This is a genomic window from Thauera sp., assembly GCF_034003485.1.
Classification (GTDB): domain Bacteria; phylum Pseudomonadota; class Gammaproteobacteria; order Burkholderiales; family Rhodocyclaceae; genus Thauera.
This window is the reverse complement of sequence record NZ_JAVEYL010000017.1, coordinates 1-97,913: the sequence shown is the minus strand read 5'-3', so window position 1 is coordinate 97,913 and position 97,913 is coordinate 1. Positions and strand designations below refer to the sequence as shown.

The 97,913-nt window shown below is 67.0% G+C and carries 85 protein-coding genes and 2 tRNA genes; 34 read left to right on the top strand and 53 right to left on the bottom strand.

The window, feature by feature from the left end; all coding sequences use genetic code 11:
* A partial coding sequence (locus tag RBT54_RS11475) for an ATP-grasp domain-containing protein (RefSeq protein WP_320367192.1) occupies positions 1 to 1,082 on the bottom strand: 1,082 nt, incomplete at its 3' end.
* A gap of 312 nt (positions 1,083 to 1,394) precedes the next feature.
* On the opposite strand from RBT54_RS11475, the gene RBT54_RS11470 reads away from it, so the two are divergent.
* From RBT54_RS11470 to RBT54_RS11440, 7 genes are all read left to right on the top strand, one after another.
* Positions 1,395 to 3,233, top strand: a complete 1,839-nt coding sequence (locus tag RBT54_RS11470) for a methanol/ethanol family PQQ-dependent dehydrogenase (RefSeq protein WP_320367191.1) — start codon at positions 1,395 to 1,397, stop codon at positions 3,231 to 3,233.
* A 110-nt stretch (positions 3,234 to 3,343) separates the two neighbouring features.
* Positions 3,344 to 3,769 carry a cytochrome c gene (locus RBT54_RS11465; protein WP_320367190.1) on the top strand — a complete coding sequence of 142 codons (426 nt, stop codon included), beginning with the start codon at positions 3,344 to 3,346 and terminating at the stop codon, positions 3,767 to 3,769.
* Between the two features lie 26 nt (positions 3,770 to 3,795).
* The gene (locus tag RBT54_RS11460; RefSeq protein WP_320367189.1) at positions 3,796 to 4,704 is read left to right on the top strand and encodes a quinoprotein dehydrogenase-associated putative ABC transporter substrate-binding protein; all 909 of its coding nucleotides are present in this window, start codon (positions 3,796 to 3,798) and stop codon (positions 4,702 to 4,704) included.
* A 61-nt stretch (positions 4,705 to 4,765) separates the two neighbouring features.
* A complete protein-coding gene (locus RBT54_RS11455; RefSeq protein ID WP_320367188.1) occupies positions 4,766 to 5,509 on the top strand; it encodes a hypothetical protein in 744 nt (247 codons plus the stop codon).
* Positions 5,510 to 5,524: 15 nt separating this feature from the next.
* Positions 5,525 to 5,911 (top strand): hypothetical protein, encoded by a 387-nt coding sequence (locus RBT54_RS11450; protein WP_320367187.1) that lies wholly within the window; start codon positions 5,525 to 5,527, stop codon positions 5,909 to 5,911.
* Between the two features lie 146 nt (positions 5,912 to 6,057).
* A complete protein-coding gene (locus RBT54_RS11445) occupies positions 6,058 to 7,020 on the top strand; it encodes a quinoprotein relay system zinc metallohydrolase 2 (RefSeq protein WP_320367186.1) in 963 nt (320 codons plus the stop codon).
* 23 nt (positions 7,021 to 7,043) lie between these two features.
* On the top strand, positions 7,044 to 7,874 hold the full coding sequence (locus RBT54_RS11440; RefSeq protein WP_320367185.1) for a quinoprotein dehydrogenase-associated SoxYZ-like carrier: 831 nt from the start codon (positions 7,044 to 7,046) through the stop codon (positions 7,872 to 7,874).
* Positions 7,875 to 7,933: 59 nt separating this feature from the next.
* On the opposite strand, the gene RBT54_RS11435 is transcribed toward RBT54_RS11440, so the two are convergent.
* Positions 7,934 to 8,503 carry a DUF3280 domain-containing protein gene (locus RBT54_RS11435; protein ID WP_320367184.1) on the bottom strand — a complete coding sequence of 190 codons (570 nt, stop codon included), beginning with the start codon at positions 8,501 to 8,503 and terminating at the stop codon, positions 7,934 to 7,936.
* 35 nt (positions 8,504 to 8,538) lie between these two features.
* Here RBT54_RS11435 and RBT54_RS11430 point away from each other — a divergent pair, with 35 nt between their 5' ends.
* A complete protein-coding gene (locus tag RBT54_RS11430) occupies positions 8,539 to 9,501 on the top strand; it encodes an MBL fold metallo-hydrolase (RefSeq protein ID WP_320367183.1) in 963 nt (320 codons plus the stop codon).
* 14 nt (positions 9,502 to 9,515) lie between these two features.
* On the opposite strand, the gene RBT54_RS11425 is transcribed toward RBT54_RS11430, so the two are convergent.
* From RBT54_RS11425 to RBT54_RS11385, 9 genes are all read right to left on the bottom strand, one after another.
* The gene (locus tag RBT54_RS11425; RefSeq protein ID WP_320367182.1) at positions 9,516 to 10,436 is read right to left on the bottom strand and encodes a beta-propeller fold lactonase family protein; all 921 of its coding nucleotides are present in this window, start codon (positions 10,434 to 10,436) and stop codon (positions 9,516 to 9,518) included.
* A gap of 124 nt (positions 10,437 to 10,560) precedes the next feature.
* Positions 10,561 to 11,100, bottom strand: coding sequence for an SRPBCC family protein (locus RBT54_RS11420; RefSeq protein ID WP_320367181.1), 540 nt, complete (start codon positions 11,098 to 11,100; stop codon positions 10,561 to 10,563).
* Positions 11,101 to 11,129: 29 nt separating this feature from the next.
* Entirely contained in the window at positions 11,130 to 11,939 is an 810-nt protein-coding gene (locus RBT54_RS11415; RefSeq protein WP_320367180.1) for an ABC transporter permease, read from the bottom strand.
* Between the two features lie 7 nt (positions 11,940 to 11,946).
* Positions 11,947 to 13,128, bottom strand: coding sequence for an amino acid ABC transporter substrate-binding protein (locus tag RBT54_RS11410; protein ID WP_320367179.1), 1,182 nt, complete (start codon positions 13,126 to 13,128; stop codon positions 11,947 to 11,949).
* A 165-nt stretch (positions 13,129 to 13,293) separates the two neighbouring features.
* Complete coding sequence (locus RBT54_RS11405; RefSeq protein ID WP_320367178.1) at positions 13,294 to 14,283, bottom strand: PQQ-dependent catabolism-associated beta-propeller protein; 990 nt, start codon at positions 14,281 to 14,283, stop codon at positions 13,294 to 13,296.
* Positions 14,284 to 14,396: 113 nt separating this feature from the next.
* Entirely contained in the window at positions 14,397 to 15,206 is an 810-nt protein-coding gene (locus RBT54_RS11400) for an ABC transporter ATP-binding protein (RefSeq protein WP_320367177.1), read from the bottom strand.
* Positions 15,203 to 15,976, bottom strand: coding sequence for an ABC transporter ATP-binding protein (locus RBT54_RS11395; RefSeq protein ID WP_320367176.1), 774 nt, complete (start codon positions 15,974 to 15,976; stop codon positions 15,203 to 15,205). Before RBT54_RS11395 ends, RBT54_RS11400 begins: the two co-directional genes overlap by 4 nt.
* 3 nt (positions 15,977 to 15,979) lie before the next feature.
* Positions 15,980 to 16,759, bottom strand: coding sequence for an ABC transporter permease (locus tag RBT54_RS11390; RefSeq protein ID WP_320367175.1), 780 nt, complete (start codon positions 16,757 to 16,759; stop codon positions 15,980 to 15,982).
* A 137-nt stretch (positions 16,760 to 16,896) separates the two neighbouring features.
* Positions 16,897 to 17,886: an ABC transporter substrate-binding protein gene (locus RBT54_RS11385; protein WP_320367174.1), complete on the bottom strand. Its 990-nt coding sequence runs from the start codon at positions 17,884 to 17,886 to the stop codon at positions 16,897 to 16,899.
* A gap of 351 nt (positions 17,887 to 18,237) precedes the next feature.
* Between RBT54_RS11385 and RBT54_RS11380 the strand changes: the two genes are divergently transcribed.
* The 4 genes from RBT54_RS11380 (at position 18,238) to RBT54_RS11365 (ending at position 23,154) form a co-directional block, all read left to right on the top strand.
* Entirely contained in the window at positions 18,238 to 19,038 is an 801-nt protein-coding gene (locus tag RBT54_RS11380; protein ID WP_320367173.1) for a Fis family transcriptional regulator, read from the top strand.
* A complete protein-coding gene (locus RBT54_RS11375; protein WP_320367172.1) occupies positions 19,035 to 20,396 on the top strand; it encodes a sensor histidine kinase in 1,362 nt (453 codons plus the stop codon). The genes RBT54_RS11380 and RBT54_RS11375 overlap by 4 nt, the downstream gene beginning before the upstream one ends.
* 22 nt (positions 20,397 to 20,418) lie before the next feature.
* Entirely contained in the window at positions 20,419 to 21,069 is a 651-nt protein-coding gene (locus RBT54_RS11370) for a response regulator (RefSeq protein ID WP_320367171.1), read from the top strand.
* 84 nt (positions 21,070 to 21,153) lie between these two features.
* Positions 21,154 to 23,154 (top strand): alkaline phosphatase D family protein, encoded by a 2,001-nt coding sequence (locus RBT54_RS11365; protein ID WP_320367170.1) that lies wholly within the window; start codon positions 21,154 to 21,156, stop codon positions 23,152 to 23,154.
* Between the two features lie 32 nt (positions 23,155 to 23,186).
* Here RBT54_RS11365 and RBT54_RS11360 read toward each other — a convergent pair whose 3' ends face one another.
* Positions 23,187 to 23,729: a hypothetical protein gene (locus RBT54_RS11360; RefSeq protein WP_320367169.1), complete on the bottom strand. Its 543-nt coding sequence runs from the start codon at positions 23,727 to 23,729 to the stop codon at positions 23,187 to 23,189.
* 199 nt (positions 23,730 to 23,928) lie between these two features.
* On the opposite strand from RBT54_RS11360, the gene RBT54_RS11355 reads away from it, so the two are divergent.
* Complete coding sequence (locus RBT54_RS11355) at positions 23,929 to 24,849, top strand: DUF808 domain-containing protein (protein WP_320367168.1); 921 nt, start codon at positions 23,929 to 23,931, stop codon at positions 24,847 to 24,849.
* A gap of 6 nt (positions 24,850 to 24,855) precedes the next feature.
* Here RBT54_RS11355 and pqqE read toward each other — a convergent pair whose 3' ends face one another.
* From pqqE to pqqA, 5 genes are all read right to left on the bottom strand, one after another.
* Entirely contained in the window at positions 24,856 to 26,010 is a 1,155-nt protein-coding gene (gene pqqE, locus RBT54_RS11350) for a pyrroloquinoline quinone biosynthesis protein PqqE (RefSeq protein ID WP_320367167.1), read from the bottom strand.
* A 9-nt stretch (positions 26,011 to 26,019) separates the two neighbouring features.
* The gene (gene pqqD, locus RBT54_RS11345) at positions 26,020 to 26,304 is read right to left on the bottom strand and encodes a pyrroloquinoline quinone biosynthesis peptide chaperone PqqD (RefSeq protein ID WP_320367166.1); all 285 of its coding nucleotides are present in this window, start codon (positions 26,302 to 26,304) and stop codon (positions 26,020 to 26,022) included.
* A complete protein-coding gene (gene pqqC, locus RBT54_RS11340; RefSeq protein ID WP_320367165.1) occupies positions 26,301 to 27,101 on the bottom strand; it encodes a pyrroloquinoline-quinone synthase PqqC in 801 nt (266 codons plus the stop codon). The genes pqqD and pqqC overlap by 4 nt, the downstream gene beginning before the upstream one ends.
* Positions 27,098 to 28,012: a pyrroloquinoline quinone biosynthesis protein PqqB gene (gene pqqB / locus RBT54_RS11335; protein WP_320367164.1), complete on the bottom strand. Its 915-nt coding sequence runs from the start codon at positions 28,010 to 28,012 to the stop codon at positions 27,098 to 27,100. Before pqqB ends, pqqC begins: the two co-directional genes overlap by 4 nt.
* Positions 28,013 to 28,120: 108 nt before the next feature.
* The gene (pqqA, locus tag RBT54_RS11330; RefSeq protein WP_002927495.1) at positions 28,121 to 28,195 is read right to left on the bottom strand and encodes a pyrroloquinoline quinone precursor peptide PqqA; all 75 of its coding nucleotides are present in this window, start codon (positions 28,193 to 28,195) and stop codon (positions 28,121 to 28,123) included.
* A 436-nt stretch (positions 28,196 to 28,631) separates the two neighbouring features.
* On the opposite strand from pqqA, the gene pip reads away from it, so the two are divergent.
* Both pip and RBT54_RS11320 read left to right on the top strand, forming a co-directional pair.
* The gene (gene pip / locus RBT54_RS11325; RefSeq protein WP_320367163.1) at positions 28,632 to 29,621 is read left to right on the top strand and encodes a prolyl aminopeptidase; all 990 of its coding nucleotides are present in this window, start codon (positions 28,632 to 28,634) and stop codon (positions 29,619 to 29,621) included.
* 151 nt (positions 29,622 to 29,772) lie between these two features.
* Complete coding sequence (locus RBT54_RS11320; protein ID WP_413788444.1) at positions 29,773 to 31,968, top strand: TonB-dependent receptor family protein; 2,196 nt, start codon at positions 29,773 to 29,775, stop codon at positions 31,966 to 31,968.
* 31 nt (positions 31,969 to 31,999) lie between these two features.
* Here the strand turns inward: RBT54_RS11320 and RBT54_RS11315 are convergent, their stop codons facing one another.
* The 3 genes from RBT54_RS11315 to RBT54_RS11305 form a co-directional block, all read right to left on the bottom strand.
* Positions 32,000 to 34,006 (bottom strand): sigma-54-dependent Fis family transcriptional regulator, encoded by a 2,007-nt coding sequence (locus RBT54_RS11315; RefSeq protein ID WP_320367162.1) that lies wholly within the window; start codon positions 34,004 to 34,006, stop codon positions 32,000 to 32,002.
* A gap of 181 nt (positions 34,007 to 34,187) precedes the next feature.
* Complete coding sequence (locus tag RBT54_RS11310) at positions 34,188 to 35,708, bottom strand: aldehyde dehydrogenase family protein (RefSeq protein WP_320367161.1); 1,521 nt, start codon at positions 35,706 to 35,708, stop codon at positions 34,188 to 34,190.
* A 210-nt stretch (positions 35,709 to 35,918) separates the two neighbouring features.
* On the bottom strand, positions 35,919 to 37,073 hold the full coding sequence (locus RBT54_RS11305) for a porin (protein WP_320367197.1): 1,155 nt from the start codon (positions 37,071 to 37,073) through the stop codon (positions 35,919 to 35,921).
* A gap of 268 nt (positions 37,074 to 37,341) precedes the next feature.
* Between RBT54_RS11305 and RBT54_RS11300 the strand changes: the two genes are divergently transcribed.
* On the top strand, positions 37,342 to 38,268 hold the full coding sequence (locus RBT54_RS11300; RefSeq protein WP_320367160.1) for a 2-dehydropantoate 2-reductase: 927 nt from the start codon (positions 37,342 to 37,344) through the stop codon (positions 38,266 to 38,268).
* Here the strand turns inward: RBT54_RS11300 and gabD are convergent.
* The 4 genes from gabD to RBT54_RS11280 form a co-directional block, all read right to left on the bottom strand.
* Positions 38,237 to 39,694: an NADP-dependent succinate-semialdehyde dehydrogenase gene (gene gabD, locus RBT54_RS11295; protein WP_320367159.1), complete on the bottom strand. Its 1,458-nt coding sequence runs from the start codon at positions 39,692 to 39,694 to the stop codon at positions 38,237 to 38,239. The genes RBT54_RS11300 and gabD overlap by 32 nt on opposite strands.
* 126 nt (positions 39,695 to 39,820) lie before the next feature.
* A tRNA-Pro gene (locus RBT54_RS11290) sits at positions 39,821 to 39,897 on the bottom strand.
* 47 nt (positions 39,898 to 39,944) lie between these two features.
* Positions 39,945 to 40,913: a polyprenyl synthetase family protein gene (locus tag RBT54_RS11285; RefSeq protein ID WP_413788443.1), complete on the bottom strand. Its 969-nt coding sequence runs from the start codon at positions 40,911 to 40,913 to the stop codon at positions 39,945 to 39,947.
* 110 nt (positions 40,914 to 41,023) lie between these two features.
* The gene (locus tag RBT54_RS11280; RefSeq protein ID WP_320367158.1) at positions 41,024 to 42,286 is read right to left on the bottom strand and encodes an extracellular solute-binding protein; all 1,263 of its coding nucleotides are present in this window, start codon (positions 42,284 to 42,286) and stop codon (positions 41,024 to 41,026) included.
* A 226-nt stretch (positions 42,287 to 42,512) separates the two neighbouring features.
* Here RBT54_RS11280 and RBT54_RS11275 point away from each other — a divergent pair, with 226 nt between their 5' ends.
* The 4 genes from RBT54_RS11275 to RBT54_RS11260 all read left to right on the top strand — a co-directional run bounded on the left by RBT54_RS11275 (position 42,513) and on the right by RBT54_RS11260 (position 47,328).
* Positions 42,513 to 42,902: a hypothetical protein gene (locus RBT54_RS11275; RefSeq protein WP_320367157.1), complete on the top strand. Its 390-nt coding sequence runs from the start codon at positions 42,513 to 42,515 to the stop codon at positions 42,900 to 42,902.
* Between the two features lie 161 nt (positions 42,903 to 43,063).
* Positions 43,064 to 44,158 carry a 23S rRNA (cytidine(2498)-2'-O)-methyltransferase RlmM gene (gene rlmM, locus RBT54_RS11270; RefSeq protein WP_320367156.1) on the top strand — a complete coding sequence of 365 codons (1,095 nt, stop codon included), beginning with the start codon at positions 43,064 to 43,066 and terminating at the stop codon, positions 44,156 to 44,158.
* Positions 44,159 to 44,347: 189 nt separating this feature from the next.
* A complete protein-coding gene (locus RBT54_RS11265) occupies positions 44,348 to 45,880 on the top strand; it encodes a DEAD/DEAH box helicase (RefSeq protein WP_320367155.1) in 1,533 nt (510 codons plus the stop codon).
* Positions 45,881 to 45,969: 89 nt separating this feature from the next.
* The gene (locus RBT54_RS11260; RefSeq protein ID WP_320367154.1) at positions 45,970 to 47,328 is read left to right on the top strand and encodes an EAL domain-containing protein; all 1,359 of its coding nucleotides are present in this window, start codon (positions 45,970 to 45,972) and stop codon (positions 47,326 to 47,328) included.
* Here the strand turns inward: RBT54_RS11260 and RBT54_RS11255 are convergent.
* The 9 genes from RBT54_RS11255 to RBT54_RS11215 form a co-directional block, all read right to left on the bottom strand.
* Entirely contained in the window at positions 47,322 to 47,732 is a 411-nt protein-coding gene (locus tag RBT54_RS11255; protein WP_320367153.1) for a hypothetical protein, read from the bottom strand. The two genes, RBT54_RS11260 and RBT54_RS11255, sit on opposite strands and share 7 nt — an antisense overlap.
* Complete coding sequence (locus RBT54_RS11250; protein WP_320367152.1) at positions 47,732 to 49,111, bottom strand: NAD(P)(+) transhydrogenase (Re/Si-specific) subunit beta; 1,380 nt, start codon at positions 49,109 to 49,111, stop codon at positions 47,732 to 47,734. The genes RBT54_RS11255 and RBT54_RS11250 overlap by 1 nt, the downstream gene beginning before the upstream one ends.
* Positions 49,108 to 49,413, bottom strand: coding sequence for an NAD(P) transhydrogenase subunit alpha (locus RBT54_RS11245; RefSeq protein WP_320367151.1), 306 nt, complete (start codon positions 49,411 to 49,413; stop codon positions 49,108 to 49,110). The genes RBT54_RS11250 and RBT54_RS11245 overlap by 4 nt, the downstream gene beginning before the upstream one ends.
* A 13-nt stretch (positions 49,414 to 49,426) precedes the next feature.
* Positions 49,427 to 50,551, bottom strand: a complete 1,125-nt coding sequence (locus RBT54_RS11240) for an NAD(P) transhydrogenase subunit alpha (protein WP_320367150.1) — start codon at positions 50,549 to 50,551, stop codon at positions 49,427 to 49,429.
* Positions 50,552 to 50,744: 193 nt separating this feature from the next.
* Entirely contained in the window at positions 50,745 to 51,503 is a 759-nt protein-coding gene (locus RBT54_RS11235; RefSeq protein WP_320367149.1) for a PP2C family protein-serine/threonine phosphatase, read from the bottom strand.
* 134 nt (positions 51,504 to 51,637) lie between these two features.
* Entirely contained in the window at positions 51,638 to 52,882 is a 1,245-nt protein-coding gene (gene glcF, locus RBT54_RS11230) for a glycolate oxidase subunit GlcF (protein ID WP_320367148.1), read from the bottom strand.
* A 2-nt stretch (positions 52,883 to 52,884) separates the two neighbouring features.
* Positions 52,885 to 53,958 (bottom strand): glycolate oxidase subunit GlcE, encoded by a 1,074-nt coding sequence (gene glcE / locus RBT54_RS11225; protein WP_320367147.1) that lies wholly within the window; start codon positions 53,956 to 53,958, stop codon positions 52,885 to 52,887.
* A 150-nt stretch (positions 53,959 to 54,108) separates the two neighbouring features.
* Entirely contained in the window at positions 54,109 to 55,626 is a 1,518-nt protein-coding gene (locus RBT54_RS11220) for an FAD-linked oxidase C-terminal domain-containing protein (RefSeq protein ID WP_320367146.1), read from the bottom strand.
* A gap of 189 nt (positions 55,627 to 55,815) precedes the next feature.
* The gene (locus tag RBT54_RS11215) at positions 55,816 to 56,697 is read right to left on the bottom strand and encodes a LysR substrate-binding domain-containing protein (RefSeq protein ID WP_320367145.1); all 882 of its coding nucleotides are present in this window, start codon (positions 56,695 to 56,697) and stop codon (positions 55,816 to 55,818) included.
* A gap of 181 nt (positions 56,698 to 56,878) precedes the next feature.
* On the opposite strand from RBT54_RS11215, the gene RBT54_RS11210 reads away from it, so the two are divergent.
* The 6 genes from RBT54_RS11210 (at position 56,879) to proB (ending at position 63,128) form a co-directional block, all read left to right on the top strand.
* Positions 56,879 to 58,576: a SulP family inorganic anion transporter gene (locus RBT54_RS11210; RefSeq protein WP_320367144.1), complete on the top strand. Its 1,698-nt coding sequence runs from the start codon at positions 56,879 to 56,881 to the stop codon at positions 58,574 to 58,576.
* A 214-nt stretch (positions 58,577 to 58,790) separates the two neighbouring features.
* The gene (locus RBT54_RS11205) at positions 58,791 to 59,789 is read left to right on the top strand and encodes a PEP-CTERM sorting domain-containing protein (RefSeq protein ID WP_320367143.1); all 999 of its coding nucleotides are present in this window, start codon (positions 58,791 to 58,793) and stop codon (positions 59,787 to 59,789) included.
* A gap of 173 nt (positions 59,790 to 59,962) precedes the next feature.
* A complete protein-coding gene (gene rplU / locus RBT54_RS11200) occupies positions 59,963 to 60,274 on the top strand; it encodes a 50S ribosomal protein L21 (protein ID WP_320367142.1) in 312 nt (103 codons plus the stop codon).
* A gap of 21 nt (positions 60,275 to 60,295) precedes the next feature.
* Positions 60,296 to 60,559, top strand: a complete 264-nt coding sequence (rpmA, locus tag RBT54_RS11195) for a 50S ribosomal protein L27 (protein WP_320367141.1) — start codon at positions 60,296 to 60,298, stop codon at positions 60,557 to 60,559.
* A gap of 78 nt (positions 60,560 to 60,637) precedes the next feature.
* Positions 60,638 to 61,852 carry an Obg family GTPase CgtA gene (gene cgtA / locus RBT54_RS11190; RefSeq protein WP_320367140.1) on the top strand — a complete coding sequence of 405 codons (1,215 nt, stop codon included), beginning with the start codon at positions 60,638 to 60,640 and terminating at the stop codon, positions 61,850 to 61,852.
* Between the two features lie 160 nt (positions 61,853 to 62,012).
* On the top strand, positions 62,013 to 63,128 hold the full coding sequence (proB, locus tag RBT54_RS11185) for a glutamate 5-kinase (RefSeq protein WP_320367139.1): 1,116 nt from the start codon (positions 62,013 to 62,015) through the stop codon (positions 63,126 to 63,128).
* Here the strand turns inward: proB and RBT54_RS11180 are convergent.
* The 4 genes from RBT54_RS11180 to RBT54_RS11165 all read right to left on the bottom strand — a co-directional run bounded on the left by RBT54_RS11180 (position 63,125) and on the right by RBT54_RS11165 (position 68,603).
* Entirely contained in the window at positions 63,125 to 65,446 is a 2,322-nt protein-coding gene (locus RBT54_RS11180; RefSeq protein WP_320367138.1) for an efflux RND transporter permease subunit, read from the bottom strand. The genes proB and RBT54_RS11180 overlap by 4 nt on opposite strands.
* Before the next feature lie 31 nt (positions 65,447 to 65,477).
* Positions 65,478 to 66,743 (bottom strand): DUF1302 family protein, encoded by a 1,266-nt coding sequence (locus RBT54_RS11175; RefSeq protein WP_320367137.1) that lies wholly within the window; start codon positions 66,741 to 66,743, stop codon positions 65,478 to 65,480.
* A 68-nt stretch (positions 66,744 to 66,811) separates the two neighbouring features.
* The gene (locus RBT54_RS11170; RefSeq protein ID WP_320367136.1) at positions 66,812 to 67,651 is read right to left on the bottom strand and encodes an outer membrane lipoprotein-sorting protein; all 840 of its coding nucleotides are present in this window, start codon (positions 67,649 to 67,651) and stop codon (positions 66,812 to 66,814) included.
* 79 nt (positions 67,652 to 67,730) lie between these two features.
* Positions 67,731 to 68,603, bottom strand: a complete 873-nt coding sequence (locus RBT54_RS11165) for a ThiF family adenylyltransferase (RefSeq protein WP_320367135.1) — start codon at positions 68,601 to 68,603, stop codon at positions 67,731 to 67,733.
* 273 nt (positions 68,604 to 68,876) lie between these two features.
* Between RBT54_RS11165 and RBT54_RS11160 the strand changes: the two genes are divergently transcribed.
* Positions 68,877 to 69,698 (top strand): PEP-CTERM sorting domain-containing protein, encoded by an 822-nt coding sequence (locus tag RBT54_RS11160; RefSeq protein WP_320367134.1) that lies wholly within the window; start codon positions 68,877 to 68,879, stop codon positions 69,696 to 69,698.
* Positions 69,699 to 69,819: 121 nt separating this feature from the next.
* On the opposite strand, the gene RBT54_RS11155 is transcribed toward RBT54_RS11160, so the two are convergent.
* The 6 genes from RBT54_RS11155 to RBT54_RS11130 all read right to left on the bottom strand — a co-directional run bounded on the left by RBT54_RS11155 (position 69,820) and on the right by RBT54_RS11130 (position 76,722).
* The gene (locus RBT54_RS11155; RefSeq protein WP_320367133.1) at positions 69,820 to 70,623 is read right to left on the bottom strand and encodes a PEP-CTERM/exosortase system-associated acyltransferase; all 804 of its coding nucleotides are present in this window, start codon (positions 70,621 to 70,623) and stop codon (positions 69,820 to 69,822) included.
* Between the two features lie 155 nt (positions 70,624 to 70,778).
* Complete coding sequence (locus tag RBT54_RS11150) at positions 70,779 to 71,504, bottom strand: GNAT family N-acyltransferase (RefSeq protein WP_320367132.1); 726 nt, start codon at positions 71,502 to 71,504, stop codon at positions 70,779 to 70,781.
* A gap of 25 nt (positions 71,505 to 71,529) precedes the next feature.
* Entirely contained in the window at positions 71,530 to 72,324 is a 795-nt protein-coding gene (locus RBT54_RS11145; RefSeq protein ID WP_320367131.1) for a methyltransferase domain-containing protein, read from the bottom strand.
* A 195-nt stretch (positions 72,325 to 72,519) separates the two neighbouring features.
* Positions 72,520 to 74,433, bottom strand: coding sequence for a propionate--CoA ligase (locus tag RBT54_RS11140; protein ID WP_320367195.1), 1,914 nt, complete (start codon positions 74,431 to 74,433; stop codon positions 72,520 to 72,522).
* A 76-nt stretch (positions 74,434 to 74,509) separates the two neighbouring features.
* Complete coding sequence (locus RBT54_RS11135) at positions 74,510 to 75,697, bottom strand: response regulator (RefSeq protein ID WP_320367130.1); 1,188 nt, start codon at positions 75,695 to 75,697, stop codon at positions 74,510 to 74,512.
* Between the two features lie 29 nt (positions 75,698 to 75,726).
* Entirely contained in the window at positions 75,727 to 76,722 is a 996-nt protein-coding gene (locus RBT54_RS11130) for an oxidoreductase (RefSeq protein WP_320367129.1), read from the bottom strand.
* 275 nt (positions 76,723 to 76,997) lie between these two features.
* On the opposite strand from RBT54_RS11130, the gene RBT54_RS11125 reads away from it, so the two are divergent.
* Complete coding sequence (locus RBT54_RS11125) at positions 76,998 to 77,882, top strand: HDOD domain-containing protein (protein WP_320367128.1); 885 nt, start codon at positions 76,998 to 77,000, stop codon at positions 77,880 to 77,882.
* A gap of 57 nt (positions 77,883 to 77,939) precedes the next feature.
* On the opposite strand, the gene RBT54_RS11120 is transcribed toward RBT54_RS11125, so the two are convergent.
* Together RBT54_RS11120 and RBT54_RS11115 are read right to left on the bottom strand one after the other, a co-directional pair.
* Positions 77,940 to 78,125, bottom strand: coding sequence for a hypothetical protein (locus tag RBT54_RS11120; RefSeq protein ID WP_320367127.1), 186 nt, complete (start codon positions 78,123 to 78,125; stop codon positions 77,940 to 77,942).
* Positions 78,122 to 79,321 (bottom strand): MFS transporter, encoded by a 1,200-nt coding sequence (locus RBT54_RS11115; protein ID WP_320367126.1) that lies wholly within the window; start codon positions 79,319 to 79,321, stop codon positions 78,122 to 78,124. The genes RBT54_RS11120 and RBT54_RS11115 overlap by 4 nt, the downstream gene beginning before the upstream one ends.
* 130 nt (positions 79,322 to 79,451) lie before the next feature.
* Between RBT54_RS11115 and RBT54_RS11110 the strand changes: the two genes are divergently transcribed.
* Together RBT54_RS11110 and RBT54_RS11105 are read left to right on the top strand one after the other, a co-directional pair.
* A complete protein-coding gene (locus RBT54_RS11110) occupies positions 79,452 to 80,027 on the top strand; it encodes a LemA family protein (RefSeq protein ID WP_320367125.1) in 576 nt (191 codons plus the stop codon).
* Positions 80,028 to 80,110: 83 nt separating this feature from the next.
* Positions 80,111 to 81,013, top strand: a complete 903-nt coding sequence (locus RBT54_RS11105; RefSeq protein WP_320367124.1) for a hypothetical protein — start codon at positions 80,111 to 80,113, stop codon at positions 81,011 to 81,013.
* A 139-nt stretch (positions 81,014 to 81,152) separates the two neighbouring features.
* Here the strand turns inward: RBT54_RS11105 and RBT54_RS11100 are convergent, their stop codons facing one another.
* Entirely contained in the window at positions 81,153 to 83,099 is a 1,947-nt protein-coding gene (locus RBT54_RS11100; RefSeq protein ID WP_320367123.1) for an ATP-binding cassette domain-containing protein, read from the bottom strand.
* 195 nt (positions 83,100 to 83,294) lie between these two features.
* Between RBT54_RS11100 and RBT54_RS11095 the strand changes: the two genes are divergently transcribed.
* From RBT54_RS11095 to RBT54_RS11085, 3 genes are all read left to right on the top strand, one after another.
* On the top strand, positions 83,295 to 85,322 hold the full coding sequence (locus RBT54_RS11095) for a site-specific recombinase (RefSeq protein WP_320367194.1): 2,028 nt from the start codon (positions 83,295 to 83,297) through the stop codon (positions 85,320 to 85,322).
* A 16-nt stretch (positions 85,323 to 85,338) separates the two neighbouring features.
* Positions 85,339 to 85,413 (top strand) — tRNA-Arg (locus RBT54_RS11090).
* A 53-nt stretch (positions 85,414 to 85,466) separates the two neighbouring features.
* Complete coding sequence (locus tag RBT54_RS11085) at positions 85,467 to 86,132, top strand: HAD family hydrolase (protein ID WP_320367193.1); 666 nt, start codon at positions 85,467 to 85,469, stop codon at positions 86,130 to 86,132.
* A gap of 21 nt (positions 86,133 to 86,153) precedes the next feature.
* Here the strand turns inward: RBT54_RS11085 and RBT54_RS11080 are convergent, their stop codons facing one another.
* From RBT54_RS11080 to RBT54_RS11050, 7 genes are all read right to left on the bottom strand, one after another.
* Positions 86,154 to 86,909 carry a serine protease gene (locus RBT54_RS11080; protein WP_320367122.1) on the bottom strand — a complete coding sequence of 252 codons (756 nt, stop codon included), beginning with the start codon at positions 86,907 to 86,909 and terminating at the stop codon, positions 86,154 to 86,156.
* Between the two features lie 47 nt (positions 86,910 to 86,956).
* Positions 86,957 to 87,937, bottom strand: a complete 981-nt coding sequence (locus RBT54_RS11075) for a transglycosylase SLT domain-containing protein (RefSeq protein WP_320367121.1) — start codon at positions 87,935 to 87,937, stop codon at positions 86,957 to 86,959.
* Between the two features lie 22 nt (positions 87,938 to 87,959).
* Entirely contained in the window at positions 87,960 to 89,240 is a 1,281-nt protein-coding gene (locus RBT54_RS11070; RefSeq protein ID WP_320367120.1) for a nucleotide sugar dehydrogenase, read from the bottom strand.
* A 36-nt stretch (positions 89,241 to 89,276) separates the two neighbouring features.
* On the bottom strand, positions 89,277 to 92,081 hold the full coding sequence (gene prsT, locus RBT54_RS11065; RefSeq protein WP_320367119.1) for an XrtA/PEP-CTERM system TPR-repeat protein PrsT: 2,805 nt from the start codon (positions 92,079 to 92,081) through the stop codon (positions 89,277 to 89,279).
* Positions 92,078 to 93,466 carry a PEP-CTERM-box response regulator transcription factor gene (prsR, locus tag RBT54_RS11060; protein WP_320367118.1) on the bottom strand — a complete coding sequence of 463 codons (1,389 nt, stop codon included), beginning with the start codon at positions 93,464 to 93,466 and terminating at the stop codon, positions 92,078 to 92,080. Before prsR ends, prsT begins: the two co-directional genes overlap by 4 nt.
* Before the next feature lie 9 nt (positions 93,467 to 93,475).
* Positions 93,476 to 95,521: an XrtA/PEP-CTERM system histidine kinase PrsK gene (gene prsK, locus RBT54_RS11055; protein WP_320367116.1), complete on the bottom strand. Its 2,046-nt coding sequence runs from the start codon at positions 95,519 to 95,521 to the stop codon at positions 93,476 to 93,478.
* A gap of 88 nt (positions 95,522 to 95,609) precedes the next feature.
* A complete protein-coding gene (locus RBT54_RS11050) occupies positions 95,610 to 96,992 on the bottom strand; it encodes a TIGR03013 family XrtA/PEP-CTERM system glycosyltransferase (RefSeq protein WP_320367114.1) in 1,383 nt (460 codons plus the stop codon).
* 306 nt (positions 96,993 to 97,298) lie between these two features.
* Between RBT54_RS11050 and RBT54_RS11045 the strand changes: the two genes are divergently transcribed.
* Entirely contained in the window at positions 97,299 to 97,748 is a 450-nt protein-coding gene (locus tag RBT54_RS11045) for a MaoC family dehydratase (protein WP_320367112.1), read from the top strand.
* Positions 97,749 to 97,913 lie beyond the last annotated feature (165 nt).

Below are 97,913 nucleotides of genomic sequence, written 5' to 3'. Positions count from 1 at the left end.
GCGCGGGGGATGTCGCAGCACCACGGCTGCCCGGCCAGCCAGGCCGCGCTCGCCTCGTCCACCTGCCCGCCGCGGCGCGCGAACACGGTCTCGAAGCCGCTCACGACGCCCCCGGTCGCCCCTTGCGTCGCGGCGCCGGCGCCTCGAGGAAATGCCTGCGCGCACACGGGCGCTGGCGCGGGCAGACGGCCCTTGCAAGCCTCGACATGCGCGCACATCAGCCCGTCCTCGAAGGCATCGCCGAAGAGCTGGATGGCTGCGGTCGGACGCGGATTCAGCTCCAGCAACCACGGCCGTCCCCCCGCATCGAGCACGAAGTCGATGCCATTGAGCCCGACGAGGCCGAGCGCCCGGGTCAGCTTCAGCGCGGCGTCCGCAATCCGCTCCGCGGCCGCGGACGGCAAGGCCACCGGCCCGACGCCGCCCCGATACACATACGGACGCCCGCCGAGCGCACGCACGATCTGGCGCGAAAAACCGACCACGCGCGCATCGCCCCCGGCGGCGACGAAGAGACACGAGAACGCCTCCCCCGCCACCCGACGCTGAAAATACGCGCCCGCCCCCAGTCCCGACGCGGGCGCTGCCTGCGCCGGGCGCACATGCCAGCCACCGCAGGCGTGTGCGTCCTTCACCAGCCAGGCGCGCGCATCCACCGGCCGGACGGCACTGAAGCCCGGCTGCGCAATGCCCAGCGTGTCGACCAGATCCGCAAACCCGGCCGGGCTGCGCACACGGCGCACCGTCTCCGGGCGGTTGCCGATCAGCGGCAGCACACTCGCGGCCTCGGCGAGCAGGTCGAGCTGCGCCTCGAATCCGCTGCCCGCCACCCAGCCGGCGACGTCGCCGCGCGCGCGCAGATCCGCAAGTGCAGCGAGCAGCGCGTCGCGGTCCATCGCCAGCCCGGCGCCACCGATGTGCACGCAGGTCTCGGCCCGCCGGCAGGTGTCGACATCGCCGAACACGTCGAGCGCAATCGGCAGGAAATCGCTGGTGTGCGCGCACTCGACCAGGCTACGGGCGGAGGTCGCGACCAAGGCCAGGCTCGCGCGCGGCAGACGCGGGAAAGGTGAGGTCGTCATCGCTGCATTCTGCCACTGGACGTCGATGCCGCCGCAGGGGTCGATCGTTGTGCCAAAAATGAGCACCTGCCCCAGATTTAAGCAGCGTGACCGCCCTGCCCGCCGCACCGGTGCGCACGCCCCTGAATACGCAGGCTGTACGCGCCATGAACGCGGGCTGGCACAAGCTTTGCATTGAGCTTCACAGTTTCAGAGCACCCGAGGCTCGCCGGCAACGGTGGGCATGCTGCAGCAGTAGTCCTCGTGTGCCGCGGCGGGGAGGCTCGGTTGGCGCGGCAAGACACCATCGTGTTTACAAGTGAGGAGACGACAATGAAACAATCAGGGAAACCCGCCCGCCGCAGCCCCCAACTGCTGGCCGCAGTATTGCTGGCCCTGCCCGGGCTCGCATTCGCGAACGCAGACCTCAAGACCAAGATGGACAACCCGGGCAACTGGGCCGCGCAGGCAGGTGACTTCTACAACCAGCGCTACAGCAAGCTCGACCAGATCAACAAGGACAACGTGGGCAACATGCAGGTCGCGTGGACCTTCTCCACCGGCGTGCTGCGCGGCCATGAAGGCTCGCCGCTCGTCATCGACGGCATGATGTTCATCCACACCCCCTTCCCCAACAAGGTCTTCGCGCTGGACCTCGACACCCAGAAGATCGTCTGGCGCTACGAGCCGCGCCAGGATCCGGCGGTGATCGCGCAGATGTGCTGTGACACCGTCTATCGCGGCCTGGCCTATGCCGAAGGCAAGATCTTCCTGCAGCAGGCCGACAGCACGCTGGTGGCGCTCGACGCCAAGGACGGCAAGGTGCTGTGGAGCGTGGTCAACGGCGATCCCAAGCTCGGCGCGGTCAACACCCAGGCCCCGCACGTGTTCGGCGACAAGGTCATCACCGGCATCTCGGGCGGTGAATGGGGCGTGCGCGGCTTCCTCGCCGCCTACGACATGAACACCGGCAAGCTGGCGTGGAAGGGCTACAGCACCGGCCCCGACGACGAGATGTTGATGGACCCCGAGAAGACGATGACCTGGACCGACGGCGAGATGAAGCCGATCGGCAAGGACTCGTCGCTCAAGACCTGGCAGGGCGACCAGTGGAAGATCGGTGGCGGCACCACCTGGGGCTGGTTCAGTTGGGACTCCGAATTGAACCTGGTGTATTACGGCACCGCCAACCCTTCGACCTGGAACCCCTCGCAGCGCCCGGGTGACAACAAGTGGACCATGTCGATCGTCGCGCGCGACCTGAACACCGGCGTCGCCAAGTGGGTCTATCAGATGACCCCGCACGACGAGTGGGACTACGACGGCGTCAATGAAATGATCCTCGCCGACATCAAGGTCAAGGGCAAGGACACCAAGGCGCTGGTGCACTTCGACCGCAACGGCTTCGGCTACACCATGGACCGCGTCACCGGCGCGCTGCTGGTCGCCGAGAAATTCGACCCGACGGTGAACTGGGCCTCGCACATCGACATGAAGACCGGCCGCCCGCAGGTCGTCGCCAAGTACTCCACGTCCAAGCACACCAACCCCGAGCACGGCCCGGACGTGAACGTGAAGGGCATCTGCCCGGCGGCGCTCGGCACCAAGGACCAGCAGCCGGCCTCCTTCGACCCGAACACCGGCCTGTTCTACGTGCCGACCAACCACGTGTGCATGGACTACGAGCCGTTCGAGGTCGACTACGTCGCCGGCCAGCCCTACGTCGGTGCCACGCTGTCGATGTACCCGACGCCCAACAGCCATGGCGGCATGGGCAACTTCATCGCCTGGGACGCGGGTGAAGGCAAGATCGTGCAGTCCAAGCCCGAGAAGTTCTCGGTGTGGAGCGGTGCGCTCAACACCGCGGGCGGCATCTCCTGCTTCGGCACGCTCGAAGGCTACCTGAAGTGCGTCGATGCCAAGGACATCAACAAGGAGCTGTACAGCTTCAAGACCCCGTCCGGCATCATCGGCAACGTGTTCACCTACACGCACAAGGGCAAGCAGTACCTCGGCGTGTTCTCGGGCATTGGCGGCTGGGCCGGCATCGGCATGGCAGCAGGCCTCGAGAAGGACAACGATGGCCTGGGCGCGGTCGGCGGCTATCGTGACCTGCAGAACTACACGCAGCTCGGTGGTTCGCTGACGATCTTCGCACTGCCTGACCGCTAAGCGTGTCGTCCGGCTGCCGCCGCACGGCGGCAGCCGGTGGCCAGCGCCCGTCAGGGCGCAAATTCAGCATGAGCGGACCACACAGAGTCCGCACCGAAGAGGAGTCCTTCATGAAACACAGGCAGTTCGCCCTCGCATTTGCCTTTCTCTGCTTCGGCAGTGCGACCCAGGCCCAGGACGCCAAGGCCGCGGCGGCCCAGACCGTCGAACCGGACAAACCGCTCTACACCGTCGTCGACGGCTACAAGGTCGACCCGGACACCCTGCAGGGTTTCCGGACCTGGCGCGCGGCGGCCTGTGACCGTTGCCATGGCGCCAACCAGGAAGGCATGGTCGGCCCCTCGCTGATCGAAAGCCTCAAGGTGCTGAGCAGGGACGACTTCGTCACCGTCGTGCGCGACGGCCGGCTCGCGAAGGGCATGCAGAGCTTCGGCGCCGACCCGCGCGTTATGGACAACATCGACAAGCTCTACGCGTACCTGAAGGGACGCTCTGACGGCGCCATCACGCGCGCCCGTGTGAGCGCTATCGAATGACGACCCAAAGCCTCAGAGGAGTTCACATGATCGAGGCTCGCCCCTGCCCCGCCCGCAAGCCCACTCGTCTGAGTCGGCACGCTGCCGGCGCAGTCGCCGCATGCTCGACTGCGTTGCTGCTCGCTGCTGCGCCTGCCGCCCACGCGGACGAAGGCAAGGCGGGCGGTCGAGATGCGCTGCGCGTGTGCCAGGACCCCAACAACCTGCCCTTCGCCAACGACAAGGAGCAGGGCTTCGAGAACCGCATCGCCGATCTGCTGGGCAAGCACCTCGGCGTGCCGGTCACCTATTTCAACTACCCGCAGCGCTTCGTGTTCATCCGCAACACCCTGCGCTACAAGGTTCCGGGCGAAGATTACCCGTGCGACGTGATCATCGGCCTGCCGGTCGGCTTCGACCAGGTGGCGGTCACCAAGCCCTACTACCGCTCGACCTACGCGATGATCTTCCCGCAGGGCAAGGGCCTCGACGATGTGAACAGCGTCGACGACTTCCTCGCGCTCGGGCCCGAACGTCTGTCGAAGCTTCGCATCGGGCTATACGACAAGTCACCGGTATCGCAGTGGATGGACCGCCACAAACTGGTCGATCAGGGCGTGCCCTACCAGACCATCAACGTCGCCATGGACCACTACGTCGGCGACATCATCGACAAGGACCTCGCGGGCGGGAAGCTCGACGTCGCCATCGTGTGGGGGCCGGTCGCGGGCTATTACGCCAGCAAGTTCAACCCGCCGATGAAGGTGGTGCCGATGAAGTCCGAACCGGGCGTGCAGTTCGACTTCGCCTTCGGCATGGGCATTCGCCGCGGCGAACCGGAATGGAAGGCGCAGATCGAGGGCTTCCTCGACACCCACCAGGCCCAGATCGCCGAGATCCTGAAGACCTACAACGTGCCGCTGGTCGAGGGTGACCAGAAGGTCGTCAGCAACTGAGCCGCGCGCACAGGACGACGCGCCCTCGGCGCCCGTCCTGTCACCGCATTGCAGGAAACCCATGCGCCCGAACATCCTCCCCGCCCGTCTCACGTCTCTCGGCCTGCTCGCCGCGATGCTTGTGCTGCCCGCCCTGGCGAGCACGGCGAGCGCGCAATCGGCCGCTCAGCCAGCCAACGCGCAGGACTACTCCGACGCGGAGCGGATCATCTTCATGACCGAGCACCTCGGCAAAGTCCAGCCGCCGCAGACGCTGGCCTACCGCTTCAACAAGCACGGCTCGCTGGAGGCGGACTTCGAGGACAAGGTCACCTTGCGCCTGTCCCCCACCGCGGCCGGCACCTGCTGCGATGGCGAAGCGGACTTCCTCAGCGCAGAGCGCCGGCTCACGCTGCCCGAGGTCGAAGGCGCGCGCGCCAACCCGGTGATCCTGTATTTTCTTGAGCATGACGTGCGCGACATGAGCCGGCTCACCAAGGGCCAGCAGAACCACTTCCGCAAGCGCATCCGCATGGCGATCTTCCAGGGCGCAAAGGTCGAAGAGCGCGCGCTCGAATACCTCGGCCGCCCGGTCAACGCCCGCCAGGTCCTGATCACCCCCTACGCGGACGACCCCAGCCGCGGCCGTTTCGAGCAGTACGCCGACAAGCACTACGTGTTCTGGCTGTCGGAGGAGGTCCCGGGCGGGGTGTTCGGCATGGCCAGCCGCATGAACGCCAAGGACGCCGGCGCCGAACCGCTGATCGTCGAGGAGATGTACCTCGAAGGCGCCACTCCACCCGACATCACGGCGCTCGCACGCTGAACAAGGAGACACACCATGAAAACCTGGAACAAGCCCCTCGCCGGCCTCGCCCGCACCACATTCACCCTCACCACGCTCGCCCTCACCAGCCTGCCCGCGCTCGCGAACGACTTCCCGACCACCGAGCGGGTGAGCTTCGTCCTCGAGTGCATGCGCGAACACCCCGGCACCGAGTTCGAGATGTCGAGCAAGTGCTCGTGCGCCCTTGATACGGTTGCCAGCGAGATCAGTTTCGACGAGTACCGCACGATGCACACCGCGGCGCTCGCCAACTCGATCAGCGGCGAACGTGGCGGCTACTACCGCGGCAAGCACTGGCGCGGCGAAGTGCGCAAGTACGACACCGTGCTCGCCAAGGCCAAGAAGGCCTGCTTCATCGACACCACCGCGGCCCGGCGCTGAGCACGCGCAACCACCCCGTGGGAGCGCGCTTGCCTGCGAATCCTGCATCCACAGGCGGGACATTCGCGGGCAAGCCCGCTCCCACGGGCCTGGAAAGCGCAAACCTCCACCGCGTCCACCCGCACAGCCCACCCAGCCGAGTCGACATGCCCCCCCGCGCCTGCGCCCTGCGCCGCTCGATCGCTGCCCTCGCGCTCGCATGGGCGGGCGTGTGCGTTGCGAACCCGGCGATCGAGCCGCTGCCGGTCGAGGAGATCGCCCCCGGCGTCCATGTGCACGCCGGACATCACGCCACCTGGCCCGGCGCACGCGGCGATGCGGTCGAGGGCGATGTCGCCAACCTCGGCTTCGTGGTCGGCGATCGTTGCGTCGCGGTGATCGACACCGGCGGCAGCCCGCAGCTCGGCCAACGCCTGCTCGCCGCCATCGAGCGCGCCACCGCGCAGCCGGTATGCTTCGTCATCAACACCCACGTCCATCCCGACCACACGCTGGGTAACGCGGCCTTCGCCGCGCTCGAACCGCGCCCGCGCTTCGTCGGCCATGCCCGGCTCAAGGCCTCGCTCGCGGCGCGCGCGCCCTTCTACCGCGAGGCGCTCGCGCGCGACCTGGGCGTCACTTCTGGCGAGGCGGACATCGTCTTTCCCGACCTCGAAGTCGAGCGCACGACCGAACTCGATCTCGGCGGGCGCCGCCTGATGCTGCAGGCCTGGCCCACCGCGCACACCGACAACGACCTCAGCGTGCTCGACGACGCCAGCGCCACGCTGTTTGCCGGCGACCTGCTGTTCGTCGGCCACCTCCCGGTGATCGACGGGCGGCTCATCGGCTGGCTCGAGGTCATGGAGCGTCTGCTCACCGTCGACGCCAGGCGCGTGGTACCCGGTCACGGCGCCCCCACCACCGACTGGCGGGCGGCGCTCGACAAGCAGCGCCACTACCTCGCCGGTGTGCGCGACGGCATCCGCGGCGCCCTCGCCGACAAACGAACCATCGCCGATGCGGTCGAAACACTGGCAGGCACCGGCACCAACGGCTGGCTGCTGACGGAGGACTTTCACCGCCGCAACCTCACCGCCGCCTACGCCGAACTCGAATGGGAAGACTAGGGCCTCCGGCCCGTGGAGGACGCATGAACACGCTCAAATCCCTGCTGCTCGCCGCGCTGGTCACGGTGAGCCTCACCGGCCCGGCGCTGGCACAGCAGAAGTCCGATCCCGACAACCCCGAGGCCAACGCCACCTGGCAGCAGATGCGCTCGGTGATGTTCCAGGATCGCGCGATCACCACGCCCGCCGACGCCGTCCTCACCCTCGAAGCGCCCGAGCGTGCGCAGGACGCCGCGATCGTGCCGATCTCGATCCGCACCCACGTCGAACAGCGCCCGGACCGCTACATCGAGCGCGTGTATCTGATGATCGACAACAATCCCTCGCCGATGGGCGCGACCTTCCACTTTGCGCCGACCAGCGGGCGCGCCGACATCGAGACCCGGGTGCGCATCGACGCCTACACTCACGTGCGCGCGATCGCCGAGATGAACACCGGCGAGCTCTACATGGCCACCCGCTTCGTCAAGGCCTCGGGCGGCTGCTCGGCCCCGCCGGGCAAGGACATGAGCGCAGCGATGGCGAGCCTGGGCAAGATGCGTTTTCGCGTCGAGGGCGAAGTCGAGCCCGGCAAGCCGGCGCTGGCGCAGCTGATGATCAGCCACCCGAACAACTCCGGCCTGGTCATGGACCAGCTCACCCGCATGTACACGCCCGCCTACTTCGTGCGCCGCATCCAGGTCAGCTACGCCGGCGAGCCCGTGCTCAGCGCGGATGTGGATTTTTCGATCAGCGAGAACCCGAACTTCCGCTTCTACTTCGTGCCGACCGGCGAGGGCGAGCTCAAGGCCGAGGTGATAGACACCAACGACCTGCGCTTCGAAACGGTGGTCAAGGTCGGCGCCGGCACCTGAGCACCCTCCCCGACGCCGTTTCCCCTATGCGGGAGCGGCAATCGGGGGCAGTGCAAGGCTCACAAGCCGTAGCGCGGGTTCGCCTTGCGCTTCTCGTCAATGTCGCGCACCAGGTAGCGGATGGCGCGAATCCAGCTCTCGTCGTTGTTGCCACGCATGTCCACCGACTTGACCAGCGCGACGCGGTTGGTCGCCACTTCGCGGATCTCGATGTTGACGTTGAGGATCAGGTTGCTGACCTTCTGCACCCAGCCCACCGCAACATACTGCGCGCCGATGCCGGTACCAATCTCGGCCAGGCAATGCGGGCAGCGATAAAGGAACTCGACACCGCCGCGCACGCGGTCGATCAGGGCCTGGTGGGGAGCGCTGTCCACGAGCGTATAGAGCCCGCGCTGCTGGATCTGGGCACGGAACTCGTCCTCGATCAACTTGAGCCGCGCCTGCTGGGCATCATGGCGACCGGCGTCGGGGTGATCCTCGAGCAGTTCGAAGCCGACCATGGCGAGCGTGGCCGGCGACGTGTCAGCCGCGCGGGCAGCAGGGCCGTAGGCGATGACGAGTGCAAGGAATGCGACAAGGGCCAGGCTGACACGGGCAAACGGATTGCGACGAACGATGGCGGTCATGAAATCTCTCCTCGGGATGGCAACGGGGCAAATGCATGAAGCAGGCTGAAACAAGCGTCCTTCGGCGCTGGGCGAATGGGCTCGCTGCCCTGCTCGTGCTCGCGACCGCGGCCTGCGGCGCGCGCGCGCAGGACGCACACACGCTGGCCGACGGCGTACATGTCTTCATCGGCGACACCGGCGAGCCCTCGCCGGGCAACCGCGGCCGTGTCGGCAACATCGGCTTCGTGGTCGGCGAAAGCGGCACGGTGATGATCAACGCCGGCGCGTCCTACCGCCACGGCCGCGCCCTGCTCGCGGCGGCCGAGCGCATCGGCGGCAAGCCGGTCGTGCTGGTGGTGATCACCCAGCCTGTGCAGGAATTCGTGATGGGCGCAGCGGCCTTCACCGACCAGGACATCCCGGTGCTGGCCCACCGCGCCAGCGCCGAGCTGATCACGGCGCGCTGCGAGAACTGTCTGCACAACTTGCGCCAGGTACTCGGCGAGGACGAAATGGCGGGCAGCCGTGTCCAGCCGCCAGACCGGCAGGTCGAGACCACCACGACAATCGATCTCGGCGGACGCCGCCTCGCGCTGATCCACCCCGGCTGGGCCAGCTCGCCCGGCGATCTCGTGGTGCGCGACCTGCAGAGCGGTGTCGTTTTCGCCGGCACGCTGGTGTCGGTCGGGCGCGTTCCCGAACTGCGCGATGGCGACCCCGCAGGCTGGCGTGCTGCGCTCGTCGATCTGCAGGCGCTGGCGCGCGCACAGGGAGACCACATCGTGCCCGGCTACGGGCCGCCCGTCTCCGCCGACGCGCTCGACGCCATGGGTGACTACATCGCCCAGACCGAGGCACGCGTGCGCAGCCAGTTCGACGCCGGTACGCCACTGTCGGCGATCGTGCGCGCTGCGCACCTGCCGCGCTACGCCGGCTGGGCGATGTACGAGCCGGTCCATGGCCGCAACGTGCAGCAGCGCTATCTCGCGCTCGAGCGCGCCACGCTCGCCGAGTGACGGGCACCGACCGCTCATGGCGCCGGCAACCGGGCGATGAACTGGCCGAAGGCGCGCGGACCGTCACCGGTGAGCGCCTCGCCGACCACCTTCAAGCTCGCGACGTCGATACGTGAAAGGCTGTTGTCGAACCAGTTCGCCACATACACGCTGGCCCCGTCGGCGGAGCTGGCGACGCCTTCCGGATATTCTCCGGTCGGCAGGTCGGCGATCTTCTCCCACTTGTCCAGATCGATCACCGACACCGTCCCCGCGTACTGATTGGTGACGAAGGCGCGTCCGCCGGCGAAGGCCACGGCATAGGGTCGCTCGCCCACCGCGACCGTGGTGCGCACCGCGCGCCGGGCAACGTCGATCACCGTGACCGCGTCCGCGCCGACATCGGTGGTCAGCACATGCGCGCCATCCGGCGTGAAGCCGATGCCGAAGGGGCGCGCGCCGGTCGGCACGGTGGCGAGCAGCGTGTTGTCGGCGGTGGAGAACAGCGACACCTGGTCGCTGTCGCGGTCGGCTGTAGCGAGCAGGCTGCCATCGGGCGATACCGCCAGCCCCGAGGGCGAGGCGCCGGTCTTGAGTTCAGCCGTCCGTGCGCCGGTGTCCGGGTCGACGACGAACACCCGCCCCGCATACCAGTCGGCAACGTACAGCGGCTTGCCCGCGGGATGGATCGCGATGCCCAGCGGCCCGCCCTCGAGCGCAATCTGGCGCAGCACGGCTGGCGGATCGGTACCGAGCACCGTGACGAAGGCGCCCTCCGGACTGCTGACGTACACATGGCGACCATCGGGCGCGGCCGCCACCCCGGCAGGCTTGCCGGAAACCGGCAGCGTGGCGAGCACCGCCATCTGCGGCAGCGCCACGACGGACACGGTCTGAGCCGACTGGTTGGTGACGAAGGCGCGCTCGTCCGCCTGAACCGCCGCGCAGGCGAGCAAGCCAGCCGCGAGTAAGGCGGACCGCAATCGCCGGGCCCGTGGGAGCGGGCTTGCCCGCGAATTGTGCGTTCTGATCCGCTGCTTTCGCGGGCAAGCCCGCTCCCGCGGGCCCCTCATCGTGTCCTCACTTCTCCATCTCCGCCTTCAGCGCATCGAGGCCGGTCTTGTACACCCCGGTCACCGCATCGATCGCGGCCTGGTCGTTCAACTCGGGCGGAGGATCGTTGTTCGGGAAGCCACGGTAGAAGGCGCCGCGCCACTGCACCTTGGACTTGCCCTCGCCGTCGGCGGTCACGGTGAGGTGCGAGGTGTAGTTGCTCACCGGCAGCACCTTCACGTCCACCTCGGTGATCTTGTAGGAGTAGGTCATGCCCTCGGCGTTGTAGCGGGTGAGCTGCTCGGCGATGGTCGGATCGCCCGCGGCCTTGAGCACCAGCACGCGGTTGGCGCCGACCTCGTTGCCGCCCTGGCCTTCGGTGCGCGCCACCACCGGGAGCCAGGACATGTCGTGGAAGTTCGCCACCCGCGCCCACACCTTGTCTGCGGGCGCGGCGATGTCGACCGTCAGCTCGACCTTCTGCCGGCTCGGCCCATGCGCCCAGGCGCTGCCGGCGAACACCGCGGACAAGGCCACCACCAGTACATCCCTGCGAGTCAGTTTCATGTTGTCTCCACCGTCGTTGTTGTAATGCGTCACCCCGGTTTCCCGGTGCGCTTGAGCATGCCGCGCTGCGGGTCGTAGCCCCAGGCGGCAAGCAGGAAGAAGGCCACCAGGCAGCCGGCTACGATCGCCAGCGACTGCACCGCAACCTGGCCATGCAGCGCGAAGCGCGTCGCCTCCACCGCATGGGTGAAGGGGTTCCAGGTGGCCAGGAAATGGATCACGCGCGCGCCGGATTCCTCCAGCTTCCACAGCGGATAGAGCGCGGGCGAGATGAAGAACATCGGGAAGATGACGAAATTCATCGTGCCGGCGAAGTTCTCGAGCTGGCGCACATTGACCGACAGCAACAGCCCGAGCGCGCCCAGCATCATCCCCGACAGCACCAGCACCGGCAGCGCGTACAGCCAGCCGATGATCGGCACCTCGACCTCGAACAGTGCGGCGATGATCAGGAACACATAGGCCTGCAGCACCGACAGCAGCGTACCGGCGAGCAGCTTGCAGAACAGCAGATACCAGCGCGGCAAAGGCGCGGTGAGCAGCAGGCGCATCACGCCCATCTCGCGGTCGTACACCATCGCCAGCGAGGACTGCATGCCGTTGAACAGCAGCACCATGCCGAGGAGCCCCGGCACGATGTAGGTCTGGTACGGAATGTAGGTGTTATACGGCGGGATGATCGACACCCCGAACACGTTCTGGAAGCCGGCGGCGAACACCACCAGCCACAGCAGCGGACGCACCAGCGCCGAGGCCAGCCGCCCGCCCTGGCGGAGGAACTTGGCGACCTCGCGGCTGGTGACGGCCTGCAGCGCGAGCCAGGCGTGGGCGAGCCTCATCGTGTCCTCACGGCTTGCACTGGCTGTCACGCCGGTCGAAGCCGAGCGTGTCCATGTTGTTGGTCTGGTGCAGGAAGCCCTGGATCGGCGCGCGCTCGATCACCGCGTTGTGGGTGGCGATCAGCAGCGGCTGGCGCAGCTGGCGGTCCCAGTCGCGGAAGTACAGGCGGTTGCCCTTGAAGCCGTCGATGGTGATCTCCTCGCCGCCGAGGTAGGCGACGAGCTTGTCGAAGGGCGCGTTCTCGGTGCGCACCACCGCCTCCACCACCGCCTTCACCGCGATCCACGCCGCCCAGTCGGCGCTGCCCATGTGGCGCTTGGCCTGCTTCTCGAAGCGGCCGGTGAGCTGCGGCGCGCCGTGGCGCGGCCAGGCCCAGTGCCAGGCTTCGGCGACCAGGCCCTCGGCGCCCACCACCGGACGCGGGCGCACGGTGTCGTAGGGCACGCTGCGCGCGAACTCTCCGTCGCTGTCGGCGACGAAGACGACGTCGTAGTCGGCGCCCGCAGTCAGCAGGCCGACGTTGCCGAGTTCGCGCTGGCGCGGGTCGTTGCTGAGCAGAAAGTCCTTCTTCGCGACGATCTTCAGGCCCAGCCGGCGCGCGGAGTTCTCGAAGGCGGCGCCGATCAGCTTGTCGTCGTCGAGCGGCCCCTGCAGCAGCAGCACGTTGCGCCACTTCCTGAACACGAGGAACTGGGCGATCGCATCGGTCTGCATGCCGTGGTTGGGCAGCGTGTGGTACAGGTGCGCCTGGCACTGCGCCTGGCGCAGCGCGTCGTCGGGCGCCGAGACGTTGAACAGCAGCAGCCCGCGCCCGCGGGTGGCGGCGGCGACCTCGGCCACCACCTTGCCGGGCGCGTCGATCAGGAAGTAGCGCACGCCCTCGGCGTGCAGCTTGTCGAGCTCGGCCACCAGTGCCGCCGCATCGGTGCCGCGCGCACGCGCCAGGTCGAAGCTCACGCCCAGCGCCTGGCCGACGAAGCGGGCCTCGCGCAGCGCGACTTCCGCACCGGGGAAAGGCGAACCCAAGGGTCGCGACAAGGTGCGATAGAAAGCCTTCTTCTCGTCGTAGCGTGCATCCTTGTTCAGTTCGAGATAGCCGAAGCGGATCACCTCGGCCGCCCCGGCCACCAGCGCGAACAGCAGCAGAGAGGCCGCCAGGGCGAAGTGGATCAGCGCACGCAAGCTCATGTAGATATCTCCAGGAAGCGTTCCAGGACGTGATCGGCAGGTTCTGTGGGAGCGGGCTTGCCCGCGAAAGCAGCGGATCAGAACGCACAACTCGCGGGCAAGCCCGCTCCCACGGAAAGACAGGAGGGCCTGCCTCTGGCAGGCACTCCTACCGTGATCAGCCGATCAGTCGTCGATCACCGCCGTGTGCGGCACGCGGCCGACCGGCACCGAGCGCAGCACCTTGTTGGTCTTTGTGTCGACCAGCGAGATGTCGTCCGACAGGCCATTGACCACCACCAGCATCGACTCGTCGCGGTTGAGCGTCACGCCCCAGGCGCGGTTGCCGACCAGCACGTAGTCCTTGACCTGGCGGGTGGCGACGTCGACCACGGCGAAGTGGTTGGCGCGGCCGAGCGTGACGTAGGCGGTCTTGCCGTCGCGGGTCATGGTGATGCCGACCGGGGTCACGTCGTCGCTACGAAAACCCTTGGGCTCGAAGCTGATGGTTTCCTTGATGGTGTTGTTCTTGGCGTCGAGCACGGTCACCGAGGCGCCCAGTTCGTTGGTCACCCACACCTCGCTGCCGTCGGGCGTGTCGGCAAAGCGGCGCGGGCGGTTGCCGACCACCACATTGGCGAGGATCTCGTTGTTCGCGGTGTCGATGACGTGGACCATGTTGGCCACTTCCGATGTCACGTAGAGCCGGCTGCCGTCCTTGCTCACCAGCACGCCCTCGGGCTCCTCGCCGACCTCGATCTTGGCCAGCACCTCGTTCTTGGCGACATCGACCACCGACACTTCGGCGTCGTCCTCGTTGGAAACGAAGATCTTGCTGCCGTCCTTGCTGAAGTCGAACATCTCGGGGTCTTCGCCGACGTCGATGCTACGCACAACCTCGAGCTTGGCAATGTCGATCACGTCCACCCGTTCACTGTTGCTGGCGATGACGAAGATCTGCTCGCGATCGGCCGCGAGCTTCATGTCGCGCGGACGTTCGCCGGTAGCGATGGTCTTGACCACCTGGAAGCTCTTGCCGTCGAGCACGGTGACGGCGTTGTCGTTCTCGCTGCTGACGAAGATGTAGCCGGTGTCCTTGGCCAGCGCGGCGCCGGCCGGCAGGGCTAGCATCAGGGTGGTGGCCACGGCGCAGCCGAGGGTCTTCAGTCGGGTCATTGTTGTCGTCTCCTCGTTGGTGTCGATGGTGCAAAGCTGTCACTGCTTGAAGCGCGGGCAGGAACCCGCAAGAAAAAACCATGCCAGATCGATGCTGGCCAACTCAGCCGGGTTCAGGCGGGCTCCACCGCCTGCCCGCTGCGCGTCATCTTGAGGAAGGCCTCGGCCAGCGTGTCGCAACCGGACGCCGCCACCAGCTCGGCCGGCGTACCTTGGGCGAGCAGTTTGCCCTTGTGCAGCACCAGCACGCGGTCGGCGCCCTCGGCCTCGTCCACCAGGTGCGAGGCCCACAGCACGCCGACGCCGCTGGCGCGCAAGGCCAGCACCTCGTCGAGCAGGTGCCGGCGCGAGGCCGGATCCAGGCCGACGGTGGCCTCGTCCATCAGCAGCACCGAAGGCTGATGCACGAGCGCGCGCGCCAGTTCCACCTTGCGCCGGTTGCCGCCCGAGAGTTCGCGCACACGATCGCCGCGACGCTCGGCCAGCCCGAGGCGGGCGAGCGCATCGGCAATGCGGACCTTCGCCTGCGCGCCGCCGATGCCGTGCAGGCGGGCGTGGAACACGAGGTTGGCCTCGACGCTGAGGTCGAGGTCGAGCGTCATCTGCTGGAACACCACGCCGATGCGTCCGAGCGCGCGCACCGGCGCCACGCGCATGTCCTGGCCGCACACCCGCACCTCGCCGGCGTCGGCATTGAAGAGGCCCGTGAGCAACTGGAACAACGTGCTCTTGCCCGCGCCGTTGGGGCCGAGCAGGGCGACGAATTCGCCAGCACGCACCTCGAGGTCCACGCTCTTCAGCGCCGGGCGCGCACCGTAGGATTTGCTCACCCCGCGCACCGACAGCAACACCTCGCCGGCCGCGCCGGGCGCTGCCCTCGGTTGTGTCAGCGGCTCGGCCGCCGTCGCGCTCACGCTCTTCATTGCGCTGCTCCGTCCGTTTCCACGCCGCTCGCCAGCCCACCCAGCAAGGCCGGATGGCGGACCAGCAGCGCCTGATAAAAGCGATCGACCGCAGGCGATGCGGGGTCGCGCGGACGCGGCAGGTCCACCGCCAGATCCAGCACCACCCGCCCCGGTGCTGCCGACAGGAAGCACACCCGGTCGGCGAGCGCGAGCGCCTCGCGCAGGTCGTGGGTGACGAACAGCACGCTCGCGCCGCAGCGCTGCCACTGCTCGGCGAGCATCTCACGCAGACGGTTCGCGGTGGGCGTGTCGAGCGACACGAAGGGTTCGTCCATCAGCAGCAGTTCGGGCTCGTTGATGAAGGCACGTGCGAGCGCCACGCGCCGCATCATCCCGCCGGAAAGCCGCGTCGGATAGGCATCGAGCACGTCTCCGAGTTCCATCGCTCGCAACAGCGCAATCCCGCGTTCGCGCTGGCGCGCCGCATCACCGCCGGCACGCGCCACCAGCAGCACGTTGTCGAGCACGCTCATCCACGGCATCAGCCGCGGCTCCTGGAACATGAAGCCGATGTCCTCCGGGAAGGCGCCGTTCATCGTCACCTGGCCGTCCAGGTCGCGGTCGAGCCCGCCGACGATGTTGAGCAAGGTGCTCTTGCCGCAACCCGAGGGCCCCACCACGCACACGAACTCGCCGTGCTGCACCGCCAGGCGCAGGCCGGACAATGCCACGTGCGGTCGGCCGCCACGGTCGGGATAGCACTTGCGATCGATCTGGATCTCGAGCATCGCTCAGGTCCTCCACCCGGTGAGCCGGCGCTCGAGCGGGCGCAGCACCCAGGCCTCGACGACCAGCACCACGGCGGCAAAGGCCAGCGTGTAGGCGAGGATGCCGGTGATGTCGAAGAACTGGAAGAACACGTTCAACTGAAAGCCCACGCCCTCGCTGCGCCCGAGCAGCTCGACCACAAGCACGATCTTCCAGATCAGCGACAACCCCGAGCGCGCCGCCGCCATCAGATAGGGCACGAGCTGCGGCAGATAAACGCGCATGAAGGTGGTGCGCCGCGACAGGCGATAGGCGCGGGCGACGTCGAGCAGCTTGGGATCGACCGCACGCGCGCCCTCGCGCACGGTGACGATGACGGTCGGGATCTTGTTGATCGCCACCGCCAGGATTGCCGCCCAGTCGTTGAGACCGAACCACACGTAGCACAGGATGATCGTGACCAGCGCCGGGATGTTGAGCCCGAGCACCAGCCAGGCATCGAAGAAGGCGTCGAGGCTGCGCCAGCGCCCCATCGCCATCCCGAGCAGCGCGCCGATCAGCATCGCCGCGGCGAAGGCGACCGCGACCCGGCCGAGCGTCACCGCGAGGTGGCCGGGCAGGCTCAGCGACACGGTCTCGTCGACGATGCGCGCGAGCACGGTCAGCGGATCGGGCAGCGTACGGCTGTCGGCGAACATGGCCGCGACCTGCCACAGCAGCACGAAGGCGCCCAGGGACGCGAGCCGCAGCCAGCGATCGCGCCGGCGCGAGGCGCCCTCGCCCGCTGGCGAGCTCACACTCAAGCCCACTTGCGAGCTTTCACGCTCGCCCGCCGGCGCCCTTGTCCCCTCGCCAACCGGCGACCTCCCCTCACCCGCCGGGCGGCTTGCGCGAACCATCATCCGCACCGGGGCCTCGACCGCAGCCGATCGCTTGCCAGTCACTCGCCCCCGCCTCCGCGCCAGAAGGTGCCGGGCGCGAGCGCGCGCGCCTTGCCCACCAGCGCCTCGCCGCCTTCCGCCGCCAGGATGTCGAAGACGCGCGTGGCGACGCCCTCGGCCTCCGCGGCCGTGGTGCGCGGAATGCCGGCACGGAAGCCGTCGCGCAGGGCGACGAAGGTCTCCTCGTTCTCGGCACGCATCAGCGGGCGCAGTTCCTCCCACACCGCGTCGGACTCCAGCATCAGCGCCTTGGCCGCGTCCGATGCACGCAGGAACCCCTCGATCGCAGCGACGTTGTCATTCGCCCAACGCTCGCGGAACACCCAGCCCACCAGCGGCAGTTCGTCCTCGATGCCCAGACCGGCGAGGATCTGCGGCATGGTGATCAATTCCTTCATGCCCGCCGCCGACAGCCGCGCGGTGTAATGCCAGAAGTTCATCGCCGCCGGCAACTCACCACGCATGACCAGCTCGTTGAGCAGCGGCGGTGCCGCAAACTGCGGGCGCAGGAAGGTCGCTGCGTCCTCACCCACCGTGCGCCGTGCGTAGGCGCGCAGCAGCAGCCAGCTCTTGTCGAGCGCGCCGCCGGCCACGCCGAGGCGCTTGCCCTTGAGATCGGCGAACTGCGCGACGCCCGCATCGGGTCGCACGCTGATGCCTCCGACCGCCTGCGAGTACGGCGCGAACGCATAGTCGCTGCCGTCCGAGCGCATGCGCGACACCCAGATCCAGTCGTTGGCGATCACATCTACCTCGCCGCCCTGGATCGCCACGTTGGCCGCGTCCTTCAGCGCCAGCGGCACGATGCGCAGCTCGATGCCCTCGCGCGCAGTCAGCCCATGGCGCTGCATGACGTCGAGCTCCCAGCTCACGGTGCCAAACTGCAGGATGCCTACACGCACGATCGCAGGGTCGGCGCCAGATGCGCCGGAGATCGCGACCGAAGTCAGCAGCAAGTAGCCCAGCAGGCGTCCGATCAGGGCGGGCATGTCGTCTCTCCTCGTCGTTTGAGCATGCCGTCGAACGCGCGCGGCACGCAATTTTGAGCTTCGGAATGCAGGATCCATGCCAAGCGCTCGCGCGCTGAACACCGTGCCGCGTGGAGCACCTGGCTTGCACGCACGCTCGCCACCCGGGATGAACTGCTCCGAATGGGAACACTCGCTGTTCAATGACGACACAACGCCAGGGCCCCAACAACCGACGCGTTGGTCGCTGGCGCCGCGCCCCTGCACCGCAGGCCGGCGCCCGGCGGCGCGGGGACACATGCGGCCTGCGCTCCGGCATGAATCCTGCAAATGGGTTCCAAGTCCTGCTACCGCAAAACGTTCCCACGGAACATGAACCCGATCATCGCCCCCGGCCATTCAAGCTTGTCCGGCACTGCCGCAACAGCGGGGGAAGGCACGTCTGCGGCGCTGCGCGGGCTCGATCTCGAGCGCCTCGTGACCCTGTCGGCGCCGGCCATGGAAGATCTTTACCGCCAGCTCGACAGTCCGACCACGACGGTCCTGCTCGCCGACAGCCAGGGCAGCGTGTTGCGCGCGATCGGCAGCGGGTGCGATGCCGGCGCATTGCCAGGCGCCATGCCCGGCTCATTACCCGCCGCATCGCCCAGCGCCATGAACGCGCCACCGCAGGTGACTACGTCCCACGCACTGCCTGCGATGCCACCTCAGCTTCCGGCGCAGCGAGTGGGGATCGCGGTACCGATCCTGCCCCCGGACGGCGGCCTGCTCGGCTTCGTTGACACCGACGCCTCGCCGCTGGACTGGCTGAGCCATGCCAATGCCTTGCTGCAGACCGCGGCGCGGATCATCGAGCACCGCCTGATCGAGGCCGACCCGAAAGGCTTCCTGCTGCTGCGCTTCCACCGCTACCCGACCGTGCTCGGCACGCCCCTGGAAGCGCTCGCGCTGTTCGACGCCGACGGCGGCGTGCTGCTCGCCAACCGCGTCGCCATCGATCTGCTGGCGCCCTGCTCCATCGCCTGCGGCGTACCCGTGGCAAGCTGCTTCGCCACCCAGTGGTGCGGCATCGTCGGCCATGCCGCGCTTGGCCTGCGCCAACCCTTTGCGCTGCGCGGCCACCGCGGCACCGACTTTTCTGCACGTGCCAGCCTGAGGAGGGCCGCCGCATGAACATCCTCCGTTCGCCGAGCCTGCACGGGCGCCTGAGCCTGGTGCTGACCACCCTGATCGCGGTGATGATGATGATCGGCGCCAGCGTGTGGCTGCGCGAGACCCGCCTGGCAATCCACGAGGAAGTGGAGGCCGCCACCCGCGTCGCCGAACAATGGCTCAAGGTGCTGGTGCCGGAAACCCTGGCCGACGGCCCGCAGGCGCGCGAACGCCTGATGGACCATCTCGGCGCGATCGGCCGCATCCGCGCCAACCGCCTCGAAGTCTTCGCGGCCGACGGCCAGCGCCTCTACGTCTCGCCCGAATCGCCCTACAAGGCCGGTCGCCATGCCCCCGAGTGGTTCGCCGGCTGGGTGGCGCCCGAGCTTGCCGAACGCCGGCTCGAGGCCAACGGCCTCGCCGTGGTGCTCACCCCCGACACATCGCGCGCCGTGCTCGACGCCTGGGACCACGTCAGCGCCGCGCTCGGCTGGGCCTTCGCGCTGCTGCTGGCGATCTGGCTCGCCACCCGCTTCGCGATCGACCGCGCGCTGGCCCCGATCACCGAGATCCACACTGCGCTCGAACGCGGCGCCAGCGGCCAGTTCGACCAGCGCCTGCCCGAATACGCCACGCGCGAGCTTGCGCTCCTCGCACGCAGCTACAACCGCCTCGCCGACAGCCTCGACGAGAGCCTGGCCGAAAACGCCCGCCTCGAGCAGGACCAGGCCCTGGCGCGTGCGCTGCAGGCGCGGCTGGAACAGGAACGGCGCGCGATCGCGCGCGAACTCCACGACGAGCTCGGCCAGGGCATCACCGCGGTGCGCTCGATCGCCGGCGCCATCATCCAGCGCACCACCGAACAACCCGGCATCAACGGCAGCGCGCAAGCCATTCTGGCGATGACGACGCAGATGCAGGACGGCGTTCACACCATCCTTCAACGCCTGCGCACGCGCAGCCCGGACAGCCAGGTGCGCATCGAGGAAGCCATCGAGAGCTACTGCGCGCTGTGGGCCAGCCATCACGGCGACATCCGCGTCGACTGCACGATCGAAGCGCTCGGCCAGCAGGTGACGGATGCGCTCGGGCTGACCATCCTGCGCATGGTCCAGGAGAGCCTGACCAACGTCGCCCGCCACGCCCACGCCACCCGCGTCGAGGTGCGGCTCGGCGTGCGCGACGACGAGATCGAGGTCGAGGTCATCGACAATGGCCGTGGCCTCGGCGAGAATCCGGCGCCCGGACGCCACGGCCTGGTCGGCATGCGCGAGCGCATCGCCGAGCTGCACGGCGAGCTCGAACTCTCCAGCCCGCCCGAGGGTGGACTCAATGTGCGCGCCCGCCTGCCGCTGCCACCCACCGTCCCCCACCACTGAACCGCGTAACGAGATCGAAAGGATGACCGTGCAGTCGCTCGAAGGAATCCGCGTCCTGCTTGCAGACGACCACGCCACCGTACGCATGGGCTTTCGCCTGCTGCTCGAAGGCGCCGGGGCGACGGTGCTCGCCGAGGTCGACTCGGGCGAGGCCGCGGTGAGCGCCTACACCCAGCACCGGCCCGACGTGCTGATGATGGACGTGTCCATGCCCGGCATCGGCGGCCTCGGTGCGCTCGAGCGTGTGCTTGCCCATCACCCGGAGGCGCGCGTGCTGATCCTGTCCGCGCATGACGACGCCCAGATTCCCGCCCGCGCGCTGCGCGCCGGCGCCACCGGCTACCTGTCCAAGCGCGCCCATCCGCAGGAGCTGCTGCGTGCCATGGCCAGCGTCGCGCGCGGCCAGCGCTACATCGACCCCGAGATCGCGCCCGCGCTGGCGCTCGCCCAGTTCTCCGGGTCCCAAGACCCGATCGCCGCACTCACCGAGAAGGAGTTCGCGGTCTTCCTGCAGCTCGCCCAGGGCCGCAGCGTGGCCGAGATCGCGGACAGCCACAAGCTCAGCCCGAGCACGGTCGGCACCCACCTGTACCACATCAAGCAGAAGCTCAATGTCTCGAACGCCGCCGAACTGGCGCTGATCGCCATCCGCAGCGGGCTGATCGAGGTCTGACGCCCGCGGGCGCGCAAGTGGTGACGCGCGCGGCCGCTTTGATATAAACCAGGCATCGACGACCGTCCGCGCCATCCAGGTTTCATGCCTACCGCCTCGAACTCCGCAAACGAAGACCTCCCCCTGGTGCTCGCCGGGCCCCTGCTGCGCCGCGTTGAAGCGCAACGCATCGTGTTGTGGCTGGCGACCAGCCAGCCGATGCGCGCCCGCATCGACCTCGACATCGGCGGCGAACAAGCGCTGCACCTGACGCCCGAACCGGGCACGCCCGCCTGCCGCGTGCTTACAGCCGGCGCGCAGCTGCATTACCTGCTGCTCGACCTCGCGCTCGACGCCGAACTGCCCGCCGGGCAATGGATAGGCTACCGCCTGGCGCTCGCGCCCCGCGACGAGGTCGAGCCGCAGTGGCGCGACGCCGCGGACTGGGCGCCGGACCTGTGCTACCCGGGGCGCGAGACCCCGGGCTTCGTGTTCGCGCCGCAGGTGGCGTCGCTGCTCCATGGTTCCTGCCGCAAGCCGCACTACCACGGCGGCGACGGCCTGGTGCGAGCCGATGCGCTCCTCGCCGAGCTGGTCGCACGCAACGCCCTCGACGCCGACCCCGCCCCCGAGGCCGATGGCCTGCCCGCCTGGCCGTCCGCGCTGGTGATGACCGGCGACCAGATCTACGCCGACGACGTCGCCGGCCCGATGCTGCGTGCCATCCACGGCCTGATCGGGCGCCTCGGCCTGCCGGTGGAGCGGCTCGAAGGCATCGACGAGGCCGGCGTGCGCGACGCCGAGAGCCTCTACCGCCACCCCGACTGTTACTACCGGCGCGACAAGCTGCTCCCCCGCCACAAACGCAACTACGCGCTGATCGAGGTCTTCTTCGGCGGCGTGGAAAAGCCGGTGTTCACCTCGGCCAGCGCCCACAACCACCTGATCACGCTCGCCGAAGTGCTGGCGATGTACCTGCTGGTGTGGTCGCCTGCGCCCTGGCGCGGCCTCCAGCTCGATCCGCCAGCGGGCCTGAGCGCCGAGGACGCGGCGCGGTACGCGTCCGAGCATCGCGCGATCGAGGCCTTCATCGCCGACCTGCCCGCGGTGCGGCGCGTGCTGGCGCACATCCCGGTGGCGATGATCTTCGACGACCACGACATCACCGACGACTGGAATCTGAGCCGCGAGTGGGAGGAGATCGCCTACGGTCACGACTTCTCGCGCCGCATCATCGGCAACGCGCTGCTCGCCTACACGATCAACCAGGCCTGGGGCAACCGGCCGGAGGTACTCGACGACGACCTGCTGGAGCGCCTGCAACGCAGCCTCGCCGCGCCCGGAGACACGGCGCACCAGGAATGCATCGCGCACCTGCGCCAGTTCGAAGGCTGGCACTACAGCTGGCCGACCACGCCGCCGCTGGTCGTCATCGACACCCGCACCCAGCGCTGGCGCTCGGAACACGCTGCGCGCCGGCCCTCGGGGCTGATGGACTGGGAGTCGCTCACCGACCTCCAGCACACCCTGCGCGGACTGCCGGCGGTGCTGCTGGTGTCGCCGGCGCCGATCTTCGGCGTCAAGCTGATCGAGTCCATCCAGCGCGTGTTCACCTGGTTCGGCCACCCGCTGATGGTCGACGCGGAGAACTGGATGGCGCACCCGGGCTCGGCGCAGGCCATCCTCAACATCTTCCGCCACCGCAAGACGCCGCAGCACTTCGTCGTGCTGTCGGGCGACGTGCATTACTCCTTCGTCTACGACGTCGAGCTGCGCGGCCGCGTACGTGGGCCGGACATCTGGCAGATCTGCAGCAGCGGTGTGCGCAACGAGTTTCCGCCGCGCCTGCTCGGCGTGCTCGACCGCCTGAACCGCTGGCTGTATTCACCACGCTCGCCGCTGAACTGGTTCACCCGCCGCCGCCACATGCGCGTCACGCCGCGCCGTTACGAGGGCGCATCGCAGGGGCGGCGCCTGCTCAACGGCAGCGGCATCGGGCTCGTCGAACTGGATGCAGAGGGCGTGCCGTGGCGGATTCGCGAGCTGCTCGCCGACGGGCGCACGATCGGCTTCGAACGCGACGAGGATGCCTCGCGCTGGGACTGACGGGTCCGCTTGCCGATGGACCCGGTGGGCGCTCAACGATCGGCCTGCAACTCCCAGATACCCGCCGGCGGCGTATTGCGCCACACCACCGCCCGACGGTGCCAGCGCAAGTGCCGCGGCGCCGCAAAGGGCACGCGTGGCTGGTAGGTGAACTGCACCAGCTTGCGCTCAACGCTGTGCTCGAGGAAACGGCAGATGCTGTCGACCGTCTCCGCCCCGACATCCTTGGGCAGGGAGCGGAACGGCAGGCTTGAGACCAGCACCAGTCGCCCCGGCCGCGCGATCAGGCTGTCGACCACCTGCTTCGCCGAGGCTTGGCGCACATCCACCGCCGGGAATCGCGTCCGCAAGCGCCGCGCCAGCGTGGGCTGGAGCTCGACCGCGATCAGCGGCACCCCCGGCAGCTTTCGCAGCAGCGCCTCGGTGACCGGACCGGTGCCCGCGCCGAGCTCGACCACGGCATCGGCGCCCAGTGCGGCATTTGCCATGGCATTCGCCAAGGTACGCGAGGACGGCAGGACTGCGCCGGTCGATGCGGGGTTGCGCAGCAAGGCAAACAGCAACTCGACCGGCATGAGCGCCAGCCCCCGAAAAGTGGAAAGACCGTCATGTTAGCGCCGCCATGGCCCGCCCGACATACGAAATTGCTTCCGGATACGCTTACGCTTGTCCGCCCGCCCTGGGCCCGATCAGATGAAACAGCACATGCAGCGTGCTGCAATGCCCCATCGATTTCTGTCACCATCACGGCTTCGCTTTCACCCTCCTTTCACCATGGCCGGAACCACACTGCTCGCACTGATCGACGACATCGCCTACATCCTCGATGACGTCGCCACCATGACCAAGGTCGCTGCGAAGAAGACTGCCGGCGTGCTCGGTGACGACCTCGCCCTCAACGCCCAGCAAGTCACCGGCGTGCAGGCCAGCCGCGAGTTGCCGGTGGTGTGGGCGGTGGCCAAGGGCTCGATGGTCAACAAGGCCATCCTGGTGCCGGCCGCGCTGCTGATCAGCTGGCTGGCGCCGTGGCTGATCACGCCGCTGCTGATGCTGGGGGGCGCCTTCCTGTGCTACGAGGGCTTCGAGAAGCTCGCCCACAAATTCCTTCAGCCGAAGCACGCGGCCGAGGCGCAGCGCCGAGAGACCCTCGAGGCGCTGGCCAACCCAAACGTGGACCTGGTCGCCTTCGAGAAGGAGAAGATCAAGGGCGCGGTGCGCACCGACTTCATCCTGTCGGCCGAGATCGTGGTGATCACGCTCGGCACCGTGGCCGCGGCCTCGCTCGGCCAGCGCGTGGCGGTGCTGGTCGGCATCTCGCTGCTGATGACGGTGGGCGTGTATGGGCTGGTGGCGGGCATCGTCAAGCTCGATGACCTCGGCCTGCACCTGCAGCGCAGCGCGTCCGCCTTCACCCGCCGCATCGGCGGCGCCATCCTGGGCTTCGCGCCGTGGCTGATGAAGACCCTGTCGGTGGTCGGCACCGCGGCGATGTTCATGGTCGGCGGCGGCATCCTGCTGCACGGCTGGCCGGCGGTGGCGCATGCGGTGGAGGCGTTCGCTGCCGGCTTCGGCGGGTTTGCGGGCGCGCTGATCAGCACCGCGGCGGGCGCCGGGGTGGGCATCGTGGCCGGCGCGCTGGTGCTGGCCGGGGTCACGCTGGTGCAGAAGGCGCGCGGCGCGGGCAAGAACGCCTGACGCGCCTCAGCCACCCGGCTGCAGCAGCCCCGCCTTGCGCCGGCGCGATTCCTCCGGCCCGCGGAACACCAGCGGGCGTTCCACCACGGCCACTTCGCCGCGCTCGGCACGTTCGACCGCTTCCAGCACCTTGTGATGCGCGGGCGACTTGTCGCACACCGGGTCGGCCGCCGCCGGATCGCCGGTCAGCATGAAGGCCTGGCAGCGGCAGCCGCCGAGGTCCTTCTCTTTCTCCGGGCAAGTGCGGCAGGGCGCCTTCATCCAGCCGTCGCCGCGGTAGCGGTTGAAGCCTTCCGAGTCGTACCAGATGCTGCGCACGTCCATGTCGCGCACATTGGGAAACGCCAGCCCGGGCAGCATGCGCGCGGTGTGGCAGGGCAAGGCGGTGCCGTCGGGGGTGACGGTGAGGAAGACGTTGCCCCAGCCGTTCATGCACTTCTTCGGGCGGGTCTCGTGGTAATCGGGCACGACGAAGAAGATGCGGATGCGGTCGCCGTAGCGCTCGCGGCGCTCGTTGGTGACGCGCTCGGCGCGCTCGATCTGCTCGCGCGAGGGCAGCAACTGGTCGCGGTTGAGCATCGCCCACGAGTAGTACTGGCTGTTGGCGAGCTCCAGGTACTCGGCGCCGAGCTCCACCGCCATGTCGATGATGCGGTCGATGTAGTCGATGTTGAGGCGATGGATCACGCAGTTCATCACCATCGGCCAGCCGTTGTCCTTGATGATCGCCGCCACCTTGTGCTTGAGCTCGAAGGTGCGGGTGTGCGACAGGAAGTCGTTGAGCTCCCTGGTGGAATCCTGGAAGGAGAGCTGGATGTGGGCGAGCCCCGCGCCCTTCAGCGCCCTCGCCCGTGCCTCGGTGAGGCCGACGCCCGAGGTCAGCAGGTTGGTGTAGAAGCCGAGCCGGTGCGCCTCGGCGACCAGCACCTCGAGGTCGTCGCGCAGCAGCGGCTCGCCGCCCGAGAAGCCGCACTGCACGCTGCCCGCCGCCCGCGCCTCGCGCAGCACGCGCAGCCAGTCGTCGGTCGAGAGCTCGTCCGGGGTGTGGGCGAAATCGACCGGGTTGTAGCAGAACACGCAGTGCAGCGGACAGCGGTAGGTGAGCTCGGCAAGCAGCCACAGGGGCGGGCCGGGCTGGGGCTTCACTTCGGGGGCGTTCATGAGCTCACCTCACACGTCGATCCATTGCTGCTTGCGCGCCAGCTCAAGGAAGGCGAGCACGTCGGGTTGCAGCCCGGTGGTGGCGAAGGCCTGCTCCAGGTCGGCCACCACCTCGGCCACGCTGCGCACACCGTCGCAGCGGTGCAGGATCTCGCCCGCGCTCTGGTTGAGCTTGACCATGCCTTCCGGGTAGAGCAGCACCCAGGATTGCTGCGCCTCCTCCCACTGCAGGCGGAAGCGCTTCGACACGCGCGGGGTGGTGGCCGCATCGATGATCGTGGCGGCGTCGCTCATCGCGCCGCTCCCTTGCGCGGCCCCACGATCGCCACCTCGCACTGGCTCAGCATGATCGCGTCGGCCATTGCCCACAGGACGTCGAGCTTGAACTGCAGGATGTCGAGCGCGCGCTGCTGCATCGCCCGGCTCTGGCTGAAGTACTCGAGCGTGAAGCGCAGGCCGTGCTCGACGTCGCGCCGCGCCTGGGTGAGGCGGTTGCGGAAGTACTGCAGGCCGGTGGTGTCCACCCAGGGGTAGTGCGTTGGCCAGGTGTCCAGGCGCTGCTGGTGGATGTGCGGCGCGAAGAGCTCGGTGAGGCTGGAGGCCACCGCCTCCTGCCACGGGCGCTGGCGGGCGAAGTTGATGTAGGCGTCGACCGCGAAGCGCGTCGCCGGCGCGACGAAGCGCAGCGAGGTCACGTCGTCGCGGGTCAGGCCGGTCGCCTCTCCCAGCCGGACCCAGGCCTCGATGCCGCCGGGGTCCTTCACGTCGCCGATCTCGAAGCCGTCGTGGTCGAGGATGCGCTGGATCCACTCGCGGCGGATCTCACGGTCGGGGCAGTTGGACAGGATCGCCGCGTCCTTCACCGGGATCGAGATCTGGTAGTAGAAGCGGTTCGCCACCCAGCCCTGGAGCTGCGCGCGGGTGAGCTTGCCCTCGGCCATCATCACGTGGAAGGGGTGGTAGATGTGGTAGCTCGTGCCCTTCTCGCGCAGCAGGGCCTCGAACTCCTGCGGGCTCCACGGCGGCAGGTCGTCGGCGCGGGCGGCCAGGGCCGCCGTGTGCTCGATGCTGGTCTGGTCAATGTAGCTCACAGCGCGATCTCCATGCCGTCGAAGGCGACCTCGATGCCGTGCGCGGCCAGCTCGGCGCGTTCGCGGCTGTCCTCGTCGAGGATCGGGTTGGTGTTGTTGATGTGGATCAGCACCTTGCGCGTGGTGGCCGGCAGCTTGTCGAGCCACTCCAGCATGCCGCCGGGGCCGGACTGCGGCAGGTGGCCCATGGCGCGCGAGGTCTTCTGCGAGGCGCCGAGGCGGATCATCTCGTCGTCGGTCCACAAGGTGCCATCGACCAGCACGCAGTCGGCGGCCTGCATCGCCTCCCACACCAGCGGCTCCATCTCGCCCAAACCGGGCGCGTAGAACAGGCGCTTGCCGCTGGCCGCATCGACCAAGGTGACGCCGATGTTGTCGCCCGGCTGCGGGCGGTCGCGGTGCGGCGAGTACGGCGGCGCATTGCTGGTCAGCGCCAGCGCCTCGAAGCCGAGGCCAGGCGCGCCGTCGATGGCAAAGCGCGCCTGCAGCGGCAGCTCGTGCCAGTCGATGCCGCTGTAGTGGCCTAGCACGCCGAACACCGGATTGCCCACCGACAGATCCTCGCGCACGCGGGCGGTGCACCACACCGGCCACGGCTTGCGATGCTCGCGCAGCATGTAGAGGCCGGTGGTGTGGTCGATCTGGGCGTCGATCAGCACGATCGCGGCGATGGCGGTGTCGCGCAGCGCGCGCGCCGGCTGCAGCGCGGGAAAGCTGCGGATCTGCTGCAGCACGTCGGGCGAGGCGTTGAACAGCACCCAGTTCTCGTCGTCGCCGCTGGCGGCGATCGAGGACTGGGTGCGGGCCTGGGCACGGATGCGGCCCTTGCGCAGACCGTCGCAGTTGGGGCAGTTGCAATTCCACTGCGGGAAGCCACCACCGGCGGCGGAACCGAGTACGCGAATCTTCATCGCCACTCCTGTGGGGCGCATGGGCACCGGCGGCGCAGGCATGCGAGGCACAAGCAAAAAGGGCGGCGCGGCGCTGGGACGCGCGCCGCACCGCCCCGGGGTCGCGCCTTAGCGGTTGGCGATGTACATGGTGATTTCAAAGCCGAAGCGCATGTCGCTTGCTGCGGGGGTTTCCCATTTCATGATCGTCTCCTGTCTTGTCTCTGGGTGGGATCGGCGCCGCTTGCAGGCACCGCCGACCGGTTTGCCGGCCGTGTGGGTGAGATTGCCTGGAAGAGGAATAATTCGCATCGCGAAAGTCCGGAACCGGGCCTCATGAAAATCTTGAGGGGGCGCGCGGGCGTGCACATGGGGCTGCAAACGACATGGCGACAGGCAGCCCTCGTCAAGGGCGGAGGATGGGTACCCAGTGCGGAAACGCGAAAGCCACCTGATCTCAACCGCTCAACAAGAACAACCGGAAACCACACGAGCACTGGTCTAAAATCCAGCACATGCAGCGTCCGCCCTTCGCTCGTGCACCACCGGTCCGAGACGGCGCGGCAAGCTCGCTCGCCATCACCCGGGCAACCCTCGCCCCTGCACGAATACCGTCCATCCCGAGCATCTCTCCAACGCCATGCCGCCCGACGCCCTGCTTTTCCCCGCTACACCTCCGCTCGACCACGGCATGCTCGAGGTCGGCGGTGGCCACCGCCTGTACTTCGAGCGCTGCGGCAATCCCGCGGGCCTGCCGGTGCTGTTCCTGCATGGGGGCCCCGGAAGCGGCTGCAGCCCGCGCCATCGCCAGCTCTTCGACCCCGCCCGCTTCCACGTGGTGCTGTTCGATCAGCGCGGCTGCGGGCGCAGCACGCCGCGCGGCGACTGTCACGCCAACACCACGCGCGAACTGGTCGACGACATCGAACGCCTGCGCATTCACCTGGGCATCGAGCGCTGGCTGGTGTTCGGCGGGTCGTGGGGTGCCGCGCTGGCGGTGGCCTGGTGCAGCAGCCATCCGCAACACTGCCTGGGCGCCATCCTGCGCGGCAGCTTCCTCACCGGACAGCCCGACCTCGACTGGTTCTTCGGCCCCGAGGGCGCGGGCGCGGTCTGCGCCGAGGCCTGGTCCGCGCTGTGCGCAGCCGTGCCGGAAGCAGCGGAGGGTCGGGCGCTCGCCGCATTGTGCGCTGCGCTCGGCGGCACCGACGCGCGCGCTGCCGCCCATGCGGCGCAGGTCTGGGCGGCCTGGGAAGACGCGGTGAGCGCGCCTGCACAGCCGGCGCCGCCAGCGCCCACCCGCGACGCCCAGGCCCTCGCGGCGCTGATCGACAAGTACCGCGTGCAGGCGCACTACCTGGCCCACCACTGCTTCCTCGACGAGGACGGCGTGCTCGCGGGGGCGCGGTGCATGGCCGGCATTCCCGCCGCCCTTGTCCACGGCCGGCTGGATCTGGTCTGCCGCGCGCGCAATGCGCTGCGCTTGCACGAGGCGTTGCCCGGCAGCCGCATGCGTCTGGTCGACGGCGCCGGCCACAGCCCCTTCGAGCCGGCAATGGCGCGCGCGCTGATCTGGGCGCTGGCCCACTTCGCCGAACATCGCGACTTCAAGCAGTGGCCGCCGGACTGAAACGCCGTGCCAGCAGCGAGGGCACAAGGACTGTCGGGAAATGCAAGGCTCATGATTATCGCTAGCGCACGCTCGGGTTTGCCCTGAGGCCGGCGCGCCCGGTCATCGGCGAGAATCGAGCGCTTCGATCCATTCCACCAGGAGCCCGACCGTGAAGCCGATGCCCCGCGCTATCCCCGACGCCATTGTCTTCAGCCGCAAGGCCCCGCGCGCGGGTGCGCTTGCGCAGCTTGTGCGCATCGCGTTCCCTGGCGCGCTGGCCGGCTTCGCCTGCCTCGCCGGCGCGCAGGACGCCGCAACGGCGGACCCGGGTGCGGTGGCGCTGAACCCGGTTGTCGTGACCGGCAGCCCGGTGGCGACCGAGAGCTTCGACCTGCCCTACTCGGTCGATGCGGTGGACATGCGCGCCAACCAGGCCGGCAATCTCGGCGTGAATGCCTCCGAGGCGCTCGCCGGCGTGCCCGGCCTGGTGATCCAGAACCGCCAGAACTACGCGCAGGACCTGCAGATCTCGATCCGCGGCTTCGGCGCGCGCGCGGCCTTCGGCGTGCGCGGGGTCAAGCTGATCGCCGACGGCATCCCCGCCACCAACCCCGACGGCCAGGGCCAGGCCTCCACCTTCAACCTCGACACCGCCGAGCGCATCGAGGTCATGCGCGGGCCCTTCGCCACCGTGTATGGCAACCACGCCGGCGGCGTCATCCAGCTCTTCTCGCGCAAGGGCGAGGGCGACCCGCGGGTGCGCGCCAGCGTGCTCGGCGGCAGTTGGGGCACGACCAAGTTCGGCATCGGCGCCGAGGGCGAAAAGAACGGTGTCGGCTTCGTGCTCGACGCCTCGCGCTTCGACACCGACGGCTACCGCGACCACAGCAAGACCCGCCGCGACCAGGGCTTCGCCAAGCTGACGCTGAACCCGGACGAGGACAGCACGCTGACGCTGGTGGCGAACGGGCTGCGCCAACCCGACACCGAGGATCCGCTGGGGGTCGAGTGGGACACCTACCAGCGCGACCCGCGCGCGGTCGAGGACGTCGCAACCGACTACAACACGCGCAAGAGCATCCACCACCTGCAGGGCGGTGGCACTTACGAGCGCCGATTTGGCGAGGACCGCCTGCAGGTGTCGGCCTACACGGGCCGACGCAGCGTGACGCAGTACCAGTCGATTCCGAGGTTCGTGCAGATCCCGACCTTGGCGAATCCCGAGCGCGCAAACCAGGCCGGTGGGGTGGTCGACTTCGACCGCGACTTCTACGGCGTCGGCGCACGCTGGGTCGCCGAGCGGACAATCGGATCAGGTGAGCTGACCTTTACCGCCGGCCTGGACTACGACCGCTCGGAGGACGAGCGCCGCGGCTACGAGAATTTCATCGGCCAGACGCTGGGCGTGAAGGGCCAACTGCGGCGTAACGAGATCGACACTGTGACGAGCGTCGATCCTTACGCACAGGCGATGTGGAAACAGGGGCCGTGGCAGTGGTCGCTTGGCGTGCGTCACTCGCGCGTCTCGTTCAAGGTCGAGGACCAGTACATCGTCGGCATCAACGGCGACGACAGCGGCAGCGTGCGCTTCAGCGAGACGACACCGGCCGTTGGCGTCGTGTATGCGATCAGCCCGGCCTTGAACGTTTATGCCAGCGCCGGCAAGGGCTTCGAAACGCCGACTCTCAACGAGCTCTCTTACGGAGCCGATGGCAAATTCAACTTCAACCTCAAGCCATCGACCAGCCAGCAGGTCGAAGTGGGCACCAAGGCGTTCCTCGGTGACAACAGTCGAGTCAATGCCGCACTGTTCCATATCGAAACGGACGATGAGATCGTAGTCGCCGGCGCCAGCGGCGGACGCACCAGCTACCAGAATGCGGGGCGCACGCTGCGCCAAGGCCTGGAACTCGCCGCCGAATCGGAGTTCACTCGGACCCTGACCGGACGTGCCGCGCTGACCTGGACGAAGGCCGAATACGACGAGGCCTTCATCAGCCGCAACACCACGATCCCGTCCGGCAATCGCATTCCTGGCGTGCCGCAATTCGCGGCCTATGCCGAACTGGCCTGGAAGCCGATCGCGGATGTGACGCTGGCCGGCGAGGCGGTCTATCGCGGCAAGGTCCATGTGAGCGATACCAACACCGAGCCGACGGCACCCGCCTACACCCTCTTCAACCTTCGCCTGGCGGCCGAGCAGCGACAAGGCCCGTGGACCTTCGGCCAGTTGCTGCGGGTCGATAACCTGTTCGATCGCAAGCACATCGGCTCGGTCATCGTCGGCGACAGCAATGGGCGGTTCTACGAACCCGGCCCCGAGCGCAGCCTCTACGCCGGCGTGAGCGCCAGCTACAAGTTCTGAGTCGTCCCGCGCGCCCGACGCACGGGACGACTCAAAAATCGCACCCCATCCGGCGATACAAGGTATTGCGCGCCACCCCGAGGTGGCGTGCAGCGGCCGACAGGTTGCCGTCGAAGCGTTCCAGCGCCGCGCGGATGGTCGCGTCGTCGATGTCCTTCGGGCGCCGGCCACGACCTCGGGCAAGCGCTTCGGCCTGGGTCGCGACCGGCGCGCGCACGACCCGGCGGGCCAACGGCGCGCCCTCGCCGACCTGCAACACGTCTTCGGACAGATGTGACGGCAGGATGCAGTCTTCGTCCTCGTCGAGCAGCGCGAGCGCGACCTCGAGCACGTTCTGCAACTGGCGGATGTTGCCCGGCCAGGCGTAGGCCTCGAGGATCGCCATCGTCTCCGCGGCGACGCTGATGCGGGTGGGCTCGGGATGGTGGCGGCTGCCGTCGAGCAGGCGGCGCACGATCGGGTGCAGGTCGGTGCGCTCGCGCAGGGGCGGCAGTTGCGCGGTGAGGCCGTTGACGCGGTAGTACAGGTCCTCGCGGAAGCGCCCGGCCTTGACGCTGTCGCTCAGCACGCGGTGGGTGGCGCACAGCAGGGCGATGTCGACCGCGACCGGCGCGTTGGCGCCGACGGGCTGCACGCAGCGTTCCTGCAGCACGCGCAGCAGGCGCGCCTGCATTGCCAGCGGCATGTCGCCGATCTCGTCGAGGAACAGCGTGCCGCCATGGGCCTGCTGGATGCGGCCGATCGCGCCTTCCTTGCGCGCGCCGGTGAAGGCGCCGCCGACATAGCCGAAGAGCTCGGACTCGATCAGGTTCTCGGGGATCGCCGCGCAGTTGACCGCGACGAAGGGTCCGTCCGCGCGCGGTCCGCTGTTGTGGCAGGCGCGTGCGAGCAATTCCTTGCCCGAGCCGGACTCGCCCTGGATCAGGATCGGGATGTTGCGGGCCACGACCTTGGCGCAGCGGTCGAGCGCGAACTGCAGGCCGGCGTCGCCGGTGGCGAGCGTCTCCAGCGTCACCCGGTTGCGCGCCGAGCGCGAGGGGTCGGGCGCCCGCGCCGCGCGCGCGCCACCGCCGGCCTGCGCTGCCTGCAGGCCGATGTGCCAGGCCAGGCTCACCCGCACGCGCGCATACACGCTGGCGCCCGCGCGCAGCTCGAGCGCCATCAACGCGCCCGGATCGCGCGCGGCGCGCCCGATCACGGTGCCGAAGCTGCTGCGGAACAGGTTGCCGAAGCCCCCCAGCCCCAAGCCGCGCCCCGGCGCGACACCGAGCAGTGTGCGTGCCTGGCGGTCGGCGGCGACGATCTCGCCATCGGCATCGACCGCGAGCAGCCCTTCCTGCAGCCCGCCCACGCCTTCCGGGCGCGGGTGAAAGGCGAACACCGCGTGGCGCGCGTGTTCGCTCTCGAACATGCGGCGTTCGACCAGGCGCACACCCATGCGCGCCAGGCCCAGCGTATGCGGCTGGTGGTGACGGTGGTCGCCGGAGATATCGAGCGCGCCGAGCAGCTCGCCGCGGCAGTCGAGGATGGGCGCGGCGCTGCAGGTGAGCACGCCGTTGCAGTCGAGGTAATGCTCGGAGCCGAAGACCTCGACCGGCGCGCGCTCGATCAGCGTGGCGCCGATGGCGTTGGTGCCGCGCTGGCATTCGCTCCAGCTCGCACCCGGCTGCAGCGCCACGCGGCTGGCGCGATCGACGAAGGCCGGGTCGCCGATGCCGTGCAGGATCAGCCCGCTGGCGTCGGCGAGCAGGACCATGCTGCCCGAGGCGCGGATCTGTTCGTAGAGATGCTCCATGACGCCGCCAGCGTGACTGAGCAGGGCGGCGTTGCGCTCGCGTGCCACCATCAGGTCGCCGCGCGTGGTGTTCGAGGGCCGGCCGCGCTCGGTGTTCTCCAGGCCGAGGCGCTGGCAGCGCTGCCAGGAGCGCAGCACGGGCGCGGGCAGGCCGGCGTCCGGCACCTCCCCGTTATCGAAAAACTGCCGCCGCAGCGACGCCAGCGCCGGCGCTTGCGCGGCACGCATCGGGGTCTGCCCCATCGTCTCGTCTCCTCTTCTGCCCGGATTGCGCCGCAACGGCACAGCCGGTTTGTGAAGAGGCATCAAGCAATCCGCGTGCCCGACAACTGACGCCGGATCGCCCACGAAAAAAAGCGGGGGCGGTTGCCCGCCCCCGGCAAATGCCCGACGAATCGGGAGTGGGGAGAGACTGGGTCAAAGTTCAGAAGAACCCGAGCTTGTTCTCGCTGTAGCTCACCAGCAGGTTCTTGGTCTGCTGGTAGTGGTCAAGCATGACCTTGTGCGTCTCGCGGCCGATGCCCGACTCCTTGTAGCCGCCGAAGGCCGCGTGCGCCGGGTACGCGTGGTAGCAGTTGGTCCACACTCGCCCGGCCTGGATGGCGCGGCCCATGCGGTAGGCGACGTTGCCGTTACGACTCCACACGCCGGCGCCCAGACCGTATTGGGTGTCGTTGGCGATCGCCAGCGCCTCGGCCTCGTCCTTGAAGGTGGTTACGGCCAGCACCGGCCCGAAGATCTCTTCCTGGAAGATGCGCATCTTGTTGTGGCCCTTGAACAGCGTCGGCTGGATGTAATAGCCATCGGCCAGCTCGCCTGCCATGTGCGCCCGCCCGCCACCGATCAGGCACTCCGCGCCTTCCTGCTTGCCGATGTCGAGATAGGCCTGGATCTTGGTCATCTGCTCACTCGAGGCCTGCGCGCCCATCATCGACTCGGTGTCGAGCGGGCTGCCCTGCTTGATCGCGGCCACGCGCTCGAGCACGCGCACCATGAAGCGGTCGTAGATCGATTCCTGGATCAGCGCACGCGACGGGCAGGTGCACACTTCACCCTGGTTGAAGGCGAACAGCACCAGCCCTTCGACCGCCTTGTCGAGGAATTCGTCGTCCTTGTCCATCACGTCGGCGAAGAAGATGTTGGGCGACTTGCCGCCGAGCTCGAGCGTGGCCGGGATCAGGTTGTTGGCGGCGGCCTGGGCGATCACGCGGCCGGTGGCGGTGGAGCCGGTGAAGGCGATCTTGGCGATGCGCTTGCTGGTGGCCAGCGGCATGCCGGCTTCGCGGCCGTAGCCATTGACGATGTTGAGCACGCCCGCCGGCAGCAGGTCGGCGATCAGCTCGGCCAGGATCAGGATGGAGATCGGAGTGGATTCGGCGGGCTTGAGCACCACGCAGTTGCCGGCGCCGATCGCCGGGGCGAGCTTCCACGCCGCCATCAGGATCGGGAAGTTCCACGGGATGATCTGGCCGACGACGCCGAGCGGCTCCTGGAAGTGGTAGGCGATCGTGGTCTCGTCGATCTCGGAGATGCCGCCCTCCTGCGAGCGCAGGCAGCCGGCGAAGTAGCGGAAGTGGTCCACCGCGAGCGGGATGTCGGCGTTGAGCGTCTCGCGGATCGCCTTGCCGTTATCCACCGTCTCGGCGTAGGCCAGCACTTCGAGGTTCTGCTCGAGGCGATCGGCGATCTTCAGCAGCAGGTTGGCGCGCTCGGCCGGGGAGGTCTTGCTCCAGGTCGGGAAGGCAGCGTGGGCGGCATCGAGCGCGAGCTCGACGTCCTCGGCGGTGGAGCGGGCGGCTTGGGTGTAGCGGCCGCCCGAGATCGGCGTCACGACGTCGAAGTAGTCGCCCTTGACCGGCGCGACCCACTGGCCACCGATGAAGTTGTCGTAGCGAGCCTTGTACTGGATCCTGGCGTCGGCCTGGCCGGGCATTGCGTACAGCATGGTGTCGTCTCCTCGAGCTTTGATGTGTGCGGGCGGGTTGCCACGGGGTTCATTCAGCAGGGCCCGTGCCAGCAATTCGATCTCTTGCATTTCAGGCACTTGCGGGGGTTTGGTGGCGATTGGGGCGTTCAGAAAATCGCCTGGAGCAGTGCCCGGGCTGCTCCATGTGCTCCATTGATCCGGCATTTCTGGAGCAGCCCGGGCAGCGCGTCAGAAGAACAGGATGCCGCCGACGGAGATCGTCCGCGTCTTCAGGTCGCCGGCGAACAGGTCGGCGCCCTCGCCCTTCTCCTGGTTGTATTCGCCGACCAGGGTGATGTACTTGTTCAGGCTGTGATAGACGCCGGCGGTGGCCGAGCGGAAGGTGTTGGTGTCGGTGAGCAGGCCGCCGCGGTCGCGGTTCTCGCCGTAGTTGAGGCCGAACTTGGTCTTGCCGACGGTGTAGGTGCCCTGCACGAAGTAGCCCCGGCCGTCGTTCTTGCCGAAGGGCGACAGGAACAGCGCGCCCACCGTCGACAGGCCCAGCCCGCTCGCGTCGAAGCCGTAAGCCACCGCCTCGAACGCGCCGAAGCCGATCTTGGCGCCGAGCTCGAAGCCGCTGGCGTTGAAGCTGCCCGCGCCGCTGGTGCGCTGGTGGATCGCGCCTGCCCACAGCGAGCCCTTGGTCGCACCGGCCTCCCAGTCGTAGTTGGCCATGGCCTGGAAGCCGGGGTTCTTGGTCTCGTCGCCGGCGAACTTGTTGGGGTCGAAGATGCCCGCGGAGGCCGACAGCCCGCCCATGGTCGGCGTGGTGTAGGTGATCTGCGGCTGGAAGCCGGTGTACATGTAGCCGTGGCCGATCATGCCGAAGGTGGTGTTGAAGGGCGTCGAGGCGTAGCTGTTGCCGCCGAGGCCGAGCAGGGTCATGTCGGACAGGATGATCTTCTGCCCGAACAGGCCGATGTCACGGCCGAACTTGACCGTGCCCCACTCCTGGTTGCCGAACTGGAAGTAGAGGTTACGGGTGTCGATCTGGGTGAAGGGGCTGTCGCAGCCGGTGGCCCCGCCACACCCCGGATCGCTCGGCAGGCCGACCACGTCCGACTTGTCGTTGATGCCGGGCGCGAAGCCGACGTGGGCCTTGATGTCCAGGCCTTCCACCTTGGTGGTGAACACGAAGTTGATCCAGCCCGGCAGCAGACCGTTGGTGAGCGCGGAATTGGTGGTCTTGACACCGTTGGCCTCGGCGGTGCGATGCGAGTAGAAGCCATTGACGGTGCCGTTGATGTCGAGCGTTGCGTCGCCCTGGGAAAAGCTGATCGCCTGCGCCGGCGCGGCGACGATCGCGAGCGCCGCGGCAACGCTGGCGCACAGCAGGCTGCGCATGGGCGTGTGGGAAGCGGGCTTGCGGGGGGTGGTCGGGTTCATGGAAATCTCCTCGAATGGTCGTGTTGTCGTTGGCTCCTCCGACCCGACTGCGTCGCAGCCGGGCTGGTGGCCGCTTCCGCAAACCCTGTGCCATTCGGGGAAAAACGCCGCAGAATGCGGCTTCCAGCGCCAGATCGGCGCGAACGCTGTTCAACATGCTCCACAGCCCCCTGCCCGCCGTGATCCGGAACGATGCTGCTGGAGCAGCAACAGGAACCCTCGAGGAATGAACCCACCCGACTCTCCGCTACCGGATCGCTACCCTCTCGCCATCATCGGCGCCGGCGCGCTCGGCCTCCGTTTCGCTGCGCGCCTTGCCGAGGTGATGCCAGTGGCGGTGATCGCCCGCGACGACGTGCGCGCAGCGCGGCTGCGAGCGGGGGTGACGGTGGGCGATCATCTGTACAAGCCCGACGTCTTTCCCGCCGATGCGCCGCCGCCGGCGGATTGGGTGATCGTCCTGGTGAAGGCCGGGGACACCGCAGACGCCGCGGCCATCGCCGCCCGCATGGACGCACAGGGCGTGCTGTCGCTGCAGAATGGGCTGACCGGGAAGGTGCTGCGCGCGCACTGCGCGACCGGGCGCGTCGACCAGGGGATCACGACCGAAGGCGCCTATCGCGATGGCGACCACGTGTGGCCGTCCGGGGCGGGCGAAACACTGGTGCCGGCAGGCTTCGAACCGGTCGCCGCGATGCTGGCGCGTGCCGGGCTGCGCGCCCGGGTCGAGCCCGACATCGGCGCCGCGCGCCTGGCGAAGCTGCTGGTGAACGTGGCGATCAACCCGCTCGCGGCCGTACATCGGGTGAACAACGGCGCCCTGCTCGCGCCGCCGCTACGCGCCGAACTCGACCATCTGGTGCGCGAGGCCTGGCCGGTGCTGCGCGCCGAGGGGCTGGCGCTCGACGAGCCCGCCGCCCTCGCGCGGGTTCACGCCGTCGCCGCGGCCACAGCGGCGAACCGCGCCAGCATGCTGCAGGACGTGCTCGCCAGCCGACGCACTGAAATCGACGCGATCACCGGTGCTCTGGTGCAGATGGCCGCGCGCCACGGCATGGCGGTGCCGACGCACGACGCGCTGTATCGTGCAGTCAAGGCGCTGGAGCCGGGCAACAGGTTGCTCAGCGAATCCCGCCCATGCACAGGTACTTGATCTCGACGAAGTCGTCGATACCGTACTTCGAGCCCTCGCGGCCGATCCCGGACGCCTTGACACCACCGAAGGGTGCGACCTCGGTGGAGATGATGCCCTCGTTGATGCCGACGATGCCGTACTCCAACCCTTCGGCCACGCGCCACACGCGAGCGATGTCGCGCGCATAGAAATAGGCGGCGAGCCCGAACTCGGTGTCGTTGGCCATACGGATCGCCTCGTCCTCGGTGTGAAAGCGGAACAACGGTGCCACCGGTCCGAAGATCTCCTCGCGCGCCACCCGCATCTGCGCCGTCACGCCGGTGACGATGGTGGGCTCGAAGAAGGTGCCGCCGAGCGCGTGGCGCTTGCCGCCGCACGCAATGCGCGCGCCCTTGTCCACTGCATCGGCGAGCAGTTCCTCGACCTTCGCCACCGCGTCCTCGTTAATCAGCGGCCCCTGCTGCACGTCTCCCGCCAGACCCGGCCCGACCTTGAGCTTCGCCACCGCCTCCGCCAGTTTCTCCGCAAAGGCGTCGTAGACGCTGTCCTGCACCAGCAGGCGGTTGGCGCACACGCAGGTCTGCCCGGCGTTGCGGTACTTGGATGCCATCGCGCCCGCAACCGCAGCGTCGAGGTCGGCGTCGTCGAAGACGATGAACGGTGCGTTGCCGCCGAGCTCCAGCGCCACCTTCTTCACCGTGCCGGCGCACTGCGCCATCAGCAGCTTGCCCACCTCGGTCGAGCCGGTAAAGGACAGCTTGCGCACGGTGGGGTTGGCAGTGAGTTCACCGCCGACCTCGGCCGCGCGGTTGGTGGTGACGACGTTGAGCACGCCGCGTGGCAGGCCGGCGCGTTCGGCCAGCTCGGCAAGTGCGAGCGCGCACAGCGGGGTGTCCTCGGCAGGCTTGATCACGATCGTGCAGCCGGCTGCGAGCGCAGGCCCCGCCTTGCGGGTGATCATCGCGATCGGGAAGTTCCACGGCGTGATCGCCGCCACCACGCCGATCGGCTCCTTGAGCACCACGATGCGCTTGTCCGCGCCATGCGCCGGGATCACGTCGCCATAGATGCGCTTGCCTTCCTCGGCAAACCACTCGATGAAGGACGCACCGTAGGCCACCTCGCCGCGCGCCTCGGCCAGCGGCTTGCCCTGCTCCGACGTCATCAGCACGGCGAGGTCTTCCTGGCTGGCCATGATCAGCTCGAACCAGCGCCGCAGGATCGTCGCACGCTCCTTGGCAGTACGCGCCCGCCACCCCGGCAACGCCGCCCCGGCCGCAGCAATCGCGCGCCGGGCCTCGGTGGCGCCCAGGTCGGGCACGCTGGCGATCGGGGTGCCATCGGCCGGATTACGGACCTTGAAGCTACGCCCATCATCGGCGTCCAACCAGGCCCCGTCGATGTAGGCCTGGGTACGCAGCAGACTGCTGTCCTTGAGTTGCATGATCCTTGACTCCTCGGGTATCGATGTGGCGGCGGCCCAGGCGGCCACGCATGGCCCTGCAAGTGCGGACAGGTCTGGGCCACCAACGCAAAAACCGCCTCGAGGGCGGTTTTTGGCGGGAATTGATGGTCGGGGAAAGAGGATTCGAACCTCCGGCCCCTGCGTCCCGAACGCAGTGCTCTACCAGGCTGAGCTATTCCCCGACACTTTTTGCTGCAGTTATTGCTGCCCTGCGAAGCCAGAAACTATATCAGTGTTTTCGCCGAACTGCAAAGTCCGATAATTGTAGCAACGCATCCTTGAAATTGGAAGGGGGGAGCACCGAAATTGCTTCGATTGCGAGCGTTGCTTCCGCCTGCGCGTAGCGCCGCGTCTCGGCGAGCGCCCCGCTATCCTGGATAGCGGTGAGTACGGCGGCAAAATCATCACGCCCGCCGTTCTCGATCGCGCCACGCACCAGCGCCGCCTGCGCGGGGGTGCCGTACTGCATGACGTGGATCAGCGGCAGGGTCGGCTTGCCTTCGGCGAGGTCGTCGCCCAGATGCTTGCCGGTGTCGGCTTCGTCGGCCGAATAGTCGAGCACGTCGTCGATGAGCTGGAAGGCGGTGCCCAGATGCATGCCAAAGGCGGCAAGCCGCGCCTCCGTATCAGGGTCGGCACCGCCGACGATGCCACCCAGACGCGCGGCGGCTTCGAATAGCTTTGCCGTCTTGTAGCGGATCACGCGCAGGTAGTCGTCGATGACGACGTCGGCGTTGTGGCAGTTCAGGAGTTGCAGCACCTCTCCTTCGGCGATGACGTTGGTGGCATCGGCCAGCACACGCATCACGTGCATGCTGTCGACCCCGACCATCATCTGGAAGGCGCGCGAGTACATGAAGTCGCCGACGAACACGGCTGCCGCATTGCCGTAGATCGCGTTGGCGGTCTTGTTGCCGCGGCGCAGATCGGACTCGTCGACCACGTCGTCGTGGAGCAGGCTCGCCGTGTGGATGAACTCGACCACGGCGGCCAGTTCGTGGTGATGCGTGCCCCGGTAGCCCATCGCCCCGGCTGTAAACAGCACCAGCGCCGGACGCAGGCGCTTTCCGCCACTCCGGACGATGTACTCGGCAACCTGACGGATGAGCGTCACGTCCGAATGCAGGCGCGTGCGGATCACCTCATCGACCGCACCCATGTCGGCTGCGATCGGCGCAAAAAGCTGCTTGACGGACAAGGCGGGTACGCTCGCGGCAAAAGCGCGGATGTTAGGCGGCGCCCGCGCGTGGCGTCAAGCCACGCACGGCCACGCACAGGCGGCACCGCACAATGCCGTGGGACACGTTGTCACTTGGCATCCTGGGCGCGCATCACCGCATTGTCGAGCGCCTCCTTGGCCGCCTTCTCGTCCGCCCACACTCCTGCGAGCTCCTCGTCGAGGATCCGGCGCACGCTCTGGCGCTCGACGACCGGCTGCGAAGACGACTGCGCGGTGGCCGGCTTGTTGCCGAGCTGGTCCACCGCCACGCGCACGTTCTCCAGGTCGTCCCCGAGCAGTTCGCTGCGCGACGCGAGCAGGCCGGCACGGTTCAGCGGGAGGTAGCCGGTTTCGCGCTGCCAGGCGACCTGGTTGTCCGCCTGCAGCCAGAAACTGATGAAGCGCGCGACCGCCTTGTACTCGGCCGGTTTCTTGCCGGCGGCGGTCCAGAGCGCAGGACCGTCAGCGACCGTGTTTTGCGGCGCACCGGGAAAATCCTCGTAGTACGGCAGGCGCGAAACAGCCACGTCCACCTTGCCGGCACGGCGGAAGTCGGTCCAGCTCGCCGACGGCGCCGCAATCACCGCACATTCACCGCTGGCGAAGCGTTGCTCGGCCTCGGCCTGCTGCGGGAATACGTGCAGATAACGGGCACGCGTCCAGCTCGCCATCATCGCGATGTGCTTGACCTGGAACATGCCGTTGAAGCTGGGCACGGTCACCTTGCCCTGCAGCCTCGCGACCGGCTCGTTGTGCCAGGCGCTGAGGTTCTCCACCATCACCCGCCCCGGCTCGGACACGGTGTAGGGGCAGGCGTGACCGGTGTCAGCGAGGCGGCCGAGCGTGTCCTGGAGTTCGATCCAGGTGTTGGTGCGGGTCGTGTCCGGGTTCATGCCCGCACGGCGCAGCGCATCGCGGTTCAGGAACAGCACCGGCGTCGACAAGCCCACTGGCAGCGCCAGCAACTGGCCCTTCGCATTGACGGGCGTGCGCGTCATCATCGCAGGCGGACGCAGGGTCTGCAGCGGCGCGCCGCTTTCCTTCATGAGCGCATGCAGCGGCTTGAAGCGCGGCGTGCCGCCCACGAACGCATCCTCGTCGTCGCCCTCGAGGATCAGCATGTGGGGCGCGGCCGTGCGCCAATCGGCCGCCGACAGCACGACCTGAACATCCTTGGACTGCGCATTGAAGCGCTCGACCAGATCCTTCAGCGCCGCAGCCTTCGTATCCGGCAGACGGTGGAACAGTTCGATCTGCTGCTGGGCCGCCGCCTGCGCGACGGCCCATGGCGAACCCACCGCGGCGCAGGCCATCACGGCCGCGAACATACCCTTGAAACGCTTTGTATTCATTGCCTTGACACACACGAAATAAAACCCGGACCGGCGGTCCGCGAGCCGCGCGAATTATAGAGCCGCGGGCACTGGAAGCGCAGGGGCACGATGTAACATCGTCGCGCTGCGCCCCGCTGGTCACGACAGGGGGCCGGCAGGCACCAGGGCCGATCGGCCCGAATGCAGTTCAGGTTTGACGCAAAGCTGCCGATAAACATCACAAGCCCGCTCACGACAAGTTGCCATGCGCCGTCCGTACCCCCTTTCCCTGCGCACCGTCGCCGCCCTGCTCGCCCTGCTGCCACTGATCACCGGCTGCGAGCAGGTTGCCGAACTGCTCGAACTCCCCAATCCTTCGCGCGACGCGGCGAGACTGGAGTCCGAAGGGCGCGCCATCGGCAGCGCGTGTCGCCACGCCGGACGCTCGCTCGAGGACTGCTACACGCTCAACGGCAGCGCCGAGAAGGCGGCCGTCTTCGCTGGCTGGCGCGACATGAACGACTACATGATGGAGCACAAGCTCGAGGTCGTGCCGTCACGGCTCACACCCGACGCGGTCAGGGCCACCGAGCACCTCGCCACATCGGCAGCGGCCACGGCATCTTCAGCTGGAACCGCCAAACCCGCACCCTGATCCGGGGCGCTGCTGGCGAGCACCGCCGCGCGCCACGCTCGCCAGCAGCGCCCTGCCGGCTTATCATCGGGAACTTGGCCCAGTCGCCGCCGACCCCGCCTCATCGTGGATCTCGTGCGCGACGGCCGTCCCGATCCCTTTCTGCGCTCCCGCGCCCGCCCATGAACCAGCATACCCCCGCCGCCGGCCTGCAATGCGCCGGCCTCATCGGCTATTGCCGCGCCGGCTTCGAGAAGGAGCTGGCTGCGGAGCTCGACGATCTCGCTGCAGAAGCAGGCCTGATCGGCCACGTGCGCGCAGAACCGGACTCGGGCTTCGTCGTGTACGAGACCTTCGAGCCCACCCCACTCGGCGCCTTTGGTGAAGCAACCGATTGGCGCCGCGCCACTTTCGCGCGCCAGTTGCTACCGTGGTTCGCCCGCGTCGACGGCCTGCCCGAGCGCGACCGCGCCACGCCGATCGTCGAGGCGGTCAAGGCCAGCGGCCAGCGCTTCTCCGGCGTGATGCTCGAGACGCCGGACACCGACGAAGCCAAGCAGCGCTCCGGCTTCTGCAAGCGCTTCACCGAGCCACTCTCCAAGGCCCTGGAGAAGAACGGCTGCCTGCGCAGCAGCCGCGCCGGACTGCCGGTGCTGCACGTGCTGTTTTCGGACGCCACCACCGCCTGGCTCGCCGCCGGCCAGCCCGGGCAGTGCTCGACCTGGCCGATGGGCATCCCGCGCCTGCGCATGCCCTCGAACGCACCCAGCCGGTCCACGGCCAAGCTCGCCGAAGCGTTCATGATGCTGCTCGAGGACGGCGAACGCGACAGCATCCTGCGTGCCGGCCAGCGCGCGGTCGACCTCGGCGCCGCACCGGGCGGCTGGACCTGGCAACTGGTGCATCGCGGCCTGCGCGTCACCGCGATCGACAACGGCCCGCTGCGCGACAGCGTGATGGCGACCGAGATGGTCGAGCACCTCAAGGCCGACGGCTTCACCTGGCGCCCGCACCGGCCGGTGGACTGGATGGTGTGCGACATGGTCGAACAGCCGTCGCGCATTGCCTCGCTGATGGCCGAGTGGATCGGCACCGGGCACTGCCGCTACGCGATCTTCAACCTCAAGCTGCCGATGAAGCGCCGCGTCGAGGCGGTCGAGCAGTGCCGCGAGCTGATTCGCAAGCGGCTCGCCAGCGTCGGGCCGTACGACCTGCGCATCAAGCACCTGTACCACGACCGCGAGGAAGTCACCGCCTTCCTCACGCTCAAGCGCTGAGCCCGCCGGGCGCGTGAGCCTGAGCCTGTGAGCAGGCTCGCGTACACATGGGGATCTCGGCGGTTGTCCACGAGGGCATCACCCGGTCGAGCGAAGCCCCTGTCAAGTAAAGGTTTTTGAGCGGTGTATAATCCGGGCTTTCCGTAATCCGGTGGTCGGTTGTCGACCACCTCAAACCCGAAGGCACCCATGAGTTTTGCCGACCTCGGCCTCATTCCCGAACTGCTGCAAGCCGTCACCGACGCCGGCTACACCGAGCCCACGCCGATCCAGCGCCAGGCCATCCCCATCGTCATCGCCGGCAAGGACGTCATGGGCGGCGCCCAGACGGGCACCGGCAAGACTGCCGGCTTCACGCTGCCGCTGCTGCATCGCATCGCCCGCCACGCCAGCACCAGCACCTCGCCCGCCCGCCACCAGACGCGCGCGCTGATCCTCGCCCCCACGCGCGAGCTGGCGATGCAGGTGTTCGAGTCGGTCAAGACCTACAGCAAGCACCTGCCACTGCGCTCGGTGTGCGTCTATGGCGGCGTCGACATCCGGCCCCAGCAGATGGAGCTGCGCCGCGGCATCGAAGTCGTCATCGCCACACCGGGCCGGCTGCTCGACCACATCGAACAGAAGTCGATCAACCTCTCCCAGGTCGAAGTGCTGGTGCTCGACGAAGCCGACCGCATGCTCGACATGGGCTTCATCCCGGACATCAAGCGCATCCTCGCCCTGCTGCCCTCGCAGCGCCAGAGCCTGCTGTTCTCGGCCACCTTCTCGGACGAGATCAAGCGCCTCGCCGACCAGATGCTGAAGAACCCGCAACTGATCGAGGTCGCGCGCCGCAACATGGTGTCCGAGACCATCACCCATGTGGTGCATCCGGTGTCCTCGGGCATGAAGCGCAACCTGCTCGCCCACCTGCTGCGCCACAAGCCGGACACCCAGGCGCTGGTCTTCGTCGACACCAAGCTGATGTGCGGGCGCCTGGCCCACTTCCTCGAGCGCAGCGGCATCTCGGCCGACGCCATCCACGGCGACAAGGGCCAGCAGCAGCGCACCGAGACGCTCGAAGCCTTCAAGTCCGGGAGGCTGCGCGTGCTGGTCGCCACCGACGTCGCCGCGCGCGGCCTCGACATCGACGAGCTCCCGTTCGTCATCAATTTCGAGTTGCCGCACACCGCTGAAGACTACGTGCACCGCATCGGCCGTACCGGCCGCGCCGGCCACCATGGCTACGCGATCTCGCTGGTAAGCTCGGAAGAGAAGCACTGGCTGTCCGAGATCGAGAAGCTGATCAAGTTCCAGATCCCGCAGGAGATGGTTCCCGGCTTCGATCCCGACCCCGACTTCCAGGAAGCGGGCACCCGCGGCCAGCGTGGTCGCCGTCCGGCCGCCGCCGCGACCATCGACAGCCCGCCCCCCGCTCGTAGCGCAGCCCGCGAGCAGGCAGGCGAGGGACGCCGGGAGCCGGTCCGCGAATCCAGCCGTGACAGCGCCCGTGACAATGCCCGCAGCGCCGCGCGGGACAGCAGCCGTGGCTCGAATCGGCGCACCCGGTCGACGATCGCCGCTGACGGCTTCGATTACACCAAGCCGTACGAACCGGTAAACCCGGTCGTCGTCACCGTCGCCGACACACAACCGACCCTTGCGGCGGCCGGCAAACCCGACCCGCTGCGCCGCGGGCAGCGCCCGATTGCCGTGCTGCTCGGCGGTCTCGGTCGAAAATAGCGGTCGCGTACCCCGCCTATTCCCGGGTCGGCGGCATCGGGGCATCAAGTATCCTGCTTGCCATGCCGTAATGATCTGACACCTTGTCGATGCTGCCGCCCGTGAATCCTGCTGGACATCCCCCGGGTGCCTCCCCTGATCCGGGCGCACCCCACCCTGCCGAAGCCTTCATCCCCGACCTGTCGGAGGGTGCAGAAACCGGCGTCTATCTCGCGCTGCTCGAACTGCTCGACGAAGGGCTGATCATCACCGGCGACGAGATCATCCTCGACGCCAACAGCGCAGCCTGCCGGCTCCTCGATCGCGACTACCGGCAGATCGCCGGCCGACCGCTCGCCGAACTGTTCGCGAGCGAGGAGGCCTTTCTCGCGGCGCGCGCACGACTCTTCATCCAGGGCGAACGTCGCGGTGCGCTCGATTTCGCCCGGCCCAGGCACGGCACGACGACGCTGGACTTCATCTGCGCGCCGCGCTTGCGCCCAGGCATCCATGCCATCCTGCTCAGCGCGCCGCCTGCATCTGGCCTGGCGAACACTGCAAACACGGCATTGCCAGCGCGCACCGTCCTCGCGGGCGCTGCTGGCCTGCATGCGCGCCTCCCGAGCGCACCTGCCGACCCCCGCAACATCGACACCCCCTGTTTCCGCACGCTCGCGCGCACACCCGGCTTTGGCGGCGAATACCTGGAGCAGGGCTTGCGCGAAGCGCTGGCCGCGGGCGGCCTTGCAGTGCACTTCCAGCCGCTGGTGGATGCACGCTCGGGCCGCATCTGCGCGGGCGAGGCGCTGCTGCGCTGGGAGCACCCCGAACTCGGGCTGCTGCCTTTCCGCAGCTTCATCGGCGCAGTCAACGACCGCCAGTTGATCTCCGAACTGGGCGACTGGGCGCTCGAGACGGCCTGTCGCAGCGCACGCAACTGGCCTGCCAGCCACGGCCCCGCCGGGCCGCGGCTGACGGTCAATGTCTCGACTGAACAACTGCTGCGCGGCGACTTCGCCGAGCGCGTCGCGGCAATCCTGCACCGCACCGATCTTGCCCCCGAGCGACTGGAACTCGATCTCGACGAGCGGATCTTCGAGATGGATGCGGCAGGACTGGAGTCGACGCTGACTGAACTTGCCGGCCGACGTGTCCGCCTGGCAATCGACGATTTTGGCCGCGGCCTGTCTTCCATCCCGCGGCTGCGCCGCTACCCGCTAAAGGCGGTCAAGCTCGACCCCGCATTGGTGAGTGGCGTCGGCCACGACGAGGACAGCGAGGCCATCGTCGAGGCGATCAGCGGCGTTGCCACCACGCTGGGGCTGGAGGTCTATGCGCGCGGGGTCGACAAGAAGGGTCAGCAGGCCTTCCTGAGTGCGCTCGGCTGCCACCTGCAGCAGGGCCCGCTGTTCGGCCCGTCGATGACGGTACAAGCGTTCGCGGCCTTTATCGCGCGCGGCGCTCAGTAGTCGAGCAAGGTCGTACAACTTTCCTCGCGGCCGGTCATGGCACTGAAGCGCTGCAGGCGCTCGCGCACGAAATCGTCAGACACGCTGCGGTCCGCGCAGTAGTCGCGCAACTGCATCGCCTGGGCGACGAACTGCATGCGCCGCGTCACATCCCCGATCGCCCGAAACACGTAGGCATCGGTGCGCCGCCACTCGGGCACATCCGGCGCGCTTGCGACCGCCTGTGGCTGCTGCGCGAGCGCGGCAGCCGGCATCAGTCCGACCACGGCAGCAAACAGCACGCCCCGCGCCAGACCACGCCCGAAATGCGCCGGGCCGTGGCGGCAGGCATTGCGCCCGCGGCCACGGCCCGGCTGCCGGACGAGCACCTCCCCCACCAGCCCGGGAGCCAGGGGGGCGGGCATCACCCTTCCATCGCCTTCACGTGCTGGATCACCTGTCCGATCGCTTCCTGCGCGCTGCCATAGAGCATGCGGCAGTTGTCCTTGTAGAACAGCGCATTCTCGATGCCCGAGTAACCAGCACCCTTGCCGCGCTTGACCACGATGACGTTCTGCGCCATGTCGGCGTTGAGGATCGGCATGCCGTAGATCGGGCTCGACTTGTCGGTACGCGCGACCGGGTTCACCACGTCGTTGGCGCCGATAACCAGCGCCACGTCGGCCTGGGCGAAGTCGTTGTTGATCTCCTCGAGGTCGAAGATCTTGTCGTAGGGCACACCGGCCTCGGCGAGCAGCACGTTCATGTGGCCGGGCATGCGACCCGCGACCGGGTGGATCGCGAACACGACCTCGACGCCCGCCTCTTCCAGAAGCTGCGCCATCTCCCACACTTTGTGCTGGGCACCGGCCACCGCCATGCCGTAGCCCGGCACGATGATGACCTTCTGGCCGTAGCGCATCAGCGCCGCCGCATCCATCGCCGACAGCTCGCGCATCGTGCCTTCGACCGCCTCGCCACCTTCGGCCGCCGCACCGGTGATGGGAGAGAAGATGATGTTCCTGATAGGACGGTTCATCGCCTTGGCCATGAGCTGGGTGAGCAGCATGCCCGAGGCGCCGACCACGATGCCGGCCACGATCAGCAAGGGGTTGCCGATGACGAAGCCCTTGAAGCCCACGGCCAGGCCGGTGAAGGCGTTCAGCAGCGAGATCACTACCGGCATGTCGGCGCCGCCGATCGGCATCACCAGCACCACCCCGAGCGCGAGCGCGAGCAGGAAGAACAGGAAAATCTCGAACCCACCAGGCGCATCGGAATAGGCCACGGTGAGGCCGATGCCGACGGTCGCCAGTGTCAGGAAGAAGTTGACGTTGTTCTGTCCTGGCAGGCGGATCGCCTTGTTCATCAGACCCTGCAGCTTGGCGAAGGCCACGCACGAACCCGAGAACGCCACCGCGCCGATGATTGCGCCCAGCGCCAGCAGCGTCGAGGTGACCGCGTCATGCTGCACGCCGCGCACCAGCTCGATCGCCGCAATGCCCGCCGCCGCGCCGCCGCCCATGCCGTTGTAGATGGCGACCATCTGCGGCATGTCGGTCATCTTGACGATCTTGCCGCTGTACCAAGCCACGCCGCCGCCGAGCACGATCGCAAGGATCATCAGGTCAACGTTCTTCAGGTCGGGCATGAAGAAGGTCACCACCGTGGCGCCGACCATCGCAAAACCGGCCCAGACGATGCCCTTCTTCGCCGTAACCGGCGAGGCCATCGCCTTGAGGCCGAGAATGAACACCACGGCGACGATGAAGTACGCCATGTTCACGAACCAGTTAGACGTCATTTGGAACCCCCTTCCTTGCGGCCGCCGGCCTTGAACATGCCGAGCATGCGTTCGGTGACGATGTAGCCACCGGCCGCGTTGGCCGCGCCCAGGAACACCGCAAAGAAGCCGATGACAAGTTGCAGCGGCTCCTCGGGGTCGGCGTGACCGAGCGCCACCATGGCGCCGATCAGCACCACGCCGTGAATGAAGTTGGAACCCGACATCAGCGGGGTGTGCAGGATCACCGGCACACGCGAGATCACCTCGTATCCGGTGAACGCGGCCAGCGCGAAGATATACAGCGCGGTAAAGCCATCCATGGGGCAATCCTCCTTACAGGCCGAGCACTTGCTTGACCCCGGCGTGGCGAACTTCGCCCGCATGGGTCAGACAGGAGCCGGACATGACCTCGTCTTCCCAGTCGAGCGCGAGCGCGCCGTCCTTGATGAAGGGCGAGATGAAGTTGAACAGGTTCTTGGCGATCATCTCGGACGCATGCACCGGCATGCGGCTGGCGATGTTGGTGGGCCCGATCACGAGCACGTCGTTGATCCACACTTTCTCGCCGGCGACCGTGCCTTCGACGTTACCGCCGGTCTCGGCCGCCATGTCGACAACCACCGCCCCCGGCTTCATGCGCGCGATCATGTCGGCGGTGATGATCTTCGGCGCCTTCTTGCCGGGGATCGCCGCCGTGGTGATCAGCGCATCGCACTGGGCCACGGCCTTGGCCAGGCGCTCGGCCTGCTTGGCCTTTTCTTCTTCGGTGAGCTCGCGCGCATAGCCGCCGGTACCGGCCGCCGACACACCGGTGTCGACGAACTTGGCACCGAGCGACTCGATCTGCTCGCGGGTCTCGGGGCGCACGTCGTAGGCCTCGACCATGGCGCCGATACGGCGCGCAGTAGCGATCACCTGCAGGCCGGCGACGCCGGCACCGATCACCAGCACCCTGGACGGGCGGATCGAGCCGGCAGCGTAGGTGAGCATCGGGAAGAACTTGGGCGAATGGTCCGCTGCGATCAGCGCGCACTCGTAGCCCGCGACCGCACCCTGGCTGGACAGGATGTCCATGCTCTGCGCACGCGAGATGCGCGGCAGCAGCTCGAGCGCGAAGGCGGTGATCTGGCCGTCGACGAGCTGCTGCGCACGCTCGACGCTCGACCATGGCTGCAGCATGCCGCACAGCACGCTGCCCGGCTTCATGGCTGCGATCGTGCTCGCCTGAGGCGCCTGCACGCAGAACACCACATCGGCCGCCGCGACGACCTCATCTGCAGTGTCGACGAAGCTCACGTCGGCAAAGTCGGCGTCACGGAAGTGCGCGGCCTTGCCTGCCTCCTTCTGCATCACCACCTGGGCACCGAGGCCCTGATATTTCTTGACCACATCCGGCACAACGGACAAACGCCGTTCGCCGGGATGAGTCTCCAACAGCACCCCGATGACCAGAGGCATGGACGGACTCCTTCCTGAAGACTGAAATTACGGAATTTGAAGTGCGCGTCGGCAGCACCATGAATGGTTTTCTCTCTCCCAGCCCCGCGCTTGAAGCGCTCAGAGCCGACACAGCACCGATATTACCGTCATTCGGAATCAGCGCAACCCGATGACACCCGATGACACCGGCGGCTCGGGAAATCCGGCCAGGTCAGGCGGCGGACTGGGCCGGAGCCAGCTTGATCACGGCAAGCGAGATGTTGTCACCGCCGCCGCCGGCACGTTGCCGGACCTGGGCAATCAGGCGCTCCGCTGCAGCGCGTGGTGCGTGTTCCTGGAGCGTGGAAGCGAGCTCGAAGTCGGTGAAGTAGGCCCACAGGCCGTCCGAGCACAGCAGGAAGCAGTCCCCTGCCACGGGCGATTCCTCGCGACCGTATTCAATGCGCGGTTCGCGATCGCTACCCAGGCAGGACAGCAACACGTTGCGCTGCGGGTGATTGAGCGCCCCGTTCTCGTCGAGCCGGCCCTTGCGCTGAAGCTCGCCGACCAGCGAATGGTCACCCGTGCGCGACACGGTGGTCGTACCGCGGAAGTGGTAGAGGCGCGAGTCGCCGCAATGCGCCCAGTACGCCTTGCCCTGCTGCAGGATGAAGACCACCGCCGTGCTGTGGGGATCCTGCTCACTGGTGAAGCGGGTGAGCTTGATCACCGTGTGCGCCTCGTCGATGACACTGCGCAACAGCTCCTCCGGGGTTTCGTGCAGCGGCGCGTAGGCGTCGAAGTTCTGCCGTGTGCGGATCAGCACCTGCTCGGCGGCCATCGCACCGCCACTATGACCACCCATGCCGTCGGCAAGCACCGCCATCATCATGCCCGACCGCTTCGGATGACCGAACAGCGCGACACGATCCTGTTGTTCCTTGCGGTCACCGATATGCATGGCGACACAGGTTTCGGCGGTAAATGACATCTGCTGCGCGCGCGCCCGGTGAACTTGAAAAGTCGGACGATGATAGCAACCGACGCCCAAGCCCGGCGCCTCACCGTCCGGGGACGCGCCACCAACGCGCGCCGGACGTGACTTTTCTCACGCTTGGCGGGTCCTCATGCCACCTGGCCGTGGAGACGAGCGTCGATCAGTTCGATCCAGTGCCGCACGGGTGTGCCGGTACCCGCTTGCAGATGCGTGATGCAGCCGATGTTTGCCGACGCGATCATCCCTGCGCCGCCCTCGAGCAGACAGTCGAGCTTGTTCGTGCGCAGGCGCTCGGAGAGTTCCGGCTGCAGGATCGAGTAGGTGCCGGCCGAACCGCAGCACAGATGCGAATCCCGCACCGGCGTGAGCTCGAACCCGGCCGCAGCGAGCAAACCCTCCACCGTGCCGCGGATGCGCTGTCCATGCTGCAGGGTGCATGGCGCATGCCAGGCGAGCGGCTGAAGCGGCAACTTGCGTGCCGCCAGCAACGCCCCCAGTCCATCGAACTCGTCCGCGACCACTTCACCGATGTCGCGCGTCAGCGCCGCCACCCGCTTTGCCTTGTCGGCATAAACCGGATCGTGCTGCAGCAGATGGCCGTAGTCCTTGATCTGCACGCCACAGCCCGACGCGGTCATCACGATCGCCTCGACACTGCCGGCATCGATCGCAGGCCACCAGGCGTCGATGTTGCGCCGGGCATCGCCCCGGGCGCCGTCCTGGTCGTTGAGGTGGAAGCGCACTGCACCACAGCACCCAGCCTCCCCGAGCTCGACCATCGAGATTCCGAGCGCATCGAGCACACGTGCCGCTGCAGTGTTGATCGACGGCGCCATCGACGGCTGCGCGCAACCGGCCAGCGCGATCACCCGGCGCGCGTGGCGCGGCGCGGGCCACCGCCCTGCGGCCCGCGCCTCGGGCACCTTGGCCTGCAAGGTCTTCGGCAGCAAGCCGCGCACCGACTGACCCGCCTTCATCGCGAGGCCGAACAGTTTCGGCCGCGGCACGAACTCGCGCAGCACACGGCGCGTCAGCGCATCGCTGCCTTGTCGCGGCACGCGCGCATCGACCACATGGCGACCGATGTCGAGCAGGCGGCTGTAATGCACGCCCGACGGGCAGGTCGTCTCGCAGGCACGGCAGGTGAGGCAGCGGTCGAGATGCAGGCGGGTCTTCTCGGTCGGCTCGGCCCCTTCGAGCACCTGCTTGATCAGGTAGATACGACCGCGCGGACCGTCGAGCTCGTCGCCGAGCAACTGGTAGGTCGGGCAGGTGGCGGTGCAGAAGCCGCAATGCACGCACTTGCGCAGGATCTCTTCGGCCTCGCGGCCTTCGGGCGTGTCACGGATGAAATCGGCGAGCTGGGTCTGCATGCTCAGAACTCCGGGTAGAGGCGGCCGGGATTGAAGATGCCCGCCGGATCGAAAGACTGCTTGAGGCGGCGGTGGATCGTTGCCAGCGCCGCGGACAGCGGCTGGAATACCTCACCGCTGCGATCGCCATTGCGGAAGGCGGTGGCGTGACCGCCGAGTTCCGCCGCACGTGCGCGAACCCGCGCCCCATCGCCCGTATTCGCCAGCCAGCGCAGGGCCCCGCCCCACTCCACCACCTGGCGACCGGGCAGACCCAGCGCCGGCGCGGTGCTCGGCAGCGATACGCGCCACAGGACCTCCTCGGCACCGAGCGCGAACGGCGCCGCGGTCTGCTCGCGCGCACCAGCCCACAGCGCGTTGGCCGCCGCGGCATCGAGCGCTTCGCCGCCCAGCTTCGCAGCCGCCGCGCGCACTGCGGCCTCGGCCCCGGACAGGCGAAGATGCAGCGTATCCCCGTGCCACAGGCTCGCCGACACCGGCAGCGGCTGAGCACCCCATGCGTTCAGCGTGCGAAGCATGTCGGCCTCGTCGAACTGGAAGCGCAGCGTCGCCTCGGCCACCGGGCGCGGCAGGACCTTGAGCGAGACCTCGAGCACGATGCCGAGCGTACCCAGGCTGCCGGCGACCAGGCGGGAGACGTCATAGCCGGCGACGTTCTTCATGACCTGGCCGCCGAACTTCAGCACCTCGCCACGGCCGTCGAGCAGCCTGACGCCGAGCATGAAGTCGCGCACCGCGCCCATGCTCGAGCGCCGCGGCCCCGCGAGCCCGGCTGCAACACAGCCCGCCACGGTCGCCTCGGCGCCAAAATGCGGCGGCTCGAAGGCCAGGTACTGGCCCTTCTCGGCCAGCACCGCCTCGAGTTCGCCCAGCGGCGTTCCGCCGCGCACCGTCACCACCAGCTCGGTTGGCTCATGGGCCACCACGCCGCTGTTGGGGCGCAAGTCGAACACCTCGCCCGCCGGTGCGCGACCATAAAAATCCTTGGTCCCGCCGCCGCGCAGGCACAGCGGCGTTTTTGCCGCGGCCGCCGCGCGCACACGCTCGGCCCAGTCCTTCTCGATCGTTGTCGTCATCTGTCTCGTCCTGCTCTCGTTCCGGAGGCAGCCGGGGCACTCAGGCTGCGGATGTCATCCTGTGGGAGCGGGCTTGCCCGCGAATGAATGCGCGGGTCGGCCCCTTGTCCGCGAGCAAGCCCGCTCCCACGGCAAGTTCAGGTAATCGGTTCAGAACCGCGGAATGTCCGGATACGGCACGTGACCCTTGCTCACCTTCATGCGGCCATATTCCGCGCAACGGTTCAGCGTCGGGATCGCCTTGCCCGGATTCAGCAGCCCGGGGGGGTCGAACGCCGCCTTGACGCGGAAGAACTGGCGCACCTCCGCGGTCGTGAACTGCGCGCACATCTGGTTGATCTTCTCCAAGCCCACGCCATGCTCACCGGTGATCGTTCCTCCGAGCGCCACCGACAGCTCGAGGATCTCGGCGCCGAACTCTTCGGCGCGCTCGAGCTCGTCGGGCTGGTTGGCATCGAACAGGATCAGCGGGTGCAGGTTTCCGTCGCCGGCGTGGAAGACGTTCATGCAGCGCAGGCCGTACCTGCCTTCCATCTCCTGGATCGCGGTCAGCATCTCGCCCAGGCGTTTGCGCGGAATCGTGCCGTCCATGCAGTAGTAGTCGGGCGAGAGCCGCCCCGCCGCCGGAAAGGCGGCCTTGCGCCCGGCCCAGAAGCGCAGCCGCTCGGCCTCGTCGCGCGACACGCGGATCTCGGTGGCACCGCTGTCCTGCAGCACCTCACGCACGCGAGCGATCTCCTCGGCCACTTCCTCGGGCGTGCCGTCGGACTCGCACAACAGGATCGCCTTGGCGTCGAGCGGATAGCCCGCATGCACGAACTCCTCAACCGCCGCGGTGGCGGGCTGGTCCATCATCTCCAGGCCGGCGGGGATGATGCCGGCGGCGATGATCTTCGCCACCGCGTCGCCCGCGCGCACCACGTCGTCGAAGGCGGCGAGCACGCACTGCGCGAGCTGCGGCTTGGGCACCAGCTTGACGGTGACCTCGGTGAGCACCACCAGCATGCCCTCGGAGCCGGTCACCAGCGCGAGCAGGTCGTAGCCGGGCGCATCGAGCGCACCCGAGCCGATCTCGACGATCTCACCCTCGATCGTCACCCCGCGCACGCGCAGCAGGTTGTGCACCGTCAGCCCGTACTTGAGGCAATGGACGCCACCGGCGTTCTCGGCGACGTTGCCGCCGATCGAGCACGCGATCTGCGAGGAAGGGTCAGGCGCGTAATAGAGGCCGTGGGGCGCCGCCGCCTCGGAGATCGCCAGGTTACGCACGCCAGGCTGCACCACCGCCGTGCGTGCCAGCGGATCGAGCTCAAGGATACGGTTGAAGCGCGCCAGCGACAGCAGCACGCCACGGGTGTGCGGCAAGGCGCCGCCCGACAGGCCGGTGCCCGCGCCGCGCGCCACCACCGGCACGCCCAGCTCGAAGCAGATGCGCAGCACCGCCACCACCTGCTCCTCGGTCGTCGGCAACGCCACAATCAGCGGAAGCGCGCGGTACGCCGCCAGGCCGTCGCACTCGTAGGGGCGCAGGTCCTCGGTCTCGTACATCAGCGTACCCGCGGGCAGGACGCGGCTGAGCGCCTCGACCACGCGCACCTTGTCCACATCGGAAAAATCGCGCTCGGTTTCACCAAACGCCAGCACTTCGACTTCGGCTTCTGTGTTCATCGTTGCAGGTCCTCGCCATGGGCCCCCGACAGGCGTTCTTGCCCGCCGCGTAGCAGAAGTATAGGGGGGACCACCACTGGCCGGTTTGACGCATTTTTGTGGGAGGCTTGAAGAAACTTCACAGCGCGCCCCTTGCGCAACGGCCTGGCGTCACACAGACGCCGGGGCCCGCCACCCAGGGCGCAGCATTCAGGGCAGCACGCCCTGCAGCCAGTCGATAAAGGCTGCGCATTCCCAGCGCTCGAGGGCACCCGGCGCCCAGCACATGTAGTGCGCGTAGGGCGACACCATCGGGCGATCCGACAGCGCCAACAGACGACCGCTGTCGAACCACGCGGCGCCCAGCTTGTGCCGCACCAGGGCCACGCCGAAACCGCTCGCGGCCGCGTCGTACGCCAGCCCCAGATCGTTGAACTGCGCACCGCTCGTCGGCTCGGGAAGCGCAAGCCCGCAATGCGCATGCCAGCCCGCCCACGGCTCGAGCGGGCTGCGCACCAGGCGCATGGCGGTGCATTCCGCCTCGCGCTCGAATCCATCGAAGGGGCCGAACTCATCGAGGAAAGCGGGGCTGCAGGCCGGCGTCACCAGGTCACGCAGGATCAGCCGGTGCTCGAGGTCGGTGTAGCCACCCGGACCGTAGCGGATCTCCAGGTCCGCCTCCTCGGCGGTCACGTCACGCAGCGGGATCGACACCTGCAACGTCAGCTCGATGTCGGGAAAGCTGCGACGAAACAGCTCCAGCTTGGGCATCACGAACTGGCGACAGAACGAGGGCGTCACCGCCACGCGCAGCCCCCGCACGCCGCCCGCGGCACGCTCGCCCGGCATATTCTGCAGGGCGGCGAGCGCGGTGCACACATGCTGCAGATAGACCGCGCCATCGCTGGTGAGAGTGAAATCGCCGCGGCTGAACAGCCGGACGCCAAGGTGCGATTCGAGCTGGCGGAGGCGATGACTGATCGCGCTCACGGTCACGCAGAGTTCTACCGCAGCGCGACTGGCGCTGCGCAGGCGCGCAACCGCCTCGAAGGTGAGCAGGCACTGAATCGGGGGAATGCGGCTGGTCGCCATCTGGGCGCGACTCCGGGCAGGCGAAAGGGCGATCGCATTATGCTCGCCAATGAGCGGCCCCTCCATGGAGGCATGCGCATTTTGTCATTACCATGGAAGCTCCTTCGCAAAACGGACGCGCACCCCGCGGACGTCCTCGCAAACCTCGCCCGCGTAAAGGCAATCACCGCCGCCACCGCCAATGTCGCCACTCCAGCGCGCCCTCTCCTTCCTCCCCTTCCTGTCCTGGCCTGCGCAATGGCGCGCCACCGGCGTGCGTAACGACGTGGTCGCCGGCATCACGGTGGCGCTGGTGATGATCCCGCAGGCCCTGGCCTACGCCAAGCTCGCCGGCCTGCCGCCCCACGTCGGGCTTTACGCCGCGCTGGTGCCGGCGGTGGTGGCGGCGCTGTTCGGGTCCTGCGGCCAGTTGTCGACCGGCCCGGTGGCGCTGACCAGCCTGCTGGTGGCCGCCAGCATCGCGCCGCTCGGCGGCCTTGCGGGCGGCGATGTGGTGGGGCTCGCGCTGCTGCTGGCGCTGCTGTCGGGACTCATCCAGCTCGCGCTCGGCCTGCTGCGGCTGGGCTGGCTGCTCAACCTGCTGTCGGTCCCGGTGCTGATGGGCTTCGTCAACGCGGCAGCGCTGATCATCTGCCTGACCCAGATCCCGCCGCTGCTCGGCCTGGCCATGCCCTACTCGCAGCATCTGGTGGTGGACTTTGCCCAGGCGCTCGGCGGCATTACCGATCTTCACCTCGCCTCGGTCGGCTTCGGCCTCGGCAGCCTCACGGCGCTGGTGGTGCTCAAGCGCGTGTGGCCGCGACTGCCCGGCGTGCCGCTGGTGGTGGCCGGGGCGACCGCGCTGTCCGCATGGACCGGCTTTGCCGCGGGCGGCGGCGCCGTGGTGGGCGAGGTGCCGGGCGGGTTGCCGGAACTCAGCCTGCCGCCGCTGCGCCTCGAACTCATCGCCGCGCTGCTGCCGGCCGCCTTCGTGGTCGCCATGGTCAGCTTCATGGAGGCCGCCTCCAGCGCGAAGCTCATCTCCGGCCGCACCCGCCAGGCCTGGCGGCAGGACCAGGAACTCATCGGCCAGGGCCTGGGCAAGATCGCCGCCGCATTCACCAGCGGCATGCCCGTGAGCGCGTCGTTCTCGCGCTCGGCGCTCAACTACGTGAGCGATGCGCGCACCGGCCTGTCGTCCATCGTCACCGCCGCCTTCGTGCTGGTCGCGTTGCTCTATCTAACCCCGCTGCTGTGGCACCTGCCCAAGCCGGTGCTGGCGGCGATCATCCTGCAGGCGGTGGCGGGTCTCATCGACGTCAAGGTGCTGGTGCGCGCCTGGCGAGCGAGCCGGGACGACGGTGCTGGCGCCGCCGTCACCTTCCTCGCCACCCTCGGCTTTGCCCCCAACATCCAGAACGGCATCTTCACCGGACTCATCCTGTCGCTGGCACTGATGGTGTATCGCGGCATGCGCCCGCGCGTCGCACTGCTCGGCCTGCACGAAGACGGCACCTACCGCGACCGCGAACGCTTCGGGCTACCGCACCCACATCCGGAGCTGGTGATCCTGCGCTTCGATAGCCCGCTCAGCTTCGTCACCGCCGCCACCTTCGAGGACGCCATGCTCGGCGCCGCGCGCGCGCAAGACGGGGTAAAGATCGTGCTGGTGTCGGGCGCGGGCATCAATGAAATCGATGCCACTGGCCTGCATACCCTGGCCGGACTCATAGAGCGTTTCAATGCCCAGGGGCAGACGATTGCCTTCTGCGGGCTCAAGAAGCAGGTGATCGACGCGATGGAGCGCGACGGCGTGTGGGCGCGCGTGAACGCGCAGTCGAGCTACCGGACGGAACACCAGGCGCTCGATGCGTTACTGCCGACCCTCGCCAAGCGCTGACAGAACTGCCCAATCTGGTGCGTTCAGAGCGTCGGAATTTTTTACAGTCGCCACAGGCACGCTGTCAGCGAAAATTCACGGCCTGACCTAAGCCACTGTCTCAAAGGCAGGTTTAATGCGCACCTAGAATATGGCCCGATACTTGCTTATACCAACCCAAGCCATAAAAGTATTTTGAATTCGACACAGACGTCCCGCAAAAAAAGAGAACCTCATGAATAAGAAAACCAAGCATCTGATTCGCGCCACAGCCCTGGCCACCAGCCTTTTCGCAGCCGGTGGCGCGCACGCGCTGACGCTCCCCACGGTCACCAACTGCGGCTATGGCGGCGACCTGGCAAACCTGATGTGCTACACGACGGAGACGGGAGCGCAGGTATACATCGCCAGCGCGCACGATGACTTCATCTCCTACTCAGTCAACGCGATGCAGGAGCTGACCAACAGCTTTGGCTACTCCTCGCTCAGCGCATGGAGCACGCTGCCGTCGTTCGGCACGGGACAGATCGTCAAGCTGTTTGGCTTTAATGAAGGCAACAACGACCCGTTCCCCGACGCAACGGTGGGCACGGGCGACAACAATACGGGTGACGATGCCGACCAGACCCCCAGAAACGATGGCAACTACATGGGCGAATGGCCTTTTGAGGCAGTTGTTACCGTGGGCCAATTGCAGGCCTTCCTGGGTAGCAACCTGTTCACACCTGTATTCAGCTTCGACCTGAACAATCGCGCAAGCCTTTCCCTGAATGGCCAGTTGCAGGTCCTGCGTAACGGTGTAACCGAAGACACTTTCGCGTTCGACAACGTGTTCAACAGCGCCTACGACGAAGACTCGAAGGTGCTGGCGCAGGCCACCGTCCCGGTGACGTGGTACGACCCGCAAAACACCAGCGCAGGTTGCGGCCTTACCATCGAAGGCGTGGAGGGCTTTTGCTCGATGGAGGTCAAGAATAATGTTGGAAGCGGAAAGCCCGATTTCTTCGCCTACGCCCCCTCGTTCGATCTGCGGAATTACGAAGCTACCGACACGCTGTACTTCCAGTTGCGCATGTGGGGCCTGGACAGTGGCGGTGAAGAGCTGGCTTTCACCAACATCATCAGCACGCCGGTGACCCCGCCGGCCAGCCAAGTGCCGGAACCCGGTGTGCTCGCGCTGCTTGGCCTCGGCCTGCTGGGCCTCGGCGCAGTGCGCCGCAAGTCGCCGCGCTGATCGCAAGCGCGGCACCACACTCACGGGCGCCATCACGGCGCCCGTTTTCGTCTGCGCTGCCCACTGCCTCGAGATCGCGGCAACGCCCGCACGGGGATTGTTTTCATTGACTTTTCCCGAGCACGTACTTATAGTGCGCGATTCTTTGCAGACCCATCAACTGGAGTAACACCATGTACGCGGTGATAAAAACCGGTGGCAAGCAGTATCGCGTTGCCGCTGGCGAAAAGATCAAGGTAGAACAGATACCGGCCGACGTGGGTTCCGAAATCACCATCGACCAGGTTTTCATGGTCGGTGAAGGTGAGGCCGTTCAGATCGGCACGCCGGTGGTTGCGGGAGCTATCGTCACGGCGACCGTGGTTTCGCACGGCCGTCACGACAAGATCAAGATTTTCAAGATGCGCCGCCGCAAGCACTACCAGAAGCACCAGGGGCATCGTCAGAACTACACCGAGCTTCGTATCGAAGCGATCTCGGCCTAAGGCGTAGGGAGGTAATCCGATATGGCACACAAGAAAGCTGGCGGTAGTTCGCGTAACGGCCGCGACTCGGAATCGAAACGCCTCGGCGTCAAGCGCTACGGTGGCCAGTTCGTGCTCGCCGGCAACATCATCGTTCGCCAGCGCGGCACCGAATACCACCCGGGCGACAACGTCGGCATCGGCAAGGACCATACCCTGTTCGCACTCAAGAACGGCGTGGTTCAGTTTGCGGTCAAGGGCGCGTCGCGTCGTCGCACCGTGATCATCGTGCCGGAAGCGGCCTGATCGCGCGCTTCGTTCGCATTGCAGTGCAAAAGCCCTACCGCAAGGTCAGGGCTTTTTGTTTTTAAAGGTTGATCAGGCATGAAGTTTTTTGACGAGGCCCGCATCGAGGTCTACGCCGGCGACGGCGGCAACGGCGCGGCCACCTTCCGCCGCGAGAAGTTCATCCCCAAGGGCGGCCCCAGCGGCGGCGACGGCGGGCGAGGCGGCAGCGTGTATGCGGTCGCCGACCGCAACCTCAACACCCTGATCGACTACCGCTTCACCCGCAGCTTCCGCGCCGAGCGCGGCGAGAACGGCGGTAGCCGCGACTGCTACGGCAAGGGCGGTGATGACATCACGCTGCGCTTTCCGGTCGGCACGGTGATGAAGGACCTCGAGAGTGGCGAGCTCGTCGCCGACCTCGACGAGGACGGCAAGACCGTGCTCATCGCACGCGGTGGTCGCGGCGGGCTGGGCAACATCCACTTCAAGTCCAGCACCAACCGCGCGCCGCGCAAGAAGACCATGGGTCAGGAGGGCGAATTCCGCAACCTGCACCTCGAGCTCAAGGTGCTGGCCGACGTCGGACTGCTCGGCATGCCCAACGCCGGCAAGTCGACCTTCATCCGCAGCGTCTCCGCCGCCAAGCCCAAGGTTGCCGACTACCCCTTCACCACGCTCGCACCCAACCTCGGCGTGGTCCGCACCACCGAGGCGCGCAGCTTCGTGATCGCCGACATCCCCGGCCTGATCGAGGGCGCAGCGGAAGGCGCCGGCCTGGGCCACCAGTTCCTGCGCCACCTGCAGCGCACGCACGTGCTGCTGCACCTGGTCGACCTCGCCCCCTTCGACCCCGAAGCCGACCCGGTCGCGGACGCGAAGGCGATCGTCGAGGAACTGCGCAAGTACGACGAGGCGCTGTACAACAAGCCGCGCTGGCTGGCGTTGAACAAGCTCGACCTCATCCCCGAGGAAGAGCGCGCCGAGCGCGTTGCCGCCTTCCTCGAGGCCTACGGCCCGGTCGAGCGCCACTTCGAGATTTCTGCGCTCAAGGGTGAGGGCACCAAGGCGCTGGTCTTCGCGATCCAGGACTTCCTCGACGCCGAGCGCGACCGCATCGAAGCCGAGCGTCTGGAACGCCAGGCCGCCGAAGCCGCCCGCCTGGCCGAAATCGAAGCCATCCGCGCCGCCGCCGAAGCGGCCTTCGAGGAAGAGGCCTACGCCGAGGGCGACGAGGGCGAAGATGGCGAAGAACCCGACGCCGACCGCGACGACGAAGACACGCTGCCCGAAGACCGCCCGAGCAAAAGCTAGATCAGCCGCCGTAGGGGCGGGACGCTGTGTGAGCGGGCTTGCCCGCGCATGCAGCCTTGTTCGCGGGCAAGCCCGCTCCCACAAGGCCCGCCCCTACGGAGCCGCTGCCCCGCAAGCCACTCAACCGCCCTCCGCCTTTGCCCCCAGGCCCCTTGCAAAGATGAGAACCAAGATCCGCAATGCCCGCCGCCTCGTCGTCAAGGTCGGCTCCGCCCTCGTCACCAACAACGGCGCCGGCCTGGACAAGGCCGCGCTCGACGCCTGGGCGCGCCAGATTGCCGCGCTGCGCGCCGATGGCCGCGAGGTGGCGCTGGTATCCTCCGGCGCCATCGCCGCCGGCATGCAGCGCCTGGGGTGGGCCAGGCGCCCGCACCAGATGAACAAGCTGCAGGCCGCCGCTGCGGTCGGTCAGATGGGTCTGGTCGAAGCCTACGAAAAGGCCTTCTCCCGCCACGGCCTGCATACCGCCCAGATCCTGCTCACCCACGAGGACCTCTCCGATCGCACGCGCTACCTCAACGCACGCAGCACGCTCACCACCCTGCTGCAGCTCGGCGTGGTGCCGATCATCAACGAGAACGACACGGTGGTCACCGACGAGATCAAGTTCGGCGACAACGACACCCTCGGCGCCCTCGTCGCCAACCTGATCGAAGCCGAGGCGCTGATCATCCTCACCGATCAGCAGGGCCTGTACACCGCCGATCCGCGCAACGATCCCGCCGCCACGCTGATTGCGGAGGGCCGCGCCGAGGATCGACAGTACGAGGCGATGGCCGGCGGCGCCGGCACCGGCATCAGCCGCGGCGGCATGATCACCAAGATTCGCGCGGCCCAGCGCGCCGCCCGCAGCGGCGCCCACACCTGCATCGCCAGCGGGCGCGAGCCCGACCCGCTGCTGCGCCTGGCCGCAGGCGAGGCGCTCGGCACCCTGCTCTACGCCACCAGCACGCCGCTGCATGCGCGCAAGCAGTGGCTGGCCGACCATCTGCAGCTTGCCGGCGATCTCGTCATCGACGACGGCGCGGTCACCGCGCTGAGAAGCGGCAAGAGCCTGCTGCCGGTGGGCGTGATCGAAGTACGCGGCGACTTCGAGCGCGGCGCAGCGGTAGCCTGCCGCACGGCAGCAGGCGAGGAAGTTGCGCGCGGGTTGGTGAATTACTCGGCGTCGGAGTGCCGCCGCATCGCACGCAAGCCCACCGCCGAGATCGAGAAGCTGCTCGGCTACATCGACGAGCCCGAGCTCATCCACCGTGACAACATGGTCGGGCGCTAAGCCTTCCTGAAGCGCCCCTCTACCCGGCTCCACAGTACCAGCAGCGCCGGCAGCAGGATCAGCTCCATCAGCTGCCCGGCGAGCAGGCCCACCGCCGTCAGCATGCCGAAATGCGCGGTGGGCACGAAGCTCGACGTCGCCAGCAGCATGAACTGCGACACCAGCAACAGCGACGTCGCAACCACCGCCCGTCCCGAGGCTTCGAAGCTGCGCGCCACCGAAAACACCGCGCCATAACCCTTTCTCCGCCGCTCCTGGTAGTTGTGGAAGATGTGGATGGTGTCGTCGACCGTGATCCCCAGCACCACGCCCGCGATCAGCACGGTCGCCATGTCGAGGTAGATGCCCGCCGCCCCCATCAGCGCGAAGACGAAGAACAGCGGCGCCAGGTTCGGCAGCATGCTGATCACCGCCGACGGGAAGGACCGCCACAGCACGAGCATGATCAGGAAGATCTGACCGAAGGCACCGAGAAAGCTGTGCAACTGGCCGACCACGAGCAGGTCTTCCTGGTCGGCAAAGAGCCGCCCGTAGCCGGCGGTCTGCCATTTCAGCTCGGGCGCGTCGACCTCGGCGACCAGCGCATCGATCTTGTCGATCACCGCCTGGATCGCGTTGGCGCCGTGCACGTTCACGTTGAGCAGGATGCGCATGCGCTGGTATTCGCCATTGACGAGTTCCTGCAGGTCGCGTCCGTCGTAGATCAGCAGCAACTGGCTCAGCATGCGGTCGTCGTCGGGCAGGCGGCGGAAGGCCTCGTCTTCCTCGTTGAAGGCCCAGTTCATCTCCTCGACGATGTCCATCATCGAGAGCGCGCGATCGACCTCGGGCAGCGCCTCGACCTGCGTCTGCAGCGCCTTGATGCGCTGCAGACGCGCCGCGTCCTTGAAGGCATCGCGCCCCGGGCCGTCGACCACGATCTCGAGCGCCGTCACCCCGACCAGCGCGGCCTCCACCTTGGCGGTGGACTGGGTCAGCGGGTGATCTTCCTTGAAGAACTTGAGCAGGTCCGACTCGGCCTGCACCTTGAGCAGCAGCGGCGCGGTGGCCAGCACCAGTGCGAGGACCGTACCCGCCACCCAGCCCGCGCGGCGAATGGCGAAGTTGGCCAGCGTGCACGACAGGCGCTTGGTCCACGCAAACCCCCCTTCTCCGCTCGGCCACGGACCGCGATCGAACTTCACCAGGAAGGGCGGCACCAGGTAGAAGACCACGAAATAGATCACCACCACGCCGATCGCCGCGATGAGGCCGAAGACCTGGATCGGCGGAATCGGCACCAACATCAGGCTGATCATGCCCGCCGCGGTGGTCAGCACGTTGAAGATCGCGGGCGTGTGCACAATCTGCAGCGCGAACACGACGCGCTTGGGCCGACGAAAGCCGGCATCGCGCGTGCGCTTGAGCGCCGCGTAGAGATGCAGCAGGTTCGACACCGTATACGCCGAGATCAGGGTCGGCACCATGGCGGTGACCAGCGTGTAGGGCTGGCCGATCGCCGCAATCAAGCCCACGGAGGCGACCACCGCGGTGCTCATCGCCACCGCGCCCAGCACCACCGGCACCAGCCGGCCCACCACCCAGTACAACAGCGCCAGGCCAAGCGCCATCACCAGCGGGGTGAAGATGAGCGTGTCGCGCAGCATCGAGCGCATCTCGGCGGCGTCGAGCGCCACCGTGCCGGCCACCGCGACCAGCTTCTCGCGCATCTGCTCGGCGTCGACCGCTGCGTAGAACTCGGTCTCGATCGACTGACGCTGGCGACTCTCGCCCAGTTTGTGCGTACGCACGACCAGCGCCATCGCCTTGCCGTCCGTGGACGCCAGCCAGCCCGGCATGAAGCGGTCGCCGAGCACGCGCGCCAGGCGCTTGCCCTCGCCATCGGCCCCATCCTTGCTCCCTTCGTCCAGCGCCTCGGCGTCGATCAGCGGCTCGACCACGAAGCCGTCTGCGGTGCCGGAAATATGATCGACGCGAGTCAGCGCGAACACCCGGTCAACGTCCGGGTGACGCTCCATGTGCGCGCTCACGCGCTCGAGCGCGGCGAGCGTCGCTGCGCTGTACAAGCCCTCGCCAGCGAAGAGCCCGATCAGGATCTCGTCATTCGGAAATTCGGTGCGCAGCTCGCGCTCGAGTACCGTCGCCGGTGCGTCGTGGGGGAAGTAAAGCTCGGGCGCGTTGTTGAGGTCGAGCCGCAGCAGTACCAGCGCGGCGCCGATCGCCTGCACGACGATGATGATCGCCAGCGCCTGGCGCCAGCGCATCAGGCGCGGCTGCATCAGGCGCAGCAGCGCCGCGTGGAGTCCGTCTTTCAGCATCGCCGCACGCCTGTCGCGCCGACTCCCCTCATCAGAACTTCGCCTGCCAGCCGAGCATCACCGAGTCGTTGCGCGAGTAGTAGCCACCGAGCGTCTGCTCGGAACCACTGAACACATGGGCGGCGACGAAGAGTTCGTGCTGGTCGATGCCGGTGTAGGTGAGCCGCGGATTCAGGTACAGGTCATGCTCGCCCAGCCCGGCCATGAAGCGCAGGTCGGCACGCCAACGCCCGTGGGCAAAGGGGTGCTCGATCTCGCCGGTCATGACGTAAAACTCGGTGCGGTCAAGCACCGACACGTCGGTAAGCGTGCGGTGGCCGGCAAGCTGAAGCGTGACGCGCGTCTCGCCGTCACCCGGGAAGAACTCCGCCCCCACCACCAGATCGACGCCGGGGTCCGTGCGGTACTGGAAACCAGGGGTGGTCAGCGGTACGTCGCTGCGCCACGCGAGTTCCATGCGCCAGGTGGCACCGAGGCGCTCGGTCTCGAGCTCCGCACCGATCACGGTGTCGTAAGGGTGGATCGCCGTCAGCACGCCCGGCGACACGCGGTAGTAAGGCTGCGACTGGCGCACCCGCTGCACGCTGACACCGTAGTCCAGGCCATCGCCGCCGGCCGTCAGGCGCAGACCGCCACCACCGCTGCCATCCTCATCGGCCTCGCGCACCTTCACACCCGCGAGCCCGGGCAGCGTCCCGAAGCCGAGCAGGCGACCCTTCACCGCATCCACCGGGTGCCACACGCTGTCCCCATGCGGCATCACCGCATCGTCAAACACGGGCAGCCACACCGCGTCGAGCTTGAAATCGTCGCCGAAGTATTCCGCGCGCACCGCCGGCACCGCACGGCGGCGATCGGGCAGCTTGTCGAGCATCGCGCGCGACAGGTCGACACGGCTCATGCGGTCGATCGGGGAGATCTCGTCGACCCGGCCCCACATCACGTTCTGCGTGCCGAGCGTCAGCCGCAGCTCTTCACCCCGCCAGCGCAGGTAGTTTTCGGTGTAGTCGGCCCGCACGCGGGTGAAATCCGCACTGCCGAACTGCGAAAAGGCATCGAGCCGCGCACCCAGCGCGTAGCTCCAGTCACCCTCCCCGCCGCCAGCGCTGACCGCCATGTGCGCAAAGGCATCACCCGAGGCACGGGGGTGATCGGTGAAGCCGCCGAACTCCACCCGCAGGCTATCGACCTTGAGCCCCAGTCCCCCGTCCGCCGCGAGTGCGCCCGTCGCCAGCAGCATTGCGCTGGCAAGCGAAGCCATGCCGCGCACCAGCCAGCCCTTGTGTTCAGCCTGCATGTCCTGTCCTTTTCCATCGTTTGTCCGCGGTGTCGGGACCCGCGACCCACCCTCGGGGCAGTCCGCCCTTACGGCCGGAATTCCTTCTCGCCGCGCTCGTCCTCGAGCGCCTTCGAACTGAACAGCCGCGTCGGCAAGCCACGATCGTAAGCTATGCGCTCCACCACCAGGCGCGTGCGATGCCCGCTGCGCAGGTCGCTCAGCGTGCTGTCCATCGCCGTCCAGTAGCCCTGGACCTGGTCGCGGACAACGACCTCCAGGCGCTTGGACGGCTGCTCTGCATCCTTCTCGAAGAAATCGACCCGCAGCGGCAGCAGGCTCACCGGGTCGATCCAGCTCACCCGGCGCAGATACACCGAATTGCCCGCCTCCACCGGCACGCTCTCCAGCACGTCGCAGGCCACCCCATCGAGGGTCTCCTGGCCGATCACGCGGTGCGTGTCCATCGTCGGCTTGCGGTCGCGCAAGTCCTCGAAATAGTAGTCGGAATTGACGAAACGCCCGCCCTTGCGGTTCGAATCGACGCGGCGCACGCGCTGCATCGCGGGCAGATAGATCCACTGGTTCGATGCACCGTCGGCCGCATCGAGCGTCAGCAGGCCGGTGCCCGCGATGTCGGCGGGGTCGGTGAAGCGGATCAGGGTCGACACCTCGCCACCCTCGCCGCTCAGCCGGTACACCACCATGCTGCGCACCCGGGGGCTGCGCCCTTCTTCGGTCAGCGACATCGTGACAACCGAGGTGGCGTCCTCGCCGTCCGCGCGGTCGTACACCCGCTGGGCCAGCGCCCGCCCGGCGTCGTCCGCCAGCGCGGCGGACCCGATCAGCAATCCCGCGCCCAACCCTGCGAGCACACGCGACACGCGCTTCACGAACTGGCGGCGCTCAGGCACCTGCAAATCTTTCATCACTCCTCCCCGCCGCAAGCGCGAATCCCTGCGGCATTCTAGCCCAGCCGCACGACGTATCGGCGTACGCGCGGCCTCCTCAGCGCTGGGCGTCGAGCTTGGCCAGCCGGCGCTTGGCGATGTAACTCTTCAGGCGCTGCAAGGGGTTGCGGTTGCCCATCCACAGCCGGCGGTGATGAAAACGCCCGACGCGCGCATCCAGATACGTATACCAGGGCACGCAGCGCAGCGCCTCGGGATGCAGCAACGCCACCAGCGCCTGGGTGGTGATGAAGCCCGCGCACAGCTTGCAGCCCGCCACCGAGCTCGGCCCCTTGCGCGCCTTGAGGTTGATGGAATTCGGGTCGAGATAGCGCAAGTGATAGAGCTCGGGCGCGAAGCCGAGCAGGAACTGCACGATCTTCTCGTCCTCGCTCATGTCGGGCGTGATCGCAAAGTAGTCGTCGTAGGCCATGCCCTGCGGCCCGAAGGCCAGCACGCCCGCCCCCAGCCCGAGCGGCACGGCGGCGATCGTCGCCAACCCGCGCTTGGTGGCCGCGTTGACCAGCAGCGGATGCTTGTCCACCGCAAACGCGTCGACCGCATCCACTGCCAGGTCGACCCCATCGAGGAAGGCGTCGATGTTGCCCGGCTGGATCCCGTCCTCGAAGGTCGTGATGCGCAGCTCCGGATTGATCGCCCGCGCGTGCTCCACCATCACCTCGAGCTTGCGCCGCCCCAGCGTCGGCACGCTGGCGCCGTACTGGCGGTTGAAGTTCACCAGCTCGAACTCATCGAACTCGGCGAGGTGAAAGCCGCCGACGCCGGCGCGCACCAGGCTGATCAGGTAGTCGCCACCGACGCCACCCATCCCGGCGATCGCGACGGTGGCATTGCGCAGACGCTCGTGCTCGGCGGTGCTGACTACGCCGAGGTTGCGGCTGAAGGCTTCGTTGTAGTTGAAGGGAGTCAAGACAGGTCTCCGACGATGACGGGGTTGGCGTCATCTTTTAGCAGAGCAGGCCACATTACAAGGGCGGAATCCACAATCGAGGGAGAGCAAGCTGGAGGGTCTCCCGGAGCCGTGAAGTGTCGGTTTTTTTTACACTCACAAAATCCTGCGCCCAGTACGACTCGCTATCCATCTGTTTTAAAACACATCTCGTATACAGGCATGGATAATGCTTATTACTCGGCGGGGGAAACGCGCAGGCGCCCGGTACCCAACCAACCTGGAGGCAAGATCATGAAACTCAATAAATTTGCAGCAGTACTGGCCGCTTCGTCGATGTTTGCGTCGGGCGCAGCGATGGCAGAGGCGTTTTACCTTGTTGCTCCCGACGACAAGGGTGGCGGAACGACAAGCACTGCCACATCTTTCAGCGCAAACTGGCTCGCAAACTCGGTGTACGACCCCGGCCTCGATGGAGTTGTGAACGCAGGCGACTCCGTGACAGACTCAGTTATTAAAGACTACACGCTTGAGGGCGTGACGGTTAATAACTACTTCGGTGAACTCGGCTTCATTCCTACCCTTTTCAATACAGCAGGCTTTGGGTCGACATGGGGCCTTTATTTCGACTACGAGATCTTTGGCACGGTATTGAGTGTAGGGGGGACCGGCTCCAGCATCCTGGCTGCATACGACTCCGGCACGGTCAACATTTATTACGATGACTTTGGTGGCCGAGTCGAAGGTGATGCTGCACGCGATCCGTCGGCGGATTTGAAGCTTATGTCTGTCGACATAACGGGAAGCGGTGGTGACGTCGCGAACTTCCTCTTGTACGGTACAGTTACCGACGTTGCTGATGACTTTTTCTACTTTGCTGACGGCGTGGACTTTGCATCGCTTATCGGAGCTGGTTTCGCCATCGAGATGCGTGTCGATACCAACTTGGATACGGACCTTATTCCGACACTGCAGGACGATGGCACATTTGCACGTACATCGGACCTCGATGGTAGCGTGCGCTTTAATCGAGTACCCGAACCCGGCGTGCTTGCACTTCTCGGCATTGGCCTCATCGGCCTCGGCGCAGCGCGTCGCATGAAGAACGCTGCCTGACTCAGGCCCGGCGTAGGAAAAACCGCGCAGATATCTGCGCGGTTTTTTTTGACTGTTTTCTGGAGAAATCCAGCGAATCGGTGAATGCTACCGCGCTCGGCCAAGCAGTCCGGTGGCCTCGCTAAATATGAAGGCCTACATCACGGTAAGCCTTGGACTCCCCTGCAACCGGCCAAACCGCAGAGGTGATCATGATCTGCGACTCTGCTTCCACCCCCCCGAACATGAACCGATACAAGCACGAATTACGCGCCGCCAGCCCCGCCTTCGCAGCCTGCGCCCCAATCAGATAGGGCTGACGCGCAGGGCTGACTGCGGTGTTCAGCGGGCCGGCCTCATGAAAGGGAAAACCCAGCCGGTTGAGTAAGCGCGCGAGCGCCGGCTCCATCGCCGCGTAGCAGTGCGTGATCCCGTAGCGGTTGGCGAGATTGATGATTTCGCGGTACAGCCCGAGCGCAACCACCGGCCCTTCGCGCTTGAGCATGGCGTGCACCGAGTCGCCCACCGCGCCCAGCGCACGGCGGCGGCGTCCGCCGCTCGAGCCCTCGGCGCGGTCTCTGCGCAAGCTTGATGCGAGCGCCAGACGGCCGATCTCTCCGACCTGCCCGGCTGGACTCTCCGGCGCGCACGACAGCTTGTAGCGTGCATTGACATTCAAGCCCTTCGGCCCGGGCAGGATCAGCCGCGAGCAGCCCACGGCAACGCCCGTGTGTTTCAGGCGGCACAGCACGTGGAGACTGTGCACGTCGTAGTCGTCGCTTTCGATGGCGACGCCGCGCGCGCTGCGCCCGTCAGGCACGATACGGCCCAACTCCTCGCAGAACACCTCATGGCGCAAGGCCAGGTATTCCGCGTACGCGCCCGTGCCGGGCTCGACCACTGAGTATTCGTATTTTTCCAGCACCATCCACACCTTAAAGTTCACGCGTGTGCAGCGGCGTGATGCATCAAAGCATTCGCACGCGTATGTTGCCGAGGAAGATAACCCAGGCTCGCGAATAATCAGTCAAGCGAATTGTAAATCTATTCGTGACAGATCTCACACATGAAGGCGAAAAGCGGGCTGGAAGAACCACCTGATCACGTCATGGCGGGCGCCGTCCTCTGTTGGTCCTGCATGAACCGCAGCACGGCCTCTTCACGGGCGCCCAGGCTGCGTTCGATCTCGAGCGCGCTGATCAGGAACACGCGCCGCGGCGGCGACACGCCCTCGTTCACCGGCCCCACCGGCACGAACGGAAAACCCAGCGCAATGAGCAGTCGGCTGAAATGGCTGTCCATCGCGGCCACGCAGTAGTCGACCCCGCTGCCCTTGCAGAGCTGGTAGATCTCGCGGTACATCCCCAGAACCAGCTCGGGCTGATGACGGCGCAGGCCCTCCGGCTTTCTGAACATCTCGCTGTCGGGGTCGCCCTGGATGGGCTTGTCCTGGTCCGAATGCCGGCGCCGGAAGTGTTGGGCGATCGCCATGCGCGATATTTCGCCGATTCGGTCGTCGCTTGCGTCAGCGTAAGGCAGCGGACGGTCGATGACGTAGCGCGGGGTGACGTTCAAGCCTTTTTCGCTGGGCATGATGATGCGCACGAATCCGGCCACCGATTCGTCGGCCTTGTAATAGGCGACGAAGTGCCGGCTGTGTTCGTCATAGCCGTCGGTCTCGATCGGCCGGCCGTTGCTGGAGCTGAAACCGGGGGGCTCGACCCTGCCCAGCTCGGCACAGAAGACGTCGTAACGCGCCTCGAGATAGCGCTCGTAGGCAGGCGTGTCCGGCAGGACTTGCTCGAAGCGAAAGTAAGTGGTTTCCATGTTCAGCCTCAGGTCAAAATATCGATCATGCCTTCTCGCCGGACACGATGAAGACGCCGGCGGCCACCATCAGGCGCCCCGACGCCACCTTGTCGGCGAGTTCTTCGTAAAGCGCCCGGACATCCACTGCCCCACCGAGGAGCGAAGCCTTGTATCCGAGCAGAATGTTGAACAACACCTGAAACGGCAATTCGCTGCTGGTCAGCGCCAGGACCCGACTCCTGACGTTGATGAAGCCCGCCTCGGTCATCAGGGCCTGCAGCTTGCGCCCGATGAAGCGGTCGCCACCCTGCGTGGTCTGGACGGTCTGCGCATCGCGCAGCAGGTCGCTCACGCGCGGCTCTTGCGGATGAAGGATCACCAGCCCGTCGTCGGAATCGACCGCGCAGAAGCGCCCGCCGCTGCGGGTGACGCGATGGACTTCACGCACCACTTCGAGCGCCTGCGGGACGTGCTGGAGCACAAAGCGTGCATAGGCGAAGTCGATCTGCGCGTCGCCGATCGGCAAGGCGTTGCCGAAGGCCTGATGGACGAAGAGACCGCGGGCGGGCCTGGTACGCACATTGGCGTCGATCTGCGCGGACAGGGTCGGGCTGGGCTCGACTGCGTGCAGGCTGCCCTCGGGTGCCAGTTCGGCCAGCAGATCGGAAACGAAACCGGGCCCACTGCCGACCTCGAGCACGTCGTGGGACGGCTGCAAGCCTGCCGCACGCAGGATGCCGGCCTCCATGCCGCGGATGGCCTGGGACTGCTGGTAAAGACGCGTGGTCTGGAACGAGGCATCGTCCAGGCGTTCGAAATTGTATGAGCCGGTGGTCATGACTTGATGAGCATCCAGTTAATGATTTAAGCATCGATGCCGCCGTCACTTAAGCACAGCGTGATGCGGTCTTCAATATACGCCACCAGGCACCGACGGTTTCAAGCGGCGATACCGATCGTCATGCAAAAATGCGGCCCGAACAAAACGGGGCCCGCAGTTGCGAGCCCCGTCCATTCGAGAGAGCGGACTTGCTCAGCCCTTCAACGCATCCCTGATCTGCTCGAGCGTACTCGGATCGTCGATGGTGGTCAGATCCCCTGCATCGCGCCCTTCGGCCAGCGCCTGGATCGAGCGCCGCAGCATCTTGCCCGAACGCGTCTTGGGCAGACCGCCGATGAAGTGCACACGGGCCGGACGGGCGATCGCGCCCAGGCTCTCATCCACCTTCTTCATCACCTCCTTCTCGAGCGCGGCGCGCTTCTCGGCGGTGTCGACCGTGGTGGCGTCCTTCACCACCGCGAAGGCCATCGGCATCTGGCCCTTGAGCGGGTCGGCCACACCCACCACCGCGACCTCGGCGATCGCCGGGTGAGTCTGCACCGCCTCTTCGATCTCGCGGGTGCCCAGGCGGTGGCCGGCGACGTTGATGACGTCGTCCATGCGCCCGAGGATGGTGTAGTAGCCCTTGTCGTCCTTGATGCCCCAGTCGGACGAGGAGTAGATGACCGGATCGGAGAACAGGCTGAAGTAGGTGCTGACGAAGCGGTCGTCCTGGCCCCACACGGTGGACAGGCAGCCCGGCGGCAGCGGCGGCACGATGCCGACGATGCCCTTCTCGTTGGCGCCGCACTCGGTGCCGTCCTCGCGGTAGATGTGCAGGTCGTAGCCATACACCGGGAAGGCGGGCGAGCCGAGCTTGATCGGGCTGTCCTCGACGCCGCGGCAGATGGCGAGCATCGGCCAGCCGGTTTCGGTCTGCCAGTAGTTGTCGATGACCGGGATGCCGAGCTCGCGCATGATCCACTCGTGCGAGGTCTCATCCAGCGGCTCGCCGGCGAGGAACAGGTGCTTGAGCGAGGACAGGTCGTACTTCTTGAGGAAGGCCGGGTCCTGCTTCTTGAGCACGCGCACCGCGGTCGGCGCCGAGAACATGACGCTGACCTTGTACTTCTCGACGATCTGCCACCAGATGCCTGCGTCAGGGCGCAGCGGCGTGCCTTCATACATGATCGTGGCCATGCCGCCGATGAGCGGGCCGTAGATGATGTAGCTGTGGCCGACCACCCAGCCGATGTCGGAGGTCGCGAACATCGTCTCGCCGGCCTCACCGGTGAAGATGTGCGGCATCGTCGAGGCCAGCGCGACCAGATAGCCGCCGGTGTCGCGCTGCACGCCCTTGGGCTTGCCGGTGGTGCCGGAGGTGTACAGGATGTAGCTCGGCTCGGAGGACTCCAGCCATACGACCGGCACCTTGGCGTCCATGTGCCTGGCGCGCAGTTCTGCGTAGTCGACGTCACGGCCTTCGACCCGGGGGAAGCCCTTGTCCAGGCCGCGATCGATGATCAACACCTTGGCGGGCGGGAATTCGGCGAGCTTGCAGGCTTCGTCCACCAGGTGCTTGTATGGCACCGGCTTGCCGTTGCGCATGCCGGCGTCGGCGCTGACCATCAGCACCGGCTTGGCGTCGTCGATGCGGGTGGCGAGCGAGCCGGCCGCGAAACCGCCGAACACCACGGAGTGGATGGCGCCGATGCGCACGCAGGCGAGCATGGCAAACGCAGCCTCGGCGACCATCGGCATGTAGATCAGCACGCGGTCGCCACGCTTGACGCCAAGCTCCTGGTAAATCGCCGCCATGCGCTCGACCTCGCGCTGCAGCTCGGCGAAGGTATAAATCTTCTCTTCGTTGGTCTCGGTGGAGATGTAGACCAGCGCGCGGTCGTTCGGCCGTTCCGCGGCATGGCGATCGACGGCGTTGTAGCACAGGTTGGTTTCGCCGCCCTTGAACCACTTGACGAAAGGCGGGTTGGAAAAGTCGCAGATCTGCTCTGCAGGCTTGTTCCAGTGCACGAGCTGGGCTTGCTCTGCCCAGAACCCGTCGCGGTCTTCGATGGAACGGCGGTGGAACTGTTGATAATCGCTCATTGCTTCCTCTCTCCCTTCGATGATCCCTGGTCTTGGTTGGCACACCACGACCTCGTCACACCGGGACAGCGCGACGCGGCCGACAGGTCTGCCGAGTTCAGACGGAGGTCCGGGTTGCCTCCCCGTCGTCGTAGTCGTCTCCGCCCTTTTTCTGGATCGCCTTAAGCCTGGCGAGCGGTAGTCCGACCTGGTGCTGCGATTCAATCAATTCGAGCAGCGGCATCAGGGTCGCGATGACCCCCGGCAACTGCGCACAAACCTCTCCACGGCCACCCGCGCGCAGCTGGCGGAGCACGTTGTCGATGCTGGGCATGCGCGCGAGCTGGCGCTCGATATCGGCGGGGTCCACCTCGCCGGCATCGGCGAACACACGGTTGCCACCTGCGGCGCGCGCCTGCGCGGCGCGCTCGACGGCCAGGGCCAACAGATCGCTCACCGCCGTGCGCTGGTCGGCCAGCGCGTTGGCTACGCCGATGCTGAGCGTGACCCGGATGCGCTCGTCGCGATAGGCCATCACCAGCTTCTCGACGCTGGTGCGCACCCGCAAGCCAAAGGCACAGCTCGACACCCGGTCGATGCCCGGCGAGAGCAGCGCAAACTGCGCGGCGGAGTGCTGCGAAAGCGTGTCCTCGGTACGAATGCGCCCGGTGATCAGCTTGCCGAGCTTGCGCAGGATGAGCTGCACTACATGCGAGCCATAGCGCGCGTTGAGCTCGTCGTACTGATCGACTTCGACCACCATCGCACCGATGTCGGCATGGCGCCGGCGCGCCTCGGCCACCACCTGGGCGCCGTGATGTTCGAGGTAGGCCGACGTGGCAAGGCCGGATTCCGGATCGACCGGGCTGTGCTGTGCGAGCGCGACGCGACTGAGCGCGAGCTCGCTCTGCGCCTTGGCCAGGCGCACCAGCGAGGTCAGCGTGGCGAGCAGCTCCACGCTGCCCGAGCCCTTGGGGATGAAGCCGTTGGCGCCCAGCGCCAGCGCACGCTCGCGCGCCGACTCGTCCTCGTCGCCGGAGATGATGACCACCGGCAGCTCGCGCACGCGCGAAACCTTCGAGGCCCGGATGCGCTCGAGCAGACCATAACCGTCGAGGCGCGGCATGCCTATGTCGGTGAGGACGAGCTCGATGCCCGGATCGACGAGCAAGGCCTCCCAGCCCGCCTCGCCGTCGGGCTCCTCGCGCACCTCGAAGCGGCCGCGGATGTGCTTGACGATGGACGCGCGCACCATTCGCGAATCGTCGATGACGAGGATGCGGGGAAGTCGGTCGTCAGCGCTCATCGTCACCCCGTCTATTCAGCCATGCCGGATCAGGCGCCGATACGCACGACGGTACGGCCCTTGACGCGGCAGTGGATGAAATCGTCGAAGGCAGCGGGCAGGTCGTCGAAGGCAATCGTGCGCGTGATCGCGGCGAGATGGCGCGGCTTGAGGTCGGTGGCCAGGCGATCCCACACGCGCTGCCGGGTCGGGAAGCCGATGTAGCCCGAATCCACCCCGAGCAGGCTTACGCCGCGCAGGATGAAGGGGAACACCGTGGTGTCGATGTTGAAGCTCGCCGCGTTGCCGATGCTCGCCACCGTGCCGGCCTGCTTCATGGTCGCCAGCACCCAGTGCAGGATCTGGCCGCCGACGTTGTCTACCGCGCCCGCCCACCTTGCCGCCTCGAGCGGGCGCACCTTGTCGAAGTCGATGGTCGAGCGCAGCAGGATCTCGGCCGCGCCCAGCATCTTGAGGTAGTCGGCCTCGGCCTCCTTGCCGGTGAGCGCAACCACGTGGTAGCCGAGCTGCGCGAGCATGTCGATCGCCAGCGCGCCCACACCGCCGGTGGCGCCGGTGACGATCACCGGGCCATTGGCGGGCGCCAGGCCGTTGTCTTCCATGCGCACGATGCCCAGTGCCGCGGTGAAGCCTGCGGTACCGAGCGCCATCGCCTCGAACAGATCCAGCCCCGCCGGCAGCGCGATCACCCAGCCTGCCGGCACGCGCGCGTACTCGGCATAGCCGCCGTGATGCGCCACACCGATGTCGAAGCTGGTGGCGATGACCTTGTCGCCGGGCTGAAAACGCGCGTCGGCGCTTTCCACCACCTCGCCGCACAGGTCGATGCCACCCACGCAGGGAAAGCGGCGGATGATCTTGCCCGCGCCGGTCGCGGCCAGCGCGTCCTTGTAGTTGATGCTCGAGTAGTGCACGCGGATCGTGACCTCGCCCGCATCAAGTTGCTCGGCCCCAAGTGTGCCCATGCGGCTGACGACCTTGCGGTTCTCGTCCTGGTCGATCACGAAAGCCTTGAAGGGGTTCATCCGGAAGTCTCCTGTGGAACGCTTGGGCCTGGCGGCGCGGCCCATAATTATAGCCTCATGATTACAGGTAATTCTGCCGCGCTGGCCTTGCCGGGTTCCGTTGGAGCGGGCTTGCCCACGAAAGCGGCGACTGCGCGCGCGATGTTCACGAACAAACCCCCGGCTAACCGCTCCTGACAATGACTGACCGCGGCGCGTGACGTTCAAGAATGGAGCCGGCCTGCCGTTAAGATGCAAGCCTCAGAAGTCAGCCCTCCTTGCGGATCGAGCCTCGAATGTCCTTGCTGCAAACCCCCCTGCCGTCGGTGCAGGCCTACGTGCAAGCCTTCTCGGATGCACCCCTGCCGGTGCTGCGCCATACGGTGCGGGCCTTCGCTACCCTGCGCGAAAGCGGCGAGAACGTCGGCGCACGCCATCTGGCTGGAATCGTCATCTCCGACCCATTGATGACCATGCGGCTGCTGACGCATCTCGAACGCCACCGCCGCCAGTCGCAGAACCACGACATCACCACCATCGAACGCGCGGTGCTGATGATGGGCGTGGAGCCGTTCTTCACCGCGTTCGCCGAGCTGCCCACGGTCGAGGACGCCCTCGCCGAACACCCACGCGCACTGATTGGCGTGCTCAAGGTGATCGCCCGCGCGCGTCGCGCCGCCGACTACGCGCGCGATTTCGCGGTCGTACGCCGCGACATCGATCCGCAGGAAATCACCGTCGCCACGCTGCTGCACGAGGCCACCGAGATCGTGTGCTGGATCGTGGCGCCCCAGCTCACGCTGCAGGTTATCGAGCGCCAACGCGAGAACCCGCGCATGCGCAGCGCCGATGCCCAGCGTGCAGTGTTCGGCACCAGCATGCCCGAACTGCAGCTCGCGCTGATTCGCGCCTGGCACCTGCCCGAACTGCTCGTGAGCCTGCTCGACGACAGCCAGCAGGACAACCCGCGGGTGCGCACGATCCAGCTCGCGACCGACTTCGCCCGCCACCTCGCCCACGGCTGGGAAGACCCGGCGCTGCCGGACGACCTTGACGCCCTCGAGGCGCTGCTGCACCTGAGCCGCGAACCCCTGCTCCAGCGCCTGGGCGTACCGGAAGAGGTTCGTGTGCGCTTCCTGCCACCACCTGCCGCGGAACCCGCCACTGCACCGACGGCCTGATCCGCAGCAGCCTGCTCCACCCTGCGGCCTCGACCCTGCACGCGCGCAGCGAGCGACTCAGCCGCACATCAGCATCAGGCTGCCGAAATCGAGCAGAAGCGCCGGGTGCTGGTAGGCCGCGAACACCAGCCCGAGCACGGCCGCCGCCAGCACAATCAGCGCCAGGCGCAGCAGACCAGCCCGCAAAGAGCGCGCGGGCGTCGTCGCCTCCTGGGAGCGGGCTTGCCCGCGAATCTCGCTCATCGCGCCTCCGCCCGCAGCAGCGGTGCCTCGCGCACCGGCAGCGACAGCGCCGCCGCCATCACCGACAGCGCGATCGACAGCCACCACGCCATCAGGTACGACCCGCTGAGGTCGAAGATGCGCCCGCCCAGCCAGGCACCCAGGAAGCCGCCGATCTGGTGACCGAGGAAAACGATGCCGTACAGCATGCCCATGTAGCGCAGCCCGAAGATGTGCCCGACCAGCCCGCTGGTGAGCGGCACCGTGCCCAGCCACAGCAGGCCCATCACCGCCGCGAACACGTACAGCGTGAGCTGCGACAGCGGAAACAGCAGCAGTGCGAGGATGGCGACGATGCGCAGCGCGTAGATCCACGCCAGCAGCCACTTCTTGCTGTAGCAGCCGCCCAGCCAGCCCGACAGAAAGGAGCCGAAGATGTTGAACAGCCCGATCAGGGCGACCGCGGTCATGCCGATGTTGGCCGACATGCCGCTATCCACGACGAACGCGGGCAGGTGCAGCATGATGAAGGCGGTCTGGAAGCCGCACACGAAGAAGCTCCAGAACAGGTAATGAAAGCTCGGCGTGCGCATCGCTTCGCCGAGCGCCTGGCGCATCGACTGCTGGACGCCGGCGCTGCGATCGCTGGTACCGGTGACGGCCGCCGCGAGCGGGATGATCAGCGCAATACCCAGAGCCAGCCAGAGCAGCGCATCCTGCCAGCCCACCATGCTGATCAGCCCCTGCCCCACCGGCAGCACCGCGAACTGGCCGAAGCTGCCGCCGGCCGACGCCAGCCCGAGCGCCATGCTGCGTTTTTCGGGTGCGGCCATGCGCCCGATCACGCCCAGCACCACGCTGAAGGTGGTGCCCGACAGCCCCATGCCGATGAGCAGCCCGGCGCCGACGTTGAGACCGAGCGCGGTGTCGGCGTGCGCCATCACCACCAGGCCCACGATGTAGAGCAGCGCGCCGCCGACCAGCGTGCGCCCCGCGCCGTGGCGGTCGGCGAAGGCACCCGCAAAGGGCTGGAACAACCCCCACAGCAGGTTCTGCAGCGCGATCGAGAACGAAAACAGCTCGCGCGACCACCCCTGGTCGAGCGTCATCGGCTGCAGGAACAGCCCGCCGGTGTGGCGCACGCCCATGGCGAGGGTGAGGATCAGGGCGCCGCAGGCCATGACCACGGCCGGGCGGCGAAGGAAGGAGGGATTCAATGAGGGATTCGGACTGGACAAGACTGGGACTTCCGCTTCGAGGGCCCGGATTGCGGGCCACTGTGGCATGCGTAACGGTTGACGCGAGGCCGCGAGTATAAGATGTCGCCGAATAAACAGGAGTCGCCTCATGAGCATCGGCAGCGCAGTCTTTCTCGGTCTGGTCGTCCTCGCCCTGGTCTATGGCGTGGTCACCTACAACGGCCTGGTCCAGCTCAAGCACAACATCGCCAAGGCCTGGGCCAACATCGACGTGCTGCTCAAACAGCGCCACGACGAGCTGCCCAAGCTGGTCGAGGTGTGCCGCCAGTACAAGCAGTTCGAACAGGAGACGCTCGCCCGCGTCACCGAGGCGCGCGCACGCGTGGCCAAGGCGCGCGAGGCGCACGACGTGCCCGCTTTGGGCGCCGCAGAGAACCTGCTGCGCGCCGGCCTCGGACAGATCTTCGCCGTGGCCGAGGCCTACCCCGAGCTCAAGGCCAACGAGCACTTCATGCAGTTGCAGACGCGGATCACCGCGCTCGAGAACAGCATCGCCGACCGCCGCGAGTGGCACAACGAATCGGTGAATCTGCACAACGTGCGCATCGAGCAGTTCCCCGACCTGATCGTTGCCCGCATGTTCGGCTACACCGAACAGCCGCTGCTGCAGTTCAGCGTGACTGAAAAGGCCGATGTGGACCTGAAGGCGCTGTTTACCGCCTGAAGTCCTTGTCCTCCTGCGCCCTGTCCCGCCTCCTGCCTGCCCTTCCCCACACCCGCCCCCGCCTGCGCCCGGGCGGCTGAGCCATGCTCGTGCATCTGCGTCCCGTCCGCATGGATCTCGCCCTGCCGGCGATCCAGTTCGGCGCCGTCCTGCTCGCGCTGCGCTTCGGCGAGCGTCCGGGCACGATCGCCGCGCTCGTGATCCTGCTCGCCACCGGCCTGCTCGGCTGGGTGCGGGCGATCCGTCACGCCCGCCTGATCGCCGATACGCCCACCGCACGCATCGCCTCCGCGGCCCAGGGTTACACCGAGTTGCAGGGCCGCGGCCAGCCGCTCGACGGCACGCCCCTGCTGTCGCCGGTCAACGCGCTGCCCGTGCTGTGGTACCGCCTGATGACCGAGCGCCGGCAATCCGATGGCAAGTGGCGGGTGGTGAGCACCGACACCAGCGACGCGTCCTTCCTGCTCGACGACGGCAGCGGTCTGTGCGTCATCGACCCCGACGGCGCCGAGATGCTGGTGCGGCGCTGCGATGAGTTCCGTCGCGATGACATGCGCTACCGGCAGTGGGCGCTGATCCGCAACGACCGCCTGTATGTACTCGGCGATTTCGCCACCCTGGGCAGCGTCGACGTGGACTTCGACTTCGCCACCCAGGTGCGCGACCTGCTCGCGCAATGGAAGACCAACCACCCCGAACTGCTCGAGCGCTTCGATCTCGATGGCAATGGCGAGATCGACCTCCGCGAATGGGAACTCGCGCGCGCGCAGGCCAGGCGCGAGGTACGCCGCATGCAGACCGAGGTGCGCGCCGCGCCCGAGCTGCACGTGATGCGCCGCCCCGCCGACAGGCGCCTGTTCCTGATCTCGGACCGCGACCCCGAGCAGATCGGGCGCAACTACCGCTGGCTGGCGGCCTTCCACGCCTGCGTGTTCCTCGGCGCAGCGGCGGCGGGAGCGTGGTTCGTGCAGATCGGGGTGATCTGAAGCCTGAGGCGCGTGCGCCCGCCATACCCGTGGGAGCGGGCTTGCCCGTGAATCTCGCAGGCTCGAGCGCTGCATTCGCGGGCAAGCCCGCTCCCACAGACGGCCCGCTCGCACGGACCGGCAACGCGCCCGGCCGCGCTCAGCCAGTGGCGCGCGACTCCAGCTCTTCCCAACGCAGCATCGCAGCCTCGATCTCGCCCTCGAGCGCATCCATCCGCGCCTTGATCTGCGCGACTTCCTGCGGCGCACTCTGATACAGCGTCGGGTCGGCCATGCGCGCGTGCAGCGCGGCCTGCTCGTCTTCCAGCGCGGCGATGCGCTCGGGCAGGGACTCGAGCTCGCGCTTTTCGTTGAAGGACAGCCTGGCCGGACGGTTGGTGGCCTTGGAATCGGCTGCGCGCGCCTTGTCGGTGGGCGTGGCGCTGCGCTTGGCATTGTCGCGCGCGGCGGCCTGGGCCGCCTGCGCCGTCTGAGCGGCCTCCGCGGCACGCTTGGCCTGCACGCGCTGCCAGTCACCGTAGCCACCGGCGTACTCACTCCACAAACCGTCGCCTTCGGCAGCGATCACCTGGGTGACGACGTTGTCGAGAAAGGCGCGGTCGTGGCTGACCAGGAACAGCGTGCCGTCGTAGGCGTCGAGCAGCTCCTCGAGCAAGTCGAGGGTCTCGATGTCGAGGTCGTTGGTCGGCTCGTCCAGCACCAGCACGTTGGCCGGGCGAGCGAACAGGCGCGCCAGCAGCAGGCGGTTGCGCTCGCCGCCGGACAGCGACTTGACCGGCGAGCGCGCACGCTGCGGCGCAAACAGGAAGTCGCCGAGGTAGCCGATGACGTGCTTCTTCTCGCCGCCGATCTCCACAAAATCGGAGCCTGGGCTGATGACTTCGGTCAGTGGCAGCTCGGGGTCGAGCTGTTCGCGCAACTGATCGAAGTAGGCCACCGTCTGGCGGGTGCCACGGCGCACCGTGCCCTCGTCGGGCTCGATCTCGCCGAGGATGAGCTTGAGCAGCGTGGTCTTGCCGGCGCCGTTGGGGCCGAGAAAGCCGATGCGGTCGCCACGCAGGATGCGGGTGGAAAAATCGCGCACGACGACCTTGTCGCCGTAGCGCTTGCTCACATGGGTGAGCTCGGCCACCATCTGCCCGCTCTTGTCGCCGGTATCGACCGCGAGGCTCACGTTGCCGAGACGGTCGCGGCGCGCGGCGCGCGCGTTGCGCAGGGCTTCGAGCCGGCGCACGCGGCCCTCGTTGCGGGTGCGACGGGCTTCGACACCCTTGCGGATCCACACCTCTTCCTGGGCGAGGAACTTGTCGAAGCGTGCAGTGGCTTTTTCTTCGGATTCCAGCTCTTCCGCCTTGCGCCGCAGGTAGTCGGCGAAGCGCCCCGGGTAGCTCGCCAGCCGGCCGCGGTCGAGTTCGATGATGCGGGTGGCGACGTTGTCCAGGAACACGCGGTCGTGGGTGATCACCATGACCGCGCCGCGAAAGTCGCGGATCAATTCCTCGAGCCACAGGATGCCGTCGAGGTCGAGGTGGTTGGTGGGCTCGTCGAGCAGCAGCAGGTCGGGCTCGGCGACCAGGGCGCGCGCCAGCGCCACGCGCTTGATGCCACCGCCCGACAGGCTGGAAACCTTCGCTGCCGGGTCGAGTCCGATACGCGCCACGACCTGCTCGACGCGCTGGTTCAGGCGCCAGGCCTCGGCGGACTCCACCGCATGCTGCAGGGTGTCGAGCCGGGCCAGGGCCTCGGGCGTGGCATGCTCGGACACCGCGACCATGGCGGCGTGGTAATCGACCAGAAGCTGCGCGGCGGCGCCCAGGCCGTCGGCGATGGTGGCGAAGACGTCGCGCTCGAGGGTGAAGTCGGGCTCCTGCGGCACGTAGGCGGTGACCATTTCGGACTGCCGCCAGACTGTGCCATCATCGAGCGCCGCCTGGCCGGCGAGCGCGCGCAGCAGGCTGGATTTGCCCGAGCCGTTGCGCCCGATGAGGGCGACGCGCTCGCCCCCATCGAGCTGAAAACTCACGTGATCGAGCAGATCGACGTGACCGAAGGCGAGGCAGGCGTTATCGACGGAAAGCAGGGGCATTGGCGCTGGGTGCAGCGATCGGCTGCAGTTCGGAACAAGGCTGGCGATTTTAGCCCCGCGCTGGCGGCGCGGGCGGAATACCGCATAATGCAGTGCACAATTTTTGTCCGGTGGTGATCTTCGTCGCCTGTCCCGGGCGCCCCTGCGCGGCCCCATCCCGTTCCGCGGCCCGCAGAAAACAGGTACATGAACACGATGGAAAGACTCCTCGAACGCTTTGGTCAGCCCGACCAGGACCAGGTCGCCCTGTGGGTGGCGTTGGTCGACAAACTGCGCCCGCCGCGTCCGACCCAGACCGACAAGGCCACCGAGAACCTGCGCGCGCTGTGCAATCTGCTGGCGCGCCGCCCCGATCTGCTCAACGTGCTGCGCAGCGCGATGCTGCGCCTGTTCGACGAGCGCAAGCAGGTGACGATGTACGTCTCCTCCGGCCTGCTGCCCTCGACCGGGTTCTTCTCCGAGACCTCGCGCCGCATCGGGGGCCGCCTGCTCCCCGACGTGATCGACACCGCCTACCTCAAGGATCTGCTGTCGGTGGTGTTCCATCGCGTGGACGACGAGGTCTGGGTCAACGCCATTGCGGATGCCGACTGGCTGGAGCTGCTGCGCCTGCTGGTCGGCCACCAGACGCCGATGTTCGAGGAAGACGCCAGCCCGCTGCCGAACGCAGTCGGGGAGATCCTCGAGTCGCTGCGCGTGCTCTCCTTCCACGTCTCGGCGATTGGGCTGGATCCGGAACTGGTGCGCATCGACCCCAACCTCGAGGAGTACGAGTCCCCCTTTCTGGCCCAGAACGCCGAGTTGCTGACCTATATCCAGCATTACAGCGACTGGTGGACCACGCCCGGCGCACTGATCGCCGACGACAAGCATCTGAGCGTGATGCTGCACCAGTGCGACGAGGTGCTGCAGCGCGTCAGGAAGCGCGCGATGCGCATCGGCACCAGCCTCACGCTCACCTTCAAGCTCGAGCGCCTGCGCCAGCACCTCGAGCGCATCCACGAGCTGATCGAGTTGCTCGGTGAATTGCGCACGCGGCGCGTGGTGGAAGACGCCGCGCCGCGCATCGTGCGCCTGTTCAAGACCCTGGTGCGCGCCGAGTGCCGCAAGAACATCCTCGCCGACTACTGGGGCAAGAACGTCGAGCTGCTATCGCTGCGCATGACCGAGAGCGCGAGCAGGACGGGCGAACACTACATCACCAGTTCCCGCACCGAGTACTTCAGGCTGTTCGCGTCGGCAGCGCTCGGGGGCCTGATCATCGCCTTCATGGCCGCCAACAAGATCGTACTCGACAGCCAGGGCATGGCTCCGCTCAACGAGTTGCTGTCGTTCTGCCTCAATTACGGCCTCGGCTTCATGCTGATCCACATGCTCGGCGGCACGGTCGCCACCAAACAGCCTGCCATGACCGCAAACGCGATCGCCGCCTCGATCGGCGAGGCCAAGGGCAAGACGCGCGACCTCGAAGCGCTCGCCGACCTGATCGTGCGCACCATACGCAGCCAGACCGGCGCCATCCTCGGCAACATCGGCTTGGCGATTCCGGTGGCGCTGATCGTGGGCTTCGTGATCAAGTTCGGCACCGGCGAGCACTTCGTCACGCCCGAGAAGGCTCAGCAACTGCTCGACGAGATCGATCCGCGCGGCGGCGCCCTGCTGTTCGCCGCCATCGCGGGCGTGTGCCTCTTCATGTCCGGGTTGATCGCCGCCTATTACGACAATCTCTCCGCCTACAACCGCGTCCCCCAGCGCCTGCGCCAGTTGCGCAGCCTGCGCCGGCTGCTCGGCGAGGCGCGCGCCGAACGCTTTGCCGCCTACGTCGAGCAGAACGTCGGCGCGCTGACGGGCAACTTCTTCTTCGGCTTCCTGCTCGGCGGCGCGACCGCAATCGGCGTGCTGTTCGGACTGCCGATCGACATCCGCCACATCGCCTTTTCGTCGGCCTACCTGGGTTATGCCGCGGCGGCGCTCGACTTCTCGATCCCCGCCACCACGGTGGCGATCGCCTTTGCCGGCGTGCTGCTGATCGGCATCACCAACCTGCTGGTGAGCTTCACGTTGACCCTGAGCGTGGCCATGCGCGCGCGCCGCATCAGCTTCGCGCAGGGCCGCAGCCTGGGTGGGTTGCTGGCGAAGCGCCTGCTGCGCGCGCCGGGTGCATTCCTGTTCCCGCCGCGGACCGACGAACCGGCACTTGGTCCGACGCCCCCGAACAGCTAGAATGCCGGCCCTGAGTCTCGTCATAGTTCAATGGATAGAACGGGCGCCTCCTAAGCGCCAGATCCAGGTTCGATTCCTGGTGACGGGACCACTTTCATCCTTGCGGTCGGCACCCCGATGACCGCACGTCCGGTGCCTGCCCGCATGCTGCGTTACGCCCATGTGCTGTTCGACCTCGACGGCACCCTGATCGACTCCGCCCCCGCCATCCTCGCAAGCTATCGCGACGCCTTCGCCGCCGCGGGCCGTGAGGCCGTGGTGCCGATCGACGCCTCGATCGTCGGCCCGCCGCTGCTCGAAACCCTTCAGATGCTGGCGGGCACGACCGAAGCTGCGGTGATCGACCCCCTGGCCGCAGGCTTCAAGGCGAGCTACGACTCCACCGGCTACCGCCAGACCGCTGCCTACGAAGGCGTGGGCGCGATGCTGGAGCGGCTGGTTGGCGCGGGGTGCACGCTGTCGATAGCCACCAACAAGCGCCTGCTGCCCACCCGGCTGATCCTCGAGCACCTCGGCTGGGCCACCCACTTTGCCACGGTGTATGCGCTCGATCTGTTCGAGCCGCGCCTGCCGCACAAGGCAGCGATGATCGCGCGCCTGATGCAGGATGAATGCATTGCGCACGATCAGGCGGTGTATGTCGGCGATCGCAGCGAGGACGGTGAATCGGCAGACGCCAACGGCCTGCCCTTCATCGCCGCGACCTGGGGCTATGGCAGCCTGAGTAGCGCCGAAATGGCACCGCACTGGCGTGCAGTCGCCACCCCGACAGCGCTCGCCGACGCGATTCTGTCCAGCACGCAATCCTGAAGGGCGCGCGTGCGCGCTGGCCTACTTCGGGTCGGCAAGCAGGCGCTGCAGATATTCGACGGGGATTGCGTAGCTGATGCCGGAGGGATCGGACAGCACGTTCTCCTTGGTCGACTTCACGAACACCATGTTCATCACACCCAGCACCTCACCGCTGACCGGATCGTAGAGCGGACTGCCGCTGTTGCCCGGATACGCGGTCGCATCGAGTTGGTAGACGCGGAACACATCGTTGGCGAGGCGGCGGATCAGGGCGGGGTTGAGGTTGCGCGAGTTGGCCTGCGGAATGCCGATCGGCGTGATCGCGGACACGATGCCCCGGTGCGTGACCGGCGTCATGCCGAGCACGTTGCCGATCGGGAAGCCGGTGAAGGCGATCTCCTGGCCCTCGAGCACGCGCGCGTTCGAGCCCAGACGCAGCGCCGGCAGCGCTGGCCCGCCCTCGAGACGCAACACGGCCAGATCACGACTGCGTTCGCTGGCCACGACGCGGGCAGGCCGCACCGTTCCGGTTTCGCCAGCGCCCGGGACGACGATCACCAGCGCCTCCATATTGTCGGTATCGAGACGCTCGGGCAGGACATGCGCGTTCGTTGCCACCAGCAGGCCATTACCGACGACGAAACCCGTGCCACGAAACTGGAAGGCCGGGCTGCGCGTGCGCTGGTAGGTGCCGACGGCCACCACCGAGGGCTTGATACGCGGCACGGTACTCACCAGATCAGCCATCGCGGGCGAAATCACGCCCCCAGACAAGGGCAAGGCGAGTACCCACATCAGGAACCGGCGCCGCCCCGCGCCCCACCTCGCGGGCCCAGACACCGTCACGTCCCGCGCCCCTCCTGGCTTGCGAGACGCAGGGTGCGCAACATCCGGCTCGGCGACACCACACTGCTGTCGAAGGGATGCTGCGCCTGGCCGACATGGCGCAGGATGCGTTCGACGTAGGCGCGCGTCTCGCGGTAGGGCGGCACGCCCCGATGGCGATCGACCGCGCCCTCGCCCGCGTTGTAGCCGGCGGAGGCGAGCGCGATGTCACCTTCGAAATACGCGAGCAGCCAGCGCAGATAGGCCAGCCCGCCGCGGATGTTCTGCTCGGGGTCGTAGACGTTGCCGACGTTGAAGCGCTCGGCGGTTTCGGGAATCAACTGCATGACGCCCATGGCACTCTTCGGCGACACGGCCTGCGGGTTGAGCGCGGACTCGGTCAAGCCGATCGCGAGCGCGAACTGAGGCTGGATGCCGTATTTCGGCGCCAGCTCGGTGAGCATGCGCGCCACTTTCTGACGTGCCGGTGGCAAACGGGCAACCAGCGCCTCGATCGGCCAGCGCTGCACGATGAGCGACGACGGCGTCTGCATGCATTCGGGCAGCGAGCCGGAGGATTCGCCGGTGAAGCGCTGCATGCGAGCGGCGTACTCGTTGCCCTTCTTCGCCGCCATCGCAAAGAAACTGGCCGCGTACTCGTCATTGCGCTCGACGCCGCGGCCATTGGCATACATCCACCCCAGGGCATACATGCCCTCCGGATCGCCCAGGCGCGCCGATTCACAATACAGCCGTGCCGCATAGGCCTGGTCACGGGGCACTCCCTCCCCGTGCTCGTAGCTCAGGGCCTCCCGCGCCAGATAGCTGGCCTGCTCGGCGAACGCGCGTGCGACCAGGCTCTCATCGGCAGCGGCAGCCTGCGCAGAACAGGCAAGCGCAACCGACAGGCCCAGGACCTGCCGAACACGACGCCCGAGCGAGGACTGCTTGCTCGTGGGTGCGCACTGAGCGGATGAGTTGTGTTTTTTCTTTGCCATGTCCCTTTATGGCAGATGTAGCTCAGAGACGCCAGAGCCGTACGCCCGCTTCCAGCAATGCGGCGGGGTCATAGCTCGATTTCACGTCCGAGAATACCCCGCCCGGGGTGAGTTTTCCGAGCAGTGCGGGCAGCGACATCTCGAGGTATTCACTGTGCGCGACGGCAGCGACGATTGCGTCGGCCACCGGCAGGTCGTCCCAAGGCTCGAGTTGCACGCCGTACTCATGCTCGGCTTCGGCCGACGCGGCCACCGGGTCATGCACATGGACCTTGCAGCCGTAGCTCTGCAATTCGCGGATCACATCGATGACCTTGCTGTTGCGCAGGTCGGGGCAGTTCTCCTTGAAGGTGAGTCCGAGCACGATGACGCTGGCGCCCTTGATGCTGGAGCCGGCGGCGATCATTTCCTTGACGGTCTGCTCGGCCACGTACTTGCCCATGCCGTCGTTGATGCGGCGCCCGGCGAGGATGACCTGGGGGTGATAGCCGAGCATGTCGGCCTTGTGCGTCAGGTAGTACGGATCCACACCGATGCAGTGGCCACCCACCAGCCCCGGGCGGAACGGCAGGAAGTTCCACTTGGTACCGGCGGCCTTGAGCACTTCGAGCGTGTCGATGCCGATCTTGTGGAAGATCACCGCAAGCTCGTTCATCAGCGCGATGTTGAGGTCGCGCTGGGTGTTCTCGATGACCTTGGCGGCTTCGGCGACCTTGATCGAACTCGCCGGATACACCCCGGCGGTGATCACCGCCCCGTAGACCTCTTGCACCTTGGCCAGGGTCTCGGGCGTGTCGCCGGAGACCACCTTGAGGATCTTGGTGACCGTGCGCTCCTTGTCACCCGGGTTGATCCGCTCGGGCGAGTAGCCGACGAAGAAGTCCTGCTTCCACTTCATGCCCGACTCGCGCTCGAGGATGGGGATGCAGACCTCCTCGGTGGCGCCGGGATAGACGGTGGATTCATAGACCACGATGGCGCCGCGCTTGAGATGGCGGCCGGCGGTCTTGGAGGACTTGACCAGCGGGGTGAAGTCGGGCTGGTGCGCGTCGTCCACCGGCGTGGGCACGGCGATGACCACGAAGTCGGCCTCGCGCAGAACGGCGGGGTCGGTGTGGCAGGTGAGCTGGGTTGCGGCGCGCAGGTCTTCCGACGACACCTCGCCGGTGGGGTCGTAGAACTCACGATAAGCGGCAACCTTCTCGGCGGAGAGATCAAAACCGATGGTGCGAAACTTCTTGCCGAACTCCACGGCGAGCGGCAGGCCGACGTAGCCCAGGCCAATGACGGCGATGGTGGTCATGTTGGTGTTCCTTGTTACTTTGGGTCGTTTCAGTGTTCAGAGCGTCTTTTGCAGCGCAAGCGCCTCGCCGTGCAACGGCGTGCCTTCCTTGAGCCGTGGCAGCAGGGTGTCGAGCTGGGTGCGCGCCTCGCCACCGCGCCCGGCCTTGGCAAGCGCCTTGGCCAGGTTGAGCTGCAGTGGCAGCAGATCCGGACCGAGCGCAACCGCGCGCTTGAGGTTGGTGATGCCGGCATCGAACTCGCCACGCTCGATCTGGATCATGCCGACGGTGTCGATGATCGCAGGATTCTCGGGGGCGAGGCGCAGAGCCTGTTCGGCATACTCGAGCGCCTTGGGGTCCTTGAGCTCCTTGGCCGTCCACGCGAGATTGTTCAGGATCAGCGCGTTTTGCGGTGCCATGTCGTGCATGCGGGCAAACAGCGTCCTGGCGTCTTCATAGCGCTTGTCGGCAAGGGCACGTTCGGCCAGGTAGCCGCGCATCACCAGGTCGGTCGGATTCTTGGACAGCCAGTCGGACGCCATGCGATCGGCGTCGGCTTTACGCTCGCCGCGCAGCAGCGACGCGTGCAGGCGCATGGCCGCCTGTCCGCCACCGCCGTTGTCGAGTGCCTTGCGGTAGGCGCCTGCCGCATCGGCCCACTTGCCCGCCGTGCCCTGGATCTCGCCTTCGAGCAGATAACCCGCGGCACGTTGGGGCTGCCGTGCCTGTGCGTCGAGCGCGACCTTCAGCGCTTCGTCGCGCTTGCCGCCCTCGAGCAGCAGAGCAATCAGGCGCTGCTGGGCCTCGACGGTGTCGGGTGCGATGCTGAGCGCCCGACGCAGCGCCTGCTCGGCCGCACCGTTGTTCTTGAGCGAACGCTGGACGTCGCCAAGCATCACCCAAGGCTGAGCCGAGCGCGGCTGCAGGCCGGCAAGCTTGTTGAGGGCCGAGATCGCCTGCTGGCTGTCACCCGCAGCCAGTTGTGTGCGCGCAAGGGCCTCCACGACACGCGGATCCTCGGAGTGCGCCGCCGCCACTTTCTGGGCGACCTGCAGCGCGCGCGGGAACTCGCGCTGGCGCAGATGGTGCTGGACGATCGCCAGGTTGGGCGCGACTGCACCCGGGGACGCAGCCTCGGCACGCTCGAGCGACGCGAGCACATCGGCCGGCGCGGCACCGGTGGTGCGCTGCAACTCGGCCAGCGTGAGCAAGGCCTCGACGTTCTTCGGATTGCGCTCGATGACCGCCTTGATCCGCCCCAGCGCATCGTCCGGGCGCCGCTCGGAGAGGTCGATGCGCGCCAGATTGATCGCCGCCGAGAGGTATTCGGGCCGCAGCGACAGCGCCTTCTCGAAGGCAGCACGGGCCGCCGGGACGTCGCGCTTGGCGAGCATCAGGCCGCCACGCAAGTTGTGCACCAGCGGGTTGTCTGGCTGCTTGCGCTCGAGTTGGGCATGGGCCTCGAGCGCCTTGTCGGTTTCGCCGCGGCGAAGATGCGCCATCACCAGCGCAAGGTCTGCCTGGAAGGCCGAGTCGTCCATCTGCGCGGCGCTCTCGAGGTCGGCAAAGGCCGCGGAGGTGTCGCCTCCGGCCAACCGCGCCACGCCGAGTCGCATGCGGGCCTGGGCATCGTCCGGCGCCGCCCGCGCTGCACGCTCGAAATACTCTTCCGAGCGCTCGAAATCGCCGTTGGCGAGGAACACCTGGCCCGCCAGGCCAAGCAGCCGGGGATCGGCATCCTGCGTCTGAAGCAGCGGCTGAAGCACCTCGAGCGCTCGCTGCGCCTCTCCGGTGGCAAGGTGCGATGCGACCAGCGTGCGGCGTGCCATGGGTTCGCGCGGTGCGCGTTCGAGCACGCGCTCGAGATGGCTGCGCCCAAGCGTGTGCTCGTTGAGCCGCACCAGCACGGTCCCTGCGAGCAACTCCGCCGGCAGGTACTGCGGCGCGTCCTTGAGCACCTGCAGCAGGGTGTCGCGCGCCTCGACCAGGCGGTTGGCCTGGTAGTCCATCAAGGCCTTGAGGTAACGCGTCGACGGATGCGACGCGGCCACCGCCTGCATCGCCTGCAAGGCCTCCTCGGCCTCCGGCGCATTGCCCTGACGCAGCAGTTGTGACACGTGTGCGAAGTGGTAGTTGACGGCGCGCGGTGCCAGTCTGATTGCCTCGCGCAGGGACAGCAGGGACTGCTCCGGCTCGTTGCGCATCATCAGCAAGTCGGCGAGCGTTGCGTGGGCCTCCGCACTCTCCGGATTGCGCTTGATCGCCTCGCGCACCTCGTCCTCGGCAGCCTTGAGGTCACCCTTGATGATGTGGGTACGGGCGAGGCCGATGCGCGCCTCAGCCTGATCGGGATCGCTGGCGAGCGCATCGAGATAGGCTGCGCGTGCCTGGTCGGCGTCGCGCTTGGCCAGGTTCGCGTCGCCGAGTGCGGCGAGGATCACCGCCTGATCACGGGGCGCGGCGACGCGGGTCTCGGCAAAGTCCTTGAGCAAGGTGTCGAACTCGCCCGCCCTTAGCAGCGCGCGGGCCAGCAGGGGCGCGACCTGCTCCTGCGGATAGCCGAGATCCCGGGCCCGTTGCAGCTCCTTCACCGCACCGACGGCGTCACCCTGCTCGACGTGGATGCTGCCGAGCAGAAAACGAGCCTCGGCAAGGTTCCCGTTCTCCTGCAGGGCGTTCTTGAGTTGAATGCTTGCCGCGCTGAGGTCCTGCTTTTCCATGTAGGACTTGGCGGACGCCAGCATGTCCTCGGGACTTTGCCCGCAGCCCGCGAGCAGGGCCGCCGACAGCGCCACCACGGCCACACCGTGGGCCCGCGCCGACCACCCAAGGGGGCGAAATGCATTCAGCTTCTGACTCACGCAACGTTCTCCTTCTTCAGGCCAAAGCGGCCGAGCAGATCATACAGAGAGGGCCGGCTGATACCGAGGATCTCGGCGGCACGGGCGATGTTTCCATTCGTACGCGCAATGACCTTGAGCACGGCATTACGCTCGGCCTCATCACGTACCGCGCGCAGATTCAGGTGCTCGAGGTCTTCATCGGGCGCTTGCAGACCGAGATCGGTCGCGGTGATGCAGTCGCCGTCGGCCATGATCACCGCGCGCTTCATGCAGTTCTCGAGCTCGCGCACATTGCCTGGCCACTTGTGGGCCTCGATGGCTGACAAGGCGTCCTCAGCGAGCGTCGGCGTTCGGCGCGCATTGTCGCGCGCGAAGCGCTGCGCGAATGCGTGCGCGAGCAAGGTCGCGTCGCCCTCGCGATCGCGCAGGGGCGGTATCTCGACCACGATCTCGGCCAGTCGATAGTAGAGGTCTTCGCGGAAGTGGCCGGTCTGGATTCGTGCCTTGAGATCACGGTGCGTCGCACAGACGATGCGCACGTCAACTGAAATTTCCTCGCGGCCACCAATGCGCTCTATCTTGCGCTCCTGCAGGAAACGCAGCAGCTTGGCCTGCAGCGACATCGGAAGATCGCCGATCTCATCGAGGAACAAGGTGCCGCGGTGCGCGGTTTCGATTTTCCCGAGTGTCTGCTTGACGGCACCGGTGAAAGCGCCCTTCTCGTAGCCGAACAACTCGCTCTCGAGCAGGGCATCGGGGATCGCCGCACAGTTGATGGCCACGAAGCGCTCGGGCGCTCGGGTGGACAGCGCATGCAGGCCGCGGGCGAGAATCTCCTTGCCCGTCCCGCTCTCGCCAAGCAGCGCCACGGTGACCGAGGCCGGCGCGATCTTTTCGATCGTCCTGCAGATCTTGAGCATGCCCGGATCGCGTGTGAGCAGGCCCGACAGCGGGCTGCCCTCGAGCGCGGAGAGACGGGCATTCTCCTTTTGCAGATCGTGCATGCGAAAGGCGCGATCGATGGTCAGGTTGAGCAACTCGGGCTCGAAGGGCTTGGCGAAGAAGTCGTAGGCACCCATGCCCACTGCCTTGACGGCGTTTTCGCGATCGTGTTGCCCGGTGAGGACGATCACCTTGGTATCGGGCGAGAGCGCAAGGATCTCCCTGAGCAACTTGAAGCCCTCGGTGACGTCATCCGGCGCGGGCGGCAAGCCGAGGTCCATCGTCACCACGGCGGGCTCATGCTTGCGCAGCTGATTGATCGCGCTTTCGCGGTCGTCCGCCACGATGGTGTCACAGGCGTCGAAGGCCCATCGCATCTGCTTCTGCAGTGCAGGATCATCCTCCACGATCAGGAGGGTTCGGCGCTTCTCGGTGGTCGAATTCACGGGTTCCCTGCTCATTTCAATTCTTCAAAGATCACGACGACTCATTGGAAGCTCGATCGTGACCCGGGTTCCGACACCAACCTCGCTGTCGTAGCGCAGCGTGCCCCCGATCTCTTCCAGATACTGGCGTGTTTCGAAAACGCCGATCCCCATTCCGCTGGCCTTGGTGGTCTGGAAAGGGCGGGAGAGGCGATCGCGGACAAACTCGGAGCTCATGCCGCAGCCGTTGTCCTCGACCACCACGTGCACGCGCTCAGCGCTGGCGAACTCGAGTGTCACGGACACACTACCATCCTCATTTGTCGCGTCGAGTGCATTTTGCACGACATGCCCGATGATTCGCTCCAATCGCTCGGGATGCGCCGTGACCTCGCACGACACTGCCGCGCCGAGCCGCAGGTCGACTAACGGGCGCTGCCGGCGCTTCAGGTCCCGCACCGTGCGCAGCAGCGCCACGACATCCACCACACGTGGCGGGTCGATCGAGCGCTTCTCCTGCAACTGCGTCATCAACCCCCGCATGCGGGACTCGACATGCGCCACGGTTTCCAGCATGTCCTTCTGGAACTCCGGGTTGTCACGATGTCGTTCGGCATTCTTCAGCATCAATGACAACTGCGCGACGAGATTCTTCAGGTCATGGACGACGAAGGCCGACATGCGATTGAACGAATCGAACTTGCGTGCCTCGAGCAGCGCCTCGGCAGCGAGCATCCGGTCGAGATAGCCAGCGGCCTGGCGCTGTGCCGTCTTCAACAGGTCCAGCACTTCCCAGTCGATATCGAAGGGCGTGCGCGGCGAACTGAGCACCACGAAGCCGATCAGGCGGTCACCGGTCTTGAGCGGAATCACGAGCCAGGCCTCCTCGAGGCCGGAAAGCCACTCCGGCAGCACCAGCCCCTCGTAACGTGAAGGCTGCACCCGGTACTCCTCGAGATTCAGGATCCACTCGCGCTCCGTGAGAAAACGGCAGAAGGGAGACTGAAGCGGCTCGGCTACCTGCAATTGCCGGTGATTGAGGCGCGAGTGCATCGTGCAGTTACCATACGTATCTGCCAGCCAGAGCCCCCCACCGGGGCTTTCCACGAGATCGGACAGCGCCCGGATCACTGACTGACCAAGATCGAGCCCGTGGTCGGCCGATGACAGCGCCTGCGTGAAACGTAACCATTCGTTGCGATAGTCGTAACGATAGGAGAACAGATGCTTGCTGATCAGCACGCGCAACTTCGCACGCAGAGCCCCCGAGAACAGCAGCGCGCCGAGCAGAACCAGCCCGGCGAACAGCAGCGTCATCTGTAGCGCGCGTCCCCAGTCGCCGCCGAAGTAGCGCACGTAGTAGGCGGCACCCGCAATCACCAGCAGGTAAAGCCCCGCGCCAGCGAGCGCAGTGGAATGAAACACGATCTCGCGCGACACCGACATGCGCAGCGTCCACGAAGGGCTTCGCGTACCGGACAGGGCAATCAGCGGGATGAGCAGTGCGTGCGCGATTCCGCGTACCGCCCACACATCTTGGTCGATACGCGCGAACAGGAACGCATCAGCGAAGAGATAGAGCTCGAAGGTATAGCCTGCGGCCAGCGCGAGACATGCGGGCTTGATGCCCCAGCGCGAAGTGCCCGGTACGCCGCGGTAGAGTTGCTCGACGAGCATCAACCCTACGATTGCGTGCGCGAGCCATGCAGCCAGCAGCGGCCGTAACGGCAACGCATCACTGCCTACCAAGGCCTCGAAAGCCAGTGCGCCAATCTGGAACAGGACCACAAGGGCAGCAAGCGCTGCAGGCCATCGCAGCCTGCCCGCCCACAAAGGCCTGGAAAGAACGATCAGGAATCCATACCAGGCGCCACTGCGCAGGACGTCGAGCCCTGCTGCACCGAGCGCCAGAACAAGCTGAGGCTCGTTCGCGTTGGCGGCCGAGAGTGCGGCCCAAAGGAAGGAGACCGCTACCGCGCCAAAGAGGACGCCGCCGGGCAAGGCACCACGCCAGGCGAAAAAGATGTAAAGCCCGAAGAAGAAATAGGCAAACGCCGCAAGCCCATAACTCCAGGTCGCGACTTCAGCCACGCCAGGCGCCTCCTCTCATCGCAGACTCGCAATAAGCACGTCGACGCGCACGACTTCGCTCTTCATGAGCCCCATTGGCATTGTCAGATCAATGCGCTCCCTCACCGGTGAGCACGACACGCACGGTCTCAAACAGAACAAGCGTGTCAAGAATGAGCGAGTGGTTCTTCACGTAGTACAGGTCGTACTGCAGCTTTTCGGCTGCGTCATCGACCGAAGCACCGTACTGATAGCGCACCTGCGCCCACCCCGTGACGCCAGGCTTGACGCAATGGCGAACAGCGTAAAACGGAATCTGTTGCGTCAGCTGATCCACGAAATAGGGCCGCTCCGGACGCGGACCTACAAGACTCATCTCGCCCGCGAGAACGTTGAACAACTGAGGCAGCTCGTCGACACGCAGCTTGCGAATCACCCGACCCACACGCGTGACACGATCATCGTTCGAGCTAGCCCAGCGCGGCTTGCCGTCCTTCTCGGCGTCCCTTCGCATGCTGCGGAACTTGATCACCCGGAAAGATTTTCCACCGCGCCCAACCCGCTCCTGCGAATAAAAGATAGGTGCGCCGTCCTCGAAGAGGATCAGGAGAGCCGTCAGAAGCATGATCGGCGAAGCAACAATCAGCAGCGTCGCTCCGACCACCAGGTCGAAACAGCGCTTCACGAACGTCCGCGCCCAACCCTGCCTGAAACCATCCCCGTAGATCAGCCAACTCGCCCGCAGCGAATCGAGGCGCACCTGCCCCTGAACGCGCTCGAAAAACGACGACAGATCCAGAATGCGGACCCCCGCGAGCTTGCAGTCGAGAAGCTCACGCAGCGACAGCACTCCTCCCCGACGCTCACGCACAGCGACGATCACCTCGTCAACACGCAGGTTACGCACGACATCAACCAGGCTACCCGGCGGCAATACGCCCGTCGGTTCGACCTCTATCCGCTCCCCGCCGCTCACCGGCAGGAAGCCGACGATTTCGACACTCTGCTGCAAGGGACGGGTAAGGTCACGCTGCACCATCCGCGCGTCTTGCCCGGTGCCGACGATCAGTACTCGGGGGATGAAGAAGCCGGCCGCCTGCCGCTGGTTCACCAGTCCACGAACCATCAGCAGGGAACAGAGCAGGATGAGAACACTCACCTGCAGCGAATGGGGTGCAATCTCTGCCCACGGCAGCAGCCCAAAGATCACGTACGCTACCGGAGTGCTCACGACAAGCGACAAGGCAACACGGGCGAATGCCTGACGACGCGAACGCTGGTATACCGGGCGATATAGCCCCATCGCAGCGTTGAGCGCAATCATGATCGCCGCAAACCCCAGCGCAGACGGAATGGAAACCGCCCACTCCACCACGGCAGGTGACGCCTGAAGCGCGACGGCCACCATGACCACTACAAACAGGCTCACGGCATCGAACAGCACCTGCTGCAGCGTATGAGTGGGAAGGTAATGACTGAAGACCTTCAGCATCTTGCGCCTCTAACTTGAGAACCACACAACGGTCATGAGAGCCCTGAGAAGGCGCGGGTGCTCTTCTCTAGCAGTGTTGCCCCCTCCCGTTCTGCAAGGCTAGCTCAACCTGGGGAGTTAGCGCGTGATGCAGGTCACGCCCTTGAAAACAACGCCAAATGCATACGCTTCGCCCCCCGGCCGACCCCATGAGTCGCACACAGAGCCAGCACACCGGGCCTAAACTGAAGTTGATTTTAGCATGCGGAGCCTGTAGCGTCGGAGCACGGCATCCGCCTTCCCTTCCCCATCTAAAAAGGAGAATTCATGAGCAGCACACAACGCGATTTCAGCGAGGTATACAGTCATCGATTCGAGGATCTCGAATTGGACATGAGCGCGTCCGTCTCCCGCACTGTTACCGAAGCCGACATCCTGATGTTCGCAGGGGTCTCCGGCGACACCAACCCGGTTCACCTGGACCAGGAATTCGCCGCAAGCACGATGTTCGGCGGCCGGATCGCTCACGGCATGCTGTCCGCAGGACTGATTTCGGCCGTATTCGGAACGCGCCTCCCTGGTCCCGGGAGCATTTACTTGTCGCAAACGCTGAAGTTCAAAGCACCGGTAAAGATCGGCGATACCGTCGTGGCACGGGTGACGGTCAAGGAACTGAAGACGGAGAAGCGTCGCGCGGTTTTTTCGACGGTGTGCACCGTGGGCGCGACCGTGGTTCTTGATGGCGAAGCCGAATTGCTGATTCCCGCACGCGCCTGAACGGAAGTATTGCCGACCGGAACTTCCCTCGAGACCAGACCCGGTCGGTTTTTTGTCGGCTGCTTGTGGTTGTTTTTTGTTTTGTATTTGTAGACGGCCAAACGCCCTTGATCTTTTTGAGATCGAGGGCGTTTGTATTGTGTTTAGTCTGACGATGACCTACTT

What these genes read in the sequence shown, in the direction of transcription:
- gabD (WP_320367159.1), bottom strand. Translation starts at nt 39,694, where the DNA reads ATGCAACTCAAGGACAGCAGTCTGCTGCGTACCCAGGCCTACATCGAC.
- RBT54_RS11250 (WP_320367152.1), bottom strand. Translation starts at nt 49,111, where the DNA reads ATGACGTCTAACTGGTTCGTGAACATGGCGTACTTCATCGTCGCCGTG.
- glcF (WP_320367148.1), bottom strand. Translation starts at nt 52,882, where the DNA reads ATGCAGACCCAGCTCGCCGATTTCATCCGTGACACGCCCGAAGGCCGC.
- RBT54_RS11415 (WP_320367180.1), bottom strand. Translation starts at nt 11,939, where the DNA reads ATGAGGCTCGCCCACGCCTGGCTCGCGCTGCAGGCCGTCACCAGCCGC.
- RBT54_RS11310 (WP_320367161.1), bottom strand. Translation starts at nt 35,708, where the DNA reads ATGCTGTACGCAATGCCCGGCCAGGCCGACGCCAGGATCCAGTACAAG.
- RBT54_RS11210 (WP_320367144.1), top strand. Translation starts at nt 56,879, where the DNA reads ATGTCGCCACTCCAGCGCGCCCTCTCCTTCCTCCCCTTCCTGTCCTGG.
- RBT54_RS11175 (WP_320367137.1), bottom strand. Translation starts at nt 66,743, where the DNA reads ATGCAGGCTGAACACAAGGGCTGGCTGGTGCGCGGCATGGCTTCGCTT.
- RBT54_RS11400 (WP_320367177.1), bottom strand. Translation starts at nt 15,206, where the DNA reads ATGAAGAGCGTGAGCGCGACGGCGGCCGAGCCGCTGACACAACCGAGG.
- RBT54_RS11380 (WP_320367173.1), top strand. Translation starts at nt 18,238, where the DNA reads ATGAACCCGATCATCGCCCCCGGCCATTCAAGCTTGTCCGGCACTGCC.
- RBT54_RS11450 (WP_320367187.1), top strand. Translation starts at nt 5,525, where the DNA reads ATGAAAACCTGGAACAAGCCCCTCGCCGGCCTCGCCCGCACCACATTC.
- RBT54_RS11410 (WP_320367179.1), bottom strand. Translation starts at nt 13,128, where the DNA reads ATGAGCTTGCGTGCGCTGATCCACTTCGCCCTGGCGGCCTCTCTGCTG.
- RBT54_RS11045 (WP_320367112.1), top strand. Translation starts at nt 97,299, where the DNA reads ATGAGCAGCACACAACGCGATTTCAGCGAGGTATACAGTCATCGATTC.
- pqqD (WP_320367166.1), bottom strand. Translation starts at nt 26,304, where the DNA reads ATGAGCGACGCCGCCACGATCATCGATGCGGCCACCACCCCGCGCGTG.
- RBT54_RS11465 (WP_320367190.1), top strand. Translation starts at nt 3,344, where the DNA reads ATGAAACACAGGCAGTTCGCCCTCGCATTTGCCTTTCTCTGCTTCGGC.
- RBT54_RS11370 (WP_320367171.1), top strand. Translation starts at nt 20,419, where the DNA reads ATGACCGTGCAGTCGCTCGAAGGAATCCGCGTCCTGCTTGCAGACGAC.
- RBT54_RS11445 (WP_320367186.1), top strand. Translation starts at nt 6,058, where the DNA reads ATGCCCCCCCGCGCCTGCGCCCTGCGCCGCTCGATCGCTGCCCTCGCG.
- rplU (WP_320367142.1), top strand. Translation starts at nt 59,963, where the DNA reads ATGTACGCGGTGATAAAAACCGGTGGCAAGCAGTATCGCGTTGCCGCT.
- RBT54_RS11280 (WP_320367158.1), bottom strand. Translation starts at nt 42,286, where the DNA reads ATGAATACAAAGCGTTTCAAGGGTATGTTCGCGGCCGTGATGGCCTGC.
- RBT54_RS11435 (WP_320367184.1), bottom strand. Translation starts at nt 8,503, where the DNA reads ATGACCGCCATCGTTCGTCGCAATCCGTTTGCCCGTGTCAGCCTGGCC.
- RBT54_RS11170 (WP_320367136.1), bottom strand. Translation starts at nt 67,651, where the DNA reads ATGAAAGATTTGCAGGTGCCTGAGCGCCGCCAGTTCGTGAAGCGCGTG.
- RBT54_RS11240 (WP_320367150.1), bottom strand. Translation starts at nt 50,551, where the DNA reads ATGCCTCTGGTCATCGGGGTGCTGTTGGAGACTCATCCCGGCGAACGG.
- pip (WP_320367163.1), top strand. Translation starts at nt 28,632, where the DNA reads ATGCCGCCCGACGCCCTGCTTTTCCCCGCTACACCTCCGCTCGACCAC.
- RBT54_RS11265 (WP_320367155.1), top strand. Translation starts at nt 44,348, where the DNA reads ATGAGTTTTGCCGACCTCGGCCTCATTCCCGAACTGCTGCAAGCCGTC.
- RBT54_RS11275 (WP_320367157.1), top strand. Translation starts at nt 42,513, where the DNA reads ATGCGCCGTCCGTACCCCCTTTCCCTGCGCACCGTCGCCGCCCTGCTC.
- prsR (WP_320367118.1), bottom strand. Translation starts at nt 93,466, where the DNA reads ATGAGCAGGGAACCCGTGAATTCGACCACCGAGAAGCGCCGAACCCTC.
- proB (WP_320367139.1), top strand. Translation starts at nt 62,013, where the DNA reads ATGAGAACCAAGATCCGCAATGCCCGCCGCCTCGTCGTCAAGGTCGGC.
- RBT54_RS11215 (WP_320367145.1), bottom strand. Translation starts at nt 56,697, where the DNA reads ATGGCGACCAGCCGCATTCCCCCGATTCAGTGCCTGCTCACCTTCGAG.
- RBT54_RS11220 (WP_320367146.1), bottom strand. Translation starts at nt 55,626, where the DNA reads ATGAACACAGAAGCCGAAGTCGAAGTGCTGGCGTTTGGTGAAACCGAG.
- RBT54_RS11235 (WP_320367149.1), bottom strand. Translation starts at nt 51,503, where the DNA reads ATGTCATTTACCGCCGAAACCTGTGTCGCCATGCATATCGGTGACCGC.
- RBT54_RS11355 (WP_320367168.1), top strand. Translation starts at nt 23,929, where the DNA reads ATGGCCGGAACCACACTGCTCGCACTGATCGACGACATCGCCTACATC.
- RBT54_RS11255 (WP_320367153.1), bottom strand. Translation starts at nt 47,732, where the DNA reads ATGCCCGCCCCCCTGGCTCCCGGGCTGGTGGGGGAGGTGCTCGTCCGG.
- RBT54_RS11070 (WP_320367120.1), bottom strand. Translation starts at nt 89,240, where the DNA reads ATGACCACCATCGCCGTCATTGGCCTGGGCTACGTCGGCCTGCCGCTC.
- RBT54_RS11375 (WP_320367172.1), top strand. Translation starts at nt 19,035, where the DNA reads ATGAACATCCTCCGTTCGCCGAGCCTGCACGGGCGCCTGAGCCTGGTG.
- rpmA (WP_320367141.1), top strand. Translation starts at nt 60,296, where the DNA reads ATGGCACACAAGAAAGCTGGCGGTAGTTCGCGTAACGGCCGCGACTCG.
- RBT54_RS11405 (WP_320367178.1), bottom strand. Translation starts at nt 14,283, where the DNA reads ATGACCCGACTGAAGACCCTCGGCTGCGCCGTGGCCACCACCCTGATG.
- RBT54_RS11095 (WP_320367194.1), top strand. Translation starts at nt 83,295, where the DNA reads ATGGAAAGACTCCTCGAACGCTTTGGTCAGCCCGACCAGGACCAGGTC.
- RBT54_RS11385 (WP_320367174.1), bottom strand. Translation starts at nt 17,886, where the DNA reads ATGCCCGCCCTGATCGGACGCCTGCTGGGCTACTTGCTGCTGACTTCG.
- RBT54_RS11470 (WP_320367191.1), top strand. Translation starts at nt 1,395, where the DNA reads ATGAAACAATCAGGGAAACCCGCCCGCCGCAGCCCCCAACTGCTGGCC.
- RBT54_RS11105 (WP_320367124.1), top strand. Translation starts at nt 80,111, where the DNA reads ATGCTCGTGCATCTGCGTCCCGTCCGCATGGATCTCGCCCTGCCGGCG.
- RBT54_RS11420 (WP_320367181.1), bottom strand. Translation starts at nt 11,100, where the DNA reads ATGAAACTGACTCGCAGGGATGTACTGGTGGTGGCCTTGTCCGCGGTG.
- RBT54_RS11395 (WP_320367176.1), bottom strand. Translation starts at nt 15,976, where the DNA reads ATGCTCGAGATCCAGATCGATCGCAAGTGCTATCCCGACCGTGGCGGC.
- RBT54_RS11305 (WP_320367197.1), bottom strand. Translation starts at nt 37,073, where the DNA reads ATGCGCAGCCTGCTGTGCGCCAGCGTTGCCGCGGCGCTCGCGATCGTC.
- RBT54_RS11110 (WP_320367125.1), top strand. Translation starts at nt 79,452, where the DNA reads ATGAGCATCGGCAGCGCAGTCTTTCTCGGTCTGGTCGTCCTCGCCCTG.
- RBT54_RS11430 (WP_320367183.1), top strand. Translation starts at nt 8,539, where the DNA reads ATGAAGCAGGCTGAAACAAGCGTCCTTCGGCGCTGGGCGAATGGGCTC.
- RBT54_RS11205 (WP_320367143.1), top strand. Translation starts at nt 58,791, where the DNA reads ATGAATAAGAAAACCAAGCATCTGATTCGCGCCACAGCCCTGGCCACC.
- RBT54_RS11120 (WP_320367127.1), bottom strand. Translation starts at nt 78,125, where the DNA reads ATGAGCGAGATTCGCGGGCAAGCCCGCTCCCAGGAGGCGACGACGCCC.
- RBT54_RS11150 (WP_320367132.1), bottom strand. Translation starts at nt 71,504, where the DNA reads ATGGAAACCACTTACTTTCGCTTCGAGCAAGTCCTGCCGGACACGCCT.
- RBT54_RS11460 (WP_320367189.1), top strand. Translation starts at nt 3,796, where the DNA reads ATGATCGAGGCTCGCCCCTGCCCCGCCCGCAAGCCCACTCGTCTGAGT.
- RBT54_RS11455 (WP_320367188.1), top strand. Translation starts at nt 4,766, where the DNA reads ATGCGCCCGAACATCCTCCCCGCCCGTCTCACGTCTCTCGGCCTGCTC.
- glcE (WP_320367147.1), bottom strand. Translation starts at nt 53,958, where the DNA reads ATGACGACAACGATCGAGAAGGACTGGGCCGAGCGTGTGCGCGCGGCG.
- RBT54_RS11125 (WP_320367128.1), top strand. Translation starts at nt 76,998, where the DNA reads ATGTCCTTGCTGCAAACCCCCCTGCCGTCGGTGCAGGCCTACGTGCAA.
- RBT54_RS11440 (WP_320367185.1), top strand. Translation starts at nt 7,044, where the DNA reads ATGAACACGCTCAAATCCCTGCTGCTCGCCGCGCTGGTCACGGTGAGC.
- RBT54_RS11160 (WP_320367134.1), top strand. Translation starts at nt 68,877, where the DNA reads ATGAAACTCAATAAATTTGCAGCAGTACTGGCCGCTTCGTCGATGTTT.
- cgtA (WP_320367140.1), top strand. Translation starts at nt 60,638, where the DNA reads ATGAAGTTTTTTGACGAGGCCCGCATCGAGGTCTACGCCGGCGACGGC.
- RBT54_RS11085 (WP_320367193.1), top strand. Translation starts at nt 85,467, where the DNA reads ATGCTGCGTTACGCCCATGTGCTGTTCGACCTCGACGGCACCCTGATC.
- RBT54_RS11260 (WP_320367154.1), top strand. Translation starts at nt 45,970, where the DNA reads ATGCTGCCGCCCGTGAATCCTGCTGGACATCCCCCGGGTGCCTCCCCT.
- RBT54_RS11100 (WP_320367123.1), bottom strand. Translation starts at nt 83,099, where the DNA reads ATGCCCCTGCTTTCCGTCGATAACGCCTGCCTCGCCTTCGGTCACGTC.
- RBT54_RS11360 (WP_320367169.1), bottom strand. Translation starts at nt 23,729, where the DNA reads ATGCCGGTCGAGTTGCTGTTTGCCTTGCTGCGCAACCCCGCATCGACC.
- rlmM (WP_320367156.1), top strand. Translation starts at nt 43,064, where the DNA reads ATGAACCAGCATACCCCCGCCGCCGGCCTGCAATGCGCCGGCCTCATC.
- RBT54_RS11135 (WP_320367130.1), bottom strand. Translation starts at nt 75,697, where the DNA reads ATGAGCGCTGACGACCGACTTCCCCGCATCCTCGTCATCGACGATTCG.
- RBT54_RS11075 (WP_320367121.1), bottom strand. Translation starts at nt 87,937, where the DNA reads ATGGCAAAGAAAAAACACAACTCATCCGCTCAGTGCGCACCCACGAGC.
- RBT54_RS11245 (WP_320367151.1), bottom strand. Translation starts at nt 49,413, where the DNA reads ATGGATGGCTTTACCGCGCTGTATATCTTCGCGCTGGCCGCGTTCACC.
- RBT54_RS11080 (WP_320367122.1), bottom strand. Translation starts at nt 86,909, where the DNA reads ATGTGGGTACTCGCCTTGCCCTTGTCTGGGGGCGTGATTTCGCCCGCG.
- RBT54_RS11315 (WP_320367162.1), bottom strand. Translation starts at nt 34,006, where the DNA reads ATGGGGCAGACCCCGATGCGTGCCGCGCAAGCGCCGGCGCTGGCGTCG.
- RBT54_RS11300 (WP_320367160.1), top strand. Translation starts at nt 37,342, where the DNA reads ATGAACCCACCCGACTCTCCGCTACCGGATCGCTACCCTCTCGCCATC.
- pqqE (WP_320367167.1), bottom strand. Translation starts at nt 26,010, where the DNA reads ATGAACGCCCCCGAAGTGAAGCCCCAGCCCGGCCCGCCCCTGTGGCTG.
- RBT54_RS11050 (WP_320367114.1), bottom strand. Translation starts at nt 96,992, where the DNA reads ATGCTGAAGGTCTTCAGTCATTACCTTCCCACTCATACGCTGCAGCAG.
- RBT54_RS11365 (WP_320367170.1), top strand. Translation starts at nt 21,154, where the DNA reads ATGCCTACCGCCTCGAACTCCGCAAACGAAGACCTCCCCCTGGTGCTC.
- pqqB (WP_320367164.1), bottom strand. Translation starts at nt 28,012, where the DNA reads ATGAAGATTCGCGTACTCGGTTCCGCCGCCGGTGGTGGCTTCCCGCAG.
- RBT54_RS11130 (WP_320367129.1), bottom strand. Translation starts at nt 76,722, where the DNA reads ATGAACCCCTTCAAGGCTTTCGTGATCGACCAGGACGAGAACCGCAAG.
- RBT54_RS11145 (WP_320367131.1), bottom strand. Translation starts at nt 72,324, where the DNA reads ATGACCACCGGCTCATACAATTTCGAACGCCTGGACGATGCCTCGTTC.
- RBT54_RS11180 (WP_320367138.1), bottom strand. Translation starts at nt 65,446, where the DNA reads ATGCTGAAAGACGGACTCCACGCGGCGCTGCTGCGCCTGATGCAGCCG.